Source organism: Streptomyces sp. NPDC004838, assembly GCF_053600955.1.
In genome coordinates this window covers 56810-168323 of the sequence record NZ_JBSGAW010000007.1, presented here as the reverse complement: position 1 = coordinate 168323, position 111514 = coordinate 56810, and the positions used below count along the sequence as shown (strand labels likewise).

Here is a 111514-nt window from a genome sequence, read left to right as displayed (position 1 = left end):
GGCGGAGTCGTGCATCGCGCCCAGCTCGGCGAGCTGCTTGCCTTCCAGACCCACGGTGACCGCGCCGACGGGCTGGACATCGCAGTAGCCCGACTCGCGTCCCAGCCGCCACACCTGCTCCACCACACCGGCCGTGTCCGCCACCGGGAACGTGTTGGCCATCGCGTGCACCGCGGTGAAGCCCCCGGCCGCGGCGGCCCGCGTCCCGGTCAGCACCGTCTCCGAGTCCTCCCGCCCCGGCTCCCGCAGATGCGTGTGCAGATCCACCAGCCCCGGCAGCAGGATGAGCCCGTCCGCCTCGACGACGGTCACGTCCTGCGCACCCGCAGCACCGACGCCGCCGACGCCGCCGAGCGAGTCACCGACCTCCGCGACCGACTCCCCCACGATCAGCACATCCTGAACCGGTCCGCCGAGCACGCGCGCACCACGGATAAGGATCTTGCTCATGATTACTTGGTCTCCTCGGTACGGGCGTGGGTGACGGCGGGTTCGTTGCCGCCGAGCAGCAGATACAGGACGGCCATCCGGATCGAGACGCCGTTGGCGACCTGTTCGACGGCCGTGCAGCGGTCGGAGTCGGCGACCTCGGCGGTGATCTCCATGCCCCGGTTCATGGGGCCGGGGTGCATGACTATGGAGTGCGCGGGCATCCGGGCCATCCGGTCGCCGTCGAGGCCGTAGCGGCGGGAGTACTCGCGCTCGGTCGGGAAGAAGGCGGCGTTCATGCGCTCGCGCTGCACCCGCAGCATCATCACCGCGTCCGACTTGGGCAGCACGTCGTCCAGGTGGTAGCTCACCTCGCACGGCCAGCTCTCGACGCCGACGGGTACGAGGGTGGGCGGGGCGACGAGGGTGACCTCGGCGCCGAGGGTGGCGAGCAGCAGCACGTTGGAGCGGGCGACCCGGCTGTGCAGGATGTCGCCGACGATCGTGATCCGGCGTCCGGCGAGGTCGCGGCCGAGCCCGGCGTCCTTGCCGACGAGGCGGCGGCGCATGGTGAAGGCGTCGAGCAGGGCCTGGGTGGGGTGCTCGTGGGTGCCGTCGCCGGCGTTGACGACCGACCCGTCGATCCAGCCGGAGTTGGCGAGCCGGTAGGGCGCGCCGGAGGCGTGGTGGCGGATGACGACGGCGTCCGCGCCCATCGCCTCCAGGGTCAGCGCGGTGTCCTTGAGGGACTCGCCCTTGGAGACCGACGATCCCTTGGCGGAGAAGTTGATGACGTCCGCGGAGAGGCGCTTGGCCGCGGCCTCGAAGGAGATCCGGGTCCGGGTCGAGTCCTCGAAGAAGAGGTTGACGACGGTACGGCCGCGGAGGGTGGGCAGCTTCTTGATCGGCCGGTCGGCGACTCGGGCCATCTCCTCGGCGGTGTCGAGGATGAGGACGGCGTCGTCACGGGTGAGGTCGGCGGCCGAGATGAGGTGATGCTTCATCTGGAGTGGCTCCGGTGGGTCGGCCCTGGGGCGGGCTGCGGGTTCCGTGGACTGCGGCGGGCGGGCTCGGGGTGCGGCCGGCGCCGTCGCGGCCTCGGGAGGCGCGGGGCATGCGGGTGTGCGGTGTCCGCCGGGCGGGCGGGGCGGACGGGGGTGCGGCGCTAGGGCTGCGCGGCCTCGCTCCGGTCCCCGTGGTGCCGGGGGGCCGTCTCGCGTACGCCGAGCAGCACGGTGTCCCGTCCGTCCTCCTCGCGGAGCTGGACCTTGACCGTCTCCCGCAGCGACGTGGGGAGGTTCTTGCCCACGTAGTCGGCGCGGATGGGCAGCTCGCGGTGTCCGCGGTCGACCAGGACCGCGAGCTGTACGGCGCGGGGGCGGCCGATGTCGCCGAGCGCGTCGAGGGCGGCGCGGATGGTACGGCCGGAGAACAGCACGTCGTCGACGAGGACGACCAGTCTGCCGTCGACGCCGTCGGCCGGGATGTCGGTGCGGGCCAGCGCACGGGCGGGCCGCAGGCGCAGGTCGTCGCGGTACATCGTGATGTCGAGGGAACCGACCGGCATCGTGCGCCCGGTGATCTCTTCGAGCTTGTCGGCGAGCCTGCGGGCGAGGAAGACGCCGCGGGTGGGGATGCCGAGAAGCACCACGTCGTCGGCGCCCTTGGCGCGTTCGACGATCTCGTGGGCGATACGGGTCAGCACCCGCGCGATGTCGGGGGCCTCGAGAACGGGGCGTGCCGCATCGGAGCTGTTCGTGTCCATGGGAAACGGACCTCCTTCTCCGCCTCACGGGACGGACCTTAAAGGACGTCGGATTTACGGCTGCCACGCTACCAGGACCCTTCTGCGGCCTTTGCGGCCCCCCATGGTCCGGACCTGCTCCGGACCTGGTCCGGACCTGCCCGTGAAGCCGTCTGGATCATGACAAGCCACCGGTCTGGACCCATTCGGCTTGACGCAGCCAAGTAACGCTGCGTAACCTCACAGTGAGTCACCAGCCGCGCGGCGGAGCCGCCGGTTGTCCCAGCGTCCGGGGAGCTATATGTCCAGCGAATACGCAAAGCAGCTCGGGGCCAAGCTCCGCGCCATCCGCACGCAGCAGGGGCTGTCCCTCCACGGTGTGGAGGAGAAGTCCCAGGGCCGCTGGAAGGCCGTCGTGGTCGGTTCGTACGAGCGTGGCGACCGTGCCGTGACCGTACAGCGCCTGGCCGAGCTGGCGGATTTCTACGGTGTTCCGGTGCAGGAACTGCTTCCGGGCACCACGCCGGGCGGGGCCGCCGAGCCGCCGCCGAAGCTCGTCCTCGACCTGGAGCGGCTGGCGCACGTCCCGGCCGAGAAGGCGGGTCCGCTGCAGCGGTACGCGGCGACGATCCAGTCCCAGCGAGGCGACTACAACGGCAAGGTGCTGTCGATCCGGCAGGACGACCTGCGCACGCTCGCCGTCATCTACGACCAGTCCCCGTCGGTCCTCACCGAGCAGCTGATCAGCTGGGGTGTGCTGGACGCGGACGCGCGGCGTGCGGTGGCGCACGAGGACAACTGAGCCGGCGGAGGCCGTCGCCGAAGCTGGAGAAACGTCACGCCGGAGGGTGAACCCGTACGGATGGGTTCACCCTCCGCGTTTGGGGCGGTGTCGGCCTGGCGTCGGTTGCTTGCGGGGGCGGGTGGTGCGGGGTCTGTTGGGTGCGGGTTGCCTGCGGGCGCGGGTCGTGCGGGTCTTGTTGGGTGCGGGTTGCCCGCTGCCGCGAGGGGCGCGGGCGCTTGTTTGGTTCGGGTCCGGGGGTCCTCCGGGCTCGACTCCTCGGGGTCGGCGGCATACAGGCGCCTTGGTCAGGAACCCCGGACTTGCCGCCGATCCCCTGCGGGGACGACCCTGCACACCCCCTACCGGAGGCGGCAAGAACGGCCCGCTCTCGCGGTTCGCCGGAGACGCGAAACTCGGGCCCCTGGGGTGAGACAAGCCCACCTGGTGCGGGGGCTCGTTCGGTGCGGGTTGCTTGCTGCCGCAAGGGGCGCGGGGGCTCGTCCCGTGCGGGTTCGGGGGTCCTCCGGGCTCGACTCCTCGGGGTCGGCGGCATACAGGCGCTTTGGTCAGGAACCCCGGACTTGCCGCCGATCCCCTGCGGGGACGACCCTGCACACCCCCTACCGGAGGCGGCAAGAACGGCCCGCTCTCGCGGTTTGCCGGAAACGCGAAACTCAGGCCCCCGGGGTGAGACAGGCCCACCTCGTGCGGGCACTCGTACAGTGCGGGATGCCTGCCGCCGCAGGGGGCGCGGGGTCTCGTTGGGTGCGGGTTGCCCGCTGCCGCGAGGGGCGCGGGCGCTTGTTTGGTTCGGGTCCGGGGGTCCTCCGGGCTCGACTCCTCGGGGTCGGCGGCATACAGGCGCTTTCGTCAGGAACCCCGGACTTGCCGCCGATCCCCTGCGGGGACGACCCTGCACACCCCCTACCAGAGGGAGACAAGAACGCCCCGCCACCAGGGTTCGCCGGAGATGTGAAACTCGGGCCCTCGGGGCCAGGCAGGTCCACGTGGTGTGGGGGCTCGTGCGGTGCGGGTTGCCCGCCGTCGCAACGGGTGCGGGCACTCGTACAGTGCGGGTGGCCTGCTGCCGCGAGGGGCGCGGGGGCGGGTACCGGACGCGTGCCGGGCCCGGAGCGGAAGACTGTTCGGCTTCCGATCCGGGCCCGGTCGAGCTTTGGGGCGTGCCGCCCTGCCGTCGCCGTAAGGCCCCTCAGGCGTTCTCACGGCGCAGGGAGGACTTCAGCTCCTTGAAACGGCCGAGGAGGCCGTTCACGAACCCCGGAGAGTCCTCGGTGGAGAACTCCTTGGCGAGCTGCACCGCCTCGTCGATCGCCACGGCGTCGGGGGTCTCGTCCATCCACACCAGTTCGTACGCGCCCAGCCGGACGATGTTCCGGTCGACGACCGGCATCCGGTCCAGCTCCCAGTCGACGGCGTACGTGGTGACCAGGTCATCGATCCGGACCGCGTACTCGGCGTACCCCTCGACCAGCTGCATGGTGTACTCGCTGACCGGGGGCTGCCTGTCGTCGGTCCGCGCGTGCCGGATCCAGTCGGCGAGGACGGTGCGCACGGGCTCACCGCGCTGATCGGCCTCGAAGAGGATCTGGAAGGCACGTTTCCGGGCGTTGCTGCGGGCAGCCACGGTTAGTTGTTCACCCGGCTGAGGTAGTCGCCGGAGCGGGTGTCGACCTTGATCTTCTCACCGGTGGTGATGAAGAGCGGAACCTGGACCTCGAAGCCGGTCTCCAGCGTGGCGGGCTTGGTGCCGCCGGTGGAGCGGTCGCCCTGGACACCGGGCTCGGTCTCCTGGATGACCAGCTCGACGGCCGCCGGCAGCTCGACGTAGAGCACATTGCCCTCGTGGGTGGCGACGGTGGCCTCGAAGCCCTCGATCAGGAAGTTGGCGGCGTCGCCGACGGCCTTGCGCTCGACGTGCAGCTGGTCATAGGTCTGCATGTCCATGAAGACGAAGTAGTCGCCGTCCATGTACGAGAACTGCATGTCGCGGCGGTCGACGGTGGCCGTCTCGACCTTCACGCCGGCGTTGAACGTCTTGTCGACGATCTTTCCGGAGAGCACGTTCTTGAGCTTGGTGCGCACGAATGCCGGGCCCTTGCCGGGCTTGACATGCTGGAACTCGACGACGGACCAGAGCTGGTCGTTGTCGAGCTTGAGCACCATGCCGTTCTTGAGGTCGTTCGTGGAAGCCACGGTTGCGGAATCTCCTGGACTGACGTGGACGACCGGGGACTGCGACGGCGCGCTCAGAGCGCGAGCAGCTCCTTGGTCGTGATGGTGAGTAGCTCGGGTCCGCCGTCCGCCTCCTGGCGTACGACGAGCGTGTCATCGATCCGGACCCCGCCCCGGCCCGGAAGGTGGACCCCCGGTTCGACGGTGACCGGCACGCAAGCGTCCAGTTTACCCATGGCGGCAGGCGCCAACTGCGGATCCTCGTCGATTTCGAGGCCCACACCGTGCCCGGTGGTCGGCGCGAGGCCCTCTCCGTGGCCCGCGCCGTCCAGGATGTGGCGGGCCGCGTGGTCCACATCGCGGTACGCGGCGCCCGGTACGAGGGCCTCCCGCGCGGCCCTCTGAGCGGCGAAGACGAGGTCGTACAGCTCGATCTGCCAGTCCGCGGGGGTGGTGCCGATGACGAAGGTACGGCCGATCTCGCAGCGGTAGCCGCGGTAGTCCGCGCCGACACAGACGGTGAGGAAATCACCCTCCTCGACCCTGCGGTCCGTCGGACGGTGGCCCCTGCGGCCCGAGTTCTGCCCGGTGGCCACGGACGTGGGGAAGGCGGGCCCGTCCGCCCCGTGGTCGACGAGCCGCCGCTCCAGCTCCAGCGCGAGATGCCGCTCGGTCCGGCCCACCAGGATCGATTCGAGCAGTTCGCCGAGGGCCTGGTCGGTGATCTCCGCCGCGATCCGCAGACAGGCGATCTCCTCTTCGTCCTTCACGATCCGCTGCTGCTCGACCGCGAGCCCGAGGTCGGCGAGGCGGAGCCGGGGCGCGACAGAACGCATGGCCCGGTGGCGGGCGACGGTGAGGTGGTGCTCCTCGACGGCGAGCGTCTCGATCCCGCCGGTCCGGGTCAGCTCGGCGGCGGCGACCACGGGGTCCCCCTCCGAGTTCGGCAGCAGGCTCAGCCGCAGCCCCTCGTCCGGCCGTCCCCCGGCGAGGTCGCCGCCGGGCGTACGGGGGCAGAGCAGCACGTCCTCCTCCGGCCCGAGCAGCAGTACGGCAGCCGGGAACGCGCATCCGGCGAGGTACCGCACGTTCGCGGGCCGCGAGACGAGGACCCCACCACTTCCCGCATTCGCGCACCGCTCCCGCAGCCGGTCACGGCGGACGCCATACACCTCTGACATGCCCCGAGCGTACGGGTGAATGCCCGTCTCGGCCCGGCCAGCGCGTCCGACCGGGGCCGGACGGCTCCGGCGGCGCGGTGGGTCGGGCGGGGCCCGCCGTCCGGGTTCCGTGGCGTGGCGGGGCTCGTTACCAGGCCGGTGGGCTCGTGATGGAGCGGGCCAGGACGTCGTCCAGAACGCGGGCCGTCGTCTCGACGTCGTACTTGGAGTTGTCGATGATCGGCAGGCCCGAGCCGTACCAGCCGGCCATCCGGCCGTGGATGGTCGCCACCTCCTCGTCGGAGAGGCGGCGGTTGCCGCTGCGCTCCGCGTTCCGCTCCAGGACGACTTCGAGGCCGGGCAGCAGGACGACGGGGAGCAGCCCCGGACCGACATGGCGCTTCCAGCCGCCGAGGCCGACGACCGGACGGTCGGGAAAGACCGCGTCGTCGAGGATGCAGGAGATGTTGTTGGCGAGGAAGTTGCGCGCCGCGAAGCCGCAGGTGCGGCGGGCGAGGCGGTACTGGGCCTCGGACCGCTCGTTCCAGCCGGACTGGGGGTCGGCGAAGCCGGAGCAGACCCATTCGCGTACATCGTCGAGGCTGATGTGCGCCGTGGCCACCCGTCGGCTGGTGGCCCAGTGGCGGGCCACGGTCGTCTTGCCCGCGCCCGCCGGGCCGATCAGCAGGACGGCGAGCGTCGCGGTGCCGGTGCCGCTGTCGGCCTGCGGAGGAGCGGGCAGGCCGACGGGACCGCCGGGCGGGAGCTGGACGTGGCCCGTGCTGTCGCGGGGCGGTGCCAAGGAGGGGTGCTGGGGTCCGGGCGCGGTCCAGCCCGGTGCGGGGTGACCGCCGTTGCCCGGATGGCCGTGGTGCGCCGGGGGTGTGCGGTGCGGCCCGCCCTGCGGCGGCGCGGCGGGCGGCCTCCCTCCGGGGGGAGCGGCCGGGGGCGGCGGGCCGGCGGGCGGCGGGCCGGGAGGGCCGCCCGGCGGTATGGGCTGCGGACCGCCGTGAGCACCCGGGAACGGCACCGGCCGACGCCCCGCCGACGGCTCTCCGGCGGAGGCCGGGGAGGTGGCCGGGGGCACCGCGGGCCGGTGCTCCGGCGGCGGTGGCTGCGGGTGGCCCTGGCTCGGGCCGGGGTGGCGGTCGCCCGGTGTCCATCCGGCCCGGTGGTCCCCCGGCCCATGGGGAGGCGGCAGCGGAGCCCCCACTGCGTGCTGCATCCGGTGCCACTCCGTCTCGTACGACTGACGCTGTCCGGGCGGCAGTTCACCTGTCGCCGCCACCGAACGGTACCCCCCGGATCCGCCGCCAAGCGGCCCGAACCCCGTACGGTACCGGCCCAACGATCGGGAACGGCCCGAAGTGCCCTGCTCAGCCGATCGGTCCGACCGGCTGTGCGAGACCCCCCACACCGTGTTCAGCCCGACAGTTCCTCGGCCAGCGCGCGCAGGGCGAGGCGGTAGGAACCGATGCCGAAGCCCGCGATCGTGCCGCTGGAGACCGCGGCGACCACCGAGGTGTGCCGGAACACCTCACGGGTGTGCGGATTCGAGATGTGGACCTCGATCAGCGGCGCGGTCCGCTGCGCGGCGGCGTCCCGCATCCCGTACGAATAGTGCGTGAACGCACCGGGGTTGAGGATGACGGGGACCGAGCCGTCGGCGGCTTCGTGCAGCCAGCGGATCATCTCGCCCTCGTCGTTCGTCTCCCGGACGTCCACGTCGAAGCCCAGCTCCCCGCCGAGCGCCCGGCAGGTCTCGACCAGGCCGGCGTAGGAGGTCGCGCCGTAGACGTCGGGCTCGCGGGAGCCGAGCCGCCCCAGGTTGGGGCCGTTGAGGACGAGCACCGGGCGGCTCATGCGGAGTCCGCCGCGATCTCGGCGTAGGCGGCGAGCAGGACCGCCGGGTCCGGGCCCTCCAGCACGGTCGGTTTGGCGAGCGAGTCGAGGACGATGAAGCGGAGCAGATTGCCGCGCGACTTCTTGTCGACCTTCATGGTCTCCAGCAGCCGGGGCCACTGGTCGCCTCGGTAGGTCAGCGGCAGCCCGACGGACTCCAGGACGGCGCGGTGCCGGTCGGCGGTGGCGTCGTCGAGCCGGCCGGCCAGACGGCCCAGTTCGGCCGCGAAGACCATGCCGACGGAGACGGCTGCGCCGTGCCGCCACTTGTAGCGCTCGTTCTTCTCGATGGCGTGGGCGAGGGTGTGGCCGTAGTTGAGGATCTCGCGCCGGCCGGACTCCCGGAGGTCGTCGGAGACGACCTCCGCCTTCACCCGGATGGAACGCTCGATCAGCTCGGCGGTATGCGGCCCGGCGGGGGTACGCGCCCCCTGCGGGTCGGCTTCCACGAGGTCGAGGATGACCGGGTCGGCGATGAAGCCCGCCTTGATGATCTCGGCCAGGCCGCTGACGTAGTCGTTGACGGGCAGCGAGTCGAGCGCGGCCAGATCGCAGAGCACGCCCGCGGGCGGGTGGAAGGCTCCGACGAGGTTCTTGCCCTCGGCGGTGTTGATGCCGGTCTTGCCGCCGACGGCCGCGTCCACCATGCCGAGCACGGTCGTCGGCAGGGCGATCCAGCGCACCCCGCGCAGCCAGGTGGCGGCGACGAAGCCCGCGAGGTCGGTGGTGGCGCCGCCGCCGACGCCCACGATGACATCGCTGCGGGTGAAGCCGGTCTGCCCCAGCGCCTTCCAGCAGTACGCGGCGACCTCGGCCGTCTTGGACTCCTCCGCGTTGGGGAGCTGGATCGCGATGGCCTCGTACCCCTGGGCGGCCAGGTCCTCGCGGATCGCCTCGCCCGTCTCGGCGAGGGCCTCCGGATGGAGTACGGCCACCCTCCGCCTGCCCGAGGCGCCCTCGGCGCGGCCGATCAGTCCGGGGAGTTCGCCGAGGAGCTGTCGGCCCACCAGTACCTCGTACGGCTCGGAGCCTTCGGTACCGCCGACCCGGATGCGGGTCACTGACTGCTCGGTCATTCGTCCTTCAGCTCCAAAGCGTCGAGGACCGCCTGGGCGACCTCTTCGGGGGTGCGTTCGTCGGTGGCCACGACGACGCGGGCCACCTCGGTGTACAGATGCCGGCGGGCCTCCATCAGCTCCCGCCACGTGCGGCGGGGGTTGACTGCGAGCAGCGGCCGGGCCTGGTTCAGGCCGGTGCGCCGGACCGCCTCCTCCAGTTCGATGGAGAGATAGACGACCGGCAGTCCGGTCAGCAGCGCGCGCGTGGAGTCGTCGAGGATCGCGCCGCCGCCGAGGGCGAGTACGCCGGTGTGCGCGGCGACCGCCTCGCGTACGGCGGCGCGCTCCAGTTCCCGGAAGTACGGTTCGCCCGCGTCGACGAAGATGTCCGAGATCTCGCGGCCCTGGGCGGCGACGATATCGGCGTCGGTGTCCCGGTAGGCCACGCCGAGCCGCTGGGCGAGGAGTTCGCCGACGGTGGACTTGCCGGAGCCCATGGGCCCGACGAGGACGATCAGCGGCGCGCTCACCGGATGTGGAGGTTGCCGAGGTACGAGGAGACGTTGCGGCGGGTTTCGGCCACGCTGTCGCCGCCGAACTTCTCCGCCACCGCGTCCGCGAGGACGAGCGCGACCATCGCCTCGGCGACGATGCCGGCGGCCGGCACGGCGGCGACGTCCGAGCGCTGGTGGTGGGCGGCGGCGGCCTCGCCGGTGGTGATGTCGACGGTGGCCAGAGCCTTGGGCACGGTCGCGATCGGCTTCATCGCCGCGCGGACCCGCAGCAGTTCGCCGGTGGACATCCCGCCCTCGGTGCCGCCGGAGCGGCCGGAGGTGCGGCGCAGTCCCTCGTCGGTGGCCACGATCTCGTCATGGGCCTGCGATCCGGGCACGCGCGCCAGCTCGAAGCCGTCGCCCAGTTCGACGCCCTTGATGGCCTGGATGCCCATCAGCGCGCCCGCGAGCCGGGCGTCGAGCCGCCGGTCCCAGTGGACGTGCGAGCCGAGGCCGACGGGGACGCCGTAGGCCAGCACCTCGACGACTCCGCCGAGGGTGTCGCCGTCCTTGTGGGCCTGGTCGATCTCCGCGACCATCGCCTTGCTCGCGTTCGCGTCGAGACAGCGCACCGGGTCGGCGTCGAGCCGGTCGACGTCTGCGGGCGTCGGGTACACGCCGTGCGGGGCCTTGGCTCCGCCGAATTCCACGACATGGGAGACGATCTCGATTCCGGCCGTCTCCTTGAGGTAGGAGCGGGCGACAGCGCCGAGCGCGACCCGCGCGGCCGTCTCACGGGCGCTGGCGCGCTCCAGGACCGGCCGCGCCTCTTCGAGCCCGTACTTCTGCATGCCGGCGAGGTCGGCGTGGCCGGGCCGGGGGCGGGTGAGGGGCGCGTTGCGGGCCAGTGACGCCAGTTCCGCGGGGTCGACGGGGTCGGCCGCCATGACCTTCTCCCACTTCGGCCACTCGCTGTTGCCGACCATGACCGCGACCGGCGAACCCATGGTGAGCCCGTGGCGTACGCCGCCGATGAAGGTGACCACGTCCTGCTCGAACTTCATCCGGGCGCCGCGCCCGTAGCCGAGGCGTCGCCTGGCGAGGTGGTCCGCCACCATCTCCGTGGTGATCGGCACACCGGCGGGAAGACCCTCCAGCGTCGCCACGAGTGCGGGTCCGTGCGATTCTCCCGCCGTCAGCCAACGCAACCTGCTCAACGGTGCTCCTCCTGCTCGCGCCTGGGACTGCGACGGCGCGGCCGGGTGCGCGGCCCTGGCCCGCCTCCCTCGATCCTCCCACGTCCCGGCCTGTGGCCCGGTCCGCGGTCCAGCAGTCGGACGCCGGCGGACCGTGGCCGGACCGCTTCGCCCGCCGCTGATCAGCCCGCGCCGCCGTCGCCGCGCCGCCGGGGTGCGTACGGGCCGAGGAAGTCGGCGCCGCTCCGCGGGGCCGTCGGGGCGGCGACGGGCGGCGTGTTCCCGGCGGTCTGCCGCCGGGCGCGCTTCCTTCTGATGGAGATGATCCAGCCTCCCAGGGCCAGCACGGCGACCAGGCACAGGAACGGAGTCCACAGCCACTCCGGCAGGAAATCCACGACGAAGGTGACGACGTCGAAGATCTTCGAGATGGCTCCGGCCTGTGGCTGACCCATGTCCATAACACTCTCCCCCGCGAACACCACGGCCCCCTCGGCCGCGTGGGTTCCGTATCAGCGGGGCACACGACCCGGTCGAGAGACGGAACGCGGGGAGCTTAGCGCTGTGACCGGAACGATGTGCCGATAAGCCCGCGGCCTCCGGTGCGGTGCGAGGCGGAGGTCCGCGGCTCGTACTCGCTCCGTACGAGCACGGTCCGGCAAGGCCGGGGATACCGTCCGTGCCGCACGGCACGGGGGGAGCGTGCAGGGCGTCTCGGGCCGGTGAACGCTCCCGGCCACAGCACTAGCGGGATTCGATCGCCCGTTCGCCCGCGTTTCGCATGACCGCGAGGGGTGCGCGGGCACGGCCGGTCATCTGCTCCACCTGGAGGGCGGCCTGGTGGACGAGGAGGTCGAGACCGCCGACGACGGCTCCGCCTCGGGCGGACCAGCCCGCCGCCAGCCGGGTGGGCCATGGCTCGTACAGCACGTCGAACAGGGTGCCGGGCCTTTCGGGGACCCGGTCCGCGAGGGAGTCGGTCGTGCCGGCGGGGGTCGTGGCGATGACCAGCGGCGATCGCAGCGCCTCCGCGGCGTCCGCCCAGTCGGCGATCCGCACGTCTACGCCCAGCCGCTCGCCCCAGCCGCGCATCTCCGCGGCTCGTGCCCGGCTGCGCACATAGGCGGTGACCGGGCCGTGGCAGATCCGCGCGAGCGCGGCGAGCGCGGAGGACGCGGTCGCGCCCGCACCGAGTACGGCCGCGGATTCGATCTGGTCGACGCCCCGCTCGCGCAGCGCGGTGATCATGCCGGGGATGTCGGTGTTGTCGCCGAGACGGCGCCCGCCCTCCGTGAGGACGACGGTGTTGACCGCCTCCACGGAGGCCGCGGTGTCGGTGATCCGGTCGAGCAGCGGAATGACCGCCCGTTTCAGCGGCATGGTCAGCGAGAGCCCGGCCCAGCTGTCGTCCAGCTCGCCGACGAAACCGGGAAGCCGGGCCTCGTCCACGTCGAACCGGTCGTACGACCAGTCGGTCAGCCCCAGCTCGGCGTAGGCCGCGCGGTGCAGAACCGGGGAGAGTGAATGGGCGATCGGCGATCCGAGGACCGCCGCACGCCGCCTGATGGTGCTCACTGGCCGGAATTCTCCCGCTGTTCCTGGTACTTGCGACGGTTCCGCTCGTGCTCCTCGTTCGTCTCGGCGAAGATCGTTTCGTCCTCGTTGATCGACACGAAGTAGTACCAGGGTCCCGGAGTCGGGTCGAGCGCGGAGTTGAACGCCGCCATACCCGGGTTCCCGATCGGCCCCGGCGGCAGCCCCTGGATGCGGTAGGTGTTGTACGGGTCCTTGAGCTTCCGGAGCTCGTTGACGCTGCCGATGTCCAGCGTGCTCTGGTTCCTGAAGTAGTTGACCGTGGAGTCGAACTCCAGCCGTCCGACCGTCTCGGCGTTCCCCGGCTTGAGGCGGTTGTAGACGACGCGCGAGACCTTGTCGAAGTCCTGTTTGTACTTGCCCTCGGCCTGGACGAGGCTCGCGATGGTCAGTACCTGGAGCGGCGATTTCAGGCCGAGCCGCTGGGCCTCGGCGTTGAGGTCCTTCTTGCCGAACTCCTGGTTGGCGCGGGCGACCATCTTCTTCAGGACCGCCTCCGGCTTCATGCCCTTGGCGACGGGATAGCTCGCCGGGAAGAGGAAGCCTTCCAGCGGATCCTTGGCGTCCGGGTCGGCCTCGGCCCACTCGGGCAGGCCGAGGGAGTCCGCCTCGGTTTTCGCGACGCCCTGGGTGGTGCCCTTCTTCAGACCGAGGCGTTTGTCGATCTCGGCGTAGACGAAGCTGTTCCGCTTCCCCTCGGGGATGACCAGGGCGTTACGGCTCTTGGGGTCGAGCATCGCCTTCACGGCGTTCGCCCCGGACATCTCCTGAGCGAGGAGATAGACGCCGTCCTGAATGCTCCTGGCCCGCTCGGGGTTCTCGTTGGCCGCGGAGACGAAGGCTCCAGCGCTCTTGACGACGCCCTGCTTCTCCAGGATGTTGCCGATCTCCAGCAGGCCCGCGCCCTTGGGGACCTCGATCGTGACGGAGCCGGTGCCGGCGCCTGAGTAGTCGGCGGGCGGGCCGAACCGGTCCTGCCAGAACTGGTAGCCGAAGTAGACGCCGCCGCCGAGCCCGCCGACGAGGACGAGGGACACGACCAGGCAGGCGCAGCCGTTGCGGCTCTTCTTCTTTCCCTTGCCCCGGCGCTCGCCCGCGCCGCTGCCGCCGCCCCTGCGCGGGGCGTCACGGTCGCCCCTCGGGTCGTCATCGCGCGTAGCACCGTCGTCGCCCAGTCCGTCGTCGGTGAAGAAGGGGTGTTTCTCCTCCTCGGGGGCCTCGGACTCCCACGGTGTGGCCTCGGGTTCCGGGTCCGCGCGGCGGCCCGGAGGCCGCGGCGGCGGGTACGCCTCGGGTGTGGAGTAGTAGTCGGCTTCCTGCCGGCTGCCGTAGCCGGCGGGCCCGCCGGTGTACGTCTCGGCGGGTGCGCCGCCGTACGTCTCGGCGGGAGCACCGCCGTAGGGGTCACCGGGAGCCCCGCCGTAGGGCGTGCCCGTCTGCGGGCCGGGGTCCCAGCCGCCGTCGTACTGGCCGGCGCCGCCGTAGTGCTGCTGGTGCGCGCCGTACGCCTGCGGATCGGCCGCGTACTGCTGCCCGCCGTCGTAGAACTGCTGGTCGTACTGCTGGTCGTACTGCTGCTGATACGGGTCCTGGACGCCGTAGCCCTGCGGCTGCTGCTGTGGATACGGCTGCTGAGGCTGTCCGCCGTAGGAGGCATGGCCGGAAACGGCCTGCTGCCCTTCCCATCCCTGATCGCCGTTCAAAGGGTCATCGGATTGCCACGGTTCGGAGCCGGGGCTCCGGCCATAATCAGTCATCGATACCCCTAGGGCCGCGAGTCGGGCGTGTACCGTCCCGCCTCATTTCTGTGCGGCAGCTGTTCGAACACGGCCACATCGCGCGGAACGTTACCGTATCGCGATCAGACAATCCCTTCGACGCCCTCGCCTGGGGGAATTCCCAACGTCCGTTCGGACTCCAGAGCGTTTTGAAGGATCACCACAGCGGCAGCCTGGTCGATGACAGAACGGCCCTTTCTGGACTTCATGCCTGCCGCACGGAGCCCTTGACCTGCTGTGACTGTGGTCATCCTCTCGTCGACGAGTCGCACCGGAACGGGTGCGATCGAGCGCGCCAGTTCCCCGGCGAAAGCACGGACCTTGACCGCGGCCGGGCCCTCGCCGCCGCTCAGGGAACGGGGCAGACCGACGACGACCTCGATCGGTTCATACTCCTCGACGAGCAGTTTCAGCCGACGGTGGGCGGCCGGGACGTCCCGTCCCGGCACGGTCTCCACCGGGGTGGCGAGGACCCCGTCGGGGTCGCACGAGGCGACCCCGATACGGGCATCCCCGACATCGATCGCGAGACGGCGTCCTCGCCTCACGAGGTTTCGGCCACCAGACGCTCGACGGCGGCGACGGCCTCACCGATGGCGTCCGGGTTCTGGCCGCCGCCCTGGGCGACGTCCGCCTTGCCGCCACCGCCGCCGCCGAGGGTCTTGGCGGCGGTACGGACCAGGTCACCGGCCTTGAGACCGCGCTCACGCCCGGCCTCGTTGGTGGCGATGACGGTCAGGGGGCGTCCGTTGGCGACGGTGAAGAGGGCGACGACGGCCGGGCGGTCGCCCGCGATGCGCCCACGGACGTCGAGGACCAGTCTGCGCAGGTCGTCGGCGGAGGTCCCCTCCGGCACCTGTCCGGTGACCAGAGCCACGCCCCGTACGTCCTTCGCGCCCTCGGCGAGTGAGGCGGCGGCGGCCAGCACCCTCTCCGCGCGGAACTTCTCGATCTCCTTCTCGGCGTTCCTCAGCTTGGCGAGCATGCCGGAGATCTTCTCGGGAAGCTCCTCGGGGCGGCCCTTGACCAGCTCCTGGAGCTGGGCGACGACCGTGTGCTCCCGAGCGAGGAACTGGTAGGCGTCCACCCCGACGAGGGCTTCGATACGGCGCACGCCGGAGCCGATCGACGATTCTCCGAGCAGTTTCACCAGGCCCAGCTGGGCGGTGTTGTGGACATGCGTACCGCCGCAGAGTTCCTTGGAGAAGTCGCCGATGGTGACGACCCGGACGCGCTCGCCGTACTTCTCGCCGAACTCGGCGATGGCTCCCTGCTTCTTCGCCTCGTCGATGCTCATGACCTCGGCCTGGACGTCGAGCTCACGGGCGAGTACTTCGTTGATCCGCTGCTCGACGTCGGTGAGGACCGCGCCGGGTACGGCGGTGGGCGAGCCGAAGTCGAAGCGGAAGCGTCCCGGCGAGTTCTCCGAACCGGCCTGGGCGGCCGTGGGGCCGAGAGCGTCCCGCAGCGCCTGATGGGTCAGATGGGTGGCGCTGTGGGCGCGGGCGATGGCCCGGCGGCGGCGGGTGTCGATGGCGGCGTAGGCGGAGGCGCCGACGGTGACCTCGCCGACCTGCACGGACCCCTTGTGCACGGAGACGCCGGGGACAGGCTGCTGGACGTCGCGGACCTGGATGACGGCGCCGGAGTCCAGCCGGATACGGCCCTGGTCGGCGAGCTGGCCGCCGCCCTCGGCGTAGAAGGGGGTGCGGTCGAGGACGACCTCGACCTCGTCGCCCTCCAGGGCGGCGGGCGAGGGCACACCGTCGACGAGCAGGCCGACGATGGTCGACTCGCCCTCGGTGGAGGTGTAGCCGGTGAACTCGGTGGAACCGGAGCCATCGGCGATCTCACGGTAGGCGGAGAGATCGGCGTGACCGGTCTTCTTGGCCCTGGCGTCGGCCTTGGCCCGGTCCCGCTGCTCGGACATGAGCCGGCGGAAGCCGTCCTCGTCCACGGACAGCCCCTGCTCGGCGGCCATCTCCAGGGTGAGGTCGATCGGGAAACCCCAGGTGTCGTGGAGCAGGAACGCCTTCTCGCCGGCCAGGACCGTGGACCCGGCGCTCCTGGCCTCGGTCACGGCGCTGTCGAGGACGTTCGTCCCGGCGTTGAGGGTCTTGAGGAAGCGGGCCTCCTCGGCGAGGGCCACGCTCTCGATCCGCGTACGGTCGGTGATCAGCTCCGGGTACTGCTCGCCCATGGTCGTGATGACCGGGTCGATCAGCTCGGCGACGACCGGGCCGGTGGCTCCGAGCAGGCGCATATTGCGGATGGCGCGGCGCATGATGCGGCGCAGGACGTAGCCGCGGCCCTCGTTGCCGGGGGTGACGCCGTCGCCGATCAGCATCGCCGAGGTACGGATGTGGTCGGCGACCACGCGCAGGGAGACGTCGGAGGCGTGATCGGCTCCGTAGCGCACACCGGTGAGTTCGGTGGCCCTGTCCATGACGACCCGCAGGGTGTCGGTCTCGTACATGTTCTGCACGCCCTGGAGGATCATCGCCAGGCGTTCGAGACCGAGGCCGGTGTCGATGTTCTTGGAGGGAAGGTCGCCCAGGATCGGGAAGTCCTCCTTGCCCTCGCCGGGACCGCGCTCGTACTGCATGAAGACCAGGTTCCAGATCTCCACATAGCGCTCGTCGTTGACGGCGGGGCCGCCCTCCTCGCCGAACTCGGGGCCCCGGTCGTAGTTGATCTCGGAGCAGGGTCCGCAGGGGCCGGGAACGCCCATGGACCAGAAGTTGTCCTTCTTGCCCAGGCGCTGGATGCGCTCGGCGGGGACGCCGATCTTGTCCCGCCAGATCTGCTCGGCCTCGTCGTCGTCCAGGTAGACCGTGATCCACAGGCGCTCGGGGTCGAGGCCGTAGCCGCCGTTGTCGCGGGAGCCGGTGAGCAGCTCCCAGGCGAGGGAGATCGCGCCTTCCTTGAAGTAGTCCCCGAAGGAGAAGTTGCCGCACATCTGGAAGAAGGTGCCGTGGCGGGTGGTCTTGCCGACCTCTTCGATGTCCGGGGTGCGGACGCACTTCTGCACGCTGGTGGCCCGTGGGGCCGGCGGCTTGGCCTCTCCGAGGAAGTACGGCTTGAAGGGGACCATGCCCGCGTTGATCAGCAGCAGAGTCGGGTCGTCCGCGATGAGCGACGCCGAAGGCACGACGGTGTGCCCGCGCTCCTCGAAGAAGCTCAGCCAGCGGCGGCGGATTTCAGCCGACTCCATCAGTGGTCCTCATTCCGGTTGTACGGGGTGTAGGGGTGGGTGTCCGGGGCGCGGCCCGGGCGGCCGATCGCGGGGCGCACCCGCTGTGCGGGCAGTTCGGGGCCGGGCGGGGCGTGCGTACCGAGCGCTTCGCCCAGCTCTTCCTCCCGCTGGATCATTCCGGCCCTGACGTCGAGCGCGAAGTCCTTGAGCCTGTGACCCGCGTCAATCGCCCTGTTCGCGGCCTGGGCGGCGAGGCTCTCGGGGGTGAGCTGCTGGATCTTGCGGTTGACCTTGGTGGTGGCCCAGACACCGGCCGCGGCGCCCGCGGCGAACCAGAACGTACGGCGGAACATCGTGCGTCAGCCCTTTCTGCTCCACCGGCGGCGTCCCTCACGGGCGGGCGGCACGGTACGGCCGACGACGACCGTCCGCGAGGACCGCTCACGGGGTGCGTCGTCCCTGCGGCTCATGGCCTTCCGTACGCCGTATCCGAAGGAAGCGACCTTGACCAGCGGGCCTCCGAAGGTGGACGCGACCGTGGTGGAGAGCGCGGATGCGTTGGAGGTGACTTCCTGGACGTCGCTCGCGATGGCGTCGACCCGGTCGAGCTGGGTCTGCGCGGAGCGGACCGTCGCCGAGGCGTCCGCAAGCAGCGGTACCGCCTGCTCGGTCACCTCCGCCACGAGCCGGGTGGTCGCCTTGAGCGTCCGGGCCAGCCTCACCAGCACCACGGCGAGGAAGGAGACCAGAATCGCCCAGAAGACGGCCACCAGAATCCCGGCAACCTCTCCACCGGTCACGCTGCACCGCTCTCTGTCCGTCTCGGAAGCCCGTTCAGACGCCTGTCCCGGGCCACCTGAAAACCAGTCCTCCGACCCTATCGCGCCGAGGGTCGCACCCAATACCGCATTCCCACCGGGAAGGACAGGACCCGTCCCGGCAATTGTACGGAGCGGATACGCGCCAGTACGCTGCGTGCCCCCTGCTGTGCACCTGTCGCCGGGGCCGCCGTACCGCGCGTCCGGCGTCCGTGGAGACGCGAGGGCCCGCCGGCCGCCCCGCCGGGAAGGGCGGGGAGGCGGCGGGCCGAAACGCGGTGTCGTACCCCGGATCAGCGGGCGTAGTACTCGACGACCAGCTGCTCGTCGCAGATCACGGGGACTTCCTTGCGCTGCGGGTCGCGGTCCAGGCGGAACGCCAGGGCCTTCAGGTTGACCTGCAGGTAGCGCGGGGTCTCGCCGTCGGCGGCGAAGCCACCCTCGCGCGCGACCTGGAAGAGGGCCTTCTGACGCGAGCGCTCGCGGACCATCACGACGTCGTCGGGACGGACACGGAAGGACGGCTTGTCGACCTTGCCGCCGTTGACCTCGATGTGGCCGTGGACGACCATCTGACGTGCCTGGTAGATGGTGCGGGCGATGCCCGAACGCAGCACCAGGGCGTCGAGACGGCGCTCGAGCTCGACGACGAGCGCCTCGCCCGTCTTGCCCTCGGCCTTGCGGGCGCGGTCGTAGGCGCGGGCCATCTGGCGCTCGCTGATGTCGTACTGGGCGCGCAGACGCTGCTTCTCCAGCAGACGGACCTTGTAGTCCGAGTTCTGCTTGCGGCCGCGGCCGTGCTCACCCGGCGGGTACGGGCGGGCTTCGAAGTACTTCACGGCCTTCGGCGTCAGGGCGATGCCGAGCGCACGAGACTTCTTGACCTTGGGACGCGACTGGTTAGGCACGTTCTCCAGACCTCCGTTGTAGGTTAGGTTAGGCTCACCTTACTCAAGGAGATCGCATGTCTCGCCCTGGGAACACCAAGCGCATCACGGACAGCACAGAGAACGTCGACGCTGCTCAGAAGAGCGCCGAGGCGACGGAGGTCCGATCAGCTCATGGTCAGCCGCATCCCAGCGGGCTTGATCTCGCCCGGATGCCGTCAGCAGCCGAGCGCACACGAACTCTCGTACAGGGTACATGCTCCGGAGTGCTGCTGATTCCAGGCGTGGAGACCACCCGGCCGGAGCAGCTGAGCCCGCAGGCGCGCGTGGTGGGCCCCGACGGCGAGGTGTTCCTGCTCTTTCCGGCGGACTCCCCCGCCGTGCGGGCCGCCACCCATGCCCAGGACGACGAGCTCTCCGCCGTACTGGAGATCACGGACGTCGCCCCGGTCTCCGTGCCCCACCGTATCCGGGGCCGCGCCCGGGTCGCCGGCTGGCTCACCCGCGCCCCCGGACTCGCGGAACCCGGCGGCATGCTGCTCCGGCTCGAGGTCGGGGAGCTGTACGTGGACGATCTGTGGGGGGTGTCCGCCGTCGAACCCGACGACTTCGCACGCGCCTCGCCCGATCCGCTCATCGCCCATGAGGCGGAGCTGCTCCAGCATCTGCACTCCGCCCACGGGGAGCAGATGCAGGAGCTGTGCGCTCTCCTCGGCGAGCGCGGGGACGGACCGGCCGAGCGGCAGGGGCGGGAGCGGGGCGGCCGGGCCGGGCGGCGGGCGGTGCCGCTGGCGCTGGACCGGTTCGGGCTGCGGGTGCGGTTCGTCGGCGACCGGTGCTTCGACGCACGATTCGACTTCCCGGCACCGGTACGGGATGTGACCGAGCTGCGCCGGGCGATGCACACCCTCTTCGAGGCCGCCGCGCACTGACACCCTCAGACTCGGCGACTCGGCGGCTCTGGCGACTCGCCTGCTCGGCGGCTTCCGGTCGGCGGCTTCCGGGGGCGGGGCGCGCTCAGGCGTCGGAGGGCCCCGTCCGGCCGAGGCGCTCCCGTACCCGCTCCACCACGTCCGCGTACCGCGCCTCCGCGCCGTACCGCGTCGCCTCGTAGTAGCGCTTGCCGTGGATCGCGTCCGGGGCGTACTGCTGGGCGGCGATTCCCCCGGGCACATCGTGCGGATACACATAGCCCTGGGCGTGGCCGAGCGAGGCCGCGCCCTTGTAGTGCCCGTCCCGCAGATGCGGCGGGACGGGACCGGTGAGACCGGCGCGCACATCGGCGAGTGCCGCGCCGATGGCCGTGGTCGCCGTGTTCGACTTCGGCGCGAGCGCCAGCGCGATGGTCGCGTGGCTGAGGGTCAGCGCGGCCTCCGGGAAACCGATCATGGCCACCGCCTGGGCCGCCGCGACCGCCGTCGGCAGAGCGGTGGGGTCGGCGAGGCCGATGTCCTCACTCGCCGAGATCATCAGTCTGCGGGCGATGAAACGCGGATCCTCCCCCGCTTCGATCATGCGGGCCAGATAGTGCAGCGCCGCGTCCACGTCGGAGCCGCGGATGGACTTGATGAGGGCGCTCGCCACGTCGTAGTGCTGATCGCCGTCGCGGTCGTACTTCACCGCCGCCCGGTCGACCGTCTCCTCGACGGTCTGGAGGGTGATCTCCCGCTCGCCCTTGTCGAGCGCGGCGCCCGCGGCGGCCTCCAGGGCGGTCAGGGCCCTGCGGGCGTCGCCGCCCGCGATCCGCAGCAGATGGGCCTCGGCGTCCGGTGGCAGGGAGACGGCCCCGCCGAGTCCGCGCTCCTCGGTGAGCGCCCGGTCCAGCAGCCCCTTGAGACCGTCGTCGGTGAGCGGCTCCAGTGTCAGCAGCAGCGAGCGGGAGAGCAGCGGGGAGATCACCGAGAAGTACGGATTCTCGGTGGTCGCGGCGATCAGCGTCACCCAGCGGTTCTCCACGGCGGGCAGCAGCGAGTCCTGCTGGGCCTTGGAGAAGCGGTGGATCTCGTCCAGGAAGAGGACGGTCTCCTTGCCGTAGCCGCCCGTGGCCCGGCGGGCGCCCTCGATGACCGCACGGACCTCCTTGACACCCGCCGTGATCGCGGACAGCTCCACGAAACGCTTGTTCGTCGCCTTGGAGACGACGTACGCGAGGGTCGTCTTGCCGGTGCCCGGCGGGCCCCACAGAATCACCGACGAGGGACCGGCCGGGCCGCCTCCGCCCTCGCCGACGAGCCTGCGCAGCGGCGAACCGGGCTTGAGCAGATGCTGCTGGCCCATGACCTCGTCCAGGGTCCGCGGGCGCATGCGCACCGCCAGAGGGCTGCTGGACGGGTCCTTCTCCTGGCGTTCTTCGGCCGCTGCGGTAAAGAGGTCGGGCTCCACGCGGTGAAGCCTATGTCAGGGCACCGACAGCGCCTCGGGACGGCGGTGCGGACCGAGGTTCCGGCCGAGCCGGACCGAGGTCCGGCGAGCGGGCTCAGCTGGTCCAGAAGTCCCACCAGCGGGTCAGGATGAGCATGCCGATGATGCCGATCCACAGCACGGGCGGCATCCAGTGGAACTCCATCAGTCCCTTGCGCAGGCCCTCCGGCACCTTGATGATCCGGTGCTTGATGTTGTGCCCGGTGACGTAGCAGAACATCACGATCGTGGCGGCCCAGGCCAGGGAGCACCACAGGCAGAGCGAGTTGATGTTGTACAGCGACTGGTACATGAGCCACATGCAGAAGCCGGCGCCGAACGCGCAACCCGCGTTCAGTCCCAGCCAGTACCAGCGCCGGTAGCGCGCGCCCGCCAGCAGGCCGACGCCGATGGCGATCACCATGCCGAAGGCCACCAGGCCCAGCATCGGGTTGGGGAACCCGAACACCGACGCCTGCTCGCTCTTCATGATGTTGCCGCAGGAGACGACCGGGTTGAGGCTGCACCCCGGTGTGAACGACGGGTCCTCCAGCAGCTTGAACTTGTCGATCGTGATGACCCACGCGGCCAGCAGCCCCGCCGCGCCCGTGATCACCAGCAGCCAGGCCAGGGAACGGCTGCCGCCGATCGCGGCGGTCCCCTGAGAGGCGTCGGTCTTCTCGCCGGAGGACACGTCGTCCAGCGCTGCAGTCGTCATATCGCCGTTTCCATCACTCAGTGGCCTGCTCGGGCACGGTCATTGTGCCGCACCACCGGCGGCGTCCACCGTTCGAACGACATAAGGATGGACACACGGTCGTACCGCCGGGTCACGGTCGATGACCAGCCCGTACGGCATGACCGAACTCATGGGCAACGTACGCGGTCCGTGGCAGCGGGACAGCGATACGAGGGCGTTCGACGGGCTCGACCTGCGCGTCCACCGGGCGAGGGCTCGGGGCCGCCGGGTCCGAACGGCGCCGGGAAGAGCACCACGGCGGGGTTCCCTCGGGGGCGTCGCGGCCGGTGCGCGGGCGCGGTGGTCCGTCCTCGGCTCGGATCGGGCGGCCTGAAATCGCCGGTCGCGGTCTCGAATCGGCGTCATCCGACCGTATGAGTCCGCGCCCACGAAGTTGACGGACCCCGAGACGGTCACCCTTTCGGGCGAGGTCACCCCCGTTCCCCCGTAACCCGGTGGGCTCATCGAGCCGGCACACCGCCTCGGGGGCGAGACCCCGGCCCACCGAGCCGCGGACCCTCGTCGGATCCGCGGATGCCGGGCCGTCGTCGTCCTCCGACGGGGCACGGCCGGCCCCGTCGGAGGACGGTACGGCTCAGGTCAGACGGGTACGGAGGACTTCCGTGACCTCGGAGAGCGGGACCGGGTGCTGTTCGCCCGACTGCATGTCCTTGAGCTGGACGATGCCCTCGGCGAGGTCGCGCTCCCCGGCGACGACCGCGTACCGCGCGCCCGAGCGGTTCGCCGACTTCATCGCCCCCTTCAGACCGCGGTTGCCGTAGGCGAAGTCGGCGGCGACGCCCACCCTGCGGAGCTGGGTGACGACGCCGAACAGCGTCCGCCTGGCCTTCTCGCCGAGCGGGACGGCGAAGACGGTCGTGGCGGGCGGGATGTCCGGCTCCACACCCTCGGCCTCCAGGGCCAGGACCGTGCGGTCCACTCCCAGAGCCCAGCCGACGGACGGCAGGGCGGGGCCGCCGATCATCTCCGAGAGGCCGTCGTACCGGCCGCCGCCGCCGACCGCGGACTGGGAGCCCAGGCCGTCGTGGACGAACTCGAAGGTGGTGCGGGTGTAGTAGTCGAGGCCGCGTACGAGCTTCTCGTCGTCCTCGAAGGAGACGCCCTCCTCGGTCAGCAGCTCGCGCACCTCCTTGTGGTACGCCCGGCAGGCGTCGCACAGGGAGTCGCGGAGCAGCGGCGCGCCGACGAGCTGCTTCTGGACCGCGGCGCGCTTGTCGTCGAGGACCCGGAGGGGGTTGATGTCGACGCGACGGCGGGTGTCCTCGTCCAGGTCGAGCCCGCGCAGGAAGCTCTGGAGGGCTTCGCGGTAGACGGGACGGCACTCCTTGTCGCCGAGGGAGTTGAGCAGGATGCGGAAGTTCCGCAGTCCCAGCGTGCGGTAAGCCTGGTCCGCCAGGATGATCAGCTCGGCGTCGAGCGCCGGGTCCTCCGCGCCGATGGCTTCCGCGCCGACCTGGGAGAAGTGCCGGTAACGGCCCTTCTGCGGGCGTTCGTAGCGGTAGTACGAGCCCGAATACCAGAGCTTGACCGGGAGCACGCCCTGCTTGTGGAGGTTGGCCTCCAGGGCGGCGCGCAGCACCGACGCGGTGCCCTCGGGCCGCAGGGCCAGCTCGGAGCCGCCCTTCGTGGTGAGGGTGTACATCTCCTTGGTCACGATGTCGGTGGACTCACCGACGCCGCGCGCGAACAGTTCGACGTTCTCGAAGCCGGGGGTCTCGACGTAGCCGTACCCCGAGTTCCGCAGGGGCGCGGCGAGGGCGTCGCGCACCGCCAGGTACCTGGCGGAGTCGGGGGGCAGCAAGTCGTAGGTGCCCTTGGGGGCCTGGAAAGTACTCACAGGAAGTCTCTCGTCACATTCCTCGTCGGGGAGCTCGCGGGCTCCCGGAGCCGGCCGCCACCTCGCGCAGATAGGGGTTGGTGGCGCGCTCACGGCCGATGGTCGTCTGTGGACCGTGCCCTGACAGCACCACGGTCGAGTCGTCGAGCGGCAGACACACACGTGCCAGCGATTCGAGTATCTCGGCCGGGTCGCCGCCGGGGAGGTCGGTGCGTCCGACGGAGCCGGCGAAGAGCAGGTCGCCCGAGAAGAGCACCGGCGGGATGTCGGCGTTCTCATGGGACTCGGGGATCCTGAAGGTCACCGACCCCTTGGTATGGCCGGGCGCGTGCGACACGGTCAGCTCCAGACCCGCCAGCTTCAGCTGGGCGCCGTCGCTCAGCTCGTGCACATCGGACGGCTCCCCGACGGTCAGCTCGCCCATCAGCTGTGCGCCGAAGGCGCGTCCCAGCGCCTTCTCGGGGTCGCTCATCATGTACCGGTCGGCGGGGTGGATCCACGCGGGCACGTCGTGCGCGCCGCAGACGGGGACCACGGAGGCGACGTGATCGATATGGCCGTGGGTGAGGACGACGGCGACGGGCTTGAGCCGGTGCTTGGCGACCGTTTCGGCGACGCCCTCGGTGGCCCGGTGGCCCGGGTCGATGATCACGCACTCCTCGCCCGCGGCGGGGGCGACCAGATAGCAGTTGGTCCCCCAGGCCCCGGCGGGGAACCCGGCAATAAGCACGATCGTCCTCGGAGTGGTTCGAAGTGGTCGCGGAGTCAGGGAATGGCGGAAAGGTGAGCAGAGGGTTCTCGGGGTGTGGGTCGCCGAAGGCAAGGGCGACGGATCAGAGCCTACCGGCGCTGCTGCTCACACAGCCAACCCGTATACGGTACGGGCACACGCCACGTACTGCGAAGGAGCGGAGACTCGGTGGTCAGCAACGATCAGCGGCGGCGGCAACTCGCCCGGGAGAAGTTCGAGCGTCAGCAGCAGCGTCGGGCCGCGTCCCGCAGAAGGAAGCAGCGGAACACCATCATCGCGGCGGCCGTCGCCGTGGTCCTCGCCGCGGGCGGGGCGGCCTCCGCGTCCATGGGGTTGTTCGACGGGGACGACAGCACCGGCAAGCAGAACGCGGGCGACCCCGGCGCGTCGCAGACGCCACCCACCCCGTCGGAGTCCAAGGCGCCCGAGCCGACGATGTCGATCGACGCGAAGGCCCCCTACACGATGGCGCTGACCACGAACCGGGGCGCCATCGGGATCGCGATGGAGGCGTCGAAGACGCCGCGCACGGTGAACTCGTTCAAGGCGCTGGCCGACAAGGGCTACTTCGACGGCACCAAGTGTCACCGGCTGACCACGCAGGGCATCTTCGTCCTCCAGTGCGGCGACCCGAAGGGCGACGGAACCGGCGGTCCCGGCTACACGATCCCCGACGAGAATCTGACCGCGCTGGGCAAGGCGGGCTCCGACGGAGCGGTGACCTTCCCGGCGGGGACCGTGGCGATGGCCAACACCGGCCAGCCGAACACGGGCGGCAGCCAGTTCTTCCTCGTCTACAAGGAGACCAAACTCCCGCCCACGTACACCCCGTTCGGGAAGATGGACGCAGCGGGCCTGAAGGCCGTGCAGGAGGTGGCGAAGGCCGGCGTCGTCGGCACGGCCAAGGACGGCGCGCCGAAGAACGCCGTCACCGTCGAGAAGGCGTCCGTCACCAAGGGCTGACCCGATGGGCGGCCCTCGAGTGGTCAAGGGCGGCGGGCCCGGAAGTTCGGCCGTGCTGAGTGCGGACAGCCGGGCGACCGTTCGCCTAGATTGGCGTTGTGCAGGGCGGGCGCGGCTCGCCCCAGGAAACTGTGGACGATGCCCGGGGGTGAATCCCCTCGGCGGGCATCAGGTGGAGGAGGCGCTGTGAGCAGCGACCCGTGGGGCCGTGTCGACGAGACGGGCACCGTGTACGTGCGTACAGCCGACGGCGAGAAGGTCGTCGGATCGTGGCAGGCCGGCACTCCCGAGGAGGCCCTGGCCTATTTCGAGCGCAAGTACGAGGGCTTGGTGGTCGAGATCGGCCTCCTCGAACGGCGGGTGAGGACCACCGATCTGTCCGCCAAGGACGCCCAGACGGCGATCGACCATCTGCGTCAGCAGGTGGACGAACACCATGCCGTGGGTGATCTCGACGCGCTCGCCAAGCGCCTCGACGCGCTGGTCGAGTCGGTCGACAAGCGCCGCGAGGAGCGCCGGGTCCAGCGGGCGAAGCAGAGCGACGAGGCGCGTCAGTCCAAGGAGGCGCTGGTCGCCGAGGCCGAGGAGCTGGCGCAGAGCGAGCAGTGGCGGGCGGCCGGTGAGCGGCTGCGGGCTCTGGTGGACACCTGGAAGGGCCTTCCCCGGCTCGACCGGAAGTCGGACGACGAGCTGTGGCACCGCTTCTCGCACGCGCGCTCGGCGTTCTCCAAGCGGCGCAAGGCGCACTTCGCCTCGCTGGACGCGCAGCGCGAGGAGGCCCGTAAGGCCAAGGAGGCGCTGGTCGCCGAGGCCGAGTCGCTCTCCGGCTCCACCGACTGGGGCGCCACGGCCGCGCGGTACCGCGAGCTGATGGCGCAGTGGAAGGCGGCGGGCCGGGCGCAGCGCGAGGCCGAGGACGATCTGTGGAACCGGTTCCGGGGCGCTCAGGACGTCTTCTTCGCCGCGCGCAGCGGGGTCTTCGCCGAGCGGGACGCCGAGCAGGCGGAGAATCTGAAGCTCAAGGAGGAACTCGCCGTCGAGGCGGAGAAGCTGCTGCCGGTGGGCGACCTCAAGGCCGCGCGCGCCGCTTTCCGGTCGATCAACGAGCGCTGGGAGGCCATCGGGCATGTGCCGCGTGACGCCCGGCCCCGGATCGAGGGCCGGATGCACACGGTGGAGCGTGCCCTCCAGGAGTCCGAGGAGAACGAGTGGCGTCGGACGAACCCTGAGGCGCGGGCGCGGGCGGCGGGCCTGACGGGCCAGCTGCAGGCGGCCGTGGACAAGCTTCGGGCCCAGGTCGACGCGGCGCGTGCCGCCGGGAACAACGCGAAGGCCGACAAGCTCGCGAAGGAGTTGGAGGGCCGGCAGGCGCTGCTGGACCAGGCGCTGAAGGGTCTGGAGGAGTTCGGGGGCTGATCGGCCGACCGGGAGTTGTGTGGCCGCGGCTCGGGCCTGGCTTCCGCCGTGGTGCGGCGGGTGCCGTTCGCCGGGCCCGGCGTGGGGAGGGGCGTCCGTCCATGAGGTGGCGGGCGCCCCTTCTGTCTTCCCGCGCCCGGCTTTCAGGCCGGGCACGGGTGCGAGACCGGTCCCTCTTGAGGCTGTCCGGCGGTAGAGGCTCGGAATCCGCGGGTGCCCCCGTCGTCTTTCGGACGGTCCCGGAAAGCGCCCCCGGCCCCGTCGCGGGCCGACGCCGCGCGTGCGGTACGTGCTCCGAGCGCCGCGAGAAGTCCCCGCGTACCGCACTCCGGAGAGGCCGTTCTGCCGACCGCGCCCGGAAGGCCGAAAGCCTCCGGCGAACGGACGACGGTTCTACGGGCGGCGTGCCGAGGTGACCCGGTAGACGTCGTAGACGCCCTCCACACCCCGTACCGCCTTCAGTACGTGTCCCAGGTGCTTCGGGTCCCCCATTTCGAAGGTGAACCGGGAGGTGGCCACGCGGTCGCGGGAGGTCTGGACGGCTGCCGAGAGGATGTTGACGTGCTGGTCGGAGAGGACTCGGGTGACGTCCGACAGCAGACGGGAGCGGTCCAGCGCCTCCACCTGGATGGCGACCAGGAAGACGGAGGACTGCGTCGGCGCCCATTCGACGTCGAGGATGCGCTCGGGCTGCTGGGAGAGCGAGTCGACGTTGACGCAGTCGGCGCGGTGGACGGATACGCCGCTGCCGCGCGTGACGAAGCCGATGATCGGGTCGCCGGGCACGGGCGTACAGCAGCGGGCCAGCTTGACCCAGACGTCCTCGACGCCCTTGACGACGACGCCGGGGTCGGCGTTCGAGCGGCGCTTGGTGCGGCCGCGTGAGGGCGGGGTGGACTCGGCGATGTCCTCGTTCGCGGCTTCCTCGCCGCCGAGTGCCTGTACCAGCTTCTGTACGACGCCCTGCGCGGCCACATGGCCCTCGCCGATCGCCGCGTACAGGGACGAGATGTCCGGGTAGCGCATCTCATGGGCGAGGGTGACGAGGGAGTCCCCGGTGAGGATGCGCTGAATGGGCAGGTTCTGCTTGCGCATGGCCCGCGCGATGGCGTCCTTGCCCTGCTCGATCGCCTCGTCGCGCCGCTCCTTGGAGAACCAGGCGCGGATCTTGTTGCGGGCCCGTGGTGACTTGACGAAGCCCAGCCAGTCGCGGGAGGGTCCCGCCCCCTCCGCCTTGGAGGTGAAGACCTCCACCAGATCGCCGTTGTCGAGGGTCGATTCGAGCGGCACGAGCCGGCCGTTGACCCGCGCCCCTATGGTGCGGTGGCCCACTTCCGTATGGACGGCGTAGGCGAAGTCGACGGGTGTGGCGCCCGCCGGGAGCGCTATGACGTCGCCCTTCGGCGTGAAGACGAAGACCTCGTTGCGGGAGAGGTCGAAGCGCAGCGACTCCAGGAACTCCGAGGGGTCCTCGGTCTCCTTCTGCCAGTCGAGGAGCTGGCGCAGCCACGCCATGTCGTTGATGTGGTCGTCCTTGCCGGACTTCTTGGGTACGTCGGTGCGCACCTTGGAGGCTCCGGCGACGGCCTCCTGCTTGTACTTCCAGTGCGCGGCGATGCCGTACTCGGCCCGGCGGTGCATGTCGAAGGTGCGGATCTGGAGTTCGACGGGTTTGCCGTTGGGGCCGATGACCGTGGTGTGCAGCGACTGGTACATGTTGAACTTCGGCATGGCGATGTAGTCCTTGAACCGGCCGGGGACCGGGTTCCATCGCGCATGGACGGTGCCGAGCGCCGCGTAGCAGTCGCGGACGGTGTCGACGAGGACGCGGATGCCGACCAGGTCGTAGATCTCCGCGAAGTCACGGCCGCGGACGATCATCTTCTGGTAGACGCTGTAGTAGTGCTTGGGGCGGCCGGTGACCGTGGCCTTGATCCGGGCGGCGCGGAGATCGGACTGGACCTCGTCGGTCACTATGGCGAGGTACTCGTCGCGCTTCGGGGCGCGCTCGGCGACGAGCCGCACGATCTCGTCGTACATCTTGGGGTAGAGGATCGCGAAGGCGAGGTCCTCCAGTTCCCACTTGATGGTGTTCATGCCGAGGCGGTGGGCGAGCGGGGCGTAGATCTCCAGCGTCTCGCGGGCCTTCTTCTCCTGCTTGTCCCGCTTGAGGTAGCGCATGGTGCGCATGTTGTGGAGCCGGTCGGCGAGCTTGATGACCAGGACGCGCGGGTCCTTGGCCATGGCGACGACCATCTTCCGCACGGTCTCGGCCTGCGCGGCCTCGCCGAACTTGACCTTGTCGAGTTTGGTGACGCCGTCCACGAGGAGGGCGACCTGGTCGCCGAAGTCGCGGCGGAGGGTCTCCAGGCCGTACTCGGTGTCCTCCACGGTGTCGTGCAGCAGCCCGGCCATCAGGGTCGCGGGGTCCATGCCCAGCTCGGCGAGGATGGTGGTGACGGCGAGCGGATGGGTGATGTACGGGTCGCCGCTCTTGCGCTTCTGGCCGCGGTGCCAGCGCTCGGCGACCTGGTACGCCTTCTCGATCTGGCGGAGCGTGGCCGTCTCGATCTTGGTGTCGTTGCTGCGGACGATCCGCAGCAGCGGTTCCAGGACAGGGTTGTACGGGGACGATCGCTGCCCGCCGAGCCGGGCGAGCCGGGCGCGGACCCGGTTGGAGGAGCCGCCGGTGCGGGGCACGGCGGCGGAGGCGGGCCGGGGCGCGGGGGACGCCGGCGGCCGGGGGCGCACGGCCGGGGCGGGGGGCGGCGCGGGCGCGGTCGCCGTGGGCGGTGCGGGCGCGGTGGGCTTCGCCACCGGCAGGGCGTCCGTGCCGCTCGTCCGCTGGGGCGCGGCCGGCCCGGTCTTCCCGGCGGGCTTCTTCTCGGGCGTGACAGGGCCTGCCGCGGCCTGGTCGGCCTGCCGGCCGGGCTGCGGGGCTGCGGGACGGGCCTCGTCTGGCAAGAGCGCTCCTCGTGCGGTTCCGGGTCCCCCCGGTCAGGTCCGGAGAGGCCATGGTATCCACCTCGCCGCCCTGGTGCCCCCGTGGCTGGAACGGACCTCTGGGGTCCCGGAATTCCCGGGACCCCAGAGGTCCGTTCTTCCGCCGCCCGCGGCGGTGCGCCTCACAGGGTGAGCAGCGCCTCCAGCGGAGCCCCGCGCAGGGCGGGCTCAAGACGGTCACGACCGCCCAGGAAGCCCAGCTCCATCAGGACGGAGATGCCCGCGACGTCCGCGCCGCCGCGGCGGATCAGCTCCACCGCGGCGCCCGCGGTGCCACCGGTGGCGAGGACGTCGTCGACGACCATGACCCGGTCGCCCGGCCGCAGGTCCTCGGCGTGCACCTCGATCTCGGCGGTGCCGTACTCCAGGTCGTACGCCTGGGCGAGCGTCGCTCCGGGGAGCTTGCCCGCCTTGCGCACGGGGATGAAGCCGAGCCCGGCGCGCACCGCGACGGGCGCGCCGAGGATGAAGCCGCGGGCCTCCAGTCCGACGACCTTGGTGGCCCCGTGACGGACGCACAGCTCGGTGAGCGCGTCGGTCAGGACGGTGAAGGCCGCCGGATCCGCGAGCAGGGGCGTGATGTCCTTGAACACCACTCCCGTCTTCGGATAGTCGGGGACATCGCGGATCCGGCTGAGCAGGAGTTCCTTGGGTCCGGCTGTCATCGACGCCTGCCCGAGGAGCGGCCGCGGCCGCGCCCCCGCGGTGCCACGACGCCTCCGGCGGTGGCCGCCGCCGCCTCGCCGGGGACCAGGTCGTCCGGTGCGCCGGAGCGCGAGGCGGCCTCGGAGCCTTCCGCTTCCTCGCCCTTGGCCCGCTTGGCGAGCACCCGCTTCTTCAGGGCCTTCATCTGCGGGTCGCGCTCCTTGAGGTCCGCGACGAGCGGTGTGGCGATGAAGATCGAGGAGTACGCGCCGGCCGCGAGGCCGACGAAGAGCGACAGCGAGATGTCGTTGAGCATGCCCGCGCCGAGGAAGCCGCCGCCGATGAAGAGCAGGCCGGCGACGGGGAGCAGCGCGACCACGGTGGTGTTGATGGATCGCACCAGCGTGCCGTTGAGGCTGCGGTTGGCGAGCTCGCTGTAGGTGAAGCGGGTCTGTTTGGTGATGTCCTTCGCGCCCTCCTTGAGTCCGTCGAAGACGACGACGGTGTCGTAGAGGGAGTAACCGAGGATGGTGAGCAGACCGATCACGGTTCCCGGTGTGACCTCGAAGCCCACCAGGGCGTACACGCCGACGGTGATCGTGAGGTCGTGGATCAGCGCGATGAGGGCGGCCACGGCCATGCGCCACTCGAAGGCGATGGCCAGATAGATCACCACCAGGATCATGAAGACGGCGAGGCCGGTCCATGCCTTGTTGGCGATCTGCTCGCCCCAGCTGGGTCCGACCAGCTCGGCGTCGATCTGGTCGGCGGACAGCTTCATGTCCTTGGCAAGATCGGCTTGGACCGTGGTGGCCGTGGCGGTGTCCAGACTGCTGACCTGGATGCGGAGGGTGCCGTTGCCCAGTTTCTGGACGATGGCGTCATGGCCCGAGGCTTCCTCCGCGTACTCCTTGGCATCGGCGACGGAGACACTCGTCTTGGGCGTCGTGAAGACGGCGCCGCCCTTGAACTCGATGCCCATGTTCAGACCCCGCACCGCCAGGCCGACGATGGCCGTGATGGTGATCAGGATCGAGACCGCGTACCAGAACTTGCGCTTGGCCACGAAGTCGTAGCCGATCTCGCCGCTGTAGAGCCTGGCGCCGATGCTGCCGAGACGCGACATGTTCACGCCTCCTTCGGTTCGGTGGGGGCGGAGGTGCGGCGTGAACGGCGCAGCGGGGGCTGGACCCCGAGCCGCTCGGGGGAGAGTCCGGACCAGGGGTGGCCGCTGGCGAAGAACTTCGTACGGGCGAGGATCGTCATGATCGGCTTGGTGAAGAAGAACACCACGACCACGTCGAGCAGGGTGGTCAGGCCGAGCGTGAAGGCGAAGCCCTGGACCTTGCCGACGGTGACGAGGAAGAGCACCGCGGCGGCGAGGAACGACACGAAGTCGGAGACCAGGATGGTGCGCCGGGCTCGCGGCCAGCCGCGCTCGACGGCCGGGCGCAGGGTACGGCCTTCGCGGATCTCGTCCCGGATGCGTTCGAAGTAGACGATGAACGAGTCCGCGGTGATACCGATGGCGACGATCGCGCCGCAGACCGCGGGCAGGTTGAGCGCGAAGCCGATGGCCGGGCCGAGCAGTGCCATCAGCGTGTAGGTCAGTATGGCGGAGACCATGAGGCTGAGGATCGCGATCAGGGCCAGGCCGCGGTAGTAGGCCACCAGGTAGATGATGACCAGCGCGAGGCCGATGGCGCCCGCGATGAGGCCGGCCCGCAGCTGCTCGCCGCCGAGGGCGGCGCTGACGGTGGTGACGCTCTGCTCCTCGAAGCTCAGCGGCAGCGCACCGTAGGAGAGGATGTTGCCCAGGTCCTGGGCGGACTGCTGGTTGAAGTTCCCGGAGATCTCGGCGTTGGCGCTGAGGGCCTGCTTGACCTCGGGGGCCGAGACGACCTCGCCGTCCAGGACGATCGCGAACTGGTTCTGCGGGGACTGCTGCGACGCCAGCTTGCCGGTGATCTTCTCAAACTTCTTCGAGCCGGACTTGGTGAAGTCCATGGTGACGATCCACATGCCGCGCTGCTGGTCCAGCTGGCCCTTGGCCTCGTCGACGTCCTTGCCGTCCACCTCGGCGGGGCCGAGAACGTACTTGTCCCAGCTGCCGGCGCCGTTCTGGCCGCAGGCGACCATGGTGTCCTCGGGCTTGGCGTCGCTGCCGGCCGTGGCGCGGGACTTCTCGTCCAGGCAGTTCAGAGCGGCGAACTTCTTTTCCAGGTCGGCCGCGGCCGCGGACTGGCTCGGGTTCGGCTTGGGGGTGTCGGCGGACTTACTCGGATCCGGTGTGCCGGAAGCGGAGCCGGACGGAGTGGGGGTGGGGGTGGGGGTGGGGGCCTTCAGGCCCTCGGTGAGGGCGCGGCCCTGGGGGGTGGTGCTGCTGGTGGGCTTGGCACTAGGCGATCCGGAGGGGGAGGTCGCCTTGTCCTTCGCTGGGTCGCCCTCCTTGTCGGACGCCGAGGCGCTCGGTTTGGGCTGAGGACTCGCCGGCCCACCCGGGGCCGCGGCCAGGACCGGCCGGAAATAGAGCTGGGCGGTGGTACCGACCTGTTTACGCGCCTGCTCCGAGTTCGTCCCCTTGGGGATGTTCACGATGATGTTCTCGCGGCCCTGGGTCTGGACCTCGGCCTCCGAGACGCCGAGACCGTTGACCCGGCGCTCGATGATGCCGACCGCTGTGTTCATATTGGTCTCATTGATCGCGCTTTCCTGGCCGGGCTCGGCTTCGGCCTTGAGCGTGATCGTCGTGCCGCCCGCGAGGTCGATGCCCAGCCGTGGCGTGGTGTGCCCGGACAAGAACATCCCGCTGGTCAGAGCGACCATGGCGATCAGGATGAGAACCAGGGTGCGACCCGGCCTCCCCTGTGACCCCGCGGGCCTACGGCCCTTTTTAGGTGCTGCCACCTTCTCGATTCTCCCTGTCCGACCGCCCCGCGCCGGGTGTGCGCCGGGGGGCGGCTAAGTGTTGTGGGGACCCGCCCTGGGAGAAGTCGACACGATCGGGGGACCGCTGAACGCCGATCGGCGCCATGGCGGTCCCCGTCATGACTACTTCTCGCCTTCGGCCTTGCCGTTCTTCGGCTCGGCGGCGTGTGTGTCACCGGATCCGGCGTCGCCGGACGTGGCGTCCTCGTCCGCGGCGGCCTTCTTGCCCAGATCGATCTTGGGGTCGTCGGCGGCCTCCGTCAGCGAAGAAGCGTCGTCCGGCACGACCGGGGTCTCGTCGGCGGGGTCGTCGCCGTGGACGATGCGGTTGTACTCGTCGTCGTCGAGAACCGCGCCGATGGCGTTCTTCGCGTAAATGGCGTGGACACCGGGGGCGACCTCAAGGAGCACGGTGTCGTCGTGGAGCTCCTTGACGGTCGCGTACATGCCCCCGATCGTCCGCACTCCGGTGCCGGGCTGCATCGAGTCGCGCATCTCCGCGGCCTGCTGCTGCTTCTTCTTGGCGGACCGGGTCATCAGGAACATGGCCCCGATGAGCACAATGAAAGGGAGGAAGGTCAGGGGACTCACGGGACGAAACTTCCTTCACACGACCGCGTCGACTGAGGCGGCCTATCTACGGGGGTGGGCACGCCGACCTGTAGGGACGGCATCGGCGGAGTCTAAGCGAGTCCGCGTCCCTGGAACAACGCCCGGAGTGCCGCCGTAGTTCCTGGCAGGGGCTGTTTCCGTGCCGTCACGCCCCGAACAGACCCTGTTGTCCGCTTGCGCCCTGGGTCTGCTGTGGTGGTACGAGCCCGAGGTGGGCCCAGGCGGCCGGCGTCGCGACCCGGCCGCGCGGGGTGCGGGCGAGCAGTCCCTCCCGTACGAGGAAGGGCTCGGCGACCTCCTCCACGGTCTCGCGCTCCTCCCCCACGGCCACCGCCAGCGTCGACAGACCGACCGGGCCGCCCCCGAACAGCTTCAGCAGCGCCTGGAGCACGGCCCGGTCGAGGCGGTCGAGCCCGCGGGCGTCGACCTCGTAGACCGCGAGGGCCGCGGAGGCGACCTCACGGGTGATCCGGCCGTCCACCTTGACCTGGGAGTAGTCCCGCACCCGGCGCAGCAGCCGGTTGGCGATCCGGGGCGTGCCGCGGGAGCGGCCGGCGATCTCGGCGGCGCCGTCGGCGTCGATCTCCACGTCGAGCAGCTGGGCGGAGCGGTGGATGACCCGCTCCAGCTCGGCGGGGTCGTAGAACTCCATATGGGCGGTGAAGCCGAAGCGGTCGCGCAGCGGTGGGGGCAGCAGTCCGGCCCTGGTGGTCGCGCCGACCAGGGTGAACGGCGGCAGCTCCAGCGGGATGGCGGTCGCGCCGGGGCCCTTGCCGACGATCACGTCGACCCGGAAGTCCTCCATCGCCATGTAGAGCATCTCCTCGGCGGGCCGGGACATCCGGTGGATCTCGTCGAGGAAGAGGACCTCGCCTTCCTGGAGGGAGGAGAGGATGGCGGCGAGATCTCCGGCGTGCTGGATCGCGGGGCCCGAGGTGATGCGGATCGGGGCCTGCATCTCCGCTGCGATGATCATGGACAGGGTGGTCTTGCCGAGGCCGGGCGCGCCGGAGAGAAGGACGTGGTCGGCGGTCGCGCCACGGGCGAGGGCGGCCTTCAGGACGAGGTCGAGCTGTTCCCTGACCCGCTCCTGTCCGACGAACTCCTCCAGTGACCTGGGCCGCAGCGCGGCCTCGACGGCCTGGTCCTCACCGTCGGCGGACGCGCCGACGAGGCGGCCGTCGGCGTCAAGGGCGTCATCGGCGGGGCCGGGGGTGCTGTCGTCCCAGTTCACTGCGTGTGCCTCGGGTGCTCTGGCGGCGGGGCCGCGGGTGGATGTTCGGGCGGGCGGTGGTCACGGGGGCGGGTGGGGAGCGGTGCGGGCGGACGGGGCCGGGTGCGGGAGCGGTGTCGTATGGGATGGTTCCGGTGCGGACCTGGCCGGAGGGGGCAGACCCGCCGCGGCCGCTTCGGCGTTCTTCGCGTCTCCACCGGGCCGACCGGGTCCGATGTCATGACCCCGGTGCGCCGGGAAGGTCCGCCGTCCGGCCGCCGGGGCCTCTCGGGGAGGACCCGCGCGGGGCAGCGGCCCATGGACGGCTCACGGGCCTTTCGCCCACCGGACCTTCTTCGGTCATCTCGTACGGTTCAGGGTCTGGAGGGCCGCCTTCAGCAGCTGGCCCACCTGCGGCCGGCCGTCGGCCGCCTCCGCCTGGGGGGCGACCGCGGCGACCGCCTCGTCGGCCTCACGGGTGGCGTAACCGAGGCCGATCAGCGCGCCGTGGAGCTGGTCGCGCCAGGACGCGGGCCCCGATGCAGCGCCAGCGCCCTGGCGGCCGATGGCGGCACCCACGGGTTCGCCGAGTCGGTCCTTCAGTTCCAGCAGCAGCTTCTGCGCCCCCTTCTTGCCGATGCCGGGGACCGCCGTCAGCGCCTTCTCGTCCCCGGTGGAGACGGCGATCCGCAGGGCGTCGGGCGTATGCACCGCGATCATCGCCTGGGCCAGCCGGGGGCCCACGCCGCTCGCGGTCTGGAGCAGTTCGAAGATCTGGCGCTCGTCGTCGTCGGCGAAGCCGTACAGAGTGAGGGAGTCCTCCCGCACGACCAGGGAGGTGGCGAGCCTGGCCTCCTGGCCGATCCGCAGCCCGGAGAGGGTGTTCGGCGTGCACTGCACGGCCATGCCGATACCGCCGACCTCGATCACCGCGGTCGTGGGAGCGAGGGCGGCGACCGGGCCGCTGACAAAGGCGATCATGCGGTACGGCCTTTCGACGCGCGCCCGGCCGCGGTGTGCAGGGCGACGGCTTGCTGGAGGCGGTTCTGCGCGGGGGCGCGCCAGATGTGGCAGATCGCGAGCGCGAGGGCGTCCGCCGCGTCCGCGGGCTTCGGCGGGGCGTCGAGCCGCAGCAGCCTGGTCACCATCGCCCCGACCTGCGCCTTGTCGGCCCGCCCGCTGCCCGTCACCGCGGCCTTCACCTCGCTGGGGGTGTGCAGGACCACGGGGATGCCCCGGCGGGAGGCGCAGAGTATGGCGACGGCGGCGGCCTGTGCGGTGCCCATCGCCGTACGGACGTTGTGCTGGCTGAAGACCCGCTCCACGGCGACCCGTTCGGGCCGGTGCTCGTCGAGCCACTCTTCGATGCCCTGCTCGATGCCGACCAGCCGGTCGCCCGGTTCGGCGTCGGGGGGTGTGCGGACGACGCCGACGGCGAGCATCGTCAGCGGGCGGCCCGCGACGCCCTCGACCACCCCGACGCCGCAGCGGGTCAGCCCTGGGTCCACCCCGAGCACGCGCACGCGACCCCCTCCTTCGTTCATCTGTTTGTGCAGGCTATCCGCTCGCACTGACATCGCACGCGAAGGAGGGCGGGCCGACGGGTGTTTCTCCCGTCGGCCCGCCCTTCGCTGAGCGGGTGTCAGCGCCCTCGTCAGGCGCCGACCTTCTCCATGACCTCGTCGGAGACGTCGAAGTTGGCGAAGACGTTCTGCACGTCGTCGCTGTCCTCCAGCGCGTCGATCAGCTTGAAGATCTTGCGCGCGCCCTCCTCGTCCAGCTCGACCTGCATGGTCGGGACGAAGTTGGCCTCGGCGGAGTCGTAGTCGATTCCCTCGGTCTGCAGCGCCGTGCGGACGGCGACCAGGTCGGTCGCCTCGCTCAGCACCTCGAAGGACTCACCGAGGTCGTTGACGTCCTCGGCGCCCGCCTCCAGGACCGCGCCGAGGACGTCGTCCTCGGTCAGATCGCCCTTGGGGACGATCACCACGCCCTTGCGGTTGAAGAGGTACGAGACCGAACCGGGGTCGGCCATCGAGCCGCCGTTGCGGGTCATGGCGACGCGTACGTCGGAGGCGGCGCGGTTGCGGTTGTCCGTGAGGCACTCGATGAGGACGGCGACGCCGTTCGGGCCGTAACCCTCGTACATGATCGTCTCGTAGTCCGCGCCACCGGCCTCCAGGCCGGCGCCGCGCTTGACCGCGGAGTCGATGTTCTTGTTGGGAACGGACGACTTCTTCGCCTTCTGGATGGCGTCGAAGAGGGTCGGGTTGCCGTCGACGTCGGCGCCACCGGTCCGGGCCGCGACCTCGATGTTCTTGATCAGCTTCGCGAAGAGTTTTCCGCGCTTGGCGTCGATCACGGCCTTCTTGTGCTTCGTCGTAGCCCATTTAGAGTGGCCGGACATCTGCCTGTCTCCTTCGCGTAACCCACTGCTGCTCCGTTCGGCTGCGATCCTACCGGGATCACGTCATCCGACCGTGCGCACCATGTCTACAAAGAGACCGTGAACGCGGTGGTCTCCGGTGAGTTCGGGATGGAACGAAGTCGCCAGCACCGCGCCCTGCCGCACGGCGACGATATGGCCGTCGTGCTCGGCCAGGACCTCGACCGACGCGCCCACGGACTCCACCCAGGGGGCCCGGATGAAGACACCGTCGACGGGTCCGTCCTCGATCCCCGCGAAGGAGACGGACGCCTCGAAGGACTCGTTCTGGCGGCCGAAGGCGTTGCGGCGGACGATCATGTCGATGCCGCCGATCGTCTCCTGTCCCGACCTCGGGTCGAGGATCTTGTCGGCGAGCATGATCAGGCCGGCGCAGGTCCCGTAGACCGGCAGGCCGGCCCGGACCCGCTCCCGCACCGGCTCCATCAGACCGAAGAGGTTCGCGAGCCTGGAGATGGTGGTGGACTCGCCGCCCGGAATGACCAGGGCGTCGACCTCGGCCAGCTCGTCGGGCCGGCGCACCGGCCTGGCCACGGCGTCCACCGCGGCCAGCGCGATCAGGTGCTCCCGTACATCGCCCTGGAGCGCCAGCACCCCGACCACGGGGCCGGCGGAAGCGGCCATCACCAGCCCCGGTTGGCGTAGCGCTCGGACTCGGGCAGGGTGTCGCAGTTGATGCCGACCATGGCCTCGCCGAGGTTGCGGGAGGCATCCGCGATGATCTTCGGGTCGTCGAAGAAGGTGGTGGCCTTCACGATGGCGGCGGCGCGCTTGGCCGGGTCGCCCGACTTGAAGATGCCCGAGCCGACGAAGACGCCCTCGGCGCCGAGCTGGCGCATCAGCGCCGCGTCGGCCGGGGTGGCCACACCGCCGGCCGAGAAGAGGACCACCGGCAGCTTGCCCAGCTCGGAGACCTCCTTGACCAGCTCGTACGGGGCGCGGAGTTCCTTGGCGGCGGCGTACAGCTCATTGTTGTCGAAGCCGCGGAGCTTGGCGATCTCGTTCTTGATCTGACGCAGGTGACGGACGGCCTCGACGACGTTTCCGGTGCCCGCCTCGCCCTTGGAGCGGATCATGGCCGCGCCCTCGGCGATACGGCGCAGGGCCTCGCCGAGGTTGGTGGCACCGCAGACGAACGGCGTGGTGAAAGCCCACTTGTCGGAGTGGTTGACCTCGTCGGCCGGGGTCAGCACCTCGGACTCGTCGATGTAGTCGACACCGAGGGACTGGAGCACCTGGGCCTCGACGAAGTGGCCGATCCGGGACTTGGCCATGACGGGGATGGAGACCGCCTCGATGATCTCCTCGATCATGTTCGGGTCGGACATCCGGGCTACGCCGCCGTCCTTGCGAATGTCGGCGGGGACCCGCTCCAGGGCCATGACGGCCACCGCGCCCGCGTCCTCGGCGATCTTCGCCTGCTCGGCGTCGACCACGTCCATGATGACGCCGCCCTTGAGCTGCTCGGCCATGCCGCGCTTGACGCGGGCGGTGCCGGTGGCGGGGGTTCCGGCGGACTGCGGGGTGGTGGAGAGCGTGCTGGACACGGATGACCTCACTCGAAGACGGCGGTGTGATGCGTCCTTGATGCAACAGCCACGGACCAGTCCACTGCAAGGGCCAATGAGTAGGCGGTGGATCGTTCTGCCTGGTGAGACGGGTGCCTCTCAGGTCACAGGGCGGTCGGCGAGGGCGGTGGGGGGCTCGTCGTCCATCTCGAAGGCCAGCGGGAAGGGGGCGTGGCCGGCCAGCCGGAACCAGCGCACCTTGCGGTGGCGGCGCAGGGCCCTCGCGGCGCGTACCGCGTCGTTGTGGAAGCGCCGCGCCATGGGGACGCGGCGGACCGCCTGCGCCAGTTCGAGGGTGGCCTCCTCACCACCGGGCACTTCGCGTACAGCTTCGACCTGGGCCGTCTCCTCGAACACCGCCCGCAGCGCGGCGCTCAGCTCGCTCTCCGCGACCTCGCGCTGCTCCTCCTCCGCCTGGCGGGCGGCGTGGGCCGCCTCGTACAGCACGATCGACGCGGCCGGGTCGAGCACGCCCGAGGTCGCCAGTTCCTGGGTGACCGACGCGCGGCGCAGCAACTGCGCGTCGAGGGCGGCGCGGGCGGTCTCGATGCGGGTGTGCAGCCTGTCGAGCCGGCCGGCGGTCCAGCTGAGGTAGAGCCCGACGGCGAGAAGCGCGACGAGGATCCAGATGAGGGTTGCGGTCACGACGGGCAAGGCTACCGCCGGGGCGGAGGGCGGTTCGCCGGCGCGGCGCGGAGGGGTTTGCGGGGGTGTGCGACCGCCTGCCGGGCTTTGGCGGAGAGGCTCGGTCGGTGCGGGGGCGTCAGGGGGCGCGCCGCACCCCGCGCCTGGGGGTACCTCCCGGGCCGCAGGGCCCAGCATGGGGGTACCTCCCGGGCCGCAGGGCCCAGCACGGGGGTACCTCCCGGGCCGCAGGGCCCAGGGGGAGCAGGGCGTCGCGGGCCGGTGAACGTCTCCGGTCACAGCACCAGGCCGAAGGCCGTCAGTGGCGGGCGAGGCCGAAGCGGCTGCGGAAGCCGGGGCGTTCGTCCGCCGCGACGGAGGCCGCGCCGACGGTCACCGTCTCGTAGACCGACAGGATGTCCGCGCCGACGGTCGACCAGTCGAAGCGGCGTACGTGAGCGCTGCCCCGCTCCCGCAGTTCCGCGCGCCGGGCGGGATCGGCGAGGAGCCGGATCGCGGATCGCGCGAGGGCATCCGCGTTCTCGTTGGCGAAGAGCTCGCCGGCCCCGCCCTGGTCGAGGACCTGGGCGAACGCGTCGAGGTCGCTCGCGAGAACGGGCGCGCCCGCGGACATCGCCTCCACGAGGATGATGCCGAAGCTCTCGCCGCCCGTGTTGGGGGCGATGTAGAGGTCGACGCTGCGCAGCAGGCGTGCCTTGTCCTCGTCGCTGACCATGCCGAGGAACTCGACATGGTCCCGCATGTCGGGCGGCAGGGAGGCGACGGCCTCCTTCTCGTCGCCGCGGCCGGCGATGAGGAGCCGGGTGTCCGGGCGCGCCTCGATGATCGTGGGGAGGGCCTTCATCAGGACGGGGAGGCCCTTGCGGGGCTCGTCGATGCGGCCGATGAAGCCGATGGTCGAGCCCTGCCACTCCTTCCTGGGCTCCGCCTTCTCGAAGAAGGAGACGTCGACGCCGTTGGGGATGACGACCGCGTCCCCGCCGAGGTGCTCGACGAGGGTGCGGCGGGCGTACTCGCTGACCGCGACGCGGGCGCTGATCTTCTCCAGCGCGGGCTGGAGGATCGGATACGCGGCGATCATGGCGCGGGAGCGCGGATTCGAGGTGTGGAAGGTCGCGACGATGGGGCCCTGCGCGGCCCAGCAGCTCAGCAGGCCCAGTGACGGCGAGGCGGGCTCGTGGATGTGGATGACGTCGAAGGTGCCGTCGTGGAGCCAGCGCCGTACCCGTGCCGCGGAGAGGAAGCCGAAGTTCAGCCGGGCGACCGAGCCGTTGTACGGGACGGGCACGGCCCGGCCCGCGGAGACGACGTACGGCGGGAGCGGGGTCTCGTCGTCGGCGGGCGCGAGGACGGAGACCTCGTGGCCGAGGCGGATCAGATGCTCGGCCAGGTCCCGGATGTGGAACTGGACGCCACCCGGAACGTCCCAGGAGTACGGGCAGACGATGCCGATCCTCACGACCGCTCCCCCGCGCCGGCCCGGGGTTCGAGATCCGCGAGCCACAGCCGCTGCAACATGTGCCAGTCCTCCGGGTGTTCGGCGATCCCCGTGGCGTAGGCGTCCGCCAGGGTCTGTGTCATGGAGGACGTCTTCTCGGCACGGGTACCTGCCTCGGGTACCTCGACGGGTGGGTGCACCCTGCCGTACATGATCGGCGCGTCGCCGTACCAGAGCGTCACGGGCAGCAGCAGCGCGCCCGTCTGCTGGGCCAGCATCGCGGGTCCGGCGGGCATCCGGGCCGTCTCGCCGAAGTACTTCACCTCGACGCCCGACTCCGACAGATCGCGGTCTGCGACCAGGCAGACCAGCCCGCCCGCGCGCAGCCGCCGGGCGAGTGTGCCGAACGCGGAGCCGCCCGCGTGGGGAAGCACCTCCATGCCGAGGCTCTCGCGATAGGCCACGAACCGGTCGTACAGGGACTCCGGCTTCAGCCGCTCGGCGACCGTCGTGAAGGGGGTGTTCATCGTCCGCGTCACCCACACGCCCGCGAGGTCCCAGTTCGCGAGGTGCGGCAGCGCGACGATCACCCCGCGGCCCGCGGCGAGGCCGTCCGTCAGATGGTGGGCGTCGTGGATGACCACGCTCTCCCGGACCCGGTCCGCGCTCCACACGGGCAGGCGGAAGGATTCCATCCAGTACCGCATGTACGAGCGCATCCCGGCCTTCGACAGCGCGGCGAGCCGCTCGGGCGAGGCGTCGGGCACCACGCGCGCGAGGTTGGCCTCCAGCCTGAGCACCCCCTTGCCGCGCCGCTTCCACGCGGTGTCGGCGATGGTGCGTCCGAGTCCGGCGGCGACCGGTTCGGGCAGCTTCCGCACCGCGCCCCAGCCCAGCCCGTACAGCCCGTCGGTCAGCCGGTCCCGTGTCGTCGTACCGCCTCGGGCGGCCGAGTCCCCCTGGTTCGTCACGTCGCCCCGGCTCCGCTCTGCCGTTCCTTCGTCGCCGCGTCCGCCTCGGCGGCCTCACGGCGTACCGTCACCACCCGCTGCCCCAGCGTCACCGCGCTGCCGACTGCGACGATCCACAGCGCGATCGGCAGGAGGACGTCGATTCCCGGCACACCGAACGCGTGCAGACCGGAGAGCCCCGCCGCGACCAGGGAGATCACCAGCCGCTCGGCCCGCTCGATCAGCCCGTTGACGGCGACGGGGAGGCCGATCGCCTCGCCGCGCGCCTTGGTGTACGAGACGACCTGGCCGCTCGCGAGACAGAAGATCGCGACCGCGCACAGCACGTTGTCGTCGCCCCTGCCCGCGTACCAGAGCGCGAAGCCGCCGAAGATCGCGCCGTCGGCGACCCGGTCGAGCGTGGAGTCCAGGAAGGCCCCCCAGCGGCTCGAAACACCCGCCTGACGGGCCATATTGCCGTCGATGAGGTCCGAGAAGACGAACAGGGTGATGACGATCGTGCCCCAGAAGAACTCTCCCCGGGGGAAGAAGACCAGCGCACCCGCCATCACTCCCGCCGTGCCGATGAGAGTGACTGCGTCGGGGCTCACTCCACGGCGGAGCAGAAACGCGGCGAACGGTGTGAGGACACGCGTGAAGAATGCACGCGCGTACTTGTTCAGCATGGCCTTCCCGGGGTTCGGCGGGCCGTGTGACCCCGTCGGCCACCGGCTGGCCCATCGTAGTCACGACCGGCGCACTCCACCGCCGCGCACCCGCCCCGCACCGTCACGTGCGACGTATGGACGCGCCCCGGCGGGAGTGGAAAGCTCGGAAGACGACCGCGGGCATCGACGGAGCTGCCCCTGGACGCCGTGCGCAGGCCCCACCGCCGGTTCCGCACGGAGGCCATACCCATGGTTCCCCGCGCCCGTGGCCCATCTCCACCGTTCTCCTCACCGTTGAATCGACGCCATCGATCGGGAGGCAAGAATCATGGGCGCCAGAGCGAGCACACACCCCGGAGCCGCCGGCAGGGCTACAACGGCCGACCGGCCCTCATCCGTACGGAATGTGGTGCTGGTCGGCCACAGTGGATCGGGAAAGACCACCTTGATCGAGGCCCTCGCGCTCACCGCCGGAGCGGTGAACCGGGCGGGCCGGGTCGAGGACGGCGGCACGATCTCCGACTACGACGAGATCGAACACCGCCAGCAACGTTCCGTACAGCTCTCCCTCGTCCCCCTCGAATGGAACGGCTTCAAGATCAACTTCCTTGACACCCCCGGATACGCCGACTTCGTCGGGGAACTGAGGGCCGGTCTGCGAGCGGCGGACGCGGCCCTCTTCGTCGTCTCGGCGGCCCAGGAACCGGAAGCCGTCGCGGGCGCGACCCGCATGGTGTGGGACGAGTGCGCGGCGGTCGGCATGCCCCGCGCGATCGTCGTCACCCATCTGGAGACGGCGCGGACCGGCTACGAGGAGCTGACCGAGGTCTGCGGGTCCGTCTTCGGGGGCGACGACCCCGACGCCGTGCTCCCGCTGTATCTGCCGCAGTACGGAACGCCCGGTCCGGACGGCCACGCCCCCGTCACCGGGCTGGTCGGACTGCTCTCGCAGAAGTTCTACGACTACTCCTCCGGCGAGCGGAAGGAGGTCCCGCCCGACCCGGAGCAGGCGTCCCTGATCGAGGGCGCCCGCAACCGGCTCATCGAGGGGATCATCGCCGAGAGCGAGGACGAGTCCCTGATGGACCGCTATCTGGGCGGGGACGACATCGACGCCGGAACCCTCGTCGCCGATCTGGAGAAGGCCGTCGCGCGCGGCACGTTCCACCCCGTGCTCGCCGCGGCCCCCGCCGGTCCCGGCGCACGTCAGGGCCTCGGCACGGTCGAACTCCTCGAACTGGTCACCGGCGGCTTCCCGACCCCGCTGGAGCCCGAGTCCCCCGTCGTCACCACCCCGCAGGGCTCCCCGCGCCCGAGGATCAGCTGCGACCCCGACGGCCCGCTGGTCGCCGAGATCGTCAAGACCGCCTCCGACCCGTATGTGGGCCGTATCTCGCTGGTACGCGTCTTCTCCGGCACCCTCAGGCCCGACGAGACCGTGCATGTGTCGGGCCACGGTCTCGCCGACCGGGGGCACGAGGATCACGACGTCGACGAACGCGTCGGCGCGCTCTCCGTCCCCTTCGGGAAGCAGCAGCGCCCGCTCGGGCAGGTCTTCGCGGGCGACCTGGCGTGCGTGGCCAAGCTGGCCCGCGCGGAGACCGGCGACACTCTGTCGTCGACGGACGACCCTCTGCTGATGCAGCCGTGGACGATGCCCGATCCCCTGCTGCCGCTCGCGATCCGGGCCCACAGCAAGACGGACGAGGACCGGCTCTCCCAGGGCCTCGCCCGGCTGGTCGCCGAGGATCCGACCATGCGGCTGGAACAGAACCAGGCCACCCACCAGGTCGTCCTGTGGTGCCTCGGGGAGGCGCACGCCGACGTCGCCCTGGAGCGGCTGCGCAGCCGCTACGGCGTCCAGGTCGATGTCGTACCGCACCGGGTGTCCCTGCGGGAGACGTTCGGCGAGCCGTCCACCGGGCGCGGACGGCATGTGAAGCAGTCCGGCGGCCACGGCCAGTACGCCATCTGCGAGATCGACGTCGAACCGCTGCCCCCCGGCTCCGGCGTCGAGTTCGTCGACAAGGTCGTCGGCGGCGCCGTGCCCCGCCAGTTCATCCCCTCCGTCGAGAAGGGCGTACGCGCCCAGGCGGCTCGCGGGGTCGCCGCCGGATACCCCCTCGTCGACATCCGGGTCACCCTCCGCGACGGCAAGGCGCACTCGGTGGACTCCTCCGACGCCGCCTTCCAGACGGCGGGCGCGCTCGCCCTGCGGGAGGCCGCCGGGGACGCCCCCATCCATCTGCTGGAGCCCGTGGCCGAAGTGAGGGTGCTGGTTTCGGACGAATACGTCGGCCCCGTGATGAGCGATCTGTCCGGGCGGCGCGGACGCGTCGTGGGCACCGAGCAGTCCGCCGGATCACGCACCCTCGTACGGGCCGAGGTCCCCGAGATCGAGATCGGACGGTACGCGGTCGATCTGCGCTCCATCTCCCACGGGACGGGCCGGTTCAGCCGCTCGTACGCCCGTCACGAACCGATGCCGCCGCCGGTCGCCGAGAAGATCCGGGAGCGGATCGAGAACGGTTCGTAGCCCCTCGCGGCCGGTCCTCCCGCCGCTGCCCCGGCTCCCACCAGCCCCCGGAAATCGCCCAACTCCCCTGGGGGAACAGGCCGCTCGCCACCCTTCCCGGCGGGCGGCTTTCCCCCTTCTCCCGTGACGAAGCGCGCACGGTCCGGATACGCTGAGGTGCCCAGTTCAGCAGGTGTGCGGGGCGCGGCGGTCGGGAACAGACCGCAGAGCAGCAGCGACGCTCGGCGATGGGGGCGGCAGTGGCGGACGGATTCGATTTCACTCCCGGAGCACAGATTCCGCTCCAGGGCTCGGCGGGACAGACCGCGGCGACGCATGCGCTCGCCTCGGCCGCGTACCGTGACAGCCCGGTGGCGGAGATCCTCGGCGCGAACAACGAATGGCACAAGTCCGAGGTCACCAAGGGCAAGTTCTCGCTGTTCGAGCCCAATCTCGGCGAGGCGTTCTCGCGGGCCGTGCAGGTACGGATGCTCGGCGGCGGGCGCGCGGCGCTGATCCAGTCCTTCGGCACCGAGCCCCAGACCGTCGTCGAGCACTGCCTCGCCGCCACCCGGCTGCGCAAGGAGCGCGACGCCAAACTCACTCTCGTCATGGGCGTCTTCGGGCTGCTCTTCCTGCCCGGCCTGCTCCTGTGGATGGGCGTCTTCCAGCTCCGGCGCACCATAGCCGGAGCCCAGGACAAGCGCGCCGGGGCCCTCGCCACGGGACTGCTGGTCGCGGTCGGACTGCTCGCCGTGATCTTCCTGGTCAGGCTGCCCTTCACCGGCTTCCTCGGCTACTACATCCGCGGCATGATCGCCGCTCCGGTCATCGGCTGGCTGCTCGCCAAACGGATCTGCGAGACCTCCGCCAAGGACATGCGCGCCCGCTGGGACAGTCTGCTGTCGGGCGGCGGCATCGGCGCCAAGGTGCCCGAAGCGGTTCCGGGCCATCCCAATGAGACCGCCCGCGAGGAGCTGCGCCAGGGCCTGGAGAAGCTCACCGCCGAGCAGCACTCCAACTCGGTCTTCTACGCCGGCCCCAAGGGGATACTCGGCATGGGGACGCGCTGGGGGTCCTGGCAGATGGCCGAGGAACTCGTCCCGACCGAACCCGGGAAGGAGATCAACCAGTTCCGCAGCTGGGACGTCATCCGGGCCATCCACGACAAGCTGAAGCTGCTGGAGCGCGGCCCGCTCAACTCCGGCGGCTTTCCCACCCCGTCGGTCAAACACTGGATCGTCTCCCCCGTCGGCGAAGGCGCGGCGGCGGTCTCCCGGCCCGAGGGCCAGGACGTCGAGGCGTTCCAGATCAAGCCGCACGAGATACAGCGGATCTGCAACCACCAGCAGTTCAGCGGCGGCAACCGGCACTACCTGGGCGTCCAGTTCACCCTGTGGGACGGGCAGCTGATCATCACCATGATGATCACCGTCACCGTTCTGCACGAGACTCTGCGCATCGAGGTCACCGGACACGCTCTCGGCCCCGTCCACGGCCTGTTCACCACCAAGTCCGCCCCGAAGACCAAGACCGTGAGCAAGACGATCCGCTTCTGGGAGACCCGGACCATCAATCTGCCGCTGGTGGAGGCCACCGAGATCGTGCGCCTCGCGGTGCGCGCGCCCTTCACCTGGTACCCGCCGCTGCTCGACTTCCTCGGCGGCAAGCTGGTGCTGCCCGAGCCCTTCGGGCTGCGGCACGCCTGGGCGGAGCAGCCCTGGCGGCACCGGTTCATGGCCGACGACGCCATGCGGGCCGCCACCCCCGTCCTGCGGGTGGCGCACGCGGCGGCGATGCGGGTGCTGGAGGAGAACGGCGTCGACACCGCACGGTTCGGGAACCGGTCGATGGTGGTCAGCGGAATGGTCCAGGACGCGTCACCGCGGAAGGCGGATGTGTACGACGCGTGACCCGCGCACGTGCCCGAGGCGCGTGTACGGCGCGCGGCGCCGGACGCCTGTCCGCGAGTTCTACCGGGGCCAGGCGTCCGCCAGCATCGCCCGCGTGTCCGCGAGCAGCTGCGGCAGCACCTTCGTATGTCCGACGACCGGCATGAAGTTCGTGTCCCCGCCCCAGCGGGGCACGATGTGCTGATGCAGATGGGCGGCGATGCCCGCCCCCGCTGCCGTGCCCTGGTTCATCCCGATGTTGAATCCGTGCGCGCCGGACGCGCTCCGCAGCGCGGTCATGGCGTGCTTGGTGAAGGCGGCCAGTTCGGCGGTCTCGGCCTCGTCCAGCTCGGTGTAGTCGGCGATATGACGGAACGGCACCACCATCAGATGGCCGCCGTTGTACGGATAGAGGTTCAGCACGGCGTAGACGGACGAGCCCCGCGCGATCACCAGCCCGTCCTCGTCGGACTTCGAGGGAAGGGCGCAGAAGGGACAGCCGTCCCCCGCTCCGGTCCCGGTCGGCTTGTTCTCCCCCTGGATGTACGCCATCCGGTGCGGTGTCCACAAGCGCTGGAACGCGTCCGGCGTCCCCACCCCGATCTGCTGCTCCGGCTCACTCGTCATGCTCGCAGCATATGGCTTCGCCGGTGGGCAGCGTGTCGCCGGGGGCGGCCCGACGCGGCCACGGCGATGCTGGGGCGATGAACGACGAGAGCCCCGACAGCACGATGTGGCGCTGGCGCCGGCGCACCGAGACGCCCCTGTTCCTGGCCTCGGTGCTCTTCCTCGGCTGCTACGGGGTCGGCATCCTCGCCGAGGGTCTGTCCCAGGGCTGGCGGAACGTCCTGCTCGCCGTCACCTATGCGGCATGGGCGCTCTTCATCGTCGACTACGCGGTGCGGTGGCGGCTCAGCGGCGAGGGCCTCTCCTTCGTCCGCAGGCATCCGCTGGACGCGGTCGTGGTCCTGCTCCCGCTGCTGCGACCGCTGCGAGTCGTGCAGGTCTACGAGTCCGTACAGCACCGCCGGTCCGGGCAGCCGCGGCTCTCGCTGTACGCGCGGGTCATCACCTACGCCGGGATGTCGGCGGTGCTCCTCGGCTTCGCGGGCGCTCTCACAGTCTACGCGGCGGAGCGCGGCGCCCCCGGGGCGACGATCAGGACCTTCGGGGACTCGGTCTGGTGGGCCTGGTCGACGCTGACGACCGTCGGATACGGGGATGTGACCCCGGTGACGTTCGAGGGCCGTCTGGTGGCGTCGTTCATGATGGCCGGGGGGCTGGCTCTGCTCGGGGCGGTGACGGGTTCGTTCTCGTCGTGGCTGATCAAGACGTTCACGCTGGACCAGGACAGAACGCCCCCGCAGGACTCGCCGGGGTCCGCAGGCACGCCGGAGAGGCCGTGACCGGCCGCTCCGGCGTGGCGGACCCGCGGGATCCGGCAGCCCTGTGTCCGAGCCGCCGGATCCGCCGGATCCGTCAGACCTGTACGCGGTCGGCCACGACCTGCGCGAGCTTCTCCAGCGCCTGTTCGCGGGGAACGCCGTTCTCCTGCGAGCCGTCGCGGTAGCGGAACGACACCGTGCCCGCGTTCATGTCCTCGTCCCCGACGATGATCATGAACGGGACCTTCATGCGCTGGTGGTTCCGGATCTTCTTCTGCATCCGGTCCGAGGAAGCGTCGACCTCGACCCGCAGGCCCTTCCGCTTGGCGTCGTCGGCGAACGCCTGGAGGTACTCGATGTGGGCGTCGCCGACCGGGATGCCGACCGCCTGCACCGGGGCCAGCCACGGCGGCATCGCGCCCGCGTAGTGCTCCAGCAGTACGGCGAAGAACCGCTCGATGGACCCGAAGAGCGCCCGGTGGATCATGACGGGCTGCTGCCGGGAGCCGTCCGGAGCGGTGTACGCCAGGTTGAAGCGCTCGGGCAGGTTGAAGTCGAGCTGCACGGTCGACATCTGCCAGGTCCGGCCGATCGCGTCCCGCGCCTGTACGGAGATCTTCGGGCCGTAGAAGGCCGCGCCGCCCGGATCGGGGGTCAGCGGGAGGCCCTGCTTCTCGGCCACCTCCTGGAGTACGCGGGTGGCCTCCTCCCAGGACGCGTCGTCGCCGACGTACTTCTCCGGGTCCTTGGTCGACAGCTCCAGATAGAAGTCGGTCAGCCCGTAGTCCCGCAGCAGGTTGAGGACGAAGGTGAGGGTGCGGTCCAGCTCCTCCGCCATCTGCTCACGGGTGCAGTAGATGTGCGCGTCGTCCTGGGTGAAGCCGCGTGCCCGCGTCAGACCGTGGACGACGCCGGACTTCTCGTACCGGTACACCGTCCCGAACTCGAACAGGCGGAGCGGCAGCTCACGGTAGGAGCGTCCCCGCGCGTCGAAGATCAGGTTGTGCATCGGGCAGTTCATGGGCTTGAGGTAGTAGTCCGTGCCGCCGTCGAGCTGCATGGGCGGGTACATGCCCTCCGCGTACCAGTCCAGGTGGCCGCTCTTCTCGAAGAGCGCGCCCTTGGTGGCGTGCGGGGTGTAGACGAACTCGTACCCCTCCTCCTCGTGCCGCTTGCGCGAGTAGTCCTCCATGACGCGGCGCACGATGCCGCCGCGCGGATGGAAGACGGCGAGGCCGGAGCCGATCTCCTCGGGGACAGAGAAGAGGTCCAGTTCGGTGCCGAGGCGGCGGTGGTCGCGCTTCTCGGCCTCCGCGAGGAATTCGAGGTGGGCCTTCAGCTCCTCCTTGGACGGCCAGGCGGTGCCGTAGATCCGCTGGAGCATCGGGTTCTTCTCGCTGCCCCGCCAGTACGCGGCGGCGTTCCGCATGAGCTTGAACGCCGGGATGTTCCGGGTGGTGGGCAGGTGCGGACCCCGGCAGAGGTCCTTCCAGCACAGTTCGCCGGTCTTCGCGTCCAGGTTGTCGTAGATCGTGAGCTCGCCCGCGCCGACCTCGACATCCGCGCCGTCGTCTCCGGAGGCCGATCCCTTGAGCCCGATCAGCTCCAGCTTGTACGGCTCGTCCGCCAGCTCCTCGCGGGCCGACTCGTCGGTCACCACCCGGCGCGAGAACCTCTGGCCGCGCTTCTGGATCTCCTGCATCCGCTTCTCGACGGCCTTGAGGTCCTCGGGCGTGAACGGCTTCTCGACGTCGAAGTCGTAGTAGAAGCCGTCCTTGACGGGCGGGCCGATGCCGAGCTTGGCCTCCGGGAACAGCTCCTGCACGGCCTGTGCCATGACGTGGGCGGTGGAGTGCCGCAGAATGTTCAGGCCGTCCTCGGAGGAGATCTCGACGGGCTCGACCTCCTCGCCGTCCCCGATCTCGTACGCGAGGTCCTTCAGCTCGCCCGCGACGCGCGCGGCGATGACGGCGCGCTCCCCCGAGAAGAGATCCGCGGCCGTCGTGCCCGTGGTCACCACGCGCTCTTCCCGCTCGGAATCGCGTTGGATGATCACACGGACGTCTGACACCGGTCTCTCCTGACGAAGGGGGTCGCGCCAGCGGACACTGAGCGCGTCTGAATCGTACCGAGCCTCGGGGTCCGCCCGCGAAACGGTTTGCCGTCGAGCCTGCGGATCAGCAGCCGCGGCCGTCGGGGGGCCTCCGGATGGGCCGGGCTCTCGGGGAGCGACGTGAGCGGCCGGTCCCGCTCCGCTCCGTCCACCTGCGCAGGCGGCACGTCCACAGTCACGGGCGGCACGTCCGTCGCGTGGCCGTCCCGCCGGAACCCGTACCGGCTCTCCAGCCGCCCGGCGAGACGGATCGGCGCTCCGGCGGGACGGGCGCGGCCCGCCGTACGGGTACGGGTCCTCCCCCAGCGCCACCCCGGCGTACCGCGCCCCGGCCCCCGCTGGCGCCCGCGGCCATACGCTCCCCGCCCCACGCGGCCCGGAGCGCCGCGAGCCGGTCACGGCCGGCTCGCAGGGCTCGTCCCGCTGGACAGCGCACGCGCGCGGCGCGCGCGTGCGGGCAGGGAGCCGGTGGCGGGCCCCGTGGCAGCCGCCCGGGCGTGGGCGGCGCGCGGCGGCCGTCGGACGGTCGCGGATGGCGTCGTATGGCGTGGAAGTTCCTGAAGGGGCAACGGAATTCACTGCCCGTCATCTGTGTCGTCACCGCCCCGCGTACGGCGCAAACGGCCCGGGTATCACCGAATCGTGCAGGGGGATCTCGCCATCTGCCGTGCGTGTGCGAGGAGTTCGGGGATGAAACGCTGGTACGACGGCCCATTGGCCGCGTTTGACACGGAGACCACAGGGGTCGACGTCGAGGAGGACCGCATCGTGTCGGCCGCGCTGGTGGTCCAGGACAGCGCGGAGGGGCGTCCGCGGGTGACGCGCTGGCTGGTCAATCCCGGCGTCCCGGTGCCGCCCGCGGCGACCGAGGTGCACGGTCTGACCGACGACCACGTTCAGCGCAACGGCCGTTGGCCGGCGCCGGTGATGGAGGAGATCGCGAGGGCGCTGGCCGGGCAGTGCGCCGCCGCCCGTCCGCTGGTGGTGATGAACGCGCCGTTCGATCTGACGCTTCTCGACCGCGAGCTGCGGCGGCACCGCGCGACGTCGCTGTCCCGCTATCTGGAGAACTCGCCGCTGTGCGTGCTGGATCCGAGAGTGCTGGACAAGCAGCTGGACCGCTACCGCAAGGGCCGCCGTAGGCTCGCCGATCTGTGCGAGCAGTACGAGGTCGTGCCGGACGGCGCGCATGACGCGGCCGCCGACGCGATGGCGGCGCTGGAGGTGACCCGCGCGGTGGGCCACCGGTTCGCGGCGCGGCTGGAGCGGCTCTCACCCCCCGAGCTGCATACGCTCCAGGCGGTATGGCACGCGTCCCAGGCGCGGGGGCTGCAGGCGTGGTTCGCACGCGGCGGCACCCCGGAGGCGGTGGACCCGGCCTGGCCGCTGCGCCCGGAACTGCCCGCCGCGGCCTGACGCGTGTGACGGCCGCCGTACACAAGCCGCCATACGCAAGAGGCCGGTCCGTCATCGACGGACCGGCCTTCCCGGTGGGCGATACTGGGTTCGAACCAGTGACCTCTTCGGTGTGAACGAAGCGCTCTCCCACTGAGCTAATCGCCCGGGAACGGACTGAACCATACAGGCCACGGCGGCTCGCCTTCAAATCTCTTTCCGCGGGCCGCCCCCGGAGAGACGGGCGGCGATCCCGCGCCGCCCGCCGCGCATCATGGCGGCGTGGTTGGCGCGGAAGACCGGGCGGCAGGGCAGGGCCAGCCGTCTCATCAGGGGTTTGCGGACCTCGACCTCCTGGTCGTAGACGGCGCGGGTGCCGGTTCCCCGCGGTGCGAGCGTCCAGCGCGCCCAGCCCTCCAGGTCGCCCTCCATCCCGATCTCGAGGATCAGGGCCGCCGGGTCGCGACGTACCGCGTGGGCGGTGACCAGCAGTTCGTACGGGAGGAAGGAGCGGAAGCGCGCGGTGCCGCTGTGCTCGTCGAGCGGGATCACCTCGCGGATCTGGGGCCACCAGCGGGGGTACTCCTCGGCGCGGTCGAGTACGTCGTAGACGGCGTCGGGCCGGGCGGTCAGGTCCCAGACGGTGTGGAAGCGGTAGCGGCACCAGTCCATGGTTCAAGTCTGCGCGCCGGAGAGGCTCGGGCGGGTACTCATCCGGGACCTGAGTATCCGCGCCCATGCCGAGCGGTGCGGCGGGGGCCACACTCCGGCTATGACGACCCTTCCGCCGCCTCTGCCGCCCGCCGAGGAACTGGTGATCCTCGATCGTGAACTGGTTCGACTGGACGCCCGCAGGACCCAGTTGCTGGCCCGCCGCGCCTGGCTGCTCGCCGTGCTCCAACCGCCCGTCGCGCCGCCGGGGGGCGGCCGGGCGTTCGCCGTACCGCCCGTGGCCGGGCGTCCCGGCGAGACCTCGTCGCCGAGTGTGCAGAATCTGCTGCTCGCTCTGGGCGGGACTCTCCTGACGATCGCGGCGATCGCGTTCACTCTGGTGAGCTGGGGCGAGATGGGGATCGGCGGACGGTCGGCGGTGCTCGGCACGGTGACGGTGGCCGCGCTGGCGGCGCCGGTGGCGCTGCTGCGGCGCAACCTCTCCTCCACGGCGGAGGCGGTGGCCGCCCTCGGTCTGGCGCTGACGGTGCTGGACGCGTACGCGCTGCACCGGGTCGCGCTCCCGGACAGGGACGGGCTGGCCTACTCGGCGTGGGCCTCGGCGGTCCTGGCGATGCTGTGGGCCGCGTACGGGATACGGCTGAGGCCGCTGCGGCTCCCGCTGCCGGTCGCGGTGGCCGCGGCACAGCTTCCGCTGGTGCTCTGGGCCGTGACCGCGGACCTGGACGCGATTCCGCTGGAGTGGGCGTTGCTGGCGACGGCCGCGTTCGACGTCGTGGTCGCGCTGTGGGCGAAGCCCACGAGCGTACGGGCTCTCGCCACCGTGACGGCGTGGACGGCCGGCTGCTGGGCGCTGCTGCTCGGGCTGCTCCAGTCGGCGGTGGCCGAGGCTCCGTCCGACGCGCTCCGGGCCGCCGTACTGCTCGTGGTGGGGGCCGCGGTGGCCCTCTTCGCGGCCCGGCGTGCGCCGTCGGCCGCCGAGGCGCCCTCCGTGGTGGCCGGTCTCGCCCTGGTGGCGGGTGTCGGCGGTGTGGTGAGGGAGGTGTTCCCCGGCGGCTGGGCCGTCCCGGCGTATGTGCTGTGCGGGGCCGCCCTGTCGGCCGTCGTCGGGCTGGTTCTCGTGCGGTCGGGTCCGCCCGGCCGGTCGGCGGCGGGCCTGGCGGCGGCCTCGGCGGCCGTCCACGCCCTGGCCGCGCTCACGGTTCTCCCGCTGCTCGTCCTCTCCCTGGTCAGCCCCGTGACGATCCTCCCGGACCTCTGGGAGGGGCCCCCGTCGAACCTCCGTGACGCGCTCGGCGCGGACATCTCGGGCGTGTCGGCGGCTTCCGTGCCGGTGACCCTGCTGATGATGGCGGGCGTCCTGGCCGTGTACGCGCGCCGTACGGCGGCGCCGGGGCCGGAAGAGGTTCGGACGGCGGACTCGGCGGCACAGGCCCCGGCGGCGGCCGCGGGGGCCGGCGGGGCGGAGGAAGCCCGGCCCGAGAACATCCAGCCCGAGAAAGCCCGGCCCGAGAAAGCCCGGCCCGAGAAAGCCCAGCCCGAGAAGGTCAGGCCCGAGAAGGTCAGGGCGGAGAAGGTCTGGGCGGAGGAGGCTCACTCCGAGCGCCCCGCGCCGACCACCGGGCCCGTGGGAGGGCCCGAGGGCGGTACCGGCACCGGATGGGGCGTCCGGACACCGGCGGCGAGCGCTCCGGTGCGTCTGTCGGAGGCGGGCAAGCGGGCCGCCGCCGGTGGCGCGGCCATCGGGCTCGGGTGGGGCGCTCTGGTGACGGCACCGGTCGCCTTCGGGGCCGGGTATCCGGCCGCCGTGGCGTTCCTGCTGTTCATCGCCCTGGGCGCGATCGCGCTCACCACGCGTCCCGAGTGGACCGCCCGGCGCGCCCCGGCCGCCGTGGGCGTCGCCCTGGGCTGCGGGCTGACGGGTGCGGTGAGTCTCGGGCTCCTGTCGCTCGCCACGCGTCCGGCGACGTTCACGGTGCTCGGGACCCTGGCCGTGGCGCTGACGGCCGCGGCGGTCGTCTCACGCGCCCCGTACGCGGTCCGTTCGATCCTCGCGTCCGCCGCCGCCGTCTTCTGGACCTGGCTGCTGATCGCCGTCTCCGAGGCCGCCGGGCTGGAGTCCCCTCAGACGGGACTGGTGGTCCTCCTCGTGCCCGCGACGGTGGCGGTGGTGGTTTCCCGGCCTCCGGCGGCGCCGGGCCGGCTCACGGTGCCGCTGGAGGCCACCGGGGCGGCTGTGGGGCTGCTGGGGGCCGTCCTCGCCGCGGAGCACGGCCCGACGCTCGCCCTGGTGCTGGCGCTGGGCGGGGTGATCGCCGTCGGCACGGCCATCCGGCCGGAGCGGCGGCAGGCGGCCTCGTACACCGCGGCGGTGCTCTTCGTCCTGGCCGCCTGGGTGCGGCTGGCGGCGTCGGAGGTGACCGTCCCGGAGGCGTACACCCTGCCGGTGACCGTGCCGGCGCTCGCCGTCGGTGTGCTGCGCCGCCGCCGTGACGCCGATGCGTCGTCCTGGGCCGCGTACGGCCCCGGGCTGGCCGCGACACTGCTGCCGAGCCTCGCCACGGCCTGGGGCGACGAGCACTGGATCCGGCCGCTGCTGCTGGGCGTCGCGGCGCTCGTGGTGACGCTCGTCGGCGCTCGGCTGCGGCTGCAGGCGCTGCTGGTGCTCGGCGGCGCGGTTCTCGCGCTGGTCGCCCTGCACGAGCTGGCGCCGTATGTCGTCCAGGTCGTGGGGGCGCTCCCCCGCTGGCTGCCGCCCGCGCTGGCGGGTCTGCTGCTCCTGGGCGTGGGGGCGACCTACGAGCAGAGGCTGCGGGACGCCCGCAGGCTCAGGGACACCCTGGGGCGTATGCACTGAACCGCCGGAACACCGGACGGCGGGCGGGTACGGGGGCGGGGAGCCGCGTGGATGCGGCTCCCCGCCCCCGTATGCGTGGGCGATACTGGGATCGAACCAGTGACCTCTTCGGTGTGAACGAAGCGCTCTCCCGCTGAGCTAATCGCCCGGGAACGCAGCGCAAACATTACCGCATGTCAGCGGTGCTCCCGACAGGGATTCGCTCACTCCTCGATCTTCCACGGCATGACGAGGCCGAACTTCCAGAGGTAGATCCCGGCCAGCACCACGCAGATCACGACGCCGACCGTCGTGAGGATGATGTTCCGCCGCCGGACCCTGGGATCGAGCGCCCGCTGGGCCGCCTCGGTGACCTTGCGCTTGGTCCATCGCAGCACCAGCTGGGCCCAGACGAACTCGGTGGCCCAGATCGCCATACCGCCGAAGATCACGAACCAGCCGGGTCCGGGGAGCACGAGCATCGCGACACCCGCGCCGACCACGGCGAGACCGACGAGGAAGACGCCGACCTGCCAGCTCAGATGAAGCGGCTTGGAGCGCTTGATGAAGTGCGGCGCCCGGGATCCGAGCGGCGCCTCCGGCTTCGCGTCGTTCCCGGAGTCCCCGTGAGCGTCACCCTGCACGTCCCCCTGAGCCGCGTCGGCGCTCTCTTTCGCGCTCTCCCCCGCCATATGTTTCCCCGCCCTCCTGTCCCCCGCCGTGACATCCCCCGCCACGGGAGCCGAGGCCGTTGTTCCGAGGGCCTCTCCCCGCTCACTCTCCGCATTCATGAAGGTAAACCTACCGGATTGGAGCACGTCACCGGAATGGCCGTATAACAGAAGGTAATGCACCGCCGGACGAGCGACATGAAGGATCACAAAACGGTCAGAGGGGTTTACAACGGCACCGTAGGTGGCATGTCGATTTCGCCGACGTGCGAATCCCCGAGCGCACACTGAGCGAAAGGCCCTGGCGCTTATGAACACCACGGTCAGCTGCGAGCTGCACCTGCGCCTCGTTGTATCGAGCGAGTCTTCACTGCCTGTACCCGCGGGCCTGCGGTATGACACGGCCGATCCTTATGCCGTGCACGCCACCTTCCACACCGGAGCCGAAGAGACGGTCGAATGGGTCTTCGCCCGCGACCTTCTCGCCGAGGGGCTTCACCGGCCCACCGGCACGGGCGACGTCAGAGTCTGGCCCTCCCGGAGCCACGGCCAAGGCGTCGTCTGCATCGCGCTCAGCTCCCCGGAAGGCGAAGCACTGCTCGAAGCCCCGGCGCGGGCCCTTGAGTCGTTCCTGAAGAGGACCGACGCGGCGGTGCCACCAGGCACCGAGCATCGCCACTTCGATCTCGACACGGAACTCTCGCACATCCTGGCCGAAAGCTGAGCCAGGCCGAGAGCTGCACGGCGCCGTCCGACTCGGGGAGACGGCGCCGCGCGGACAATCACATATGGCGGACTTCGGCGCCGTCACCGCGTATTCACGCGGTGACGGCGCCGATGCGTGTCCGACCGAGCCGCTAGAGTCAGCGCAATTCGGCGGGCACCGGCCCGCAGCAGTCCATGGAGCGAATCGTGCTGATCCCTCACGACACCCGAATTGCCCTCGACATGGTCGTCGACTTGCTGAACACGGCACCAGAGGGCGACCGGACCGACGGGCTGGGGGATGTCGGCGCGTTGGACGAATTCGTCCGGGCGCACTCCATCAGCGATGTGGGCGAGCTGAGCGCCCGGGATCTCCAAGCGGTACATGGGGTACGCACCCGGTTCTCGGACATCTTCACGGCTTCCGAGAGCCGGGTGGCGGCGGAACTCGTCAACGAACTGGTGGCGGCGGCGGGCACCACCCCCCAGCTGACCGATCACGACGGCTACGACTGGCATGTGCACTACTTCGCGCCGGGCGCCTCCGTCGCCGACCATCTCGCGGCCGACGGCGGGATGGCGCTGGCCTTCATCGTCGTCGCGGGTGAGCAGGAGCGGCTGCGGCGCTGTGAGGCCCCGGACTGCGGCCGGGCCTTCGTCGACCTCTCGCGCAACCGCTCCCGCCGCTACTGCGACAGCCGTACCTGCGGCAATCGGCTCCATGTGGCGGCGTACCGCGCGCGGCGCAAGGAAGCGGCGGGCTGAGCCCCGCCGGCCCGGCCGGGCCCGCCGCGGGCCCGTGCCGTCGTCGCTGTCGCCGTCGTCACCGCTTACGCCGTTTCCTTCGTATCCGTCACTCTCGTCGTTCTCGTCGTTCTCGTCGTCGTTCGTCACTGACGGGCCGCCCTTCACAACAGGAAGAGATCGTGGACGGCGGCCATGAGCAACAGCACGCCGATGACCGTGAGGAAGATCATCAGGGGCGGCTGGGAGAGCGCGAAGAGACAGCCTCGCGGCTCTTTGGTCGGCGTGGGGGGCTTACCCCGGGAGGTATCGAGCATCTCGGGGTGATGATGACGCAGAGCCGACCCCGATGATCGAACAACACACATGCCGACGAGGGGAGTTCATCGAAATCCGGGCCCTCGTCTCACGTACTGAGAAGGTCCGGCGCCCGGCTCCGATCGCGCCGGACGGCCGGAATCCGCTTCGACGGCCCGGATCGCGCCGAACGGCTCAGATGCCGTGCTTCTTGAGGATCGCCTCGATATCGCTGAAGTCGTCCGAGGCTCCCGTGCCGGACGCCTTCGGCTTCGCGGCGGGACGGTCGCTCCCACGGGCCCCGCCGCCCGCGCCGAGTGAGGGCGCGGACGCCGTGGGGGCCACGGCCGCGCGCTCCGCCGCCCGCGCCGCCTTGCGGTCCTTGCGGCTGGTGATGCCCTTGCGCCGTTCGACGGCGCGGGTCGCCAGGAACAGCAGCCACGCTCCGCCCAGCAGCCCGAATCCGACCCAGGCGGTCAGGCTGAACGCGGTGTCGACGGCCCATTCGACGGCCCCGGTCAGGACCAGGCCGATCGGGATCAGGGAGTAGGCGGCGATTCTGGTCGCGGTGAGGAATCGCTTGCGGTACGCCGTGATCGCGGCGATGCCCAGGCCCGCCGCGGACACCGCGGAGCAAATGGTCTCGGCAATCATCCGGGCCTCCAGCCTTCGGCGGGCATGTGCGTTTACGTCCCTTCCATCCTGCACCGACCCAGGGTGTACGGGCCATGTTCGCGTCCCACTTCAGGGAGATCTCCGGGACGGCCTCCTCCCCAGGTGCGAGGTCGCGGACCGCCGGAACGATCACGGTCCGTCCCCCGCTGGTCCGTCGCGGCCCCCGGCTGGGAGACTTGTCCCATGAGCGACTCCACCACCGCCCGTCCCGTCGTCCTCGACGTCTGGTGCGAACTCCAGTGTCCCGACTGCCTTACCGCACTCGGCGATGTGCAGGCCCTGCGCGAGCGCTACGGCGACCGGATCGAGGTGCGGCTGCGGCACTTCCCCCTGGAGAAGCACCGGCACTCCTTCGCCGCGGCCCAGGCCGCGGAGGAGGCGGCGGAACAGGGGCAGGGCTGGGCGTACGTCGAGGCGGTGCTCGGGCGGGTCGAGGAGCTGAACCGCGGGGGCGAGGCTGTCCTGCTGGACGCCGCACGCAAACTGGACTTGAACGCCGACGAGTTCGAGACCGCGCTGATCGACGGCCGACACATCCTGATCGTCGACTCCGACCACGCGGAGGGCAAGGCGATCGGCGTGACCGGCACCCCGACGTACGTCATCGGCGGCGAGCGCCTCGACGGCGGCAAGAGCCAGGAGGGACTGCGGGCCCGTATCGAGGAGATCGCGGACCGGCTGCTGACCACCGGGTAGGCCCGCACCCGCGTTCAGGGGTACGCACGCGCGTTCTCGGGCGCGCCCGCGCGTACGGGTCGGCCCGCGGCCGCCCGACCCTGCCGGGCGGGCTCACCAGGCGGGCTCACCGGAACCGGGTGGTGCCCGGCGCGCCCCGGGCGAGCGGGTGGCGGAGGTCCCTCAGCAAGGGCCCGCTGACGTGCGTCCCCTTTCGCGACGCCGTCCGAGCCGGCCGCGGGCGTCGCCCGGCAGAAGGGCCGGCGGCCGGATCCGCCGTAACCGCTCAGAGGAGTTGTTTGACGGAGTTGACGGCCGTCGTCCGGTAGCCGAGCGACTCATAGAGCCTCAGCGCCGGGGTGTTGCCCGCGAAGACGTGCAGGCCGAGCAGGCGCGTCCCGGCCTCCAGTGCGCAACGTTCGGCGTGCAGCATCAGGGCACGCCCGTATCCGCGTCCCCGCCGTTCCTCGGCGACCTCGACGTCGTACACGTACGCGCCCCGCTCGCCGGGGAGGACCTCGCTCCGTCCGAGGAAGAGATGCCCGGCGATTCCGTCGCCGTCGAGGAGGACCTCCATCCGTACTCCAGGGGTGGCCTGGCCCTCGGGCAGGAGGGCGCGGTGGTCGCCCTCCGACTTGGCTCGGGCCTCGTCGGGCGAGAGGCCGCGTTCGATCCAGTTCCGGGCGTACGTCTCCACGGCCCTCACCCGCCACGCCCGGAACTCGGGCTCGGTCATCGGCCGGGCCCGTACGCCGGCGGGCGGGGCCGGCGGTTCCGCGTCGAGGTGCTTGAGCATGTTGCGACCGCGCTCCACGTAGCCCAGGACGGTGGCGAGGCGGGTGGCGGCGACCGCGTCCGGCGGCACGGACACCTGCACCCGGCCGCAGCCCCAGCCGCGCAGCACCTCCTCGGCGGCGAGCGCCGCCACGGTGCCCCTGCCCCGCCGCCGGTCGGCCTCGTCGATCCGGAGCGAGCGGATCGTGCCCGCCGGCGGGCGGAACGTGGGCAGGGTGGCGATCTCGATCGCGCCGACGGGACGGCTGTTGACGCAGACCTCGTAGCCGCGCGACCGCGCGCCGTCGGCCTCCTGCTGGAGCGGCCCGGTCGGCCGCAGGGTGGTGGTCATCAGGGGTGTTCTACCCAGTCGCGGGGCCGCGCGTCACGCGGTTTCACGGAGCCGGGCGGCGCGCTGGCGCTGTGACCGGAAACGTTCGCCGGCCGCGACGCCCTGCTCCCCCTGGGCCCTGCGGCCCGGGAGGTACCCCCATGCTGGGCCCTGCGGCCCGGGAGGTACCCCCACGCCGCGTTGCCGGACCGCGCGAGTACGGCGAGTACGAGCCGCGGACCTCCGCCTCGCACCGCACCGGACGCCGCGGGCCCACGGCAAACCTCTCCGGCCACAGCACCAGCGGATCCTCACGGGATCCTCGGGTCGGGGTCGGCCGCCGCGCGTTCGTCGAAGACCCGCATTGCCTTGGCCGTGACCGGACCGGGAGCCTCGTCCAGGACACGGCCGTCGATCCGGTGGACCGCCTGCACATCACGGAGGCTGGAGGTCAGGAAGACCTCGTCGGCCCGCTCCAGCACGTCGAACGGCAGCTCGGTCTCCCTGGCCCCGGTCCACTCGACCGTGAGGGCGCGGGTGATGCCCGCGAGACAGCCGGAGGAGACGGGCGGGGTGTGCAGTTCGCCGTCGACCACGACGAAGACGTTGGAGCCGGTGCCCTCGCAGAGCCGCCCGGCGGTGTTGGCGAAGAGCGCCTCGGACGCGCCCTGCCCGGTCGCCCTCGCGAGGGCGACGACGTTCTCCGCGTACGAGGTGGTCTTCAGCCCGGTCAGCGCGCCGCGCTCGTTGCGGGTCCAGGGGACGGTGATCACGGCGGTGGTGTCGGGGCGCCGGCCGCTCGTGCCGAGCGCGACCACGAGGGTCGGGCCCGCGGTGCCGCGGTCGGAGCCGAGCGGGGAGAGCCCTCCGGTGTAGGTGATGCGCAGCCGTCCCCGTTCCGTCGGGTTGGCGGCCAGTACGGCGGCGCAGGCGTGGCGGACCTCGTCATGGTCGGGTTCGGGGAGCCCGAGGCCACGGGCGGAGCGCGTCAGTCGTTCGAGGTGGAGGGTGAGGGCGAATGGCTGTCCGTGCGTGGTCTTGACCGTCTCGAAGACCCCGTCGCCGACGGTGAGACCGTGGTCGAGTACGGACACCCGGGCTTCGTCGGCGTCCTTGAGCCCACCGTTGACCCACAGTTTCATCGTCTGACCGGTCCTTCCGCGCTGATCGTCTCGTACGCCGTCGTGTGCGCCCCCGGATACGCTCCGGCGTCCGCGCCCGACGCTATCGCTAGGAGTCTGGACGCCTTGAGTTCGGTCTCGTCCCATTCGCGTTCGGGGTCGGAGCCCCAGGTGATTCCCGCGCCGGCGCCGAATCGCAGCATCGGGCCGGCCGGGTCGGTGCGGTCGATCCAGAAGGTGCGGATGCCGACGGCCAGCTCGCCCGTGCCGCGGTCGGCGTCGACCCAGCCGATGCCCCCGCAGTACGGTCCGCGGGGCACGGGCTCCAGCGCGTCGATGATCCCGAGGGCGCTGGACTTGGGCGCTCCGGTGACCGAGCCGGGCGGGAAGGTGGCGTCGAAGAGGTGCCGCCAGCCCGCTTCGGGGCGGAGTTCGCCGCGTACGGTCGACACGAGGTGGACCAGTCCCGGATGGGCCTCGATCGCGCACAGCTCGGGCACGGTGACGGTGCCGGGGGCGCAGACGCGTCCCAGGTCGTTGCGGACGAGGTCCACGATCATGACGTTCTCCGCGTGGTCCTTCTCCAGCAGGTCGGCGGGGGTGCGGCCGGTGCCCTTGATCGGGCCGGACTCGACGGTGACGCCGGTGCGGCGGAGATACAGCTCGGGCGAGGCGGTGGCGATCTCCACTCCGTGGCCGGGAAGCCGAATCGTTCCGGCGTACGGGGCGGGGTTGCCGCGCGCGAGGAGCGCGGTCAGCGCGTCGACGTCGGCGGAGTCCGGGGCGGGCAGCGGCGCGGACAGCACGCGGCAGAGGTTGGCCTGGTAGACCTCGCCGGTCGCGATGTACTCGCGGACGCGGCGTACGCCCGCGACATAGGCGTCCCGGTCCAGCGACGACGTCCACCGCCCGGCGTCCGGCCCGCGCCACCCTCCGGGTACGGGCGCGGGCACCGGTTCCGTACGGACATCGTCGAAGCGGGCACACGTCAGACCGCCCTCGAAATCGGCCGCGACGGCCCAGAACCCCGTGGAGTCGAGTGCCGCGGGGTCGTCGGTGACATCCCGGAGGCCGGTGGCGATCAGCTGCCCGAAGCGGGCCAGCGGAGGGAGGCGGTGCACGTCTGCGAGTCTATGACCGGCACGGATGCACGGCAGACCCGTACCGGAAGGGCGCCGAAATGGCGACGGGCGGATGAAGGACGGGCCGGTCAGGGGCGTCCGGGAGGCGTCGGGCGGGCCGCCGCGGCGCGAACACACCTCAGCACGCTGCGGAAACGCGTTTTTGTGCTGGCCCGGTAATCCGCTAGAGTTCAACACGTCGCCGGGCCGCTCACGCGGTCCGGAAACGACAGGCGGACGTGGCTCAGTTGGTAGAGCATCACCTTGCCAAGGTGAGGGTCGCGAGTTCGAATCTCGTCGTCCGCTCGAAGTTGGGGGATCTTCCCGAACCCCCGCACTCCGGGTGGAGTGGCCGAGAGGCGAGGCAACGGCCTGCAAAGCCGTCTACACGGGTTCAAATCCCGTCTCCACCTCCAAGGACGATTAGCTCAGCGGGAGAGCGCTTCCCTGACACGGAAGAGGTCACTGGTTCAATCCCAGTATCGTCCACTGGATCCAGCCGGATTCTCAGCGCGATTAGCTCAGCGGGAGAGCGCTTCCCTGACACGGAAGAGGTCACTGGTTCAATCCCAGTATCGCGCACGCATATGCACCACAGGCGGTGTGAGCCGCCGGAATCGTCCGATCGACCGGGTCTGCCGTGGAGGAGGCCGGGTCTGTTCGATCCTCGGTTCCGATCCCGCGCGATTAGCTCAGCGGGAGAGCGCTTCCCTGACACGGAAGAGGTCACTGGTTCAATCCCAGTATCGCGCACCAGCGGGAAGCCCCGGCCGTCGGACGGCCGGGGCTTCTTCATGTCGCCGCCGGATTCAGCAGCCGCTCAGGACGAGAAGAGCATGCGGCCGAAGCCCTTGTTGCGGTGGTGGCCACCGTGGTGCCCGCCGTGGTGCCCCGCGCCCCAGGCGGGCGCCGGAGCGGCCGGATACGCCTGGGGGGCCGGCGGCGCGGGCGGAGCCTGCTGCGTCCACTGCGACTCAAGGCGGGTGAGGGCCTCCAGCTCGCCGTAGTCGAGGAATATCCCCCGGCAGCCGCTGCACTGCTCGATCTGTACGCCATTGCGATTGTATGTGTGCATCGCCGCGTGGCACTTGGGACACTGCATCGTTGGGCTCAGCTCCTCGCCGTTCGGTCCACACCGCCGGAATACGGGTCCGGCGGACGGGATCAGCCTACGACGGAGGCGCGGACTCCAACTCCGGTGGGAGAGCGGCGATTCGGGCACAGGCGTCCAGCACGGCCTGATCCACCTCATCCGGTTCGCGCTGTTCCGCGGCGGCCTTCACGAGGGAGAGGGCAGCGGTCTGGACGGTCAGGGCGCGGGCGGGGACGTCGAGTTGGGCCCAGGGGTCGCCGTGGGCGATCGCCGGCCCCCGCGCGGCCCGGTACGCGCCGAGGAATCGTGCCCAGATCTCCGGGGACAGCAGTCCGGCCGCGTACCAGGCGGCGGGGCGGGCCAGGTCCCAGGCCGGGTCGCCCAGTCCGAGGTCGTCGACGTCGATCAGCAGCCAGGGGCCGGCGGGGGCGGGATGGCGGACGAGTTGGCCGAGGTGGAGGTCGCCGTGGCAGAGGAAGGCGCGCCGGGGGGACGGGGCCTCGTCCCGTGCCCAGGCGGGCAGCCGTGCCCAGGCGCGCTCGATGTCCGCCACGGCCGGGTGTGCGCCCGCGACCGCCCTCATCCGCGCGAGGGCGCGAGCCGCCTTGGCGGGCCCGCGCATGGGTGGGAGCGGCCCCGGCAGGGTGGCGGGGCCGACGGAGTGCAGCCGGGCGAGGAGCGCGGCGGCCTCTTCCCAGGGGGCCGCATCGGGGTCCGCCGGGTCGACGGGCACACCGTAAGGCCAGGTGGTGACGGGTCCGCGGTGCGCGTTCCGCGGGAGCGGCGGCGATGGCGGGGTGAGCGGTGGGAGCAGGATCCCGGCAAGCCGGGGGTGCGCGGCGACCGCGAGGCGGGCGCGGTGTCCTTCGGGGTCGGTCTCGGGGTCGTGCGCTTTGGCCACGGCGGGCCCGTGCCGTACGACCACCCCGTCCGCCCGCTCCGCGAGCACGTCCTCGGTCTGCTCACAGCCCGCGCACGGCCGGGCCGCGCGGTGGCGGTGCGCCGCGTCCCGTGCCGCGCCGGCGAGCAGGTCCACGATGGTCGCGGTCATGTCTTCTCCCCCGTACGCGTCCGTCTCCGTCAGGGAGCGTACGCGCGGTACGACCGTCGCGGTGGAGGAGCCGGGCCTCGCGCTCCGGCGCCGGTGTCCGCCGTGACGTCCGTCCTCGGACGGCGTACGGGCTGGAATGACGGGGGGCCGCCGGCCAGGAGCCGGGCAACGCGATGGCCGGTCAGCTCCCCAGCTGACCGGCCATTGCTGCCGTCCGCCGCACCCCCGTCCCCACGGGGTTATGGCCGGATGTCCCCGACCCGGACCGCTCTTCCGGGTCCGGGGCGCCGCTCAGCGCCCCAGCATCACGCCCACGGACGACGCCTGTGTCACTACTGCGTCCCAGCCTCCGAAGACGAAGAGCAGCAGTGCGGCCAGGGGAAGTACCATCGCCGTCGCCACCAAGGGGTGACGGCGGCCGGACGGACGGCCGCCGAACGCGGCGGAAGCCCTGCGTCCCTGCGTGCGGATCATGGTCCGCGTTGCCGTATCCGCCATGGTTCCTCTCCTGTTCGTATAAGAGCGGCGGGTGTCTGACCTCGGGGGACGAGTGCTGCACCCGCCGCTTGACCACAACTTTAGGTTTCCGGCGGCCCCTGGTCGTCATGCCCGCGTACCGATTCCCGGGCCTCCCGGAGGATGAGCCACCGCCCCGGTGCGTACTCCCCTGGGTGGAGAAACACCGCCGGGACTTGGGGGTTTCCCCGAGGGGAGGCCCAAAGGCGGCGGCCGGGACGCGCCCAGGGGCGGTTCCGCCCGGCCCGGACCGTCCCGGTCTCCCCCCGGATCCGCCCCGCCCGCCCGGCGCCGACCCGGCCGCCGCCGGACAGCTCTCCGAGCGGTGACTTCGCTCACTTCCGCCGTCCGTCGGCGCGCGGCCGTCGCCGCACGGCGGCCCGCCCGGCTTGCCATGACTTCGCCCGTACGCGTGGTCTGGCCGACGCGAACGCCGGCTCCGGCCGCCCGGCCGGCGTCGAGTCAACCGCCCTGCCGTGAGGCTCCGTTGGCGACTCCACACGGCCGGGGAGACGGGATCCGGCGTCCCCCGACCGCGCTTCGCGATTCCCGCCGCGCGCCGACAATCGTTCGGCGCGGGAGGGCGCGGCCTATGAGCGCACCGGGGCGGGGATACGTAAGCTGTGCCACGTCAAAACGGACGATCGGTCCCAGGCCGGTCGGGCAAGCGGAGTGGGGCCTCCACACCGTGAGATATGGGGTGGGGCCTCCCCACCGTAGGCAGGGGACGGACAATGGCGATGATGCGGCTCCGGCGCGAGGATCCGCGTGTCGTCGGCTCGTTCAGGCTGCACCGGCGGCTCGGAGCGGGCGGCATGGGCGTCGTCTATCTGGGCTCCGACCGCCGGGGCCAGCGCGTCGCGCTGAAGGTGATCCGGCCCGACCTGGCGGAGGACCAGGAGTTCAGGTCCCGTTTCGCGCGCGAGGTGTCGGCCGCCCGGCGGATCCGCGGCGGGTGTACGGCACGGCTGGTCGCCGCCGACCTGGAGGCCGAACGGCCCTGGTTCGCCACGCAGTACGTCCCCGGTCCCTCCCTGCACGACAAGGTCGCGGAGGAGGGTGTGCTCCTGGCCGCCGAGGTGGCCTCGATCGGGGCCGCGCTCTCCGAGGGGCTGGTCGCGGTGCACGAGGCCGGTGTCGTCCACCGGGACCTGAAGCCGTCGAACATCCTGCTCTCCCCCAAGGGCCCGCGCATCATCGACTTCGGAATCGCCTGGGCGACCGGGGCGAGCACCCTCACCCATGTGGGCACGGCGGTGGGCTCCCCCGGCTTTCTCGCGCCGGAGCAGGTGCGCGGGGTGGCGGTCACCCCGGCGACGGACGTGTTCGCGCTGGGGGCGACACTCGCGTACGCGGCGACCGCGGACTCCCCCTTCGGGCACGGCGGTTCGGAGGTCATGCTGTACCGGGTGGTGCACGAGGAGCCGCACCTCCAGGGGGTACCGGACGCTCTCGCCCCGCTGCTGCGGGCCTGTCTGGCGAAGGATCCCGAGGAGCGTCCGAGCACGCTCCAGCTCTCGATGCGGCTCAAGGAGATCGCGGCCCGTGAGGCGCAGGGGCTGTCGGAGACCAGGACTCCGGCCCAGCGGGACCGGATCGAGGTCGACCGTCCGACCTCGCGGTACACCGAGCAACTGGACCGTACGGAGCGGTTCGATCGGCCTTTCAGGACCGAGCGCGGTGAGCGCCGTACGGCCGGGGGTTCCGGGCCGCGTCCGCAGCCGTCGCGCACCGGCGGCTCGTCCGGTACGGGCTCCTCGCGGACCGGCTCGCCCCGTACCGGTTCCTCGCGCCCCCAGCCGTCGCGTGGTTCCTCCCGTACGAACGGGCGGCAGGGAACGCGTCCGGGCGTCCGGACGACGTCGACCGGACGGCGGCCCGCCAACCCGAGGCTGCTGCGGCAGCGGATCATCGTCTTCTTCGTCGTCACGCTGATCGTGGCGCTGGGCATCGCGGCGGCACAGCAGCTGTAACGGGAGCCGTCGCCTCGGCGGCGACCGCGCCGTTCCGGAGCGCGGTGACCGCCTCTGGTCTCAGACTCGCCGGGGTCGATCCGCGCCCGTCCTCGTGGCGGGCGGCCCCGAAGCGGGGAACGCGGTCATGCCCTACGGCACCCGCACCTACACCTACACCTACACGACACCTGCACCTATGCGTGCGTCGGTGCACAGGGGCACACCCGGGCGGCGGGCGGAACGGCCCGGCGGGCCCTCATGGCGCCGGGCCGGTTCGCCGGGATCGTCACGGCCGGGTCGCGTAGAAGGCGACGGCGGACGCGGCGGCGACGTTGAGGGAGTCCACTCCCGCGGCCATGGGAATGCGCACCCACTCGTCGGCGGCGCGGAGGGCGTCAGCCGTCAGTCCCTCGCCCTCGGTGCCGAGCAGGAGCGCCAGTCGGCCGATGCGGCGGGCGGCCAGTTCGTCGAGGGTGATCGAGTTCTCGGCGAGGCAGAGAGCGGCGGTCGTGTAGCCGTGCCTCCGGAAGAGATCCATGTCCTCGGGCCAGGATTCGAGCCTGGTCCAGGGCACGGAGAAGACGGCTCCCATCGAGACCTTCACCGACCGCCGGTACAGCGGGTCGGCGCAGCGGGGGGTGAGGAACACGGCGTCGACGCCGAGTGCCGCCGCGTTTCTGAAGGCGGCTCCCAGATTCGCGTGGTCGACGATGTCCTCGAAGATGGCGGCGCGCCGGGCCGAGCCGGGCGTGAGCAGGTCGTCGGCGGACGGCAGCGGCCTGCGCCCCATGGACGCGAGCGCGCCCCGGTGCACGTGGTAGCCGGTGACGCGTTCGGCGAGTTCCGGGCTCACCGCGTACACCGGGGCCGGGCTCTCGTCGATGACGTCCCTCATGACGTCGACCCACTTCGCGGAGAGCAGCATCGACCTCATCTCGTAACCGGCGTCCCTCGCCCGTCTGATGACCTTCTCGCCCTCGGCGATGAACAGGCCCTCGGCGGGTTCCCGCTTTCGGCGCAGTTCGACGTCGGTCAGGCCGGTGTAGTCGCGCAGACGGGGGTCGTCGGGGTCCTCGACGGTGATGAGATCAGCCACAGGGTGATACTGCCTTCTCCTGGGTGCGGTGCCGACGCCTCGGCCGAGCCGGTCACTGATGGTCACGCCACGGGGATGGCGGGATCCGATGGACATCCGGGCATGGGAGCGCGATCGCCGCACGGCGATCGCGCCCGCCGGTCACGCTCCCAGGTCACGCTCCTCGACCGTGACGCCCGCCGACGGTGACGACATCGCCGATGACGATGACGGCCGGGGGGCGTACGTCCTCGGCGGTGACGGTGTCCGCGACGGTCGCGAGGGTCGCGTCGACGCGTCGCTGGGCCGCCGTCGTGCCCTCCTGGATCAGGGCCACCGGCGTGTCGGGGGCGCGACCGTGCTCCATCAGGGTCCGGGCGATCGCGCCGATCTTGTCGACGCCCATCAGGACCACGATCGTGCCGCGCAGTCGCGCGAGTGCGGGCCAGTCCACGAGCGAGCGCTCGTCGTCCGGGGCGACATGGCCGCTGACGACGGTGAACTCATGGGCGACCCCCCGGTGGGTGACCGGGATGCCGACCGCGCCGGGGACGCTGATGGAGCTGGAGATGCCGGGGACGACCGTACACGGGATGCCCGCCGCGGCGAGCGCCTCGGCCTCCTCCATGCCCCGCCCGAAGACGAACGGGTCGCCCCCCTTGAGCCGTACGACCGCCCTGCCCGCCTTGGCGTGCTCGATCAGGGCGTTGTTGATGGCTTCCTGGGCCATATAGCGGCCGTACGGGATCTTCGCGGCGTCGATCACCTCGACGTGCGGGGGGAGTTCGTCGAGCAGATCGCGCGGGCCGAGGCGGTCGGCGATGACGACGTCCGCCTCGGCGAGCAGCCTCCGGCCCTTGACCGTGATCAGGTCGGGGTCGCCGGGGCCGCCGCCGACGAGGGCGACGCCGGGTGCTCTCGTACGGTGGTGGGGCGCCGCGATGGTGCCGTCGCGGAGTCCTTCCACGACGGCGTCCCGCACGGCGGCGGAGCGGCGCGGGTCCCTGCCGTGGACATCGGTCGTCAGGACGGCGATCGTGACGCCTTCGGACCGGCCGGTGGCCGGGGTCCAGGCGGTGGCCGCGTTCGCGTCGTCGGAGCGTACGCACCAGGTGCGGGTCCGCTCGGCCTCGGCGGAGGCGCGTTCGTTGGCCTGGGTGTCGGAGGTGGCGATGAGGACGTACCAGGCGTCGGCCAGGTCTCCCTCGGTGTACCGGCGGCGCTCCCAGCGGATCTCGCCCGCGGTGGCCATGGCCTCGACGGAAGGGGTCGCGGAGGGGGAGACGAGCACGATGTCCGCGCCGGCGCCGACGAGCGCGGGCAGTCGGCGCTGGGCGACCTGTCCGCCGCCGATGACGACCACGCGCCGCCCGGAGAGCCGGAGCCCCACGGGGTAGGCGGGGTGCGGGTGCGCTTGCTCGGCCATGGTGGTGCGGCTCCTTCGGGCGTTCCGGGGTACGGCGCACGGTGGCGCGGTGGCGTCGAAACGCCTGGTGGGGGCGGTGCGATGAGGTGTCTCGCGGCCACTTTACGGTGCGGCCGAGACGTTTCTCCCATCCCGTCGGCCCTTTGCGGCGACTCCGCCCCGGCCCCGAAGGGGGTCCGGTTGCCCAGGGGCTCCGCTCTGGACTCGTACGGCCTTCGGGGCTTCGTACGCCCACGGCACGCCGGTTGGCTCGGGCCCACGGAGAGCGCCGGGCTCCCCGACGCGGGGCCGTCCTCGGACGCCGGCCGGTCTGTGGGCACCCGGACAGGCGGCCCGGAGGAGCAGTGGCGCTGCCGCGACCTCGTGGCGCGGTTCGCCGGCGCGCCCCCGCCCCGGCCCGGATCGCCGGCCGGGCCGGGGATGACCGGCCCCGCCGTCGGTCGAGGCGGGGGTCCGGTGCGGAGCCTCTGGGATGGGAGGGGCTGGGCGCGGCGTGGCGTGGGCTACTTCTCGGTGACTCCCGCCGAGTCGAACGTCGCCACCTCGTGCATCGCCCGCGCCGCGCTCTGCACCACCGGCAGCGCCAGCAGCGCGCCCGTGCCCTCGCCGAGGCGGAGGTCCAGGTCGACCAGGGGGCGGAGACCGAGCTTGTTGAGGGCGGCGACATGGCCGGGTTCCGCACTGCGGTGTCCGGCGATGCAGGCGGCCAGCGCCTCGGGGGCGATCGCGCGGGCCACCAGCGCGGCGGCTCCGGCGGAGACTCCGTCGAGGATGACCGGGGTGCGCAGGGAAGCGCCGCCGAGGATGAGGCCGACCAGGGCCGCGTGCTCGAGGCCGCCGACCGCGGCGAGGACGCCGACGGGGTCGGCGGGGTCGGGCGCGTGGAGTTCGAGGGCACGGCGGACGACGTCGACCTTGCGGGCGTGCATCTCATCGTTGATGCCGGTGCCGCGGCCGGTGATCTCGCCGGGGTCGTCACCGGTGTAGACGCAGATCAACGCGGCGGAGACGGTCGTGTTGGCGATCCCCATCTCGCCGGTGATCAGGGCCTTGTTGCCCGCGGCCACGAGATCGCGCGCGGTCTCGATGCCGACCTCGATCGCGGCGAGCGCCTCGTCCCGGGTGAGGGCGGGGCCGGTGGTGAAGTCGGCGGTGCCGGGGCGCACTTTCCGTGGCAGCAGGCCGGGGGTCGCGGGCAGATCGGCGGCCACGCCCACGTCGATGACGCAGACCTCGGCCCCGACCTGGGTGGCGAAGGCGTTGCAGACCGCTCCCCCGCCGAGGATGTTGGCGGCCATCTGGCCGGTGACCTCCTGGGGCCAGGCCGTGACGCCCTGCGCGTGCACCCCGTGGTCGCCGGCGAAGACCGCGACCGCCGCCGGTTCCGGCACGGGCGGCGGGCACATCCGGGAGAGCCCGCTCAGCTGTGCGGAGATGATCTCCAGCATGCCGAGGGCGCCGGCGGGCTTCGTCATCCGCTTCTGGCGCTCCCACGCCTCGCCGAGCGCCTTCGCGTCCAACGGACGAATGTTGGCGACGGTCTCCTGGAGGAGGTCGTGCGGCTCCTCGCCGGGCAGGGCGCGACGGCCGTACGTCTCCTCGTGGACGACCCAGGACAGGGGACGGCGCTTGGACCAGCCCGACTGCATCAGCTCGGGGTCCGCCGGGAACTCGTCGACGTATCCGACGCAGAGGTATGCCACGACTTCGAGGTGTTCCGGCAGCCCGAGGGCCCTGACCATCTCGCGCTCGTCGAAGAAGCTGACCCAGCCGACGCCGAGGCCCTCGGCGCGTGCGGCGAGCCAGAGGTTCTCGACGGCGAGTGCCGAGGAGTACGGGGCCATCTGGGGCTGGGTGTGCCGGCCCAGGGTGTGCCGGCCGCCGCGTGTCGGGTCGGCCGTGACCACGATGTTCACCGGGGTGTCGAGGATCGCCTCGATCTTCAGTTCCTTGAACTGCTTGGCCCGGCCCTTCGGCAGGGACTTCGCGTACGCGTCACGCTGACGGAGCGCCAGTTCGTGCATCGCGCTCCGGGTCTCGGCGGACCGGATGACGACGAAGTCCCACGGCTGGGAGTGGCCGACGCTGGGCGCGGTGTGGGCGGCTTCCAGGACGCGCAGCAGCACCTCGTGCGGGATGGGGTCGCTGCGGAAGCCGTTGCGGATGTCGCGGCGCTCCCGCATCACGCGCAGGACCGCCTCGCGCTCGGCGTCGTCGTAACCGGGGGCGGGCGAGCCCTGGGCCGCGATCGGCTCGGGTTCGGACTCGGGCTCCGGGGCGGGCTGGGGCTCGGGCACGGGGAGGGGAATCGGCTCGGCCTTCTCGGCCGCCTCCACGGGGTCGGGCTCGGCCACCGCGTCTCCCGTCGGCGGCGTCGGCTCGGCCTGCTGCACGGGAACGGCCTGCTGTACGGGGACGGCCTGGGGCCGCGGTTCGGCTGCGGGCTCCTCCGCCGTGGGCTCCTCCGCTGCGGGTTCCTCCGCCGCGGGCACGGGCTCGGGTTCGGTCTCCGGTTCCCGTACGGCGGCCGCCGAGGCTTCCTGGCCGGCGGCCGTGGCGGCGACGGCGACCGGCTCCGGCTGCGCCTCGGGGGCGGCGGCCGGCTCGGGGGCCTCGGGTGCGGGGGCCGGGACCGGCTCGGGCCCCGCCTCGGACACGGTTTCGGACTCGGGCCGCGGGTCGGCTCCGGCCGCGGCCTCGGCCTGCGGCTCGGGCTGAACCTCGGCCTGGGCCACGGGAGCGGGCTCGGCCACGGGCTCCTCCGCCCCGATCTGCTCCGGGGCCTCCTCCGCTGACGGCTCCACGGTCGCCGGAGCCTCCTGCGCGGGTGCGGGCACGCCGGGCACTGCCTCGGGCACCGGTACCGGTTCGCCCTCGGCGACGGACCCGGATCCGGGCTCGGGCTCGGGCTGGGACACGGCCTCGGGAACGGTCTCGGCGACGGGGTCCGGCGCGGGCGCCTCCGGCTCGGCCGGGACCGCCTCGGCGCTCGGGGCGTTTCCGGCGGTCTGTGCGTCGGGAGCGGCCTGAACCAGCTGAACGGCCTCGACGGCTTCCGGGACGACCGTTTCCGCCGCCGCCTGCGGCGGTTCCTCGGTCTGCGGAGCCTGTGCGTCCCAAGGGGCGCCCGCCTGCGGCGGGATCTCCCCGAGCTGCGGCCCCTGCGGTACGGGCACGGGCTCATCGGCCGGAACGTCGAGGTACTCCGGACCGAGGGTGGGCGGTCCGGCGCTGTTCTGCACGGTCAGGGGATGCGGGGGCACACCGGCGGGTCCACGATCGGCGAGCGAGCGCACGACACCACCCGAGGTGTCCGGCAGGGGCGGACCCATGTGCAGCGGACGCCGGGGAGGCGGTGGCGCGGAAGCGGGCCCGGCGGGGGGCGCGGGCTGTCCGGCGACCGGGGCCCCCGTCGCGGCGGATGCTCCGGGAGCGGTCCGCACAGGGTCACCCGCGAGCTGGTCGCCCACGGGCCCGTCGGCGGCCTGAGATTCGGCGACGGGCTGTTCGGTGGCGACGGAGGTGTCCGTGCCGGGTGCGGTCGGTGCTGTCGGTCCGGTGATTGGCTGTATCACCGCTACCGGAGCGGCGAGTCCGGGCGCTGCGCCGTCCGGCGCGGCACCGAGATCCGGAGAGCCGAGATCCGTCGGAGCGACCAGCTCGGGCGCGGCCACGACGTCCGTCGCGGTGGCGAGTTCCGGCCCGCCCTGTTCCGGTACACCGCCGACGCCGGTCGTGCCGCCGCGGTCCGGGGAACCCAGGTCCGCGGGAGCGGCGAACGCCGGCCCCACCGGCAGCTGCACCTGAAGCAGTTCGGAGACCTCGGCCTCGGGCTCCGCGCCGGGCTGTTCGACGACCGCCACCGGAGCCGCTGTCACCGTGGCCGCCACCACCGGGGCGGCCGGAGCCGCGGCGGGCGCGGCGACCGGAGCGTGTGCCGTCCCGGCGGTCGGCGCTGCGACGGGAGCCTGTGCCGTCCCGGCGGTCTGGACGGCATGTCCCGCGTGCACGGCATGTCCGGCATGGACGGGCTGCGGCTGCGGGCGGTGCTGGACCTGCTGAGCCTGCTGAACCGGGGTTGTGGCCTGCACCGCCTGGGGGTCGCTCCACGCCCCCTGCGCCCCCGGCATCAGCAGCAGATCGTCCTCTTCGGCGGTGTGCTCGGAGGGGCCCAGGAAGGTGTAGGCGTCGGGACCGGGCGCGCCCGATCGCTGCTCCACCACGCCTGCGTTCTCCGGCAGCCCCTCGCCCGGGATCTGACCGGTGTCAGTCATGCGTACCCCTCGCCCCATCGCTTGTCATCCTTCGCCCATCGCCCGGACGCCCGATCGCGGCACTCCCGACGCCCGTCAACAAGAACGAGCGCGCGCGCCACGCGGCACGACGGCCCAACGGGCTACCGAGCATTCTCGCGGCCGTCAGCGCCTCGTGACAGGGAGATCCGCCACGGTCGGCTGTGGGCTGCGCCACGTTGCGCGTTCCCCGGTCACGACGTACCACATACCGGAGTCAATGCGACACTCGTTTTCCGGTTTTCCCGGACATTGCCGAACGAAGCGCTGACACGTCCCAGTGCGGTACAACGGTCGGTCAGCCTACCTTCCACCACTGACATCGGGGGTCACGGGGCGGCGCGTTCGGGGTGGCTGCCGGAGAGCAGGAAGGCGACGGAACGCTCGCGTTCGGACCATCCGCGCGGGTCGAGATCCACGGACTGGAGCAGCGCGCATTCGACGGCGTAACCGCCGGCCGCGAGAGCCGCGCTGATCGCCTCGGCCTCGTCGCGGCTGGAGGCGTGCGTGACGATACGTTCCGGCCGCCGGTCGGCGCAGGCGGCGACCACCGGGGCTCCGCCGCCCCCGATGCGTACGACGTCGGGTTCGGGCAGCCGCTCCAGCACCTGCGGTGCGCGCCCGTTCACGACCTGGACCTGAACGCCCGCGTGCCGGGCGGCGGCGTCGGTACGGGCGCAGGCGGCGGGGTCCGCGTCCACGGCGATCACCGCGGCGCCGAACCGGGCGGCCTCGGCGGCGAGCGCGCCGCCGCCGGAGCCGATGTCCCAGACGAGGTCGCCGATACGCGGCCCGAGGCGGGCCAGTTGGGCCGCGCGCAGCGGCGCGGACTCGCCCTCGCCCGGTGTGTCGGGGCCGTACGCCTCCGGGGGCAGCGCCCAGCCGCGTACCGGAGGCGGGAAACCGGGCTCACGGCCCGCGATCCAGCCGCCGGTCCGCACGGAGTGGATTCCCGCGCCGCCGATGGCGATCACCACATTGGGGTCGCGCCAGGCGTGGTCGGCGGCCTTGTCGGAGGTGAGGACGGTGACCTGTTCCCTGGCGGTGCCCAGTTCCTCGCAGATGACGAAGGTGCGGTGGACTCCTTCGAGCAGCAGAGCCAGTTCGGCGGGGCCCGCGCCGGGTGAGGTGAGGACGGCGACCTTGGGGTGCGCCCGGCACACATTGACGGCCCGGCGCAGGGTGCGGGGGTGGGCGACGACGATCTGGGCGTCGTCCCAGGGCATTCCGGCGCGGGCGAAGGCGGCGGCGACCGAGGAGACCGCGGGCACCACCTCGACCTCCAGCCCGTGTTCGGGGGCGCGCAGGGTACGGACGACTCCGAAGAACCCGGGGTCGCCGTCGGCCATGACGACGGCGCTGCCGCGGTGTCCGGCGATCCTGCGGGCGGCGAGGTCGACGCTGCCGAGGCGGATGCGTTCGGCTCGCTCCGGCACCTCGGGGAGGGCGAGATGGTGCGCCGCCCCTGCCACCAGAGTGGCGGCCATGAGGGCGGATCTGGCCGCTGCGGTGAGAGGCGAACCGTCCCAGCCGATCACCGTGACGCGGTCGGCCATGGTCGTCAGTCTCCCTGGTGTTGTCGCAGGTGGGGGCTGCCGGCGGGGACGCGGGCAGGCTGAGATTACCTGGGGCGGGCACCAACTGAATCAGTTGACGGCCGTGGCGTGCCACCGGATCGCGGGGTTCCGGACAAACGGGCTCCTCGCCGGGAAGGCGGCCGCGGCCGGGACAGAGAGCCGAACGGGGCCCGGAGGAGGGCCGGAAGGGCCGGAAGGGCCGCAAAGCCGGAAAGAGGCACGGGTCCCGCGGCGGTTTCCGGCGGTCGTCGCACTCACCGCACTCCCCCGCCGTCGTCTCTCATCCCCCGTCGTCCCGTTCCCAGCCCAGCCGTGGTCCCGTTGCCGGCCGTCGTCCCGTCTCCCGGCCGGCGTCAGTCCCATTCGGTGAAGGAGGTGTGCCCGAACTCCGACGACGGGTCGGCCGCTCCCTCCAGGTCCTCGGGCAGCAGGCTCCAGACGATGAGATCGGTCCGGATCTCGGTCCAGCCGCCGTCGCCCGTGCGCGTACGCGCTATCCAGGCATTGCGCAGCACGCCCTCGCTGACGCATCCGATCTTCTGGGCCACCTGCTGGGACGCGGTGTTGTCGGCCGCGGTGCGCAGCTCCAGCCGTTCGAACTTCTGGTCACGGAAGAGCCATTCGGCGACCGCGAGCACCGATTCGGTGGCGTATCCCTCACCGCGCGCCCAGGGCGCGGTGACATACGAGGCTTCGGTGGCGAGTGTCCGCCAGTCGGTGTTTCGGAGCTGAACGGTTCCCACGAGCCGTTGTGTGAGGAATTCGGTGACGGCCAGGACGATGCCTCTGCCTCGGGTTCGGTATGAGGGAGCGATTCTTCGGATCCAGTCCTCCGCGTCGGAGGCTGCGTAGGGCTGGGGCACCGATGTCCAGGCGATGACCGTTTCGTCGTTCATCATCTCGGTGTACGCGGGGATGTCGGCTTCTTCGAGGGGGCGCAGCACCAATCGCTCCGTGCTGATGGACACGTCCGGAAAGGTGGTAGTCATGCGCCGCTCCGTAACCAAACCAGGGGCCTGCTGTAGCCGGGAACCAAGGGGCTCTGCCGAAAAGCCCAGCATGCAGCATGGGCCTGCCGAACCGCACCACAGGGTGCCGCACTTGCGGGCCGGGCGGAAAGCCGCGGGCCCCGCACTCCCCTCGAAGGAGTGCGGAGCCACGGTGGTTCGGGAGGGTCAGAAGGCGGGAATGACCGAGCCGTCGTACTTGTCCTCGATGAACTTCTTCACCTGGGGCGAGTGGAGCAGCTCGGCGAGCTTCTCGACCCTCGGATCCGTCTCGTCGCCCTTCTTGACGGCGAGGATGTTGCCGTACGGGTTGTCCTGGGCGGACTCCAGTACGAGCGCGTCGTTCTTGGGACTGAGCTTCGCCTCGACGGCGTAGTTGCCGTTGATGACGGCGGCGTCGACGTCGTCGAGCGCGCGCGGCACCTGGGCGGCCTCCAGCTCCTTGAACTCGATCTTCTTGGGGTTCTCGGCGATGTCCTTGGGCGTCGCGTCGTTGCCCGCGCCCGCCTTGAGCTTGATGAGGCCGTTCTGTTCGAGGAGTCTGAGGGCGCGCGCCTCGTTGGTGGTGTCGTTGGGCAGGGCGACGGTCGCGCCGTCCTTGAGGTCGGTCGTCTTCTGAACCTTCTTGGAGTAGAGGCCCAGCGGCTCCAGGTGGACCGTGACGACGGGGACGATCGTGGTGTCGTTCTTCTTGTTGAAGTCGTCCAGGTACGGCTTGTGCTGGAAGTAGTTGGCGCCCACCTCGCCGCTCTGGGTGGCCGTGTTGGGCGTCACGTAGTCGCTGAACTCCTTGACCTCCAGCTTGAGGTCTTCCTTCGCGGCCAGGTTGTCCTTGACGTAACCGAGGATCTCGGCGTGCGGGACGGAGCTGGCGGCGACGACGAGCGGGGCGTCGGCGTCGGCCTTGGCTCCCGAGCCGGAGTCGTCGCCGCATGCGGAGAGTCCGAAGGTGAGGGCTCCGACGGCCAGGACGGCGGTGGTGATCTTGGCAGTGTTACGCACGAAAAGTGCCTTTCTCCATGGGTGGTGCGGGTGGTACGGACCCGGGTCGGGTCACGGGGAGGGAAAGTCCTGGGGTGGTCAGGGGGTCTTCACGGGGTCCGTCGCCGCTTCCAGGACGGCCGTCTCCGGTGCGGGGCCGGTCTTCTCCGCCGCGGGGCCGGCTTTGAGGAACCGCAGCCTCGGCGCGGGGCCGCCGCCGCGTCCTCGCCGGTGCAGGCCGCGCGCCGCGTAGTCGCCGGCGAACTGGATGACGGAGATGACGACGGCGAGGACACCCACCGTGATCCACATCAGTTCGGTCTCGAAGCGCTGGTAGCCGTAGCGGATGGCGATGTCGCCGAGTCCCCCGGCGCCGACCGTGCCCGCCATGGCGGAGTAGCCGATGAGGGCGACGACGGTGGTGGTGGCGCTGGAGATCAGCGACGGCAGCGACTCGGGCACCAGAACCTTGCGTACGACGGTCCAGGTGCTGCCGCCCATCGACTGCACGGCCTCGACGAGTCCGCCGTCGACATCGCGTACGGCGGTCTCCACCAGCCGGGCGAAGAACGGGATCGCACCGATCGCGAGGGGCACGATCGCGCCCTCGCGGCCGATGGTGGTGCCGGTGATCGCCTTGGTGAACGGCATCAGGGCGACCATGAGGATGATGAAGGGCATCGAGCGCGTGACATTGACGAGCTGGCCGATCACCTTGTTCGCGAACGCGTTCGCCAGCAGGCCGCCCTTGTCGGTGAGGACGAGGACGATGCCCAGCGGCAGCCCGGCCACGACGGCGATGGCGGTGGACCAGCCGACCATGTAGAAGGTGTCCCAGCACGCCTGCTCCAGCAGGGGCCACATCTCGGACCAGGTCATTCGGCACCGTCCTTCACCAGAGCCACGGGGGTGGCGCCGGACGTGGCCGGGGCACCGGTGGCGATGTCGACCTGGAGTCCTTGTTCGCGCAGGAAGCCGATGGGGACGACGTTCTCCTCGAAGGGGCCGGGCAGTTCGATGCGCATCCGGCCGACCTGCCTGCCGCCGACGGTGTCCATCGCCGCGCCGAGGATCGAGATGTCGATGTTGTACGTACGGGAGAGCTGGGAGATCACCGGTCGGCCCGCGGTGTCGCCGTGGAAGGTGATGTCCACGACCGTGCGGCCGGCGCCGGAGGGCTCCCCGCTGACCGGGAAGAGCGCGGCGGCCAGTTCGGAGCCGGGCGTCGCGAGCAGTTCGGCGACGGTGCCGGACTCGGCGATCCTGCCCCCGTCCATGAGGGCGGCGGAGTCGCAGACCGTCTTGACGACGTCCATCTCGTGCGTGATGAGCAGCACGGTGAGTCCGAGCCTGCGGTTGAGATCGCGCAGCAGTTGGAGGATGGAGCGGGTGGTCTCGGGGTCGAGCGCGCTGGTCGCCTCGTCGGAGAGCAGCACCTTGGGGTCCCCGGCCAGTGCGCGGGCGATGCCGACGCGCTGCTTCTGTCCGCCGGAGAGCTGGCTCGGGTAGGACCTGGCCTTGTCGGTGAGGCCCACCAGGTCGAGGAGTTCGAGGGCCTTGCGGCTGCGCTCACGGCCGGAGAGGCCGAGGATCTCCAGCGGCAGTTCGACATTGCCCTGGACGGATCGCGAGGACAGCAGGTTGAAGTGCTGGAAGACCATGCCGATACGGCTGCGGGCCTCGCGCAGTTCCCTGCCGGCGCGGGGGCCGGACCCGGCGAGGGCGGTGAGGTCCCGGCCGTCCACGGTCACGGTGCCGGATGTGGGGCGCTCCAGCAGATTGACGCAGCGGATGAGCGACGACTTTCCGGCGCCGCTCTGACCGATGACGCCGTACACCTCGCCTTCCCTGACGTGGAGGTCGACGCCGTCCAGGGCGGTGACCTCGCGTCCTCGCGAGCGGTAGACCTTGGTCAGGCCCGATGTGGTGATCACTGGGGTGTCCGTCACTGTCGAGTGCGCGGCGGAGTCGTCGCCGGGCACGGGGTGTTTCTCTACGGGACTTCGAGGGGGTCGTCCGCTCGGTGCGCTTCCGCGCTCGTGCGGGGAACCGCCACGACGTCGGCGCACGGCACGGCTCCGTCCGGGAGCACCGGCGACGTCCGGATCGTGCGGACCGGGATCGTGCGGACCCGGATCGTGCGGACCCGGATCGTGCGGAGCCGGATCGTGCGGACTTCGGGGCGGAAGGACGGTGGTGCGTGCGCGGGGCGGCGCCGATCCGGGTCAGGGGATCCGGCGTCCGCGCGGTCTCACTTCGGGGCGCGAGATACGGTCAGGGGCCCTCAGAAGTCGCGCATTCGACACAGACAACGAGCACCGGGCGTCGTGATCGCCTCGGTCGCAGGAGTGCGGCTGCTCGTCGTGGTCATGGCGGCAAGTAAAGCAGACGGCCCCGACGGGAAGAGCAGGTCGTCCGAATAGCGGACGGGTCCGGCAGGCCGCGCGATCTTGACCACGCCCTTCGCCGCAGGCCGACTTCCCTTCGCTGACCTGCGACGATACGGCCCGACGGCGACCGCGGGCGGAGGGGGACGGCCGGTCCGCTGTGGTCAAGACCACGGTGGCCGGTTCTCCATGTGCTCCACGTCGCCCGCCGTACCCTGCGGGCGTCCGGGGCCGCCCGCTTCCGGCTCCCGGCTCCGTAATAGTCTCGGGGCCATGCTCGACGCCCTGACCGTCGCGGTCGCCGTGTCCGCGCTCGCGCTCGCCGCCTGGTGCGGCTTCGCCGCCTACCGGGACCAGCCCACCAAGGACTGGCACTTCATCGGCATGGCGGTGGTGACGGTGCTGGCGCTGGTTCAGCTCGTGGTGGGCGTCGTCCAGCTGGCGCGGGGCGAGAAGGCGGACCAGGGCACGACGATCTTCGTCGCGTATCTGATCGGGGCGTTCGCCTCGGTCCCGGCGGCCGGAGTCCTGTCGCTGGCCGAGCGGACCCGCTGGGGCTCGGCGACCGTCGCGGCCGGCGCCGTCCTGCTGGCGGTCCTGGAAGTGCGGCTCTACGACATCTGGGGAGGCTGACGATGGCAGGGCCCGCCACCATCGAGGAGAAGCCGCGGGACACCAGACTGGTCCGGGGCCCCGGACTGCTGCTGGTCTGGCTGTACGGGGTGATGTCGGTGGGCGCGGTGTCGCGCTCGCTCTTCCACATCCTCACCGACTTCTCCAGCGCGCCGCTCGCCCACGGGCTCTCCGCGGTCGCGGCCGTGGTGTACGCGTTCATCACGTACACCCTGGTACGCGGCGGGGAGGCGGCCCGCAGGGCGGCGCTGGTGTGCTGCGCCGCCGAGCTGGCCGGCGTGCTGATCGTGGGCACCTGGACGGTCGTGGATCCGTCCGCCTTCCCCGACACCACGGTGTGGTCCGGGTACGGCATGGGGTATCTCTTCATTCCGGTACTGCTGCCGGTCACCGGGATGCTGTGGCTGCGCCGCTCCCGCCGACGGGCGACCACGGTCTGACCGGGCGGCCATCGTCCGACGGGGCCCGGCCCAGGTCACTCAGGCGCTGGCCGCGAAGGCCCGCGCCGCGCCCTCGTTCTCCAGGGAGACGAGTTTCTCCAGGGTGACCAGGGTGAGCCTCGGGCCCACCTGCTCGCTGCCGACCTTCACATAGCCGTGGCTGCGGTAGAGCCGGAGATTTCCCTCGCTGCGGTGGCCGGTGAAGAGCTGGAACCGCCGGGCGGCGGGCTCCGCCGCGAAGTGGGCCTCGATCGCGTCGAGGAGCCGTCCGCCGAGACCGTGACGCTGCATCCTCGGGTGCACGATCAGCTTGGCGATCCGTGCGGTCCCGTCCTCGTCGACGCTGCCGCGTACGGAGGCGACCACTTCGTCCCCGAGCCGGGCCACCAGGGCGTGGCCCCGGCCGACTTCGGCGCGCAGATCGTCGAGGGACTGGGTGAGGGGCTCGATGGCGTAGTCGCCGTACAGCTCCGCCTCGCTCTGGTAGCACAGGTACTGGAGCTTGAGGATCTGCTCCGCGTCCTGGGCTCTCGCCGCTGAGATGGTCACGCTCATCCCCATGTGCGCACGCCTCCCGCTCAGATGTTCACGCCGGTTGTCTACCGCTCCATTCCCCCATGTTCAGGAGCCGCAACCTCTGCCGTGAGCATTCTGCGCAGGCATCCCAGGCATCGGGAACGCATGGGCCCCAGACTTCCTTGTGAGATTCCCAACTCTCCTGCGATTTCGCGGTATGTAGGGTCTTGTGGAGACAACATCGCAGCCAGCAGCCGGGGGCACGCTCCCGGGGTGCGGGCCACGGCGGCCCGTACCGTACGGTGCCGTTCCGCCCTGAGGAGGGCCCGTTCGGGGCTGCCCGCCGAATCCGGCGGCGGTACCGGTCCCAGCGGCCGCTCCCGTGCGGCTCTCCGGCGGGCCCGGCGGACCTCGGCCCGTACGACCGAACGCACCCATCGGGCGGCGTCCGCCGGGGGTCCGGAGCCTTCGAGCCGTTCGAACAACCGTACCCAGACGGCCTGTTCCAGATCGCCCGGATCCATCGCCGCGCCGGGCGCCTCGGCCGTCGCCTCCGCCCGCACCAACGGGCGCAGCGCGCTGACCAGCTGGGCCGTGACAGCCACGGCATCCACGGGCGGCTCATCGAGAAGCGTCATGCCCGGCGTGACGTGCCGTCGACGGGCGGCGGTTGCCGTGCGACGGCACAGTCACCCGTACGGACGCCGCTGCCGACGAGCCCACGGCGCTCGGACTCGGAAGTCCGCGGCCACCAACTCGGGCGCGGAAGTCCGCGGCCACAGGCCCTGTTCCGGGACGTCTACCTGTGGGTCCTACGGGTCCATGTCGACGCCGGGCGCGGAGCGACCGGTTGCGCCGTCCGGCGCATGCCGCCGGGCTCGAACGGCTGACCGGGGAAGGGCGAGTGTCGGCGGGCACGCGGCTCGGCCGGTCCATGTGATGTCCCGCACCCGGCAGGTGCGCGCGACGCCGGGGAGCGGGGCGCGCCACGCCGAGGACGCTGGACGAACACGGCCCGAAAAAACCTCGACACTCCGTATCCGGTCCGTGAACCCGATGTGCGATCAGGCGTGACCCGCGAGTATCGTCCTCACCTGCACTGACCTCTCCACCGAGCAACCGCGGATCCGCGCCGGACAGCGCCGATCTCCACCGCCCGTCCACGGCACCCCGTCCACGTCACCGTCTGTCCATGACACCGGAGGACCCGTTGTCCCGCTTGTCGCTCATCAAGGCCGTTCTAGGACCGATCCTGCGCCTGATGTTCCGCCCTCGCGTGGAAGGCGTCGAGAACATTCCGGGCTCCGGTGCCGTCATCCTCGCCGGGAACCATCTGACCTTCATCGACTCGATGATCCTTCCACTGGTGTGCTCGCGGCCGGTCCACTTCATCGGCAAGGACGAGTATGTGACGGGCAAGGGCCTGAAGGGCCGTCTGATGGCCTGGTTCTTCACGGGGGTGGGCATGATCCCGGTGGACCGCGACGGGGCGAACGGCGGAGTGGCCGCGCTGATGACCGGCCGGCGGGTGCTGGAGGAGGGCAGGATCTTCGGCATCTACCCCGAGGGCACGCGCTCCCCCGACGGCCGGCTGTACCGGGGCCGTACGGGAATCGCCAGGCTCACCCTGATGACCGGCGCGCCCGTCGTGCCGTTCGCCGTGATCGGCACGGACAAGCTCCAGCCGGGCGGCACGGGGTTGCCGCGGCCGGGCCGGGTGACGATCCGCTTCGGCGAGGCGCTGGAGTTCTCGCGGTACGAGGGCATGGACCGGGACCGCTATGTGCTGCGGGCCGTCACCGACTCCGTGATGGCGGAGGTCATGGCGCTGTCGGGACAGGAGTACGTGGACATGTACGCGACGAAGGTGAAGGAAGCGGCGTAGGGACCGGCAAGGGGCCGGGGCCGACCACGGGGTTCCCCTGGTCGGCCCCGGCCCCTTGCGCCAGGTCCGCGCACCCCGGCATCCGCCCCCGCGCCCCCTGGGATCAGTGCTCGATGCCGTCCTCGAGCCGCTGGCCCTTGAGGAGGAACCACGCGGCGATCGCCGTCGCGAAGAGGACCGCCGAGCCGACCGCGCCGGCGACGTGGAATCCGTCGGCGAAGGCGTCCCTCGCCGAGGCGAGGAGGGCCGTTCCCTGCTCCTGGGTCAGCGTGCCCGCGGCTTCCGTCGCTCCGCCGAGCGAGTCACGCGCGGCGGTCGCCGCGTCCGCGGGGACGCCCGCCGGAACCGTGAAGTCGCGGTAGACGCCGGTGACGATGGAGCCGAGCAGCGCGATGCCGAGGGCCGCGCCCAGTTCGTACGCCGTCTCGGAGACGGCCGACGCCGCGCCCGCCTGTTCCTTGGGAACGCTGGAGAGGATGACGTCCGCCGTCACGGTGAACGCGAGTCCGGCGCCGACGCCGCCCAGGAAGAGCGCGAGGCCCAGCGCCACCACGCCGGTGTCCGCGGACAGCAGGGTGCAGGCCGCCAGGGCGAGTCCCACGGCGACCAGTCCGAAGGAGACCGCGCCGCGCACGGATGTCCTGCGGGCGAGAAACCCCGCCAGCAGGCCCGCGCCGACCGCGCCGACCGCCGCGGGCAGTTCGATCAGGCCCGCCTCCAGCGGTGAGCGTCCCTGCACGAGCTGGAGGAACTGCGAGAGGAAGAAGACCAGCCCGGAGAGTCCGAGGATGGTCAGCAGATCCGCCAGCACCGCGCCGGAGAAGCCCCGGTTGTGGAAGAGCCGCACATCCAGCAGCGGTGAGTGCAGCGTCAACTGACGTCGTACGAACCAGATCAGCGCGCTGATACCGATGACCGCCGCCCCGGCCGAGCCCGCGCTCAGACCGTGGACCGCCATCTCCTTGATGGCGTAGACGACGGCGATCATGCCGATCAGCGAGAGGGCGACGCTGAGAAGGTCCCAGGGGCCCGGGTTCGGATTGCGCGACTCGGGGAGCAGCTTGACGCCGACGACGACGAGAATCGCCATGACGGGCAGGTTGATGAGGAAGACTGAGCCCCACCAGAAGTGCTCCAGCAGGAATCCGCCGACGACGGGACCGACCGCCGCGCCCGCGGAGGCCGCCGCGCCCCAGACGCCGACGGCGATGCTGCGTTCCCTGGGGTCGTGGAAGATGTTGCGGATCAGGGCGAGCGTGGACGGCATCAGGGTCGCGCCGGCGACACCGAGCAGGGCACGTGCGACCATCATCATCTCGGGGCTGGTGGCGTACGCGTTGATCACGGAGACCGCGCCGAACGCGACCGCGCCCGTGAGCAGCAGCTTCTTGCGGCCGATGCGGTCGCCGAGGCTGCCCATGGAGATCAGCAGTCCCGCGATGATGAACGAGTAGATGTCGCCGATCCAGAGCAACTGGGTGCCGGTCGGCTGGAGGTCCTCGCTCAGAAACGGTGTGGCCAGGCCGAGTACGGTGGCGTCCACCGCGACGAGCAGCACGGCCAGCACGAGGACGGCCAGCGCGAGCCAGCGGCCCGGTGCGCGTACGGTCTCCTTCGTCAGCTGGTCGGTACTGGTCATTTCTGCACGCTCCGTCGTGTGACACCGCCGAGCAGCAACTCGGCGATCATGAATTGGTAGTCCTGGGCCGCGACCCGGCCGCTCTGCACGGCCCAGGCGCCCGAGCTGACGAGCCCGTAGAGGGCCTCGGTGAGCCAGCTGGCGGTGAGATCGATCCGGAAGCCGCCCTCCTCCTGGCCGCGCTGGAAGAAGGCGGCGACGCGGGCGTCGAGGCGGGCCCAGCCCTCGTTGACCTCTTCGCCCTCGAAGAGCTGGTTCTCGGTGAACAGGAAGGCCAGCAGCGCCGCGCCGGACGCGGTCTCGGCGACGAGCCTGCGCAGCGCGTCGGGCGCGTCCCCCTCGTCGAGCCGGGCGGCGTCCAGCGCCGCCTCGAACTCCCGGATCCCGAGGTCTTCGAGCGCCCGCACCAGCGCGTCCCGTCCCGCGAAGTGCCGGTGCAGGGTGGCCCTGCCGATGCCCGCGGCCTTCGCGACCTCGTCCATGGTCGCGGTCGCTTTTCGGGAGAGAACCGCGGCCGCGGTCCGCAGAACCTGTTCACGATCGACTGTCATGAGACAAGCATAGCCTAATTGAGACGTCGATGTCTCATCAGATGCCGCACGGACTCACGCGGCAGACAGGTGAAGGGAAGAACGCGCGTATGAAGCCGCTGCTGCTGATCGATGTGGACGGGCCGCTCAATCCCTACGGGGGCAAGCCCGAACGCCGTCCCGAGGGCTATACGACCCACCGCATGCGGCCCACCGGCTGGACCGAGCGCAAGCCGCTGCGGGTGTGGCTCCATCCCGGCCACGGGCGGGAGCTGCTCGCGCTCGCCGAGAGCTACGAACTGGTGTGGGCGACGACCTGGAAGGCCGAGGCGAACGTCTGGGTGGGTCCGCCGTTGGGGCTGCCGGAGCTGCCGTTCATCGACTGGCCCGCCATGCACGGGGCCTCGCCGCGCGGGACGTTCTGGAAGACGCAGTACATCCTCCGGTACGCGGCCGGGCGGCCCTTCGCCTGGCTGGACGACGAGATCACCGAACTGGACCGGGAGTACGTGGCCCGACACCACCTCGCCGCCGCCCTGCTCCTGCGCGTCGACCACCGGATCGGGCTGACCCGGCCGGACTTCGACGCGCTCGCGGAGTGGGCGGCGGCACGATAGCGGGCGGCAGGCAGCGGAAGCCGTGGCAGCCGCACGGCTTCCGTGTGGCTTCCGTGTGGCCGCCGGCCGCGACTGTTGCGTACGGCTACTTCTTGGCGGTGGCCCAGGCGTGCTGGACCGCCAGGTCGGCCTTGACCTCGGCGAGCTGGACGGCGACGGCTGACGGGGCCGTACCGCCACGGCCGTCACGGGAGGCGAGCGCGCCCGGAACGTTGAGCACGGCGCGGACGCCGGGAGTCAGATGCGCCGAGATCCCGGCGAACTGCGCGTCCGTGAGCTGGTCCAGCTCGATGCCCCGAGCCTCGCACTCCTTGACGCACTCGCCGGCGACCTCATGGGCGACCCGGAACGGCACCCCCTGCTTGACCAGCCACTCCGCGATGTCCGTCGCCAGTGAGAAGCCCGCCGGGGCCAGCTCCCGCATCCGCTCCCGGTTGACGGTGAGAGTGGCCATCATCCCGGTGAAGGCGGGGAGCAGGACCTCCAGCTGGTCGCAGGAGTCGAAGACCGGTTCCTTGTCCTCCTGGAGGTCGCGGTTGTACGCGAGCGGCAGCGCCTTCAGCGTCGCCAGCAGGCCCGTGAGGTTGCCGATGAGCCGGCCGGACTTTCCGCGCGCCAGCTCGGCGATGTCCGGGTTCTTCTTCTGCGGCATGATCGAGGAGCCGGTGGAGAAGGCGTCGTGGAGGGTGACGAAGGAGAACTCCTTCGTGTTCCAGATGATGATCTCCTCGGCGATCCGGGAGAGGTTCACCCCGATCATCGCGGTGATGAACGCGAACTCGGCGACGAAGTCCCGCGAGGCCGTGCCGTCGATCGAGTTGCCCGCCGAACCGCGCTCGAAGCCGAGATCGGCGGCGACCGCCTCCGGGTCCAGCCCGAGCGAGGAGCCCGCGAGCGCCCCGGAGCCGTACGGGGAGACAGCCGTCCGCTCGTCCCACTGCCGCAGCCGCTCGGCGTCACGGGAGAGCGACTGGACGTGCGCCAGGACATGGTGGGCGAAGAGGACCGGCTGGGCGTGCTGAAGGTGGGTGCGGCCGGGCATGGCGACGTCCGGGTGCGCCTCGGCGAGGCCCACCAGCGCGTCCTGGAGTTCGGCGATCAGTCCGCCGATGATCCGGGCGTGGTCGCGCAGATACATCCGGAAGAGGGTGGCCACCTGGTCGTTGCGGGAGCGGCCGGCGCGGAGCTTGCCGCCGAGGTCCGGGCCGAGGATCTCCAGCAGGCCCCGTTCGAGCGCGGTATGCACGTCCTCGTCCGCGATGGTGCCGGTGAAGGAGCCGTCGGCCACCGTCGCTTCGAGCCGGTCGAGCCCGCTGAGCATCCGGGCCAGTTCGTCCTCGGTGAGCAGGCCCGCCGTGTGCAGCACCCGTGCGTGGGCGCGGGATCCGGCGATGTCGTACGGCGCGAGGCGCCAGTCGAAGTGGACCGACGCGGAGAGTTTCGCCAGGGCCTCGGCGGGACCGTCGGCGAACCGGCCGCCCCAGAGCCGGACGTCACCGTTGTTGCTGCTCACAGCTGAAGCTCCTCAGGAGGTGGAAGTGCGACGCCTCCCCACTCCCGCGCGGGAGTGGGGAGGCGATGGCCGTACACGTCGTGCACAGGGAAGCGGATCGGGGTCCCGTGGACTCAGCCCGCGAGGTCGCGCTTGGCCGCGATCTTCGCCGACAGGCCGAAGAGCTCGATGAAGCCCTGGGCCTTCGACTGGTCGAAGGTGTCGCCCGAGTCGTACGTCGCGAGGTTGAAGTCGTACAGCGACTCGTCGGACTTCCGGCCGGTGACGACGGCGCGACCGCCGTGCAGGGTCATCCGGATGTCGCCGCTGACGTGCTGGTTGGCCTCGTTGATGAAGCCGTCGAGGGCCCGCTTGAGCGGGGAGAACCACAGGCCGTCGTAGACCAGCTCGCCCCAGCGCTGCTCGACCTGCCGCTTGTAGCGGGCCAGCTCGCGCTCGACGGTGACGTTCTCCAGCTCCTGGTGGGCGGTGATCAGCGCGATCGCGCCCGGGGCCTCGTACACCTCACGGGACTTGATGCCGACGAGCCGGTCCTCGACCATGTCGATCCGGCCGACGCCCTGGCCGCCCGCGCGCTCGTTGAGCTGCTGGATGGCCTGGAGGACGGTGACGGGCCGGCCGTCGATGGCGACCGGGACGCCTTCCTTGAAGGTGATGACGACCTCGTCGGCCTCGCGCGGCTCGGCGGGGTTGGAGGTGTACTCGTAGATGTCCTCGATCGGCCCGTTCCAGATGTCCTCCAGGAAGCCGGTCTCGACGGCCCGCCCGAAGACGTTCTGGTCGATGGAGTACGGCGACTTCTTGGTGGTGGCGATCGGGAGCTGCTTCTCCTCGCAGAAGGCGATCGCCTTGTCACGGGTCATCGCGTAGTCCCGCACGGGCGCGATGCACTTCAGGTCGGGACCGAGCGCGGAGATGCCCGCCTCGAAGCGGACCTGGTCGTTGCCCTTGCCGGTGCAGCCGTGGGCGACGATCCCGGCGTCGTGCTTGCGGGCGGCGGCCACGAGGTGCTTGACGATGGTGGGCCGGGAGAGGGCGGAGACCAGCGGGTAACGGTCCATGTAGAGGGCGTTGGCCTTGATCGCCGGGAGGCAGTACTCGTCGGCGAACTCGTCCTTGGCGTCCGCGACCTCGGCCTCGACGGCACCGCAGGCGAGCGCGCGCTTGCGGATGACGTCCAGGTCCTCGCCGCCCTGGCCGACGTCCACGGCAACGGCGATGACCTCGGCGCCCGTCTCCTCGGCGATCCAGCCGATGGCGACGGAGGTGTCCAAACCGCCCGAGTAGGCGAGTACGACGCGCTCGGTCACGGGATTCTCCTTACGGTGCATTCGGTGATGGCATAAGTATGCATCACTCTGTATGTTTCGTCAACGAGTGCTCTCGGCGGGCACGGCCGCACCGGACCGCGGTCCGAGACAATGGGCGCATGGGACAGCGCTACGAACGAATCGAAGGCCGGATCCGGGCGTTCATCGAACAGCAGCCGGTGTTCTTCACGGCGACCGCTCCGCTCGCCGGTGACGGGCATGTGAACCTCTCTCCCAAAGGCCGCGCCGGGACCCTCGTCGTCATCGACGCGACGACCCTCGCCTATCTCGACTTCGGCGGCAGCGGAGCCGAGACCATCGCCCATCTCCGCGAGGAGGGCAACGGCCGCATCACCCTGATGTGGTGCGCCTTCTCCGGTCCGCCGAAGGTGCTGCGGGTGCACGGCAGCGGGGAGGCGGTCTTCCGGGACGATCCGCGCTGGCCGGATCTTATCGGTCTCTTCGAGGACGCCGACGGTCCCGGTGCCCGCGCGATCGTCCTCGTCCACGCCCGCCGTATCAGCGACGCCTGCGGGTTCGCCGTGCCGTTCATGGACTACCGCGAGGAGCGGACCCAGCACGCCGAGCACTTCGGCCGCAAGTCGGACGCCGAGTTCGCCGCGTACTGCGAGAAGAAGGAGCACGTGGGGGTGAGCCTGGACGGGCTCCCGGCGCTGCCGCTGCCACTGCCGGCGCGTACGGACTGACCCGCGGGGCCGTCCGGCCGCTGCTCCGGCAGGCAGGAGCCGGAACCGGCCGACACCGGTCGGCACTGTGGCCGGAGAGGCTCGCCCGTCGGCCCGCCGTGTTCCGGTGCGGTGCCTCTCGCGCGCGAGGCGGCGGTTCGCGGTTCGCACGCGGCCGTACGCACACGGTCCGGCGGAGTCGGCCGGGCTGTCACCGGGACACCCGCCGAGGGGTGGGGGACACCGGGACCGTGCCCGGCCCCACCCCTCGCCGCGTACCGACCGCCGACCGCCTGCGGGCACTCCCACAGGCCGTCGTCGGACGCGGCACGGCGCACCGCTCGCACGCACCGCTCACGCGCGCGGATCAGCGGCCGGATTCACCGCGACCGCTCAGCGGTCGTTCTGGGCGAGCCTCAGCAGATGGTCCGCGAGCGCCTGGCCGCCCATCGGATCGCGGCTGATCAGCAGCAGGGTGTCGTCGCCCGCGATCGTGCCGAGGATGTCGTGCAGCTCCGCCTGATCGATGGCCGAGGCGAGGAACTGGGCGGCGCCCGGTGGCGTACGCAGCACCACGAGATTGGCGGACGCCTCCGCGGAGATCAGCAGTTCCCCGGAGAGCCTCCGCATCCGCTCCTCCTTGGCGGACTCCCCCAGCGGAGCCTGCGGAGTCCGGAAGCCGCCCTCGCTGGGCACCGCGTAGATCAGCTCACCACCGGTGTTGCGGATCTTCACCGCGCCCAGCTCGTCGAGGTCGCGGGAGAGCGTCGCCTGGGTGACGTTCAGCCCGTTGTCGGCGAGCAGCTTGGCGAGCTGGCTCTGGGAGCGCACCGGCTGCCGGTTGAGGATGTCCACGATCCGGCGGTGGCGTGCCATCCGGGTCTGCGGAACGGCGGGCCCGCCGTGCTCGGTCTCCTGCGCCTCGGTCATCGTCGTCTCATTCCCCGGATCGTCCTTCCCCGTCGGTGGAGCCGTGCCCGCCTGCCGCGCCGAGAACGCCCGGCAGTGCGGCGATGAACGCGTCCACGGCGGCCTCGCCGATGATCAGCGGCGGCATCAGCCGTACGACATCGGGGGCCGGGACGTTCACCAGGAACCCCGCGCTCTGCGCCGCCCGCTGGAACTGGGGTGCGAGGGGTTCGTTGAGCACGATACCCAGCAACAGGCCGGCGCCACGGACCCGGGAGACGAGCGGGTGGTTCAGGGACTCGATTCCTTCGCGGATCTTCTCGCCGAGCCTCTTGACCTCGTCGAGTGCTCCGTCGGCGGAGAGGGTGTCCAGTACGGCCAGTCCCGCGGCGCAGGAGACCGGGTTCCCGCCGAAGGTGGTGCCGTGCTGACCGGGCTTCAGCAGTTCGGCGGCCTCGCCGAAGACGAGCGTCGCACCGAGCGGCAGCCCGCCGCCGAGCGCCTTGGCGAGCGTGACGACATCGGCGTCGACCCCCTCGGCCTGGGCCGCGAACCAGTGGCCTGTACGCCCGATGCCGGTCTGGACCTCGTCCAGCACGAGCAGGGCGCCCTTGGCGCGGGTGATCTCCCGAGCGGCGGTCAGATATCCCTTGGGCGGCACGATGACGCCGTTCTCGCCCTGGATGGGTTCGATGATGACGAAAGCGGTCTCCTCGGTGACGGCCGCGCGCAGCGCGTCGGCGTCCCCGTACGGGACATGGGTGACGTCGCCCGGCAGCGGGAGGAACGGATCGCTCTTGCCCGGCTGGCCGGTGAGGGCGAGGGAGCCCATCGTCCGGCCGTGGAATCCGCCCTGGGTGGCGACCATATGGCGGCGGCCCGTCAGCCGACCGATCTTGAAGGCGGCCTCGTTGGCCTCCGCGCCGGAGTTGCAGAAGAAGACGCGGCCGGGGCGGCCCGCGAGCTGGATCAGCCGCTCGGCGAGCGCCACGGGCGGCTGGGCGATGTAGAGGTTGGAGACATGGCCGAGGGAGGCGATCTGCCGTGAGACGGCCTCCACGACGGCCGGGTGGGCGTGGCCGAGGGAGTTCACGGCGATGCCGCCGACGAAGTCGGTGTACGCGGTGCCGTCCGCGTCCCAGACCGTGGCGCCCTCGCCGCGGACGAGGGTGAGTCCGGGGGTGCCGTAGTTGTCGGTCATCACGTCCCGCCAGCGCTGGACGTACTCCTGGTTGGTCGACTGATCGGACATCATTCCCCCTCCGTCACAGGCTCTCCGTCGGGCACGACCATCGTGCCGACGCCGTCATCGGTGAAGATCTCCAGCAGGATGGAGTGCGGTACGCGTCCGTCGATGACGCGGGCCGTCTCGACACCGTTGCGGACGGCGTACAGGCAGCCCTCCATCTTGGGCACCATGCCGCTGGAGAGATCGGGCAGCAGTTTCTCCAGCTGGGTCGCGGTGAGCCTGCTGATCACTTCGTCGCTGTGGGGCCAGTCCTCGTACAGCCCCTCGACGTCGGTGAGGACCATCAGGGTCTTGGCGCCGAGCGCCGCGGCCAGCGCCGCCGCGGCCGTGTCGGCGTTGACGTTGTAGACGTGGCCGTCGTCCTCGGCCCGTGCGATCGAGGAGACGACGGGGATGCGGCCGTCCTCCAGGAGCGCCTCGACGACACCGGTGTCTATGGCGCTGATCTCGCCGACGCGGCCGATGTCGACGAGTTCGCCGTCGATGGTGGGCTGGTGCTTGACGGCGGTGATGGTGTGGCCGTCCTCGCCGGTGAGACCGACGGCGAGCGGGCCGTGCTGGTTGAGCAGCCCGACCAGGTCGCGCTGGACCTGGCCGGCCAGGACCATCCGTACGACGTCCATCGCCTCGGGTGTGGTGACCCGCAGGCCCGCCTTGAACTCGCTCTCCAGACCGTGGCGGTCGAGCTGGGCGCTGATCTGCGGGCCGCCGCCGTGGACGACGACCGGCTTGAGGCCGGCCTGCCGCAGGAAGACGACGTCCTGGGCGAAGGCGGCCTTGAGATCCTCGTCGATCATGGCGTTGCCGCCGAACTTGACGACGACGATCCTGCCGTTGTGCCGGGTCAGCCAGGGCAGAGCCTCGATGAGGATCCTGGCCTTGGGAAGCGCGGTGTGCTTCCGGGTGCGGCTCTGCTCGTCGTTCATGAGCTGTACGCGCTGTTCTCGTGGACGTAGTCGGCGGTGAGGTCGTTGGCCCAGATGACCGCGGATTCGGAGCCGGCGGCGAGATCGGCGGTGATGCCGACCTCGCGGAAGCGCATGTCGACCAGGTCGCGGTCCTCGCCGACGGAGCCGTTCTTGCACACCCAGACGCCGTTGATGGCGACGTTCAGCCGGTCGGGTTCGAAGACGGCCGAGGTGGTGCCGATGGCGGAGAGCACCCGGCCCCAGTTGGGGTCCTCGCCGTGGATGGCGCACTTGAGGAGGTTGTTACGGGCGATGGAGCGGCCGACCTCGACGGCGTCGTCCTCGGTCGCGGCGCCGATGACCTCGATACGGATGTCCTTGGACGCGCCCTCGGCGTCGCCGATGAGCTGCCGGGCGAGGTCGTCGCAGACGGCCCGTACCCCGGCGGCGAACTCCTCGTGGCCGGGTGTGACCCCGCTCGCTCCGGAGGCGAGCAGGAGCACGGTGTCGTTGGTCGACATGCAGCCGTCGGAGTCGATCCGGTCGAAGGTGACGCGGGTGGCGGCGCGCAGCGCCCGGTCGAGGGGCTCGGCCTCCAGGTCGGCGTCGGTGGTGAGGACGACGAGCATGGTGGCGAGGCCGGGGGCGAGCATGCCCGCGCCCTTGGCCATGCCGCCGACGGTCCAGCCCTCGCCCCGGTGGACGGAGGTCTTGTGGACGGTGTCGGTGGTCTTGATGGCGATGGCGGCCCGCTCGCCGCCGTCCTCGGTGAGCTGCGCGGCGGCGGTCTCGATGCCGGGGAGCAGCCTGTCCATGGGGAGCAGCAGGCCGATGAGCCCGGTGGAGGCGACGGCGATCTCGCCCGCGCTGTGCCCTTCGAGGACCTCGGCGGCCTTCTCGGCGGTGGCGTGGGTGTCCTGGAATCCCCGGGGGCCGGTGCAGGCGTTGGCGCCGCCGGAGTTGAGGACGACGGCGGTGACCGCGCCGCCCTTGAGGACCTGCTCGGACCAGAGGACGGGGGCGGCTTTGACGCGGTTGGAGGTGAACACGCCCGCTGCGGCTCGGCGGGGCCCGTTGTTGACCACGAGGGCCAGGTCGGGGTTGCCGCTGTCCTTGATCCCGGCGGCGATGCCCGCGGCCGTGAATCCTCTCGCTGCGGTGACGCTCACTGCATCTCCTTCTTCTTCGATTCTCCGCCCGCGCGGTGCGCCGGTGCGGTCTTCGCCGTCCGTGGCCCGGTCGCCCGAGGGTCGCCGGGCCGCGCGGTGCGGCGGCTGGTGCGGTACTGCCGGAGCGGCGCCGTGGGTGTCCCGTCGCTCACGGGGCGGTTCCGACCGTGGAGAGTCCGGTGTCCTCGGGGAGCCCGAGGGCGATGTTCATGCTCTGTACCGCGCCGCCCGCGGTGCCCTTGGTGAGGTTGTCGATCGCGCTGACGGCGATGACGCGGCCCGCGGTCTCGTCGTACGCGACCTGGATCTGGACGGCGTTCGATCCGAGGACGGACGCGGTGGCGGGCCACTGTCCCTCCGGCAGGAGGTGGACGAACGGCTCGTCGGCGAGCGCCTTCTCGTACGCGGCCCGTACGTCCTGGGCGGTGGTGCCCGGCTTCGCCTTGGCGGAGCAGGTGGCGAGGATGCCGCGGGCCATGGGCGCGAGGGTCGGGGTGAAGGAGACGGTGACCGGCTCCCCCGCCACCGCGGTCAGGTTCTGGCTCATCTCGGGGGTGTGGCGGTGGGTGCCGCCGACGCCGTACGGGCTCATGGAGCCCATGACCTCGGATCCGAGCAGATGGGGCTTGAGGGACTTGCCCGCGCCGGAGGTGCCGGAGGCGGCGGTGATCACGGCTTCGGGTTCGGCGAGTCCCGCCGCGTACGCCGGGAGGAGGGCGAGCGTCACGGCGGTGGGGTAGCAGCCGGGCACCGCGATGCGCTTGGCGCCCGTCAGCGCCGCGCGGGCCCCGGGCAGTTCGGGCAGCCCGTACGGCCAGGTCCCGGCGTGCGGGGATCCGTAGAACTTCTCCCAGTCGCGGGCGTCCTCCAGCCGGAAGTCGGCGCCCATGTCGACGACGAGCACCGCGTCGCCGAGCTGTTCGGCGACGGCGGCGGACTGCCCGTGCGGGAGCGCGAGGAAGACGACGTCGTGCCCGGCGAGCACCTCGGCGGTGGTCGGCTGGAGCACCCGGCCCGCCAGGGGAAGCAGATGCGGCTGAAGCCCGCCGAGGGGCCGACCCGCGTTGCTGTTGCCCGTGAGCGCGCCGATCTCCACGCCGGGGTGCGCGAGGAGCAGCCGCAGCAGCTCACCGCCCGCGTAACCGCTCGCTCCCGCCACTGCTGCCCGTACCGCCATCGAACCCTCCTCGTCGATGGCATGACTATACGCACCACCGAACTTTTATGCAATAACGCTCCGGCGGAATCGGCCACTGCGGCGTGGCCGAGCCCTTCACTTGGCGAATGAGCGCGACCACTTGGCGAATGAGCGCGACACCCGGCGAGCCGAGCGTTCAGCGTCGATGACGCTCGCGACGGTCCTGCCGTGCGGCGGCCGGCAGCGGGGGCGTCACGTGAGCAGGCGACGGCGGTAGCCCTCGGCCACCGCCGAGGCTCGATCACGAACGCCGAGTTTGTCGTAGATGTGCTGCAGATGGGTCTTGATGCTCGCTTCGCCGATGAACAACGCCGCAGCGGCCTCTCGATTCGAACTGCCGTTCGCGACCAATTGCAGCACCTCCTTCTCTCGATCGGTCAGTGTGCTGGCGCCGGGCCGCCGAACCTGCCCCATCAGGTGCTGCGTCACCGACGGAGCGAGCACCGACTCTCCACGCGCGGCCGCACGGACGGCTCGCATCAGCTCTTCGGGCAGAGCGTCCTTCAGGAGATATCCGATCGCGCCCGCCTCGATCGCCGACAGCACGTCGCTCTCGCTGTCGAAGGTGGTCAGGATCAGCACTCGGGCACTCGGGGCCCGCTCGCGCAGGGCCGCGGTCGCGGCGACGCCGTCCATCCCGGGCATCCGAAGGTCCATGAGCACGACATCCGCTGCCAGCGGCTCCGCACGTTCGATGCCCTCGACGCCGTCCCCGGCCTCACCGACCACGACGATGTCCTCGGCGTCCGTAAAGGTGTCGCGAAGACCGCCCCTCACGATCGGATGGTCGTCGACGATGACCAGTCGAATCATCGGTCGGTCTCCCCCTTCGCTCTCGTGCCCCCGGGGGCGATCGCCGGAACGCGCACACTGACGGATGTCCCTTCACCCGGTGCGCTCTGCACCTCTACGTGACCGCCGACCCCTCTGATGCGCTGGCGCATGCTCGTCAGGCCGAAGCCGGTGCCGACCCCTTCGGCGAACCCGCGTCCATCATCCCGCACGTCCAACAGCACCTCGGTGCCCGTGTACGACAGCGTGACACCGACGCGCGTGGCCGCCGCGTGCTTCGCCACGTTGGTCAGCGACTCCTGCGCGACCCGGAAGAGCGACACCTCGATCGCCGGGCTCAGTGGCTCTCGGGTGCCGGTGACCTCCACCCGCGCGCTGATCCCCTGGTCCTTTGACCATCGCTCGGTCAACGTGCGCAGCGCGTCGGGGAGGTGCGCTCGCCCGAGTTCCTGGGGAGCGAGCGCCTGTACGGACCGTCTGGCCTCGGTCAGACTGCCGCGCGCGAGCCGAAGTGCACGCGCGACGTGCTCTTCCGTCTCGCCCCGCGCATTCGCGGCACGCTCCGCTGCCTGGAGCTGTGTGATGATGCCGGCGAGACCCTGGGCCAGGGTGTCGTGGATTTCGCCGGCCAATCGCTGCCGCTCATCCTGCGCCCCGGATTCACGGGCCTGGGCGACCAGTTGCGCATGGAGCCCGGCGTTCTCGTGCAGTGCCGCCTCGAGTCGCTCGACGAGTTTCTCCCGCTTGCGTTCCTCTGGTTCGCTGCGCGCCGTCAGCAGGATGCCCACCCCGATCGCCGCGGTCTGCACGGCGACGATCAGAGTGAACTCCGCGAGCATGTCCGGGGTCGGGTCGGCCCACACGCGCATCGCCGAGCCGTTGAGGGCCACGGAGGTGGCCAGGACTCCGAGCACCCCCAACGGCCACGGCCTGAGCAAGTACGCGTGGAAGAAGCCCGCGATGGTGAAGACGAGGAAGATGTCGGAGTACGTCATGAGGGTGACGCACAGCGCCAGCAGCCCGACGAAGAAGATGCCCGCCGACACGGGCCCGAGCGTCCTCCTCTTGATGGGCAGCGTGTGACCGAACAGCACCCACAGCACCGAGACCGCGACCAGCCCGAGGACGGACGCGCCCTCGGGCCGGAAGCGTTCACCGGAAGCCGGAAGCACCCACGAGAAATAGATCGCCGTCGAGATCGTCAGCAGCAGCCACGGTGTGATCAACTGCAGAAGGTCCCAGACCCGTAGCTGCTCCTCTTTCCAGGCCAACCGGGAGCGATTCGCGATCTCCGCCTCTTCCGCGATGGCGGATTCGCGCGTCCCGAAGCTCGGGCGCTCACCGGCCCCGGAATCCCTCGTCATCGACATCTACTCCCAGCGGAAGAGCTTGGCTGCGATCGCGCTCGCGGCCCCTGCGATACCCGCCATGACGGCAATCTGCAGCCAGAAGGGCTGCCCGCCGGCGGTGGCGGTGACCTCGCCGGCTTCGGCGGACCACGCCACGGTGAGAGCCTGCAGCCCCGGCGGTATGAATTCACCGACCTCGCGCAGCACGTCGGGCATGAGGACACGAGGCAGGAAGGCTCCGCCGAAGAACATCAGCGCAACGAACAGGAGAGTACCGATCTGGTTCGCGGCACTGCTCGTGCGGGCCACGGCCGCGGAGATCATGCCGAGCCCGAGCAGTGCCGCGTAGCCGACGATGCAGGCGACGACGAACTCCAGGGGCCGCTCGGGCGGCGCGATATCCAGCACCGCCCACGCGAGGAAGATCATGAGTGCCGCGGAGACGACCACGGAGGCGAACGCGACAATCATCTGCGCGAGCAGGACACTCCGCGGATGCGCGGGAGTGGTCGACAGCCTGCGCAGGATGCCGCGCTCACGATACGTCGCGATCACCGCCGGGACGTGCTGCACGGCGATCATCACCATCCCGAACACCAGCGCGGTCGGCGCCCAGATGTCGATGGACCGGAGTTCGCCGGTTTCCTGCGACGGCTCTCTGAGCGCCGGAATGGCACCCAGCCCGAGCAGGAGTCCCGCCGGGAACAGCACACCGAAGACGACGGTGGCAGAGTCTCGAAGGAAGAGTTTCGTCTCGACCTTGACCATCTTCAGGAGAGCACGCATCAGTCAGCCCTCTCCTCTCGGAGGGGTTCTGGGGACTCCGGGGCGCGCCCCGTAAAGGCCGCGAACGCGTCGTCGAGGTTGCGCTGGTCGACGCGGAGGTCCTCCACCACGACCCGCGCCCTGGCGAGAGCCCCCGCGACGCTGCTCAGAAGCCGCCCCCTGCCGGTGACCAGCCAGCGGCCCTCGGTGATCTCTACATCGGTCACGTCGGGAAGCTCGGTCAGGACACTCTTGTCCAGCGGTTGACTCACGCGGAACCGGACCTGCTGCACCGCGCTCGACTGCGCGATCAGCCCTGCGGGCGTATCCACCGCGGCGACCCGGCCGCCATCGATGACGGCGATCCGGTCGCTGAGGCGCTCCGCTTCATCCATGAAGTGCGTGACAAGGAGGATCGTGACGCCCGCGTCACGAACCCGCTCGATGAGGCTCCAGGTGTCGCGCCTCGCCTGCGGGTCCAGTCCCGTCGTGAGCTCGTCGAGAATCGCGACCTTCGGATTGCCGACCAGAGCGAGCGCGATCGAAAGCCGCTGCTTCTGCCCGCCTGAGAGAGCCTTGTACCGCGTGTCGCGCTTCTCGGCGAGCCCAAGGAGTTCCATGAGGTCGCGCCAGTCGGCGGGGTTCCGGTAGAAGGAGCCGTAGAGTTCGAGGGCTTCGGCGACCTTGATCGCGTCTGGGAAGCTGCTCTCCTGCAGTTGCACGCCGAGTCGCTCACGCACCTCCGCCCGGTCCTTGACCGGGTCGAGTCCCAGCACAGAGATCGAGCCCGAGTCGGGCGTTCGCAGGCCGGCGATGCTCTCGACGGTTGTCGTCTTGCCGGCGCCGTTGGGCCCGATGATGCCGAAGATCTCTCCCTCTTCAACGGTGAAAGAGACGTCGTCGACGGCAACGTGCCGCCCGTAGCGCTTGTGTAGATTTCGCACTTCCAATGCGGTCATACCGCGAAGTTACGGACGCGCCGCACCCCGCCACATCGACCGTAGGGTCTGGGCTCGGGTTGATTCGCGCCTCCACCGTTCGGTGGATCCACAGCACCTTGCGGAGCGCCCGAGGCCCTGTTGGTCGTCGCGCTGTCCATCACCGCGGCGCGCGGCTGACCTGGGGGACGGACCGGCCCCGCGGCGGGGCCCGGAGCCTGCCTTGAGACGAGTGGCTCCGTGGCGCCCGGCCACAGAGCCTCCGCGAAACCCGTGGCGGACCACGGCGACCGCTGCTACGTTTCCGGAGGCCGTGCGAGAGAACGAGGAGGTGGTACCCGTGAACGCAGTATCGACATGGGTGCTCCCCTCCGGGGTCACGGTCGGACGTGAGACAGGTCGTCCGGGAGCGCCGCTCAGGAGCACTCCCGAAAGGCACGACCATGCACTTCACTTCGGAACAACGCCTCGATGACGGCGTCCTCGAACGCGAATTCACCCTCGGCGAGATCCCCGGCACCCTGTGGACGCCTGAATCCGCCGAACCGTCCCCGCTGATCCTCATGGCCCACAACAACGGCCTGCCCAAGGCACAGCCCCGGCTGGTGGCCCGGGCCCGGCAGACCGCGGCGTACGGCTACGCGGTGGCCGCCATCGACGCCGCCGGGTGCGGCGACCGGCCCCGTTCCGCCGCCGACGAGCAGGCTCGCGCCGACCTCCGACGGGCACTACGGGCCGGAGAGCCGGTCGACGAGATCTTCGAGTCCATCGTCGGCCCGCTGGTCGAAGGGGCGGTCCCGGACTGGCGGACCACCCTGGACGCCCTCCTCGCGCTGCCCGAGATCGGCGGCCCGGTCGGGTACTCGGGGTGGGCCGCCCTCGGCATCCGCCTCGCGGTGGCCGAGCCGCGCATCGAGGCCGCCGGTTTCTTCGCCGGGGGTTACGTGCCCCGCGCCCAGCGCGAGGAGGCCCGGCGGGTCACCGTCCCGCTGCTGTTGCTGCTGCAGTGGGACGACGACGGGAACCCCCGGCAGCGGGCCCTGGACCTGTTCGACGCCTTCGGCACCGAGGAGAAGACGCTGCACGCCAATCTGGGCGGACACACCGGCACCCCGTGGTTCGAGGTGGAGGACGGGGCCCGGTTCTACGACCGGCACCTGAACTACGGCCGGACCGTCAGGCCGGCAGCGGACGGTAGGCAGTAGGCAGCGCCGGCCGGGTGCCGCTCATCGAGGACAGGTCCCCGCCCTCCTCGATGAGCGGTGTCCGGCAAAGGCACGACCGCCCGGATCGCGATGGAACCGGCCGTTCAGGGCCTGCGGCCGTGAAAGGTGCGGCGCAGGTCGCTCACCCAGGCGTCGGGGTTCTCCCAGGGGATGAAGTGGCCGCCGTGGTCGTGGGCGTTGACGTTGACGTGGTTGAACCAGTCGGCCTGCGGGCCGGTCTTGAACGCCCGGACGCGCTCCTCGGCGGTGTGGATGCCGGGCGGGTTCTCGTACGTGACGAAGGTGAGGCCGACCGGGGCCTGCACGACCGGAGTGCGGTCGTGGGCGGGGACCCAGGGGTAGCGGTTGGCGTTGGCGTAGTAACGCATCGACGTGGCGATGGAGTTGTTCGCCCAGTAGATCGTGGCGTGGGTGAGCAGGTCGTCCTTGGTGAAGACGGACTCGACGTCGCCGCCGTTGTCGCTCCAGGCGTCCCAGCGCTCCAGCAGCCAGGCGAGCAGTCCGGCGGGTGAGTCGCTCAGCCCGTGGGCCAGGGTGGCGCCGTCGAGCATGTGCACGGCGAGGTGGGACGCCCAGCGGTGGTCCTGCTCGACGATACGGGCGCGGACGTCGGCGTGCTGGTCGTCGGTGAGGGGCCGGTTCCGGGCGAAGTCCCAGGCGCGGGGGCCGGTGAAGAAGTCGAGCGGCAGGCCGGAGCCGATGTGGATGCCGTACAGCTCGTCGGCGTACTTGTGGCCGAGCTGGCTGGAGACGATCCCGCCGATGTCGCAGCCCCCGGCGGCGTACTTCTCGTATCCCAGGGTCTCGGTCATCAGGGTGTGCCAGAGGTCGGAGACCTTCCAGAAGTTGACGTCCGGAAAGCCGGTGAGCGGGCCGGGGAAACCGAAGCCGGGCAGGGAGGGCACGATGACGTCGAACGCGTCGGCGGGGTCACCGCCGAACGCGGCCGGGTCGGCGAGCGGGTCGATCACCTTCGACCAGTGCCAGAACGTCCACGGCCAGCCGTGGGTGAGGATCAACGGGATCGGGCGGGGGCCGCGGCCGGGTTTGCGCATGAAGTGCACCGGGACACCGGCGACGCTCACCCGGTAGTGCTCGTAGGCGTTGATGGCGGCCTCGGCCTCGCGCCAGTCGTAGCCGTCCCGCCAGTAGGCGACCAGCTCACGGAGACGGCTGTCCGGGACGCCGTAGGACCCGTCCTCATTCCCCTCGTCCAGCGGCGGACGGGTCGATGTGAGACGGGCGCGCAGGTCATCGAGGACCTCGTCGGGCACATGGATCGGGGTGGGCTCCAGGGGGATGGTCTGCGGGGTGGTCATGGCGCGGTTCCGTGGTTCCTCACTGGTAGAAGGAAGCCTCACTGGGCAGGGGGAAGCGGTCTCGTCGGTGCGGGTCGAGCCGGCGAGGCCGCGCGTTCGGGCCCCGTACTCCGTCAGGGCATGTTCCACCGGACGAGCGACTTGGCGACCGGTTCGCCGCTGCGCCGGGCGTAGGCCAGCCGTTCACGCACCTCTCGCAAGGTCCGCGGTCGGTACCCCGGCCCGCCGCAGCAGCTCTTGTGGAAGCCGACACCGGCGTTCAGCAGCGTGGTGAGGGTCCGCCAGGCCGCGATGTCACGACGCCGGGGTGCGGCGAAGGCCGACCCGGCGTGGAGCATCGGTTCCGCACAGCGCGGACAGATCCGCTGCCTCGTGCGGTCGTAGGACTGCTTGTACGGGACACGGCACGAGAGGCAGACGTACGAGGTCCTTGCAGGAGTCATGTGATCAGCCTAGAGATCGCGTCGTGAGCCGCCCAGCGGATTTCGTCGCGCCGGAAGCCGGAAGGGTGAGCGGCCGCATGTGGGGTGAGCCGTCCCGCTCGGCCGGGCGGCCGGAGCGTTCGGTCGCCATGTGCCGCGGCGGGCCGGTCCGCGGGCGCGGCGGGACGGTCCGGTCCGCAGGTGGGGCGGCGCTCGGGAGGGCGGTGGGACTTCGGTGCTCGTACCCTGCACGTCATGGCCGACTCGCCGACCGCCGGACTCACTCGCCCGGTGCGGGGCGTACAGGTGTACTCCCGCCAGACGCTCGGCGGCTGCGCGCCGACTTACGGCAGGGCGGAACTGGACTTCGAACCGGTCCCCGAGGGGGCGGTCTCGTCGTGCGAGTTCGCGTGTACGGCACTGCCGGAACCGGACGCCGCGTACGAGGAGGCGCTCGTCCGGGGCGTGTTGCGGGAGCTGGCCGGCGAAGGGACCACGGGCCCAGAAGCACGCCGGGGCGAGGCGGTGGGCGCACGGGTCGTCGTGCGGGCCCTGTCATGGCACTGGGTCGATTCCTGCGAGAGGGTGTTCGTGCGGCTGGGCGCCCTCGCGGTGCGGGAAGCCCTCCGGTGTGTGGCGGAGGACCGTGAGCCGCGGAGAATCGTGACGCGGGTCGGCCCGTACTGACGTACGACCCGGACCGCGAAGGCTCTGCGGGAACTCCTCACCCCGGCCTGAATCGGATCCGGATCACGCGGCATCGCACCGCGAGAACGCGTCGGGCGTACGGATCACGGGCTCCGGGTCGGCTCTCTCGCTCCGGGGGCCGGGAGCGGGCGCACGGACGCCGGGGCCTCGGGGACACGCCGGTCAGATCATCATCCTCAGCCATGAGGAGAACATCGGCGCCGGCCTGGTCGCCGACTCCCTCACCGACCTGGTGCTGAACGGGCACGGACGAGGACACGGCGTCCGTCACGAGGACCGGCCGCCGGCCGTGGCCAGGGTGAACATCCGCAGCCTGACGAGTATCGAGGCCGCCGCCCACGCGGAGCTGGAAGTGCTGAGCATCGGCGTGTGGGAGGGTGAGCCGCTCAGTCTCGCCCCCGTCACCGGGCTCCCCCGTCTCCGGACCCTCACCGCCTACCCCGGCACGCTCGCCGACCCCCTGGAGATCGCCGAGCTCGGCGGACTGGAGTTCCTGGAGCTCGGCCCGGAGGAGTGGCGCGTCCTCCTCGACGCCGGAGCCGTCCCGCGCAGCCTGTCGGCTGCCGCCATCGAGGTCCACGGCGACACGGACCCGCTCCCCGTCGTCGCCATCGCCAACGAACTCCTCGCCCTCTGGGACCGCCCTCCGATCACCCGGACCGTCCTCGAAGGCGACGTCGGCCCCATGACGTAGTCGCCGGTCGCGGCCGACGGTTCTGTGCGCGAGGGCGCCTGCCGGGACGACCGACCCGTCCGGCCGGAGCCTGGAGTCCGGGAGCTGTCGTACGGGGTGAGGCGACCCCGTGCGACTCGGGGATGACGCGACGAGTGGTCGCGTGGGCCGTCGGGTCGGCGCGCGCCGCCTCACGCCTCGACGGTGACCTTGATGGCTGTCATGTCCCGGTCGAAGTGAACCGCCGGCCAGTAGCCGTCCATCATGTATTTCTCGTCGACGTTCTCGTAGTGCAGCTCGCTCGTGGTCGGACCGGAGACCACGAGCGTCGAAGGGATCATGTCCCGGAGGAACTCGGTCTTCTCCTCATCGGTCTCGTCACCCTGGGCGCCCCAGCTCCACAGGTACTCCGTGGCGCGCTCGCGGACGGCGGCGAAGTCCGCGAGCAGGGACCGGACATGGGGCAGGAGCCCCCTGATGGTCTCCGGATCGAGTCTTCGGTCCGGATCGATGGAGTCGAAGGTCACCACCAGGTCCTGGTCCCCGGCGCGCACGGTCACATACCGTTCGTCGGTGATCCGGTCGAGGGCCGGGTAGTCGCCACTCTCCCGTCCGGTGGCGGTGGCGGGCCGCGGAGTCTCGGGCTCGTGCATGGGGTGCCTCCCTTGGCGACGGGCCGTCCGTAGCGCGGCCGCCTGCCACATTCTGCCGGTGACCGCCGACAGCGTGGGTGGCCACAGGACGTGGCAGAGCGCCGCCAGAAGCTGGACGAACGCGGCGGTCAGCAGGGCGCCCGGCAGGGACCGGACGGCGAGCGGGCCCGCCAGGGCCGCGCCGATCGCGAAGCCGGAGAGTTTGAGGCTCGCGCCCGTGGTGAAGACCTGGCCGCGCAGCCGCTCGGGGGCCTCCCGGTGGCGTATCGCGAACAGGGCGGTGAGCTGGGGGCCTTCGCCGATCCCGATGAGAACGACGGCGATGGCGAGCGGTACGGGGCGGGCCGTCGCCGCGAGCGCGAGCGCCGACGCGAGGAGGACGGTGCTCCAGCCGAGGATGGCGTCCGGGCTCAGCGGTCCGGCCCCGGGCGCGGGCGCGCGGGCGAGCAGCGCGTTGGCCACGAGTGCGGAGAGGGCGACGCCGGAGAGCAGGACCGTGCCCTGGCCGGCACCGCCGAGGACCCGTTCGCCCAGCAGGGGGGCGCAGGCGATGAGCATGCCCTGTCCGGCGCAGGAGATCACGGAGACCGCCGTCGCGCGGGCCAGGGGCCGTACGCGAGCGACCGCGCGGAATCCGGCGGCGAGGTCGGCGGAAACGGAGGACGCCGTGAAGCCGGAAGAGTCTGAAGAGGTGGAGGAGGCAGAGGAGTTGGTCGGGACGGCCGAGGTGGAGGTGGAGGTGGTGGACGGTACCGGCACACGGCCCGCCGCACCGGGCAGCGTCAGGGCCACGGGCAGGGCGAGCGCGACGAGCACGGCGGCCACGACCACTCCGGCGCCCGCGCCCGCGAGATGGGCGACCGCCCCGGCCAGCGCCGGGCCCAGCAGCCCGGCGGCGTTGAACGTCATCGCGTCCAGCGCGTTCGCGCGGGGCAGCGCGGCAGGCGGGACGACCCTCGGCAGCTGGGAGGTCCAGCCACCGGCCAGGGCGGGGCCCAGCAGACCCGCGAACACGGCGATCAGGACCGTGACGCCGATCGGGATCCGGCCGAGGCCGAGGAGAATCGCGATCAGCGCCACGGCGTATCCGGCCAGGGCTCCCGCGAGCAGCGCGCCGGGCCGGGCGGACCGGTCGAGCAGCACGCCGAAGAGCGGCCCGCCGACCGCCGCCGCGATCATGATTCCCGCCAGGAGCGCCGATCCCACGACGGCCGACCCCGTGACGGCGAGACCGGTGAGCAGCAGGGCCGGCCCGGACATCTCGTCGCCGGTCCTGGCCGCCGCCGCTCCTGCCGCGTAGCCCCACAACCCACCCCTTGCGTAGCGCTTCACCATGCGGATCACGTTATGCAGGTAACTCAAACCTTCGCCAGATGCGTTACATTCCGAGGATGGCAGCAGCACACGGCACCCCCGACGTCCCTTGGTCCGCCCGGCATTCGGTGCAGGCCGTGGCCGCCCGTACCGCGGCGCTGGTCACCGCCCTGACCTGTGAGGATCCACGAACGGACACCGTCGCCGCCGTACTGTTCGAGCATGGGGAGACGGAGCGGCCGGAGCTCTCCGAGCGGGACGTGGACGAGATGCGCACGGCCGCCGAGCGGATCCGCGAGGTGTTCGAGGCGGAGAGCGTCGACGAAGCCGCCGAACGCCTCAACCGGCTGCTGCCGCGGAGCACCGGGGTCCTGCGACTCACCTCCCACCACGGAACCTCGCCCTGGCACCCTCATCTCGACCGTCATGACGAAGGCCCCTGGGGCGAATGGCTGCTCGCCTCCTCCTGTCTGGCGCTGACAGTCCTCGTCTGGGACCGGCAGCGCCCGCCCGGCGGCGTCTGCGCGTCCCCCGCCTGCCGGAACGTCTTTCTCACCCAGGGCAGCGGGCCGGTGCGCCGCTACTGCTCGCGGCGGTGCGCGACCCGCGAGCGGGTGGCGGCGCACCGGCAGGCGAGGAAGTCCGCGGAATCGGCGTGCTGACGCGTCGTTCCGGCAGAAAGGCGTTCCGGCGGGAAGGCGTTCCGGAGCGGGGCCGCGAGTGCGCCGCCCTGGTCGGCCGTTCCGTAGAGGTCGGGGTCGCCGGGCAGGCGGTCCGTCCGGACGCGTTCGCAAAGGCGGTCGGACACCGACGGGAGGCGGGCCTGACCTACCCCGTGGGGAGCGGTCGCTACGCCGCCGTCTGGAGGCAGAGGTTCCAGTAGCCGGCCCGGCCGGAGAGGGTGACGGTCGACAGGGGACGGACGTCCACGTTCCAGTACGAGGACGGCGGCGCTTTCAACGCGTACACCAAGGCGGCCCGTACGACCGCCGGTTCGGCGACGGCGACGATGGAGCCGCCGTCCTCCGCGGGCCGAGTGTCCAGCCAGCCCCCTATGCGCCCGATGAACGCGAGCAGGGACTCGCCGCCGTGCGGCGCGGAACGCGGATCGGCGAGCCAGACGTCGACCGCGGCCGGTTCGAGGGCGGTGATCTCCGCGAGGGTGAAACCGCGCCAGCGGCCCATGTCGCAGTCGCGCAGCGCGGGCTGCGCCATCGGCGCGAAACCCAGCGCCTGGGCGGTGGCGCGGCTGCGCGCGGTCGGTGAGCAGTACCGCAGTTCGGCGGCGTTGAGCGGTACGAGGGCGTGCGCGGCGAGCCGCACCTCGTACCAGCCGGTCTGGTCGAGCGACCGGTCGTCGTCGAAGCGCTCGGTGAGCAGTGAGGAGCTGCGAGCCGCGGCCACCATCGTGATCCGAACACTCATGGCGCGATGGTGTGCGGGAAGGCCGTCGCCGGTCAAGGGGACAGATCCGCCCAGTCCGGTACGGGTGAACACCGACTCTCGCCCCCGGCGGCCGGAGCCCGGGACGCCCGCACGACGCCAGGACGCACGGGACGCCACGTCGGACGATACGCCCGGACATGCGGGACGCCCGGACAGACAAGACGCCCGGACATACGAGACGCGCGCCGCCCGCGTCAGCCGAGAACCTCGTCGCAGGCGGCGCGGAGCCGCCGGACGCCCTCGGCGATCTCCGCGACGCCCGCCACCCCGGCGAAGCCGAGCCGCAGATGTCCGGCCGGGGGTTCGGCGGAGAAGTACGGCCGTCCGGGAGCGAGCGCGACACCCGCGCGCAGGGCGGCGGAGAGCAGCGCGGCCTCGTCGGCCCCGTCGGGCAGACGCAGCCAGAGATGGTGGCCGCCGGACGGGATGTACGGCAGTGACAGCTCCGGCAGCCGGTCCAGCAGCGCGCCGGTCATCGTGTCCCGGCGGACCTTCAGCTCCGCGGCCAGCGTGCGCAGATGACGCTGCCACGCGGGCGAGCCGACCAGTTCCAGCGTGGCTTCCTGGAGCGGGCGGGCCACGAAGAGGCTGTCGACGACATGGATGGCGCGCAGTCGGTCCAGTACGGGCCCGCGGGCCGCGAGCATGCCGACGCGCAGGCTGGGCGAGGCCACCTTGGTGAGGGAGCTGACATGGACGACGACACCGTCCCGGTCGTCCGCGGCCAGCGTGCGCGGCAGGGGCCCGGCGTCCTCGTGGACGAGCCGTCGCGCGAAGTCGTCCTCGACGACGAAGGCTCCGGCGGCGCGGGCGATCCGCAGGACCTCGGGGCGGCGTCCCTCCGAGAGGATCGCGCCGGTGGGGTTCTGGAAGAGCGGCTGACAGACGAAGACACGGGCGCCGGTGGCGTCGAAGGCGGCGGCCAGCAGTTCGGTACGGACTCCGTGGGCGTCCACGGGGACGGGCACCGGCCGCAGTCCCGCCGCGCGGGCGATGGCGAGCATGCCGGGGTACGTGGGCGATTCCACCAGGACGGGCGCGCCGGGCGGGGCGAGTGCGCGCAGGGCCGTGGTCAGGGCCGACTGGCCACCGGCGGTGATCAGCACATCGGCGGCGGTGACGGTCTCCCCGAGCCCGCGGGCGAACCACTCCCGCAGTTCGGGCAGTCCTTCGATCGGCGGCCGTCCCCATACGCCGGGTCGGCGGCCCGCCCGAGCCAGGGCGGCGGCCATCGCGCGCTCCGGTTGCAGGGAGGGGTGGAGGTAGCCGCCGTTGAACTCGACGACGCCGGGCGGCGGAGCCGCGAGGGTGGCGAGGACCCCGGAGGCGTCGACGGTACGCGGCACGATCTCGCCCGCGACCCAGGCGCTGAGGGTGACCTCCTGCCAGGAAGTGTCCCCGGCGGGAGGAAGCTCGGGCCGGGCGAGGGCCCGGAACGCGCCGGCGCCGGGGCGGGTGACGACCAGCCCCTCGGCGGTGAGCTGGGCGAGCGCGCGGGAGACCGTCACCGGGGAGACCCGGTAGCGCTCGACAAGGACCCGACTCGACGGCAGCTTTCCGCCTGGCGAGTAGCGATTCATCTCCTGTCGCAGGGTGTTCGCCAGTTCGTCCACGCTGCTACGCTCATGCATGACAGCACAGGATAGCGCTACCGGCTCCGCGAGGATAGCGGTCGCCGCCGGCCCCCTTTCCTCCTCCGGCGACAGCCCGCCGTCCTCCCTCGGCGGCGGTTTCACTCCCTCCGGCAACGGAACGCTGCTCGCCGTACTGGGCGTGACCGCCTTCTCGCTGACCTTCCCCTCCACGGTCTGGGGCCTTGAGTCCTTCGGCCCCTGGTCCCTGGTGGCCCTGCGGAGTGTGCTCGCGGCGCTGATCGGGGCCGGTTTTCTGCTGGCGCTGAGGGTGCCGCTGCCCGAGCGCCGTCACTGGGGAGCCCTCGCGGTCGTCGCCGGTGGCGTGGTCGTGGGGTTCCCCCTGCTGACGACCCTCGCGCTCCAGACCTCCACCACCTCCCACGCGGCCGTGGTGGTGGGGCTCCTGCCGCTGACGACCGCGGTCCTCGCGGTCGTGCGCACCGGCCGCCGCCCTTCGCGTACGTTCTGGCTGGCGGCGCTCACCGGGGCGGCCGTGGTAATCGGCTTCACCGTGTCGCAGAGCGGCGGGTCGCTCCAGAGCGCCGATCTGTATCTCTTCGGCGCGCTGCTGGTCTGCGCCGCCGGATACACCGAGGGCGGACGGCTGGCCCGGTTCATGCCGGGCTGGCAGGTGGTGAGCTGGGCGCTGGTCCTCTGTCTGCCGCTCGCCGTGGCCGGCTCCGCGATCGCGCTGACGTACGAGCCGGTACGGCTGACGGGTCAGGGTGTGACCGGACTGTTCTGGGTCGCCGCGGTGTCGACCTTCTTCGGCCTGTACGTCTGGTACCGGGGCATGGCCGCGATCGGCATCGCCCGGGCCAGCCAGCTCCAGCTCGCGCAGCCGCTGCTCACCCTGGTCTGGTCGGTGTCCCTGCTCGGGGAACGCCTCTCCCCCGCGGCTCCGCTCGCCGCGGGGGCGGTCCTGGTCTGCATCGCGGTCACCCAGCGGGCCCGCACCTGAGCGCGCTCGCCCCGGACGGGGGCCGCCTGTCCGCGGTGTCCCCGGCCCCGGTGGCGGGCCGGGTCGGACGCGGGGTCGTAGACTCGGAAGCACGGACCACCACCGCCTTCGAGGAGGTCACTCCCGATGCATGCGAACGTGGGCGACAAACTGCTGGTGCACGGCAGGATCGTGGGCCAGCACGACCGGATCGCCGAGGTCGTCGAGGTACTGGGCGAGAAAGGCAGCCCGCCTTACCGCGTCCGCTTCGACGACGGGCACGAGGCACTGATGTCTCCGGGCCCCGACACCGTCGTCAGGCCGCACGAACACGCCTGACCATCACTTCCTACGACCACATGACCGCCCCGAACGTCCCGCGAAGGACCACGAGGGGGCCGTGTCCGAGGGGAGTGCGCCGTCACTCGCGCTCAGCGCGGTGAGGACGCCGTCCCCGCACACGGCCCCCTCGCGCGGGTCACGGACAGGCGCGCCGGACGGGAGCCTCCGGCGCGCCGCGCCTCACCCGCAGGGCTGCGCCCGGACCTGGTAGTGGTCGGCCACGACCTGCGCCATCGCCCCGATGCGGTCCCTGTCCACCTCCTTGGCGGAGAAGAAGCAGTGCCCGCGCACCTCGCCGTACTTCCGCGCCAGCGTCAGATGGCGTGAGAGTTCGGCGCGGTCCTGCCAGGGCTTGCCCTGTGCGGGGTCGCCCGCCTTGTAGAGGGCCTCGCCGATGTACAGGTCGACGCCCGTACCGCGTACGAGTCCGTTCCACCAGGGCAGCAGCTTGGCGTAGTCGGCGGCGGGGAAGCCGATGTTCCAGTAGATCTGCGGAACGATGTAGTCGATCCAGCCCTTCCTGACCCAGGTACGGGTGTCGGCGTGCAGATCGTCGTATGTCTCCACACCGGCCCGGGTGTCGGAGCCGAGGGGGTCGGTCGCGGCATTGCGCCAGACCGCGAAGGGGCTGATCCCGAAGCGGACGCCCTTGCGCGTCTCCTTGATGCGCCCCGACATCTCGCGGATCAGCCGGTCGATGTTGTCGCGCCGCCAGGACGCCCTGTCGGGGAAGGCCGAGCCGTGGCGGGCGTACTCCTTGTCGTCGGCGAAGACCTGCCCGGCCGCCGGATAGGGGTAGAAGTAGTCGTCGAAGTGGACCGCGTCGATGTCGTAGCGGCGTACGGCGTCGAGCATCGCCTCCTGGACGAAGGCCCGGACCGCGGGGACGCCGGGGTTGTAGAACAGCTTCCCGTCGTACGGAAGAACCCAGTCCGGGTGCACACGGGCCGGGTGTTCGGGGTGCAGCCGGGCCGGATCGGTGTGGGACGCGACGCGGTACGGGTTGAACCAGGCGTGCAGTTCGAGGCCCCTGC

The 111514-nt window shown here is 71.3% G+C and carries 102 protein-coding genes, 7 tRNA genes and 1 pseudogene (2 of these 110 cut by a window edge); 29 read left to right on the top strand and 81 right to left on the bottom strand.

Annotation, left to right across the window (positions count from 1 at the left end):
* The 3 genes from ACWEFL_RS10875 to pyrR form a co-directional block, all read right to left on the bottom strand.
* Nucleotides 1–450 carry the 5' end (the start) of a dihydroorotase gene (locus ACWEFL_RS10875; protein WP_451710278.1) on the bottom strand. The gene continues 864 nt to the left of window position 1, outside the view, so 450 of the gene's 1314 nt are visible here — the first part of the coding sequence; its start codon is at nt 448–450; its stop codon lies beyond the left edge, outside the window.
* Between the two features lie 2 nt (nt 451–452).
* On the bottom strand, nt 453–1433 hold the full coding sequence (locus tag ACWEFL_RS10870) for an aspartate carbamoyltransferase catalytic subunit (protein WP_451710276.1): 981 nt from the start codon (nt 1431–1433) through the stop codon (nt 453–455).
* A 161-nt stretch (nt 1434–1594) separates the two neighbouring features.
* Entirely contained in the window at nt 1595–2194 is a 600-nt protein-coding gene (pyrR, locus tag ACWEFL_RS10865; RefSeq protein WP_451710274.1) for a bifunctional pyr operon transcriptional regulator/uracil phosphoribosyltransferase PyrR, read from the bottom strand.
* Between the two features lie 280 nt (nt 2195–2474).
* Here pyrR and bldD point away from each other — a divergent pair, with 280 nt between their 5' ends.
* Nucleotides 2475–2975: a transcriptional regulator BldD gene (bldD, locus tag ACWEFL_RS10860; RefSeq protein WP_046907471.1), complete on the top strand. Its 501-nt coding sequence runs from the start codon at nt 2475–2477 to the stop codon at nt 2973–2975.
* Nucleotides 2976–4167: 1192 nt separating this feature from the next.
* Here the strand turns inward: bldD and nusB are convergent.
* From nusB to rpsD, 16 genes are all read right to left on the bottom strand, one after another.
* A complete protein-coding gene (gene nusB / locus ACWEFL_RS10855) occupies nt 4168–4602 on the bottom strand; it encodes a transcription antitermination factor NusB (RefSeq protein WP_451710272.1) in 435 nt (144 codons plus the stop codon).
* 2 nt (nt 4603–4604) lie between these two features.
* The gene (efp, locus tag ACWEFL_RS10850; RefSeq protein WP_451710270.1) at nt 4605–5171 is read right to left on the bottom strand and encodes an elongation factor P; all 567 of its coding nucleotides are present in this window, start codon (nt 5169–5171) and stop codon (nt 4605–4607) included.
* 53 nt (nt 5172–5224) lie between these two features.
* Nucleotides 5225–6331 (bottom strand): aminopeptidase P family protein, encoded by a 1107-nt coding sequence (locus ACWEFL_RS10845; RefSeq protein WP_451710269.1) that lies wholly within the window; start codon nt 6329–6331, stop codon nt 5225–5227.
* Nucleotides 6332–6458: 127 nt separating this feature from the next.
* A complete protein-coding gene (locus ACWEFL_RS10840) occupies nt 6459–7535 on the bottom strand; it encodes an AAA family ATPase (RefSeq protein WP_451710267.1) in 1077 nt (358 codons plus the stop codon).
* Between the two features lie 197 nt (nt 7536–7732).
* Complete coding sequence (locus tag ACWEFL_RS10835; protein WP_451710266.1) at nt 7733–8173, bottom strand: type II 3-dehydroquinate dehydratase; 441 nt, start codon at nt 8171–8173, stop codon at nt 7733–7735.
* A complete protein-coding gene (aroB, locus tag ACWEFL_RS10830; RefSeq protein ID WP_451710265.1) occupies nt 8170–9288 on the bottom strand; it encodes a 3-dehydroquinate synthase in 1119 nt (372 codons plus the stop codon). The genes ACWEFL_RS10835 and aroB overlap by 4 nt, the downstream gene beginning before the upstream one ends.
* Nucleotides 9285–9800 carry a shikimate kinase gene (locus tag ACWEFL_RS10825; protein ID WP_451710263.1) on the bottom strand — a complete coding sequence of 172 codons (516 nt, stop codon included), beginning with the start codon at nt 9798–9800 and terminating at the stop codon, nt 9285–9287. The genes aroB and ACWEFL_RS10825 overlap by 4 nt, the downstream gene beginning before the upstream one ends.
* The gene (gene aroC, locus ACWEFL_RS10820) at nt 9797–10981 is read right to left on the bottom strand and encodes a chorismate synthase (RefSeq protein WP_451710261.1); all 1185 of its coding nucleotides are present in this window, start codon (nt 10979–10981) and stop codon (nt 9797–9799) included. Before aroC ends, ACWEFL_RS10825 begins: the two co-directional genes overlap by 4 nt.
* Nucleotides 10982–11142: 161 nt before the next feature.
* Complete coding sequence (locus ACWEFL_RS10815) at nt 11143–11415, bottom strand: hypothetical protein (protein WP_451710259.1); 273 nt, start codon at nt 11413–11415, stop codon at nt 11143–11145.
* 289 nt (nt 11416–11704) lie between these two features.
* Nucleotides 11705–12535 (bottom strand): shikimate dehydrogenase, encoded by an 831-nt coding sequence (locus ACWEFL_RS10810; RefSeq protein WP_451710257.1) that lies wholly within the window; start codon nt 12533–12535, stop codon nt 11705–11707.
* Nucleotides 12532–14310, bottom strand: a complete 1779-nt coding sequence (mltG, locus tag ACWEFL_RS10805; RefSeq protein WP_451710255.1) for an endolytic transglycosylase MltG — start codon at nt 14308–14310, stop codon at nt 12532–12534. The genes ACWEFL_RS10810 and mltG overlap by 4 nt, the downstream gene beginning before the upstream one ends.
* Before the next feature lie 104 nt (nt 14311–14414).
* Nucleotides 14415–14879, bottom strand: coding sequence for a Holliday junction resolvase RuvX (gene ruvX, locus ACWEFL_RS10800; RefSeq protein WP_451710253.1), 465 nt, complete (start codon nt 14877–14879; stop codon nt 14415–14417).
* Nucleotides 14876–17545, bottom strand: coding sequence for an alanine--tRNA ligase (gene alaS / locus ACWEFL_RS10795; protein WP_451710251.1), 2670 nt, complete (start codon nt 17543–17545; stop codon nt 14876–14878). Before alaS ends, ruvX begins: the two co-directional genes overlap by 4 nt.
* The gene (locus tag ACWEFL_RS10790; RefSeq protein WP_451710249.1) at nt 17545–17880 is read right to left on the bottom strand and encodes a DUF6167 family protein; all 336 of its coding nucleotides are present in this window, start codon (nt 17878–17880) and stop codon (nt 17545–17547) included. Before ACWEFL_RS10790 ends, alaS begins: the two co-directional genes overlap by 1 nt.
* 6 nt (nt 17881–17886) lie before the next feature.
* Nucleotides 17887–18327 carry a DUF948 domain-containing protein gene (locus tag ACWEFL_RS10785; RefSeq protein ID WP_451710247.1) on the bottom strand — a complete coding sequence of 147 codons (441 nt, stop codon included), beginning with the start codon at nt 18325–18327 and terminating at the stop codon, nt 17887–17889.
* Between the two features lie 311 nt (nt 18328–18638).
* On the bottom strand, nt 18639–19253 hold the full coding sequence (gene rpsD / locus ACWEFL_RS10780) for a 30S ribosomal protein S4 (RefSeq protein WP_451710245.1): 615 nt from the start codon (nt 19251–19253) through the stop codon (nt 18639–18641).
* Between the two features lie 191 nt (nt 19254–19444).
* On the opposite strand from rpsD, the gene ACWEFL_RS10775 reads away from it, so the two are divergent.
* Entirely contained in the window at nt 19445–20164 is a 720-nt protein-coding gene (locus ACWEFL_RS10775) for a DUF2470 domain-containing protein (protein ID WP_451710438.1), read from the top strand.
* Nucleotides 20165–20249: 85 nt separating this feature from the next.
* On the opposite strand, the gene ACWEFL_RS10770 is transcribed toward ACWEFL_RS10775, so the two are convergent.
* The 4 genes from ACWEFL_RS10770 to ACWEFL_RS10755 form a co-directional block, all read right to left on the bottom strand.
* Nucleotides 20250–21614: a replication-associated recombination protein A gene (locus ACWEFL_RS10770; RefSeq protein WP_451710243.1), complete on the bottom strand. Its 1365-nt coding sequence runs from the start codon at nt 21612–21614 to the stop codon at nt 20250–20252.
* Nucleotides 21615–21708: 94 nt separating this feature from the next.
* Nucleotides 21709–22350: a vitamin K epoxide reductase family protein gene (locus tag ACWEFL_RS10765; protein ID WP_451710241.1), complete on the bottom strand. Its 642-nt coding sequence runs from the start codon at nt 22348–22350 to the stop codon at nt 21709–21711.
* 616 nt (nt 22351–22966) lie between these two features.
* The gene (hisS, locus tag ACWEFL_RS10760) at nt 22967–24229 is read right to left on the bottom strand and encodes a histidine--tRNA ligase (protein ID WP_451710239.1); all 1263 of its coding nucleotides are present in this window, start codon (nt 24227–24229) and stop codon (nt 22967–22969) included.
* A 13-nt stretch (nt 24230–24242) separates the two neighbouring features.
* Nucleotides 24243–24959: an MBL fold metallo-hydrolase gene (locus tag ACWEFL_RS10755; protein ID WP_451710237.1), complete on the bottom strand. Its 717-nt coding sequence runs from the start codon at nt 24957–24959 to the stop codon at nt 24243–24245.
* Nucleotides 24960–25148: 189 nt separating this feature from the next.
* Between ACWEFL_RS10755 and ACWEFL_RS10750 the strand changes: the two genes are divergently transcribed.
* Nucleotides 25149–25943 carry a peptidylprolyl isomerase gene (locus tag ACWEFL_RS10750; protein WP_451710235.1) on the top strand — a complete coding sequence of 265 codons (795 nt, stop codon included), beginning with the start codon at nt 25149–25151 and terminating at the stop codon, nt 25941–25943.
* A gap of 186 nt (nt 25944–26129) precedes the next feature.
* Nucleotides 26130–27359: a DUF349 domain-containing protein gene (locus tag ACWEFL_RS10745; protein WP_451710233.1), complete on the top strand. Its 1230-nt coding sequence runs from the start codon at nt 26130–26132 to the stop codon at nt 27357–27359.
* Nucleotides 27360–27752: 393 nt separating this feature from the next.
* Here the strand turns inward: ACWEFL_RS10745 and ACWEFL_RS10740 are convergent, their stop codons facing one another.
* From ACWEFL_RS10740 to pgsA, 15 genes are all read right to left on the bottom strand, one after another.
* Entirely contained in the window at nt 27753–30323 is a 2571-nt protein-coding gene (locus tag ACWEFL_RS10740) for a RelA/SpoT family protein (protein WP_451710231.1), read from the bottom strand.
* Between the two features lie 161 nt (nt 30324–30484).
* The gene (locus ACWEFL_RS10735; RefSeq protein WP_451710229.1) at nt 30485–31027 is read right to left on the bottom strand and encodes an adenine phosphoribosyltransferase; all 543 of its coding nucleotides are present in this window, start codon (nt 31025–31027) and stop codon (nt 30485–30487) included.
* Nucleotides 31024–32133: a protein translocase subunit SecF gene (gene secF / locus ACWEFL_RS10730; RefSeq protein WP_451710227.1), complete on the bottom strand. Its 1110-nt coding sequence runs from the start codon at nt 32131–32133 to the stop codon at nt 31024–31026. Before secF ends, ACWEFL_RS10735 begins: the two co-directional genes overlap by 4 nt.
* A 2-nt stretch (nt 32134–32135) precedes the next feature.
* Complete coding sequence (secD, locus tag ACWEFL_RS10725; protein WP_451710225.1) at nt 32136–33914, bottom strand: protein translocase subunit SecD; 1779 nt, start codon at nt 33912–33914, stop codon at nt 32136–32138.
* A gap of 144 nt (nt 33915–34058) precedes the next feature.
* Nucleotides 34059–34526 carry a preprotein translocase subunit YajC gene (yajC, locus tag ACWEFL_RS10720; RefSeq protein WP_451710223.1) on the bottom strand — a complete coding sequence of 156 codons (468 nt, stop codon included), beginning with the start codon at nt 34524–34526 and terminating at the stop codon, nt 34059–34061.
* 166 nt (nt 34527–34692) lie between these two features.
* Entirely contained in the window at nt 34693–35781 is a 1089-nt protein-coding gene (gene ruvB / locus ACWEFL_RS10715; RefSeq protein ID WP_451710221.1) for a Holliday junction branch migration DNA helicase RuvB, read from the bottom strand.
* Between the two features lie 339 nt (nt 35782–36120).
* Nucleotides 36121–36741, bottom strand: coding sequence for a Holliday junction branch migration protein RuvA (ruvA, locus tag ACWEFL_RS10710; protein ID WP_451710220.1), 621 nt, complete (start codon nt 36739–36741; stop codon nt 36121–36123).
* The gene (ruvC, locus tag ACWEFL_RS10705; RefSeq protein ID WP_451710218.1) at nt 36738–37283 is read right to left on the bottom strand and encodes a crossover junction endodeoxyribonuclease RuvC; all 546 of its coding nucleotides are present in this window, start codon (nt 37281–37283) and stop codon (nt 36738–36740) included. The genes ruvA and ruvC overlap by 4 nt, the downstream gene beginning before the upstream one ends.
* Before the next feature lie 131 nt (nt 37284–37414).
* Nucleotides 37415–38167, bottom strand: coding sequence for a YebC/PmpR family DNA-binding transcriptional regulator (locus ACWEFL_RS10700; protein WP_451710217.1), 753 nt, complete (start codon nt 38165–38167; stop codon nt 37415–37417).
* Nucleotides 38168–38230: 63 nt separating this feature from the next.
* Complete coding sequence (gene pdxT, locus ACWEFL_RS10695; RefSeq protein WP_451710215.1) at nt 38231–38830, bottom strand: pyridoxal 5'-phosphate synthase glutaminase subunit PdxT; 600 nt, start codon at nt 38828–38830, stop codon at nt 38231–38233.
* Nucleotides 38830–39753, bottom strand: coding sequence for a pyridoxal 5'-phosphate synthase lyase subunit PdxS (gene pdxS / locus ACWEFL_RS10690; protein WP_451710213.1), 924 nt, complete (start codon nt 39751–39753; stop codon nt 38830–38832). The genes pdxT and pdxS overlap by 1 nt, the downstream gene beginning before the upstream one ends.
* 120 nt (nt 39754–39873) lie before the next feature.
* Nucleotides 39874–40419, bottom strand: coding sequence for a hypothetical protein (locus tag ACWEFL_RS10685; RefSeq protein ID WP_451710211.1), 546 nt, complete (start codon nt 40417–40419; stop codon nt 39874–39876).
* A gap of 298 nt (nt 40420–40717) precedes the next feature.
* Entirely contained in the window at nt 40718–41878 is a 1161-nt protein-coding gene (locus ACWEFL_RS10680) for a glycosyltransferase family 4 protein (protein ID WP_451710210.1), read from the bottom strand.
* Nucleotides 41875–42828: a phosphatidylinositol mannoside acyltransferase gene (locus ACWEFL_RS10675; protein WP_451710208.1), complete on the bottom strand. Its 954-nt coding sequence runs from the start codon at nt 42826–42828 to the stop codon at nt 41875–41877. The genes ACWEFL_RS10680 and ACWEFL_RS10675 overlap by 4 nt, the downstream gene beginning before the upstream one ends.
* Entirely contained in the window at nt 42825–43493 is a 669-nt protein-coding gene (pgsA, locus tag ACWEFL_RS10670) for a phosphatidylinositol phosphate synthase (RefSeq protein ID WP_451710206.1), read from the bottom strand. Before pgsA ends, ACWEFL_RS10675 begins: the two co-directional genes overlap by 4 nt.
* A gap of 310 nt (nt 43494–43803) precedes the next feature.
* Between pgsA and ACWEFL_RS10665 the strand changes: the two genes are divergently transcribed.
* Together ACWEFL_RS10665 and ACWEFL_RS10660 are read left to right on the top strand one after the other, a co-directional pair.
* Nucleotides 43804–46011, top strand: a complete 2208-nt coding sequence (locus ACWEFL_RS10665; protein WP_451710204.1) for an elongation factor G-like protein EF-G2 — start codon at nt 43804–43806, stop codon at nt 46009–46011.
* 227 nt (nt 46012–46238) lie between these two features.
* The gene (locus tag ACWEFL_RS10660; RefSeq protein ID WP_451710202.1) at nt 46239–47903 is read left to right on the top strand and encodes a hypothetical protein; all 1665 of its coding nucleotides are present in this window, start codon (nt 46239–46241) and stop codon (nt 47901–47903) included.
* Nucleotides 47904–47963: 60 nt separating this feature from the next.
* Here ACWEFL_RS10660 and ACWEFL_RS10655 read toward each other — a convergent pair whose 3' ends face one another.
* A complete protein-coding gene (locus ACWEFL_RS10655; protein WP_451710201.1) occupies nt 47964–48509 on the bottom strand; it encodes an HIT family protein in 546 nt (181 codons plus the stop codon).
* Nucleotides 48510–48586: 77 nt separating this feature from the next.
* Between ACWEFL_RS10655 and ACWEFL_RS10650 the strand changes: the two genes are divergently transcribed.
* On the top strand, nt 48587–49288 hold the full coding sequence (locus tag ACWEFL_RS10650) for a potassium channel family protein (RefSeq protein WP_451710199.1): 702 nt from the start codon (nt 48587–48589) through the stop codon (nt 49286–49288).
* A gap of 73 nt (nt 49289–49361) precedes the next feature.
* On the opposite strand, the gene thrS is transcribed toward ACWEFL_RS10650, so the two are convergent.
* Complete coding sequence (gene thrS / locus ACWEFL_RS10645) at nt 49362–51338, bottom strand: threonine--tRNA ligase (RefSeq protein WP_451710197.1); 1977 nt, start codon at nt 51336–51338, stop codon at nt 49362–49364.
* Between the two features lie 732 nt (nt 51339–52070).
* Between thrS and ACWEFL_RS10640 the strand changes: the two genes are divergently transcribed.
* The gene (locus tag ACWEFL_RS10640) at nt 52071–52796 is read left to right on the top strand and encodes an exonuclease domain-containing protein (RefSeq protein ID WP_451710195.1); all 726 of its coding nucleotides are present in this window, start codon (nt 52071–52073) and stop codon (nt 52794–52796) included.
* 75 nt (nt 52797–52871) lie between these two features.
* On the opposite strand, the gene ACWEFL_RS10635 is transcribed toward ACWEFL_RS10640, so the two are convergent.
* Nucleotides 52872–52943: transfer RNA gene (locus ACWEFL_RS10635), tRNA-Val, on the bottom strand.
* Nucleotides 52944–52982: 39 nt separating this feature from the next.
* Entirely contained in the window at nt 52983–53447 is a 465-nt protein-coding gene (locus ACWEFL_RS10630; protein ID WP_451710193.1) for an SRPBCC family protein, read from the bottom strand.
* A gap of 100 nt (nt 53448–53547) precedes the next feature.
* Between ACWEFL_RS10630 and ACWEFL_RS10625 the strand changes: the two genes are divergently transcribed.
* A complete protein-coding gene (locus tag ACWEFL_RS10625; RefSeq protein WP_451710191.1) occupies nt 53548–56304 on the top strand; it encodes an SCO7613 C-terminal domain-containing membrane protein in 2757 nt (918 codons plus the stop codon).
* 76 nt (nt 56305–56380) lie between these two features.
* On the opposite strand, the gene ACWEFL_RS10620 is transcribed toward ACWEFL_RS10625, so the two are convergent.
* Together ACWEFL_RS10620 and ACWEFL_RS10615 are read right to left on the bottom strand one after the other, a co-directional pair.
* Nucleotides 56381–56452, bottom strand: a tRNA-Val gene (locus ACWEFL_RS10620).
* A gap of 55 nt (nt 56453–56507) precedes the next feature.
* On the bottom strand, nt 56508–56975 hold the full coding sequence (locus tag ACWEFL_RS10615) for a TIGR02611 family protein (protein ID WP_451710189.1): 468 nt from the start codon (nt 56973–56975) through the stop codon (nt 56508–56510).
* A gap of 289 nt (nt 56976–57264) precedes the next feature.
* Here ACWEFL_RS10615 and ACWEFL_RS10610 point away from each other — a divergent pair, with 289 nt between their 5' ends.
* A complete protein-coding gene (locus ACWEFL_RS10610) occupies nt 57265–57678 on the top strand; it encodes an SsgA family sporulation/cell division regulator (RefSeq protein WP_003959770.1) in 414 nt (137 codons plus the stop codon).
* 188 nt (nt 57679–57866) lie between these two features.
* Nucleotides 57867–58424 carry a CGNR zinc finger domain-containing protein gene (locus tag ACWEFL_RS10605; RefSeq protein ID WP_451710188.1) on the top strand — a complete coding sequence of 186 codons (558 nt, stop codon included), beginning with the start codon at nt 57867–57869 and terminating at the stop codon, nt 58422–58424.
* Between the two features lie 143 nt (nt 58425–58567).
* On the opposite strand, the gene ACWEFL_RS10600 is transcribed toward ACWEFL_RS10605, so the two are convergent.
* Nucleotides 58568–58720, bottom strand: a complete 153-nt coding sequence (locus ACWEFL_RS10600; RefSeq protein ID WP_451710186.1) for a hypothetical protein — start codon at nt 58718–58720, stop codon at nt 58568–58570.
* Between the two features lie 175 nt (nt 58721–58895).
* Nucleotides 58896–59354, bottom strand: a complete 459-nt coding sequence (locus ACWEFL_RS10595) for a hypothetical protein (protein WP_451710184.1) — start codon at nt 59352–59354, stop codon at nt 58896–58898.
* Nucleotides 59355–59558: 204 nt separating this feature from the next.
* On the opposite strand from ACWEFL_RS10595, the gene ACWEFL_RS10590 reads away from it, so the two are divergent.
* Nucleotides 59559–60071 (top strand): DsbA family protein, encoded by a 513-nt coding sequence (locus tag ACWEFL_RS10590; RefSeq protein WP_451710182.1) that lies wholly within the window; start codon nt 59559–59561, stop codon nt 60069–60071.
* Nucleotides 60072–60336: 265 nt separating this feature from the next.
* On the opposite strand, the gene ACWEFL_RS10585 is transcribed toward ACWEFL_RS10590, so the two are convergent.
* The 3 genes from ACWEFL_RS10585 to ACWEFL_RS10575 form a co-directional block, all read right to left on the bottom strand.
* A complete protein-coding gene (locus ACWEFL_RS10585; RefSeq protein WP_451710180.1) occupies nt 60337–61176 on the bottom strand; it encodes a GNAT family N-acetyltransferase in 840 nt (279 codons plus the stop codon).
* A 290-nt stretch (nt 61177–61466) separates the two neighbouring features.
* Complete coding sequence (locus tag ACWEFL_RS10580; protein WP_451710178.1) at nt 61467–62297, bottom strand: aminotransferase class IV; 831 nt, start codon at nt 62295–62297, stop codon at nt 61467–61469.
* Nucleotides 62294–63397 carry a chorismate-binding protein gene (locus ACWEFL_RS10575; protein WP_451710176.1) on the bottom strand — a complete coding sequence of 368 codons (1104 nt, stop codon included), beginning with the start codon at nt 63395–63397 and terminating at the stop codon, nt 62294–62296. The genes ACWEFL_RS10580 and ACWEFL_RS10575 overlap by 4 nt, the downstream gene beginning before the upstream one ends.
* A gap of 233 nt (nt 63398–63630) precedes the next feature.
* Here ACWEFL_RS10575 and ACWEFL_RS10570 point away from each other — a divergent pair.
* From ACWEFL_RS10570 to ACWEFL_RS10550, 5 genes are all read left to right on the top strand, one after another.
* Nucleotides 63631–63703, top strand: a tRNA-Gly gene (locus tag ACWEFL_RS10570).
* Nucleotides 63704–63739: 36 nt separating this feature from the next.
* Nucleotides 63740–63813 (top strand) — tRNA-Cys (locus ACWEFL_RS10565).
* A gap of 1 nt (nt 63814) precedes the next feature.
* Nucleotides 63815–63886: transfer RNA gene (locus ACWEFL_RS10560), tRNA-Val, on the top strand.
* 21 nt (nt 63887–63907) lie between these two features.
* A tRNA-Val gene (locus ACWEFL_RS10555) sits at nt 63908–63979 on the top strand.
* A gap of 99 nt (nt 63980–64078) precedes the next feature.
* A tRNA-Val gene (locus ACWEFL_RS10550) sits at nt 64079–64153 on the top strand.
* 64 nt (nt 64154–64217) lie between these two features.
* Here the strand turns inward: ACWEFL_RS10550 and ACWEFL_RS10545 are convergent.
* From ACWEFL_RS10545 to ACWEFL_RS10535, 3 genes are all read right to left on the bottom strand, one after another.
* A complete protein-coding gene (locus ACWEFL_RS10545) occupies nt 64218–64499 on the bottom strand; it encodes a TFIIB-type zinc ribbon-containing protein (protein WP_451710174.1) in 282 nt (93 codons plus the stop codon).
* Nucleotides 64500–64566: 67 nt separating this feature from the next.
* Nucleotides 64567–65541 carry a phosphotransferase gene (locus tag ACWEFL_RS10540; protein ID WP_451710173.1) on the bottom strand — a complete coding sequence of 325 codons (975 nt, stop codon included), beginning with the start codon at nt 65539–65541 and terminating at the stop codon, nt 64567–64569.
* Nucleotides 65542–65832: 291 nt separating this feature from the next.
* Nucleotides 65833–66039, bottom strand: a complete 207-nt coding sequence (locus ACWEFL_RS10535) for a hypothetical protein (RefSeq protein WP_451710171.1) — start codon at nt 66037–66039, stop codon at nt 65833–65835.
* A 752-nt stretch (nt 66040–66791) separates the two neighbouring features.
* Between ACWEFL_RS10535 and ACWEFL_RS10530 the strand changes: the two genes are divergently transcribed.
* Nucleotides 66792–68030 carry a serine/threonine-protein kinase gene (locus ACWEFL_RS10530; RefSeq protein WP_451710169.1) on the top strand — a complete coding sequence of 413 codons (1239 nt, stop codon included), beginning with the start codon at nt 66792–66794 and terminating at the stop codon, nt 68028–68030.
* 268 nt (nt 68031–68298) lie between these two features.
* Here the strand turns inward: ACWEFL_RS10530 and ACWEFL_RS10525 are convergent, their stop codons facing one another.
* From ACWEFL_RS10525 to ACWEFL_RS10490, 8 genes are all read right to left on the bottom strand, one after another.
* Nucleotides 68299–69108, bottom strand: a complete 810-nt coding sequence (locus ACWEFL_RS10525) for a TrmH family RNA methyltransferase (protein WP_451710167.1) — start codon at nt 69106–69108, stop codon at nt 68299–68301.
* Between the two features lie 154 nt (nt 69109–69262).
* Nucleotides 69263–70513, bottom strand: a complete 1251-nt coding sequence (gene cobA, locus ACWEFL_RS10520; protein WP_451710165.1) for a uroporphyrinogen-III C-methyltransferase — start codon at nt 70511–70513, stop codon at nt 69263–69265.
* A gap of 503 nt (nt 70514–71016) precedes the next feature.
* Entirely contained in the window at nt 71017–74787 is a 3771-nt protein-coding gene (cobT, locus tag ACWEFL_RS10515; RefSeq protein WP_451710163.1) for a nicotinate-nucleotide--dimethylbenzimidazole phosphoribosyltransferase, read from the bottom strand.
* 347 nt (nt 74788–75134) lie between these two features.
* Complete coding sequence (gene cbiE, locus ACWEFL_RS10510) at nt 75135–76361, bottom strand: precorrin-6y C5,15-methyltransferase (decarboxylating) subunit CbiE (RefSeq protein WP_451710161.1); 1227 nt, start codon at nt 76359–76361, stop codon at nt 75135–75137.
* Nucleotides 76362–76735: 374 nt separating this feature from the next.
* Complete coding sequence (locus tag ACWEFL_RS10505; protein ID WP_451710159.1) at nt 76736–77371, bottom strand: GNAT family N-acetyltransferase; 636 nt, start codon at nt 77369–77371, stop codon at nt 76736–76738.
* A 186-nt stretch (nt 77372–77557) separates the two neighbouring features.
* A complete protein-coding gene (locus tag ACWEFL_RS10500; protein WP_451710157.1) occupies nt 77558–78391 on the bottom strand; it encodes a MetQ/NlpA family ABC transporter substrate-binding protein in 834 nt (277 codons plus the stop codon).
* 78 nt (nt 78392–78469) lie between these two features.
* A complete protein-coding gene (locus ACWEFL_RS10495; protein ID WP_451710155.1) occupies nt 78470–79249 on the bottom strand; it encodes a methionine ABC transporter permease in 780 nt (259 codons plus the stop codon).
* Nucleotides 79246–80304 (bottom strand): methionine ABC transporter ATP-binding protein, encoded by a 1059-nt coding sequence (locus ACWEFL_RS10490; RefSeq protein WP_451710153.1) that lies wholly within the window; start codon nt 80302–80304, stop codon nt 79246–79248. The genes ACWEFL_RS10495 and ACWEFL_RS10490 overlap by 4 nt, the downstream gene beginning before the upstream one ends.
* A gap of 726 nt (nt 80305–81030) precedes the next feature.
* Between ACWEFL_RS10490 and ACWEFL_RS10485 the strand changes: the two genes are divergently transcribed.
* Together ACWEFL_RS10485 and ACWEFL_RS10480 are read left to right on the top strand one after the other, a co-directional pair.
* Nucleotides 81031–81390 (top strand): hypothetical protein, encoded by a 360-nt coding sequence (locus tag ACWEFL_RS10485; protein ID WP_451710151.1) that lies wholly within the window; start codon nt 81031–81033, stop codon nt 81388–81390.
* Between the two features lie 2 nt (nt 81391–81392).
* On the top strand, nt 81393–81830 hold the full coding sequence (locus ACWEFL_RS10480; RefSeq protein ID WP_451710149.1) for a hypothetical protein: 438 nt from the start codon (nt 81393–81395) through the stop codon (nt 81828–81830).
* Nucleotides 81831–81869: 39 nt separating this feature from the next.
* On the opposite strand, the gene ACWEFL_RS10475 is transcribed toward ACWEFL_RS10480, so the two are convergent.
* Together ACWEFL_RS10475 and ACWEFL_RS10470 are read right to left on the bottom strand one after the other, a co-directional pair.
* Nucleotides 81870–82391 (bottom strand): GNAT family N-acetyltransferase, encoded by a 522-nt coding sequence (locus ACWEFL_RS10475; RefSeq protein WP_451710147.1) that lies wholly within the window; start codon nt 82389–82391, stop codon nt 81870–81872.
* A gap of 38 nt (nt 82392–82429) precedes the next feature.
* Nucleotides 82430–82984: a sigma-70 family RNA polymerase sigma factor gene (locus tag ACWEFL_RS10470; protein WP_451710145.1), complete on the bottom strand. Its 555-nt coding sequence runs from the start codon at nt 82982–82984 to the stop codon at nt 82430–82432.
* A gap of 554 nt (nt 82985–83538) precedes the next feature.
* On the opposite strand from ACWEFL_RS10470, the gene ACWEFL_RS10465 reads away from it, so the two are divergent.
* On the top strand, nt 83539–84231 hold the full coding sequence (locus ACWEFL_RS10465) for a lysophospholipid acyltransferase family protein (RefSeq protein ID WP_451710143.1): 693 nt from the start codon (nt 83539–83541) through the stop codon (nt 84229–84231).
* Between the two features lie 103 nt (nt 84232–84334).
* Here ACWEFL_RS10465 and ACWEFL_RS10460 read toward each other — a convergent pair whose 3' ends face one another.
* Together ACWEFL_RS10460 and ACWEFL_RS10455 are read right to left on the bottom strand one after the other, a co-directional pair.
* Nucleotides 84335–85870, bottom strand: a complete 1536-nt coding sequence (locus tag ACWEFL_RS10460) for an MFS transporter (RefSeq protein WP_451710141.1) — start codon at nt 85868–85870, stop codon at nt 84335–84337.
* Nucleotides 85867–86421 carry a TetR/AcrR family transcriptional regulator gene (locus tag ACWEFL_RS10455; protein WP_451710139.1) on the bottom strand — a complete coding sequence of 185 codons (555 nt, stop codon included), beginning with the start codon at nt 86419–86421 and terminating at the stop codon, nt 85867–85869. Before ACWEFL_RS10455 ends, ACWEFL_RS10460 begins: the two co-directional genes overlap by 4 nt.
* Nucleotides 86422–86510: 89 nt before the next feature.
* Between ACWEFL_RS10455 and ACWEFL_RS10450 the strand changes: the two genes are divergently transcribed.
* Nucleotides 86511–87017 (top strand): HAD domain-containing protein, encoded by a 507-nt coding sequence (locus tag ACWEFL_RS10450; RefSeq protein WP_451710436.1) that lies wholly within the window; start codon nt 86511–86513, stop codon nt 87015–87017.
* Nucleotides 87018–87102: 85 nt separating this feature from the next.
* Here the strand turns inward: ACWEFL_RS10450 and argH are convergent, their stop codons facing one another.
* Together argH and ACWEFL_RS10440 are read right to left on the bottom strand one after the other, a co-directional pair.
* Entirely contained in the window at nt 87103–88530 is a 1428-nt protein-coding gene (gene argH / locus ACWEFL_RS10445; RefSeq protein WP_451710137.1) for an argininosuccinate lyase, read from the bottom strand.
* Between the two features lie 113 nt (nt 88531–88643).
* Complete coding sequence (locus tag ACWEFL_RS10440) at nt 88644–89840, bottom strand: argininosuccinate synthase (RefSeq protein WP_451710135.1); 1197 nt, start codon at nt 89838–89840, stop codon at nt 88644–88646.
* 119 nt (nt 89841–89959) lie between these two features.
* On the opposite strand from ACWEFL_RS10440, the gene ACWEFL_RS10435 reads away from it, so the two are divergent.
* A complete protein-coding gene (locus ACWEFL_RS10435) occupies nt 89960–90547 on the top strand; it encodes a pyridoxamine 5'-phosphate oxidase family protein (RefSeq protein ID WP_451710134.1) in 588 nt (195 codons plus the stop codon).
* 372 nt (nt 90548–90919) lie between these two features.
* Here ACWEFL_RS10435 and ACWEFL_RS10430 read toward each other — a convergent pair whose 3' ends face one another.
* From ACWEFL_RS10430 to ACWEFL_RS10390, 9 genes are all read right to left on the bottom strand, one after another.
* Entirely contained in the window at nt 90920–91456 is a 537-nt protein-coding gene (locus tag ACWEFL_RS10430) for an arginine repressor (protein ID WP_451710133.1), read from the bottom strand.
* A 7-nt stretch (nt 91457–91463) separates the two neighbouring features.
* A complete protein-coding gene (locus ACWEFL_RS10425; RefSeq protein WP_451710131.1) occupies nt 91464–92687 on the bottom strand; it encodes an acetylornithine transaminase in 1224 nt (407 codons plus the stop codon).
* Nucleotides 92687–93610, bottom strand: coding sequence for an acetylglutamate kinase (argB, locus tag ACWEFL_RS10420; protein ID WP_451710129.1), 924 nt, complete (start codon nt 93608–93610; stop codon nt 92687–92689). Before argB ends, ACWEFL_RS10425 begins: the two co-directional genes overlap by 1 nt.
* A complete protein-coding gene (gene argJ, locus ACWEFL_RS10415; RefSeq protein WP_451710128.1) occupies nt 93607–94761 on the bottom strand; it encodes a bifunctional glutamate N-acetyltransferase/amino-acid acetyltransferase ArgJ in 1155 nt (384 codons plus the stop codon). The genes argB and argJ overlap by 4 nt, the downstream gene beginning before the upstream one ends.
* A 148-nt stretch (nt 94762–94909) precedes the next feature.
* The gene (argC, locus tag ACWEFL_RS10410; RefSeq protein WP_451710126.1) at nt 94910–95938 is read right to left on the bottom strand and encodes an N-acetyl-gamma-glutamyl-phosphate reductase; all 1029 of its coding nucleotides are present in this window, start codon (nt 95936–95938) and stop codon (nt 94910–94912) included.
* 213 nt (nt 95939–96151) lie between these two features.
* Complete coding sequence (locus ACWEFL_RS10405) at nt 96152–96772, bottom strand: response regulator (RefSeq protein WP_451710124.1); 621 nt, start codon at nt 96770–96772, stop codon at nt 96152–96154.
* Entirely contained in the window at nt 96769–98115 is a 1347-nt protein-coding gene (locus ACWEFL_RS10400; RefSeq protein WP_451710122.1) for an ATP-binding protein, read from the bottom strand. The genes ACWEFL_RS10405 and ACWEFL_RS10400 overlap by 4 nt, the downstream gene beginning before the upstream one ends.
* A 6-nt stretch (nt 98116–98121) precedes the next feature.
* Nucleotides 98122–98886 (bottom strand): ABC transporter permease, encoded by a 765-nt coding sequence (locus tag ACWEFL_RS10395; protein WP_451710120.1) that lies wholly within the window; start codon nt 98884–98886, stop codon nt 98122–98124.
* Nucleotides 98886–99824, bottom strand: a complete 939-nt coding sequence (locus ACWEFL_RS10390) for an ABC transporter ATP-binding protein (RefSeq protein ID WP_451710118.1) — start codon at nt 99822–99824, stop codon at nt 98886–98888. The genes ACWEFL_RS10395 and ACWEFL_RS10390 overlap by 1 nt, the downstream gene beginning before the upstream one ends.
* A gap of 422 nt (nt 99825–100246) precedes the next feature.
* Here ACWEFL_RS10390 and ACWEFL_RS10385 point away from each other — a divergent pair, with 422 nt between their 5' ends.
* Nucleotides 100247–101008 (top strand): dienelactone hydrolase family protein, encoded by a 762-nt coding sequence (locus ACWEFL_RS10385; RefSeq protein ID WP_451710117.1) that lies wholly within the window; start codon nt 100247–100249, stop codon nt 101006–101008.
* Nucleotides 101009–101112: 104 nt separating this feature from the next.
* Here the strand turns inward: ACWEFL_RS10385 and ACWEFL_RS10380 are convergent, their stop codons facing one another.
* The gene (locus ACWEFL_RS10380) at nt 101113–102348 is read right to left on the bottom strand and encodes an epoxide hydrolase family protein (RefSeq protein ID WP_451710115.1); all 1236 of its coding nucleotides are present in this window, start codon (nt 102346–102348) and stop codon (nt 101113–101115) included.
* A 113-nt stretch (nt 102349–102461) separates the two neighbouring features.
* Entirely contained in the window at nt 102462–102791 is a 330-nt protein-coding gene (locus ACWEFL_RS10375) for a deoxyxylulose-5-phosphate synthase (RefSeq protein ID WP_451710113.1), read from the bottom strand.
* 234 nt (nt 102792–103025) lie between these two features.
* On the opposite strand from ACWEFL_RS10375, the gene ACWEFL_RS10370 reads away from it, so the two are divergent.
* Both ACWEFL_RS10370 and ACWEFL_RS10365 read left to right on the top strand, forming a co-directional pair.
* Nucleotides 103026–103457 carry a hypothetical protein gene (locus ACWEFL_RS10370; protein ID WP_451710112.1) on the top strand — a complete coding sequence of 144 codons (432 nt, stop codon included), beginning with the start codon at nt 103026–103028 and terminating at the stop codon, nt 103455–103457.
* 157 nt (nt 103458–103614) lie between these two features.
* Nucleotides 103615–104172, top strand: a pseudogene (locus tag ACWEFL_RS10365) (SMI1/KNR4 family protein); the annotation flags it as partial.
* Nucleotides 104173–104342: 170 nt separating this feature from the next.
* On the opposite strand, the gene ACWEFL_RS10360 reads toward ACWEFL_RS10365, so the two are convergent.
* A complete protein-coding gene (locus ACWEFL_RS10360; protein WP_451710110.1) occupies nt 104343–106139 on the bottom strand; it encodes an MFS transporter in 1797 nt (598 codons plus the stop codon).
* 56 nt (nt 106140–106195) lie between these two features.
* On the opposite strand from ACWEFL_RS10360, the gene ACWEFL_RS10355 reads away from it, so the two are divergent.
* The gene (locus ACWEFL_RS10355) at nt 106196–106780 is read left to right on the top strand and encodes a CGNR zinc finger domain-containing protein (protein ID WP_451710108.1); all 585 of its coding nucleotides are present in this window, start codon (nt 106196–106198) and stop codon (nt 106778–106780) included.
* Between the two features lie 187 nt (nt 106781–106967).
* Here the strand turns inward: ACWEFL_RS10355 and ACWEFL_RS10350 are convergent, their stop codons facing one another.
* Nucleotides 106968–107543: a histidine phosphatase family protein gene (locus tag ACWEFL_RS10350; protein ID WP_451710106.1), complete on the bottom strand. Its 576-nt coding sequence runs from the start codon at nt 107541–107543 to the stop codon at nt 106968–106970.
* A gap of 215 nt (nt 107544–107758) precedes the next feature.
* Nucleotides 107759–109195 carry an aminotransferase-like domain-containing protein gene (locus ACWEFL_RS10345; RefSeq protein ID WP_451710105.1) on the bottom strand — a complete coding sequence of 479 codons (1437 nt, stop codon included), beginning with the start codon at nt 109193–109195 and terminating at the stop codon, nt 107759–107761.
* Between ACWEFL_RS10345 and ACWEFL_RS10340 the strand changes: the two genes are divergently transcribed.
* Both ACWEFL_RS10340 and ACWEFL_RS10335 read left to right on the top strand, forming a co-directional pair.
* Nucleotides 109194–110159: a DMT family transporter gene (locus ACWEFL_RS10340; RefSeq protein WP_451710103.1), complete on the top strand. Its 966-nt coding sequence runs from the start codon at nt 109194–109196 to the stop codon at nt 110157–110159. The genes ACWEFL_RS10345 and ACWEFL_RS10340 overlap by 2 nt on opposite strands.
* 126 nt (nt 110160–110285) lie before the next feature.
* Nucleotides 110286–110477 (top strand): DUF1918 domain-containing protein, encoded by a 192-nt coding sequence (locus tag ACWEFL_RS10335; protein WP_451710101.1) that lies wholly within the window; start codon nt 110286–110288, stop codon nt 110475–110477.
* Nucleotides 110478–110660: 183 nt separating this feature from the next.
* On the opposite strand, the gene ACWEFL_RS10330 is transcribed toward ACWEFL_RS10335, so the two are convergent.
* Nucleotides 110661–111514, bottom strand: the 3' portion of a protein-coding gene (locus tag ACWEFL_RS10330; protein ID WP_451710434.1) for a glycoside hydrolase family 10 protein. 328 nt of this gene lie beyond the right edge of the window; only the last 854 of its 1182 coding nucleotides appear in the window; its start codon lies beyond the right edge, outside the window; its stop codon occupies nt 110661–110663.

What these genes read in the sequence shown, in the direction of transcription:
- ACWEFL_RS10580 (WP_451710178.1), bottom strand. Translation starts at nt 62,297, where the DNA reads ATGAAACTGTGGGTCAACGGTGGGCTCAAGGACGCCGACGAAGCCCGG.
- ACWEFL_RS10535 (WP_451710171.1), bottom strand. Translation starts at nt 66,039, where the DNA reads ATGGCGGATACGGCAACGCGGACCATGATCCGCACGCAGGGACGCAGG.
- ACWEFL_RS10540 (WP_451710173.1), bottom strand. Translation starts at nt 65,541, where the DNA reads ATGACCGCGACCATCGTGGACCTGCTCGCCGGCGCGGCACGGGACGCG.
- ACWEFL_RS10630 (WP_451710193.1), bottom strand. Translation starts at nt 53,447, where the DNA reads ATGGACTGGTGCCGCTACCGCTTCCACACCGTCTGGGACCTGACCGCC.
- ACWEFL_RS10595 (WP_451710184.1), bottom strand. Translation starts at nt 59,354, where the DNA reads ATGATTGCCGAGACCATTTGCTCCGCGGTGTCCGCGGCGGGCCTGGGC.
- ACWEFL_RS10495 (WP_451710155.1), bottom strand. Translation starts at nt 79,249, where the DNA reads ATGACCTGGTCCGAGATGTGGCCCCTGCTGGAGCAGGCGTGCTGGGAC.
- ACWEFL_RS10585 (WP_451710180.1), bottom strand. Translation starts at nt 61,176, where the DNA reads ATGACCACCACCCTGCGGCCGACCGGGCCGCTCCAGCAGGAGGCCGAC.
- ACWEFL_RS10345 (WP_451710105.1), bottom strand. Translation starts at nt 109,195, where the DNA reads ATGCATGAGCGTAGCAGCGTGGACGAACTGGCGAACACCCTGCGACAG.
- aroB (WP_451710265.1), bottom strand. Translation starts at nt 9,288, where the DNA reads ATGACCGAGCAGTCAGTGACCCGCATCCGGGTCGGCGGTACCGAAGGC.
- ACWEFL_RS10735 (WP_451710229.1), bottom strand. Translation starts at nt 31,027, where the DNA reads ATGACAGCCGGACCCAAGGAACTCCTGCTCAGCCGGATCCGCGATGTC.
- ACWEFL_RS10370 (WP_451710112.1), top strand. Translation starts at nt 103,026, where the DNA reads ATGGCCGACTCGCCGACCGCCGGACTCACTCGCCCGGTGCGGGGCGTA.
- ACWEFL_RS10845 (WP_451710269.1), bottom strand. Translation starts at nt 6,331, where the DNA reads ATGTCAGAGGTGTATGGCGTCCGCCGTGACCGGCTGCGGGAGCGGTGC.
- ACWEFL_RS10650 (WP_451710199.1), top strand. Translation starts at nt 48,587, where the DNA reads ATGAACGACGAGAGCCCCGACAGCACGATGTGGCGCTGGCGCCGGCGC.
- cbiE (WP_451710161.1), bottom strand. Translation starts at nt 76,361, where the DNA reads ATGGCCGACCGCGTCACGGTGATCGGCTGGGACGGTTCGCCTCTCACC.
- ACWEFL_RS10530 (WP_451710169.1), top strand. Translation starts at nt 66,792, where the DNA reads ATGGCGATGATGCGGCTCCGGCGCGAGGATCCGCGTGTCGTCGGCTCG.
- ACWEFL_RS10815 (WP_451710259.1), bottom strand. Translation starts at nt 11,415, where the DNA reads ATGGGTCAGCCACAGGCCGGAGCCATCTCGAAGATCTTCGACGTCGTC.
- ACWEFL_RS10790 (WP_451710249.1), bottom strand. Translation starts at nt 17,880, where the DNA reads ATGTTCCGCCGTACGTTCTGGTTCGCCGCGGGCGCCGCGGCCGGTGTC.
- ACWEFL_RS10610 (WP_003959770.1), top strand. Translation starts at nt 57,265, where the DNA reads ATGAACACCACGGTCAGCTGCGAGCTGCACCTGCGCCTCGTTGTATCG.
- pgsA (WP_451710206.1), bottom strand. Translation starts at nt 43,493, where the DNA reads ATGCTGAACAAGTACGCGCGTGCATTCTTCACGCGTGTCCTCACACCG.
- ACWEFL_RS10475 (WP_451710147.1), bottom strand. Translation starts at nt 82,391, where the DNA reads ATGGGGATGAGCGTGACCATCTCAGCGGCGAGAGCCCAGGACGCGGAG.
- ACWEFL_RS10395 (WP_451710120.1), bottom strand. Translation starts at nt 98,886, where the DNA reads ATGCGTGCTCTCCTGAAGATGGTCAAGGTCGAGACGAAACTCTTCCTT.
- ACWEFL_RS10375 (WP_451710113.1), bottom strand. Translation starts at nt 102,791, where the DNA reads ATGACTCCTGCAAGGACCTCGTACGTCTGCCTCTCGTGCCGTGTCCCG.
- ACWEFL_RS10590 (WP_451710182.1), top strand. Translation starts at nt 59,559, where the DNA reads ATGAGCGACTCCACCACCGCCCGTCCCGTCGTCCTCGACGTCTGGTGC.
- mltG (WP_451710255.1), bottom strand. Translation starts at nt 14,310, where the DNA reads ATGACTGATTATGGCCGGAGCCCCGGCTCCGAACCGTGGCAATCCGAT.
- bldD (WP_046907471.1), top strand. Translation starts at nt 2,475, where the DNA reads ATGTCCAGCGAATACGCAAAGCAGCTCGGGGCCAAGCTCCGCGCCATC.
- ACWEFL_RS10615 (WP_451710189.1), bottom strand. Translation starts at nt 56,975, where the DNA reads ATGGCGGGGGAGAGCGCGAAAGAGAGCGCCGACGCGGCTCAGGGGGAC.
- ACWEFL_RS10775 (WP_451710438.1), top strand. Translation starts at nt 19,445, where the DNA reads ATGCCGTCAGCAGCCGAGCGCACACGAACTCTCGTACAGGGTACATGC.
- argC (WP_451710126.1), bottom strand. Translation starts at nt 95,938, where the DNA reads ATGGCGGTACGGGCAGCAGTGGCGGGAGCGAGCGGTTACGCGGGCGGT.
- ACWEFL_RS10600 (WP_451710186.1), bottom strand. Translation starts at nt 58,720, where the DNA reads ATGCTCGATACCTCCCGGGGTAAGCCCCCCACGCCGACCAAAGAGCCG.
- ACWEFL_RS10385 (WP_451710117.1), top strand. Translation starts at nt 100,247, where the DNA reads ATGCACTTCACTTCGGAACAACGCCTCGATGACGGCGTCCTCGAACGC.
- cobT (WP_451710163.1), bottom strand. Translation starts at nt 74,787, where the DNA reads ATGACTGACACCGGTCAGATCCCGGGCGAGGGGCTGCCGGAGAACGCA.
- ACWEFL_RS10380 (WP_451710115.1), bottom strand. Translation starts at nt 102,348, where the DNA reads ATGACCACCCCGCAGACCATCCCCCTGGAGCCCACCCCGATCCATGTG.
- pdxT (WP_451710215.1), bottom strand. Translation starts at nt 38,830, where the DNA reads ATGGCCGCTTCCGCCGGCCCCGTGGTCGGGGTGCTGGCGCTCCAGGGC.
- ACWEFL_RS10350 (WP_451710106.1), bottom strand. Translation starts at nt 107,543, where the DNA reads ATGAGTGTTCGGATCACGATGGTGGCCGCGGCTCGCAGCTCCTCACTG.
- secF (WP_451710227.1), bottom strand. Translation starts at nt 32,133, where the DNA reads ATGTCGCGTCTCGGCAGCATCGGCGCCAGGCTCTACAGCGGCGAGATC.
- ACWEFL_RS10335 (WP_451710101.1), top strand. Translation starts at nt 110,286, where the DNA reads ATGCATGCGAACGTGGGCGACAAACTGCTGGTGCACGGCAGGATCGTG.
- ACWEFL_RS10765 (WP_451710241.1), bottom strand. Translation starts at nt 22,350, where the DNA reads ATGACGACTGCAGCGCTGGACGACGTGTCCTCCGGCGAGAAGACCGAC.
- ACWEFL_RS10640 (WP_451710195.1), top strand. Translation starts at nt 52,071, where the DNA reads ATGAAACGCTGGTACGACGGCCCATTGGCCGCGTTTGACACGGAGACC.
- ACWEFL_RS10485 (WP_451710151.1), top strand. Translation starts at nt 81,031, where the DNA reads ATGCTCGACGCCCTGACCGTCGCGGTCGCCGTGTCCGCGCTCGCGCTC.
- ACWEFL_RS10465 (WP_451710143.1), top strand. Translation starts at nt 83,539, where the DNA reads ATGACACCGGAGGACCCGTTGTCCCGCTTGTCGCTCATCAAGGCCGTT.
- ACWEFL_RS10835 (WP_451710266.1), bottom strand. Translation starts at nt 8,173, where the DNA reads ATGAGCCGCCCGGTGCTCGTCCTCAACGGCCCCAACCTGGGGCGGCTC.
- ACWEFL_RS10340 (WP_451710103.1), top strand. Translation starts at nt 109,194, where the DNA reads ATGACAGCACAGGATAGCGCTACCGGCTCCGCGAGGATAGCGGTCGCC.
- ACWEFL_RS10655 (WP_451710201.1), bottom strand. Translation starts at nt 48,509, where the DNA reads ATGACGAGTGAGCCGGAGCAGCAGATCGGGGTGGGGACGCCGGACGCG.
- ACWEFL_RS10390 (WP_451710118.1), bottom strand. Translation starts at nt 99,824, where the DNA reads ATGACCGCATTGGAAGTGCGAAATCTACACAAGCGCTACGGGCGGCAC.
- ACWEFL_RS10545 (WP_451710174.1), bottom strand. Translation starts at nt 64,499, where the DNA reads ATGCAGTGTCCCAAGTGCCACGCGGCGATGCACACATACAATCGCAAT.
- pyrR (WP_451710274.1), bottom strand. Translation starts at nt 2,194, where the DNA reads ATGGACACGAACAGCTCCGATGCGGCACGCCCCGTTCTCGAGGCCCCC.
- ACWEFL_RS10665 (WP_451710204.1), top strand. Translation starts at nt 43,804, where the DNA reads ATGGGCGCCAGAGCGAGCACACACCCCGGAGCCGCCGGCAGGGCTACA.
- ACWEFL_RS10355 (WP_451710108.1), top strand. Translation starts at nt 106,196, where the DNA reads ATGGCAGCAGCACACGGCACCCCCGACGTCCCTTGGTCCGCCCGGCAT.
- alaS (WP_451710251.1), bottom strand. Translation starts at nt 17,545, where the DNA reads ATGGAGTCGGCTGAAATCCGCCGCCGCTGGCTGAGCTTCTTCGAGGAG.
- ACWEFL_RS10480 (WP_451710149.1), top strand. Translation starts at nt 81,393, where the DNA reads ATGGCAGGGCCCGCCACCATCGAGGAGAAGCCGCGGGACACCAGACTG.
- ACWEFL_RS10700 (WP_451710217.1), bottom strand. Translation starts at nt 38,167, where the DNA reads ATGTCCGGCCACTCTAAATGGGCTACGACGAAGCACAAGAAGGCCGTG.
- cobA (WP_451710165.1), bottom strand. Translation starts at nt 70,513, where the DNA reads ATGGCCGAGCAAGCGCACCCGCACCCCGCCTACCCCGTGGGGCTCCGG.
- ACWEFL_RS10505 (WP_451710159.1), bottom strand. Translation starts at nt 77,371, where the DNA reads ATGACTACCACCTTTCCGGACGTGTCCATCAGCACGGAGCGATTGGTG.
- ACWEFL_RS10660 (WP_451710202.1), top strand. Translation starts at nt 46,239, where the DNA reads ATGGGGGCGGCAGTGGCGGACGGATTCGATTTCACTCCCGGAGCACAG.
- ACWEFL_RS10435 (WP_451710134.1), top strand. Translation starts at nt 89,960, where the DNA reads ATGGGACAGCGCTACGAACGAATCGAAGGCCGGATCCGGGCGTTCATC.
- ACWEFL_RS10455 (WP_451710139.1), bottom strand. Translation starts at nt 86,421, where the DNA reads ATGACAGTCGATCGTGAACAGGTTCTGCGGACCGCGGCCGCGGTTCTC.
- ACWEFL_RS10460 (WP_451710141.1), bottom strand. Translation starts at nt 85,870, where the DNA reads ATGACCAGTACCGACCAGCTGACGAAGGAGACCGTACGCGCACCGGGC.
- ACWEFL_RS10470 (WP_451710145.1), bottom strand. Translation starts at nt 82,984, where the DNA reads ATGACGCTTCTCGATGAGCCGCCCGTGGATGCCGTGGCTGTCACGGCC.
- ACWEFL_RS10870 (WP_451710276.1), bottom strand. Translation starts at nt 1,433, where the DNA reads ATGAAGCATCACCTCATCTCGGCCGCCGACCTCACCCGTGACGACGCC.
- argB (WP_451710129.1), bottom strand. Translation starts at nt 93,610, where the DNA reads ATGAACGACGAGCAGAGCCGCACCCGGAAGCACACCGCGCTTCCCAAG.
- ACWEFL_RS10450 (WP_451710436.1), top strand. Translation starts at nt 86,511, where the DNA reads ATGAAGCCGCTGCTGCTGATCGATGTGGACGGGCCGCTCAATCCCTAC.
- ACWEFL_RS10840 (WP_451710267.1), bottom strand. Translation starts at nt 7,535, where the DNA reads ATGCAGCACGCAGTGGGGGCTCCGCTGCCGCCTCCCCATGGGCCGGGG.
- ACWEFL_RS10405 (WP_451710124.1), bottom strand. Translation starts at nt 96,772, where the DNA reads ATGATTCGACTGGTCATCGTCGACGACCATCCGATCGTGAGGGGCGGT.
- ACWEFL_RS10425 (WP_451710131.1), bottom strand. Translation starts at nt 92,687, where the DNA reads ATGTCCGATCAGTCGACCAACCAGGAGTACGTCCAGCGCTGGCGGGAC.
- ACWEFL_RS10625 (WP_451710191.1), top strand. Translation starts at nt 53,548, where the DNA reads ATGACGACCCTTCCGCCGCCTCTGCCGCCCGCCGAGGAACTGGTGATC.
- ACWEFL_RS10400 (WP_451710122.1), bottom strand. Translation starts at nt 98,115, where the DNA reads ATGACGAGGGATTCCGGGGCCGGTGAGCGCCCGAGCTTCGGGACGCGC.
- ACWEFL_RS10430 (WP_451710133.1), bottom strand. Translation starts at nt 91,456, where the DNA reads ATGACCGAGGCGCAGGAGACCGAGCACGGCGGGCCCGCCGTTCCGCAG.
- ACWEFL_RS10360 (WP_451710110.1), bottom strand. Translation starts at nt 106,139, where the DNA reads ATGGTGAAGCGCTACGCAAGGGGTGGGTTGTGGGGCTACGCGGCAGGA.
- ruvA (WP_451710220.1), bottom strand. Translation starts at nt 36,741, where the DNA reads ATGATCGCCTTTGTCAGCGGCCCGGTCGCCGCCCTCGCTCCCACGACC.